120 protein-coding genes and 2 pseudogenes (1 of these 122 running past the window's edge) are annotated in these 115,343 nt (G+C 31.9%); 31 read left to right on the top strand and 91 right to left on the bottom strand.

All coding sequences use genetic code 11. From position 1 onward, the window contains the following. On the bottom strand, positions 1-137 hold the 5' end (the start) of the coding sequence (locus tag BTM19_RS07470; RefSeq protein ID WP_029377765.1) for an NAD-dependent epimerase/dehydratase family protein. Its footprint begins 781 nt before the window's first position; 137 of the gene's 918 nt are visible here — the first part of the coding sequence; the start codon lies at positions 135-137; its stop codon lies beyond the left edge, outside the window. Positions 138-258: 121 nt separating this feature from the next. Between BTM19_RS07470 and BTM19_RS07465 the strand changes: the two genes are divergently transcribed. Then, positions 259-765, top strand: coding sequence for a GNAT family N-acetyltransferase (locus tag BTM19_RS07465; RefSeq protein WP_029377766.1), 507 nt, complete (start codon positions 259-261; stop codon positions 763-765). Between the two features lie 379 nt (positions 766-1,144). Here BTM19_RS07465 and BTM19_RS07460 read toward each other — a convergent pair whose 3' ends face one another. The 12 genes from BTM19_RS07460 to BTM19_RS07405 all read right to left on the bottom strand — a co-directional run bounded on the left by BTM19_RS07460 (position 1,145) and on the right by BTM19_RS07405 (position 14,830). Continuing rightward, a complete protein-coding gene (locus BTM19_RS07460) occupies positions 1,145-2,176 on the bottom strand; it encodes an alpha/beta hydrolase (RefSeq protein WP_029377767.1) in 1,032 nt (343 codons plus the stop codon). A gap of 144 nt (positions 2,177-2,320) precedes the next feature. Then, on the bottom strand, positions 2,321-3,388 hold the full coding sequence (locus BTM19_RS07455; protein ID WP_029377768.1) for a YkvI family membrane protein: 1,068 nt from the start codon (positions 3,386-3,388) through the stop codon (positions 2,321-2,323). A gap of 395 nt (positions 3,389-3,783) precedes the next feature. Then, positions 3,784-4,284 (bottom strand): hypothetical protein, encoded by a 501-nt coding sequence (locus tag BTM19_RS07450; RefSeq protein WP_029377769.1) that lies wholly within the window; start codon positions 4,282-4,284, stop codon positions 3,784-3,786. Positions 4,285-4,439: 155 nt separating this feature from the next. Next, on the bottom strand, positions 4,440-4,802 hold the full coding sequence (gene dhaM, locus BTM19_RS07445; protein ID WP_029377770.1) for a dihydroxyacetone kinase phosphoryl donor subunit DhaM: 363 nt from the start codon (positions 4,800-4,802) through the stop codon (positions 4,440-4,442). Next, on the bottom strand, positions 4,802-5,380 hold the full coding sequence (gene dhaL, locus BTM19_RS07440; RefSeq protein WP_038678094.1) for a dihydroxyacetone kinase subunit DhaL: 579 nt from the start codon (positions 5,378-5,380) through the stop codon (positions 4,802-4,804). Before dhaL ends, dhaM begins: the two co-directional genes overlap by 1 nt. 34 nt (positions 5,381-5,414) lie before the next feature. Continuing rightward, positions 5,415-6,380 (bottom strand): dihydroxyacetone kinase subunit DhaK, encoded by a 966-nt coding sequence (dhaK, locus tag BTM19_RS07435; RefSeq protein ID WP_069796718.1) that lies wholly within the window; start codon positions 6,378-6,380, stop codon positions 5,415-5,417. Positions 6,381-6,919: 539 nt separating this feature from the next. Beyond that, on the bottom strand, positions 6,920-7,936 hold the full coding sequence (locus tag BTM19_RS07430; RefSeq protein WP_029377773.1) for a FecCD family ABC transporter permease: 1,017 nt from the start codon (positions 7,934-7,936) through the stop codon (positions 6,920-6,922). After that, positions 7,933-8,934, bottom strand: a complete 1,002-nt coding sequence (locus BTM19_RS07425) for a FecCD family ABC transporter permease (RefSeq protein ID WP_029377774.1) — start codon at positions 8,932-8,934, stop codon at positions 7,933-7,935. Before BTM19_RS07425 ends, BTM19_RS07430 begins: the two co-directional genes overlap by 4 nt. A 9-nt stretch (positions 8,935-8,943) precedes the next feature. Further along, the gene (locus BTM19_RS07420; RefSeq protein ID WP_029377775.1) at positions 8,944-9,747 is read right to left on the bottom strand and encodes an ABC transporter ATP-binding protein; all 804 of its coding nucleotides are present in this window, start codon (positions 9,745-9,747) and stop codon (positions 8,944-8,946) included. Positions 9,748-10,084: 337 nt separating this feature from the next. After that, positions 10,085-10,921, bottom strand: coding sequence for a YitT family protein (locus tag BTM19_RS07415; protein WP_029377776.1), 837 nt, complete (start codon positions 10,919-10,921; stop codon positions 10,085-10,087). 579 nt (positions 10,922-11,500) lie between these two features. Further along, complete coding sequence (locus BTM19_RS07410) at positions 11,501-12,730, bottom strand: NupC/NupG family nucleoside CNT transporter (protein ID WP_029377777.1); 1,230 nt, start codon at positions 12,728-12,730, stop codon at positions 11,501-11,503. A gap of 381 nt (positions 12,731-13,111) precedes the next feature. Further along, positions 13,112-14,830 carry an ABC transporter ATP-binding protein gene (locus tag BTM19_RS07405; protein WP_029377778.1) on the bottom strand — a complete coding sequence of 573 codons (1,719 nt, stop codon included), beginning with the start codon at positions 14,828-14,830 and terminating at the stop codon, positions 13,112-13,114. A gap of 241 nt (positions 14,831-15,071) precedes the next feature. Here BTM19_RS07405 and pbp4 point away from each other — a divergent pair, with 241 nt between their 5' ends. Continuing rightward, on the top strand, positions 15,072-16,367 hold the full coding sequence (gene pbp4, locus BTM19_RS07400) for a penicillin-binding protein PBP4 (protein WP_038678092.1): 1,296 nt from the start codon (positions 15,072-15,074) through the stop codon (positions 16,365-16,367). Positions 16,368-16,647: 280 nt separating this feature from the next. Here the strand turns inward: pbp4 and tagD are convergent, their stop codons facing one another. The 4 genes from tagD to BTM19_RS07380 form a co-directional block, all read right to left on the bottom strand. After that, entirely contained in the window at positions 16,648-17,046 is a 399-nt protein-coding gene (gene tagD / locus BTM19_RS07395) for a glycerol-3-phosphate cytidylyltransferase (RefSeq protein ID WP_038678090.1), read from the bottom strand. Positions 17,047-17,138: 92 nt separating this feature from the next. Continuing rightward, a complete protein-coding gene (locus tag BTM19_RS07390; protein ID WP_038678088.1) occupies positions 17,139-18,197 on the bottom strand; it encodes a glycosyltransferase family 2 protein in 1,059 nt (352 codons plus the stop codon). Next, the gene (tarB, locus tag BTM19_RS07385; RefSeq protein WP_029377782.1) at positions 18,194-19,285 is read right to left on the bottom strand and encodes a teichoic acid glycerol-phosphate primase TarB; all 1,092 of its coding nucleotides are present in this window, start codon (positions 19,283-19,285) and stop codon (positions 18,194-18,196) included. Before tarB ends, BTM19_RS07390 begins: the two co-directional genes overlap by 4 nt. 361 nt (positions 19,286-19,646) lie before the next feature. Then, on the bottom strand, positions 19,647-20,447 hold the full coding sequence (locus tag BTM19_RS07380) for an ABC transporter permease (protein ID WP_029377783.1): 801 nt from the start codon (positions 20,445-20,447) through the stop codon (positions 19,647-19,649). A 395-nt stretch (positions 20,448-20,842) separates the two neighbouring features. Between BTM19_RS07380 and tagH the strand changes: the two genes are divergently transcribed. Next, a complete protein-coding gene (tagH, locus tag BTM19_RS07375) occupies positions 20,843-21,637 on the top strand; it encodes a teichoic acids export ABC transporter ATP-binding subunit TagH (protein WP_029377784.1) in 795 nt (264 codons plus the stop codon). Between the two features lie 152 nt (positions 21,638-21,789). On the opposite strand, the gene tarA is transcribed toward tagH, so the two are convergent. Further along, positions 21,790-22,536, bottom strand: a complete 747-nt coding sequence (gene tarA / locus BTM19_RS07370) for an N-acetylglucosaminyldiphosphoundecaprenol N-acetyl-beta-D-mannosaminyltransferase TarA (RefSeq protein ID WP_029377785.1) — start codon at positions 22,534-22,536, stop codon at positions 21,790-21,792. Positions 22,537-22,772: 236 nt separating this feature from the next. Here tarA and BTM19_RS07365 point away from each other — a divergent pair, with 236 nt between their 5' ends. Continuing rightward, complete coding sequence (locus tag BTM19_RS07365) at positions 22,773-23,522, top strand: M50 family metallopeptidase (RefSeq protein WP_029377786.1); 750 nt, start codon at positions 22,773-22,775, stop codon at positions 23,520-23,522. Between the two features lie 229 nt (positions 23,523-23,751). Here BTM19_RS07365 and BTM19_RS07360 read toward each other — a convergent pair whose 3' ends face one another. Next, positions 23,752-24,396: a metal-dependent transcriptional regulator gene (locus tag BTM19_RS07360; protein ID WP_029377787.1), complete on the bottom strand. Its 645-nt coding sequence runs from the start codon at positions 24,394-24,396 to the stop codon at positions 23,752-23,754. Positions 24,397-24,516: 120 nt separating this feature from the next. On the opposite strand from BTM19_RS07360, the gene BTM19_RS07355 reads away from it, so the two are divergent. From BTM19_RS07355 to mntC, 3 genes are read left to right on the top strand one after another with little or no spacing between them, the layout of a single operon-like run. Next, the gene (locus BTM19_RS07355) at positions 24,517-25,239 is read left to right on the top strand and encodes a metal ABC transporter ATP-binding protein (protein ID WP_029377788.1); all 723 of its coding nucleotides are present in this window, start codon (positions 24,517-24,519) and stop codon (positions 25,237-25,239) included. Between the two features lie 25 nt (positions 25,240-25,264). Beyond that, entirely contained in the window at positions 25,265-26,098 is an 834-nt protein-coding gene (locus tag BTM19_RS07350; RefSeq protein ID WP_037557076.1) for a metal ABC transporter permease, read from the top strand. Continuing rightward, on the top strand, positions 26,095-27,024 hold the full coding sequence (gene mntC / locus BTM19_RS07345) for a manganese ABC transporter substrate-binding lipoprotein MntC (protein ID WP_029377790.1): 930 nt from the start codon (positions 26,095-26,097) through the stop codon (positions 27,022-27,024). The genes BTM19_RS07350 and mntC overlap by 4 nt, the downstream gene beginning before the upstream one ends. A gap of 231 nt (positions 27,025-27,255) precedes the next feature. Here mntC and BTM19_RS07340 read toward each other — a convergent pair whose 3' ends face one another. From BTM19_RS07340 to BTM19_RS07300, 9 genes are all read right to left on the bottom strand, one after another. Continuing rightward, a complete protein-coding gene (locus BTM19_RS07340; protein ID WP_029377791.1) occupies positions 27,256-29,307 on the bottom strand; it encodes a cation:proton antiporter in 2,052 nt (683 codons plus the stop codon). Between the two features lie 319 nt (positions 29,308-29,626). Beyond that, positions 29,627-30,073, bottom strand: coding sequence for a Na+/H+ antiporter subunit G (locus tag BTM19_RS07335; protein WP_029377792.1), 447 nt, complete (start codon positions 30,071-30,073; stop codon positions 29,627-29,629). Then, entirely contained in the window at positions 30,048-30,350 is a 303-nt protein-coding gene (mnhF2, locus tag BTM19_RS07330; protein ID WP_029377793.1) for a Na+/H+ antiporter Mnh2 subunit F, read from the bottom strand. Before mnhF2 ends, BTM19_RS07335 begins: the two co-directional genes overlap by 26 nt. Beyond that, a complete protein-coding gene (gene mnhE2, locus BTM19_RS07325; protein ID WP_029377794.1) occupies positions 30,347-30,829 on the bottom strand; it encodes a Na+/H+ antiporter Mnh2 subunit E in 483 nt (160 codons plus the stop codon). Before mnhE2 ends, mnhF2 begins: the two co-directional genes overlap by 4 nt. Continuing rightward, on the bottom strand, positions 30,829-32,331 hold the full coding sequence (gene mnhD2 / locus BTM19_RS07320) for a Na+/H+ antiporter Mnh2 subunit D (protein ID WP_058625493.1): 1,503 nt from the start codon (positions 32,329-32,331) through the stop codon (positions 30,829-30,831). Before mnhD2 ends, mnhE2 begins: the two co-directional genes overlap by 1 nt. After that, positions 32,321-32,668: a Na+/H+ antiporter Mnh2 subunit C gene (gene mnhC2 / locus BTM19_RS07315; RefSeq protein ID WP_029377796.1), complete on the bottom strand. Its 348-nt coding sequence runs from the start codon at positions 32,666-32,668 to the stop codon at positions 32,321-32,323. Before mnhC2 ends, mnhD2 begins: the two co-directional genes overlap by 11 nt. Beyond that, on the bottom strand, positions 32,665-33,090 hold the full coding sequence (gene mnhB2, locus BTM19_RS07310; RefSeq protein WP_017722634.1) for a Na+/H+ antiporter Mnh2 subunit B: 426 nt from the start codon (positions 33,088-33,090) through the stop codon (positions 32,665-32,667). The genes mnhC2 and mnhB2 overlap by 4 nt, the downstream gene beginning before the upstream one ends. After that, the gene (locus BTM19_RS07305; RefSeq protein WP_099265801.1) at positions 33,077-35,473 is read right to left on the bottom strand and encodes a DUF4040 family protein; all 2,397 of its coding nucleotides are present in this window, start codon (positions 35,471-35,473) and stop codon (positions 33,077-33,079) included. The genes mnhB2 and BTM19_RS07305 overlap by 14 nt, the downstream gene beginning before the upstream one ends. Before the next feature lie 23 nt (positions 35,474-35,496). Continuing rightward, positions 35,497-36,048: a tyrosine-type recombinase/integrase gene (locus BTM19_RS07300; RefSeq protein WP_029377798.1), complete on the bottom strand. Its 552-nt coding sequence runs from the start codon at positions 36,046-36,048 to the stop codon at positions 35,497-35,499. A 147-nt stretch (positions 36,049-36,195) separates the two neighbouring features. Between BTM19_RS07300 and sroA the strand changes: the two genes are divergently transcribed. Then, a complete protein-coding gene (gene sroA, locus BTM19_RS07295; RefSeq protein WP_029377799.1) occupies positions 36,196-36,402 on the top strand; it encodes a sigS mRNA-stabilizing protein SroA in 207 nt (68 codons plus the stop codon). A 14-nt stretch (positions 36,403-36,416) separates the two neighbouring features. Continuing rightward, the gene (locus BTM19_RS07290) at positions 36,417-36,635 is read left to right on the top strand and encodes a DUF2922 domain-containing protein (protein ID WP_029377800.1); all 219 of its coding nucleotides are present in this window, start codon (positions 36,417-36,419) and stop codon (positions 36,633-36,635) included. 155 nt (positions 36,636-36,790) lie between these two features. Here BTM19_RS07290 and BTM19_RS07285 read toward each other — a convergent pair whose 3' ends face one another. Next, a complete protein-coding gene (locus BTM19_RS07285; RefSeq protein ID WP_037557080.1) occupies positions 36,791-37,015 on the bottom strand; it encodes a hypothetical protein in 225 nt (74 codons plus the stop codon). Positions 37,016-37,239: 224 nt separating this feature from the next. Between BTM19_RS07285 and BTM19_RS07280 the strand changes: the two genes are divergently transcribed. The 3 genes from BTM19_RS07280 to sarA all read left to right on the top strand — a co-directional run bounded on the left by BTM19_RS07280 (position 37,240) and on the right by sarA (position 39,961). Further along, complete coding sequence (locus BTM19_RS07280) at positions 37,240-38,169, top strand: DMT family transporter (protein WP_029377801.1); 930 nt, start codon at positions 37,240-37,242, stop codon at positions 38,167-38,169. Positions 38,170-38,286: 117 nt separating this feature from the next. Continuing rightward, a complete protein-coding gene (locus tag BTM19_RS07275) occupies positions 38,287-39,222 on the top strand; it encodes an HlyD family efflux transporter periplasmic adaptor subunit (protein WP_029377802.1) in 936 nt (311 codons plus the stop codon). 364 nt (positions 39,223-39,586) lie between these two features. Then, positions 39,587-39,961: a global transcriptional regulator SarA gene (sarA, locus tag BTM19_RS07270; RefSeq protein ID WP_029377803.1), complete on the top strand. Its 375-nt coding sequence runs from the start codon at positions 39,587-39,589 to the stop codon at positions 39,959-39,961. A 259-nt stretch (positions 39,962-40,220) separates the two neighbouring features. On the opposite strand, the gene BTM19_RS07265 is transcribed toward sarA, so the two are convergent. From BTM19_RS07265 to pta, 21 genes and pseudogenes are all read right to left on the bottom strand, one after another. Continuing rightward, positions 40,221-41,024 (bottom strand): alpha/beta fold hydrolase, encoded by an 804-nt coding sequence (locus BTM19_RS07265; RefSeq protein WP_029377804.1) that lies wholly within the window; start codon positions 41,022-41,024, stop codon positions 40,221-40,223. 203 nt (positions 41,025-41,227) lie between these two features. Beyond that, positions 41,228-41,938, bottom strand: a complete 711-nt coding sequence (locus tag BTM19_RS07260; protein WP_029377805.1) for a hypothetical protein — start codon at positions 41,936-41,938, stop codon at positions 41,228-41,230. A gap of 280 nt (positions 41,939-42,218) precedes the next feature. Next, the gene (locus tag BTM19_RS07255; protein WP_029377806.1) at positions 42,219-42,725 is read right to left on the bottom strand and encodes an SA0570 family protein; all 507 of its coding nucleotides are present in this window, start codon (positions 42,723-42,725) and stop codon (positions 42,219-42,221) included. Positions 42,726-43,064: 339 nt separating this feature from the next. Then, positions 43,065-43,865, bottom strand: a complete 801-nt coding sequence (locus BTM19_RS07250; RefSeq protein ID WP_029377807.1) for an alpha/beta fold hydrolase — start codon at positions 43,863-43,865, stop codon at positions 43,065-43,067. Then, a pseudogene (locus tag BTM19_RS07245) lies at positions 43,822-44,566 on the bottom strand (HAD family hydrolase). Before BTM19_RS07245 ends, BTM19_RS07250 begins: the two are co-directional and overlap by 44 nt. A 68-nt stretch (positions 44,567-44,634) precedes the next feature. Beyond that, positions 44,635-45,585, bottom strand: a complete 951-nt coding sequence (locus BTM19_RS07240; RefSeq protein WP_029377809.1) for a FecCD family ABC transporter permease — start codon at positions 45,583-45,585, stop codon at positions 44,635-44,637. Positions 45,586-45,855: 270 nt separating this feature from the next. Beyond that, positions 45,856-46,737 (bottom strand): ABC transporter substrate-binding protein, encoded by an 882-nt coding sequence (locus BTM19_RS07235; protein ID WP_029377810.1) that lies wholly within the window; start codon positions 46,735-46,737, stop codon positions 45,856-45,858. 227 nt (positions 46,738-46,964) lie between these two features. Next, entirely contained in the window at positions 46,965-47,603 is a 639-nt protein-coding gene (locus tag BTM19_RS07230; RefSeq protein ID WP_029377811.1) for an endonuclease III domain-containing protein, read from the bottom strand. Positions 47,604-47,747: 144 nt separating this feature from the next. Continuing rightward, a complete protein-coding gene (gene argS / locus BTM19_RS07225) occupies positions 47,748-49,415 on the bottom strand; it encodes an arginine--tRNA ligase (protein WP_029377812.1) in 1,668 nt (555 codons plus the stop codon). Continuing rightward, positions 49,416-49,829 (bottom strand): YwiB family protein, encoded by a 414-nt coding sequence (locus BTM19_RS07220; RefSeq protein WP_029377813.1) that lies wholly within the window; start codon positions 49,827-49,829, stop codon positions 49,416-49,418. Between the two features lie 321 nt (positions 49,830-50,150). Beyond that, positions 50,151-50,666 (bottom strand): YwhD family protein, encoded by a 516-nt coding sequence (locus BTM19_RS07215; protein ID WP_029377814.1) that lies wholly within the window; start codon positions 50,664-50,666, stop codon positions 50,151-50,153. Between the two features lie 254 nt (positions 50,667-50,920). After that, positions 50,921-52,225: an HD domain-containing protein gene (locus BTM19_RS07210; protein WP_172606473.1), complete on the bottom strand. Its 1,305-nt coding sequence runs from the start codon at positions 52,223-52,225 to the stop codon at positions 50,921-50,923. Positions 52,226-52,253: 28 nt separating this feature from the next. After that, positions 52,254-52,733, bottom strand: a complete 480-nt coding sequence (locus BTM19_RS07205) for a GNAT family N-acetyltransferase (RefSeq protein WP_029377816.1) — start codon at positions 52,731-52,733, stop codon at positions 52,254-52,256. A 195-nt stretch (positions 52,734-52,928) separates the two neighbouring features. After that, on the bottom strand, positions 52,929-53,468 hold the full coding sequence (locus tag BTM19_RS07200; protein ID WP_029377817.1) for a flavodoxin family protein: 540 nt from the start codon (positions 53,466-53,468) through the stop codon (positions 52,929-52,931). Between the two features lie 262 nt (positions 53,469-53,730). After that, positions 53,731-54,666, bottom strand: a complete 936-nt coding sequence (locus tag BTM19_RS07195; protein ID WP_038678066.1) for an aldo/keto reductase — start codon at positions 54,664-54,666, stop codon at positions 53,731-53,733. Between the two features lie 415 nt (positions 54,667-55,081). Beyond that, positions 55,082-55,423, bottom strand: coding sequence for a YuzB family protein (locus BTM19_RS07190; RefSeq protein ID WP_029377819.1), 342 nt, complete (start codon positions 55,421-55,423; stop codon positions 55,082-55,084). 250 nt (positions 55,424-55,673) lie between these two features. After that, positions 55,674-56,750 (bottom strand): phosphomevalonate kinase, encoded by a 1,077-nt coding sequence (locus tag BTM19_RS07185; protein ID WP_029377820.1) that lies wholly within the window; start codon positions 56,748-56,750, stop codon positions 55,674-55,676. A 12-nt stretch (positions 56,751-56,762) separates the two neighbouring features. Continuing rightward, on the bottom strand, positions 56,763-57,746 hold the full coding sequence (gene mvaD, locus BTM19_RS07180) for a diphosphomevalonate decarboxylase (RefSeq protein ID WP_029377821.1): 984 nt from the start codon (positions 57,744-57,746) through the stop codon (positions 56,763-56,765). A gap of 5 nt (positions 57,747-57,751) precedes the next feature. Further along, a complete protein-coding gene (mvk, locus tag BTM19_RS07175) occupies positions 57,752-58,675 on the bottom strand; it encodes a mevalonate kinase (protein WP_029377822.1) in 924 nt (307 codons plus the stop codon). A gap of 617 nt (positions 58,676-59,292) precedes the next feature. Further along, positions 59,293-60,129: a lipoate--protein ligase family protein gene (locus tag BTM19_RS07170; protein WP_029377823.1), complete on the bottom strand. Its 837-nt coding sequence runs from the start codon at positions 60,127-60,129 to the stop codon at positions 59,293-59,295. Continuing rightward, entirely contained in the window at positions 60,129-61,115 is a 987-nt protein-coding gene (gene pta, locus BTM19_RS07165) for a phosphate acetyltransferase (protein WP_042363215.1), read from the bottom strand. Before pta ends, BTM19_RS07170 begins: the two co-directional genes overlap by 1 nt. 172 nt (positions 61,116-61,287) lie before the next feature. On the opposite strand from pta, the gene hemQ reads away from it, so the two are divergent. The 3 genes from hemQ to BTM19_RS07150 all read left to right on the top strand — a co-directional run bounded on the left by hemQ (position 61,288) and on the right by BTM19_RS07150 (position 63,753). Then, on the top strand, positions 61,288-62,037 hold the full coding sequence (gene hemQ, locus BTM19_RS07160; protein ID WP_058625492.1) for a hydrogen peroxide-dependent heme synthase: 750 nt from the start codon (positions 61,288-61,290) through the stop codon (positions 62,035-62,037). Between the two features lie 481 nt (positions 62,038-62,518). After that, complete coding sequence (locus BTM19_RS07155; RefSeq protein WP_172606479.1) at positions 62,519-63,289, top strand: threonine/serine exporter family protein; 771 nt, start codon at positions 62,519-62,521, stop codon at positions 63,287-63,289. Positions 63,290-63,300: 11 nt separating this feature from the next. Further along, entirely contained in the window at positions 63,301-63,753 is a 453-nt protein-coding gene (locus BTM19_RS07150) for a threonine/serine exporter family protein (RefSeq protein WP_029377827.1), read from the top strand. 113 nt (positions 63,754-63,866) lie between these two features. Here the strand turns inward: BTM19_RS07150 and BTM19_RS07145 are convergent, their stop codons facing one another. From BTM19_RS07145 to BTM19_RS07130, 4 genes are all read right to left on the bottom strand, one after another. Next, complete coding sequence (locus BTM19_RS07145; RefSeq protein WP_029377828.1) at positions 63,867-65,354, bottom strand: APC family permease; 1,488 nt, start codon at positions 65,352-65,354, stop codon at positions 63,867-63,869. 63 nt (positions 65,355-65,417) lie between these two features. After that, on the bottom strand, positions 65,418-65,780 hold the full coding sequence (locus BTM19_RS07140) for a DUF423 domain-containing protein (RefSeq protein WP_037557128.1): 363 nt from the start codon (positions 65,778-65,780) through the stop codon (positions 65,418-65,420). Between the two features lie 26 nt (positions 65,781-65,806). Beyond that, positions 65,807-66,172 (bottom strand): DUF5327 family protein, encoded by a 366-nt coding sequence (locus BTM19_RS07135; RefSeq protein ID WP_029377830.1) that lies wholly within the window; start codon positions 66,170-66,172, stop codon positions 65,807-65,809. Positions 66,173-66,175: 3 nt separating this feature from the next. Then, the gene (locus BTM19_RS07130) at positions 66,176-66,832 is read right to left on the bottom strand and encodes a uracil-DNA glycosylase (RefSeq protein ID WP_029377831.1); all 657 of its coding nucleotides are present in this window, start codon (positions 66,830-66,832) and stop codon (positions 66,176-66,178) included. A gap of 615 nt (positions 66,833-67,447) precedes the next feature. On the opposite strand from BTM19_RS07130, the gene thiD reads away from it, so the two are divergent. Together thiD and vraX are read left to right on the top strand one after the other, a co-directional pair. Next, positions 67,448-68,278 (top strand): bifunctional hydroxymethylpyrimidine kinase/phosphomethylpyrimidine kinase, encoded by an 831-nt coding sequence (gene thiD / locus BTM19_RS07125; protein ID WP_029377832.1) that lies wholly within the window; start codon positions 67,448-67,450, stop codon positions 68,276-68,278. Positions 68,279-68,553: 275 nt separating this feature from the next. Next, on the top strand, positions 68,554-68,724 hold the full coding sequence (vraX, locus tag BTM19_RS12955) for a C1q-binding complement inhibitor VraX (protein ID WP_017723548.1): 171 nt from the start codon (positions 68,554-68,556) through the stop codon (positions 68,722-68,724). A 256-nt stretch (positions 68,725-68,980) separates the two neighbouring features. Here vraX and BTM19_RS07115 read toward each other — a convergent pair whose 3' ends face one another. The 8 genes from BTM19_RS07115 to BTM19_RS07080 all read right to left on the bottom strand — a co-directional run bounded on the left by BTM19_RS07115 (position 68,981) and on the right by BTM19_RS07080 (position 77,323). After that, positions 68,981-69,427, bottom strand: a complete 447-nt coding sequence (locus tag BTM19_RS07115; RefSeq protein WP_029377833.1) for an ASCH domain-containing protein — start codon at positions 69,425-69,427, stop codon at positions 68,981-68,983. Positions 69,428-69,722: 295 nt separating this feature from the next. Beyond that, positions 69,723-71,135: an MFS transporter gene (locus tag BTM19_RS07110; protein WP_029377834.1), complete on the bottom strand. Its 1,413-nt coding sequence runs from the start codon at positions 71,133-71,135 to the stop codon at positions 69,723-69,725. 191 nt (positions 71,136-71,326) lie between these two features. Then, entirely contained in the window at positions 71,327-71,590 is a 264-nt protein-coding gene (locus tag BTM19_RS07105) for a hypothetical protein (protein ID WP_038678061.1), read from the bottom strand. A 1-nt stretch (position 71,591) separates the two neighbouring features. Next, a complete protein-coding gene (locus BTM19_RS07100; RefSeq protein ID WP_029377836.1) occupies positions 71,592-71,954 on the bottom strand; it encodes a hypothetical protein in 363 nt (120 codons plus the stop codon). Continuing rightward, positions 71,926-73,068, bottom strand: coding sequence for a thiolase family protein (locus BTM19_RS07095; protein WP_029377837.1), 1,143 nt, complete (start codon positions 73,066-73,068; stop codon positions 71,926-71,928). The genes BTM19_RS07100 and BTM19_RS07095 overlap by 29 nt, the downstream gene beginning before the upstream one ends. Next, positions 73,068-74,435 carry an AMP-binding protein gene (locus tag BTM19_RS07090; RefSeq protein ID WP_037557084.1) on the bottom strand — a complete coding sequence of 456 codons (1,368 nt, stop codon included), beginning with the start codon at positions 74,433-74,435 and terminating at the stop codon, positions 73,068-73,070. Before BTM19_RS07090 ends, BTM19_RS07095 begins: the two co-directional genes overlap by 1 nt. A 300-nt stretch (positions 74,436-74,735) precedes the next feature. Beyond that, positions 74,736-75,911, bottom strand: coding sequence for an NAD(P)-dependent malic enzyme (locus BTM19_RS07085; RefSeq protein ID WP_029377839.1), 1,176 nt, complete (start codon positions 75,909-75,911; stop codon positions 74,736-74,738). Positions 75,912-75,979: 68 nt separating this feature from the next. Further along, positions 75,980-77,323 carry a 2-hydroxycarboxylate transporter family protein gene (locus tag BTM19_RS07080; protein ID WP_029377840.1) on the bottom strand — a complete coding sequence of 448 codons (1,344 nt, stop codon included), beginning with the start codon at positions 77,321-77,323 and terminating at the stop codon, positions 75,980-75,982. A 293-nt stretch (positions 77,324-77,616) separates the two neighbouring features. Here BTM19_RS07080 and BTM19_RS07075 point away from each other — a divergent pair, with 293 nt between their 5' ends. Next, positions 77,617-78,525, top strand: a complete 909-nt coding sequence (locus BTM19_RS07075; RefSeq protein WP_029377841.1) for a PhzF family phenazine biosynthesis isomerase — start codon at positions 77,617-77,619, stop codon at positions 78,523-78,525. 46 nt (positions 78,526-78,571) lie between these two features. Here BTM19_RS07075 and BTM19_RS07070 read toward each other — a convergent pair. From BTM19_RS07070 to nagB, 11 genes and pseudogenes are all read right to left on the bottom strand, one after another. After that, positions 78,572-78,706: pseudogene (locus tag BTM19_RS07070) on the bottom strand (Lrp/AsnC ligand binding domain-containing protein); the annotation flags it as partial. Further along, a complete protein-coding gene (locus BTM19_RS07065; RefSeq protein ID WP_038678059.1) occupies positions 78,702-78,995 on the bottom strand; it encodes an antibiotic biosynthesis monooxygenase family protein in 294 nt (97 codons plus the stop codon). The pseudogene BTM19_RS07070 and the gene BTM19_RS07065, both read right to left, overlap by 5 nt. Positions 78,996-79,085: 90 nt before the next feature. Then, positions 79,086-80,312, bottom strand: coding sequence for a hypothetical protein (locus BTM19_RS07060; protein ID WP_038678057.1), 1,227 nt, complete (start codon positions 80,310-80,312; stop codon positions 79,086-79,088). A gap of 586 nt (positions 80,313-80,898) precedes the next feature. Continuing rightward, the gene (locus tag BTM19_RS07055; protein ID WP_038678055.1) at positions 80,899-81,495 is read right to left on the bottom strand and encodes an NDxxF motif lipoprotein; all 597 of its coding nucleotides are present in this window, start codon (positions 81,493-81,495) and stop codon (positions 80,899-80,901) included. A 637-nt stretch (positions 81,496-82,132) separates the two neighbouring features. Beyond that, on the bottom strand, positions 82,133-82,297 hold the full coding sequence (locus BTM19_RS13065; protein ID WP_167330430.1) for a hypothetical protein: 165 nt from the start codon (positions 82,295-82,297) through the stop codon (positions 82,133-82,135). Between the two features lie 107 nt (positions 82,298-82,404). Next, complete coding sequence (locus BTM19_RS07045; RefSeq protein WP_037557088.1) at positions 82,405-82,773, bottom strand: YbaN family protein; 369 nt, start codon at positions 82,771-82,773, stop codon at positions 82,405-82,407. Between the two features lie 154 nt (positions 82,774-82,927). After that, complete coding sequence (locus BTM19_RS07040; protein ID WP_038678053.1) at positions 82,928-83,647, bottom strand: response regulator; 720 nt, start codon at positions 83,645-83,647, stop codon at positions 82,928-82,930. A gap of 14 nt (positions 83,648-83,661) precedes the next feature. After that, positions 83,662-85,242 (bottom strand): DcuS/MalK family sensor histidine kinase, encoded by a 1,581-nt coding sequence (gene dcuS, locus BTM19_RS07035; protein ID WP_038678051.1) that lies wholly within the window; start codon positions 85,240-85,242, stop codon positions 83,662-83,664. A 427-nt stretch (positions 85,243-85,669) separates the two neighbouring features. Beyond that, a complete protein-coding gene (hxlB, locus tag BTM19_RS07030) occupies positions 85,670-86,218 on the bottom strand; it encodes a 6-phospho-3-hexuloisomerase (protein ID WP_029377851.1) in 549 nt (182 codons plus the stop codon). A gap of 1 nt (position 86,219) precedes the next feature. Then, on the bottom strand, positions 86,220-86,852 hold the full coding sequence (hxlA, locus tag BTM19_RS07025) for a 3-hexulose-6-phosphate synthase (protein WP_029377852.1): 633 nt from the start codon (positions 86,850-86,852) through the stop codon (positions 86,220-86,222). A gap of 113 nt (positions 86,853-86,965) precedes the next feature. Then, on the bottom strand, positions 86,966-87,694 hold the full coding sequence (gene nagB, locus BTM19_RS07020) for a glucosamine-6-phosphate deaminase (RefSeq protein ID WP_038678049.1): 729 nt from the start codon (positions 87,692-87,694) through the stop codon (positions 86,966-86,968). Positions 87,695-88,059: 365 nt separating this feature from the next. Between nagB and BTM19_RS07015 the strand changes: the two genes are divergently transcribed. From BTM19_RS07015 to BTM19_RS06995, 5 genes are all read left to right on the top strand, one after another. Then, positions 88,060-88,419: a YojF family protein gene (locus BTM19_RS07015; protein ID WP_029377854.1), complete on the top strand. Its 360-nt coding sequence runs from the start codon at positions 88,060-88,062 to the stop codon at positions 88,417-88,419. A 12-nt stretch (positions 88,420-88,431) separates the two neighbouring features. Further along, the gene (gene bshB2 / locus BTM19_RS07010; protein WP_029377855.1) at positions 88,432-89,097 is read left to right on the top strand and encodes a bacillithiol biosynthesis deacetylase BshB2; all 666 of its coding nucleotides are present in this window, start codon (positions 88,432-88,434) and stop codon (positions 89,095-89,097) included. 14 nt (positions 89,098-89,111) lie between these two features. Next, positions 89,112-89,990 carry a GTP cyclohydrolase FolE2 gene (folE2, locus tag BTM19_RS07005; RefSeq protein WP_029377856.1) on the top strand — a complete coding sequence of 293 codons (879 nt, stop codon included), beginning with the start codon at positions 89,112-89,114 and terminating at the stop codon, positions 89,988-89,990. A 301-nt stretch (positions 89,991-90,291) separates the two neighbouring features. Then, positions 90,292-91,038, top strand: a complete 747-nt coding sequence (locus tag BTM19_RS07000; protein ID WP_029377857.1) for a hypothetical protein — start codon at positions 90,292-90,294, stop codon at positions 91,036-91,038. A gap of 107 nt (positions 91,039-91,145) precedes the next feature. Beyond that, positions 91,146-91,484: a transcriptional regulator, SarA/Rot family gene (locus BTM19_RS06995; RefSeq protein ID WP_029377858.1), complete on the top strand. Its 339-nt coding sequence runs from the start codon at positions 91,146-91,148 to the stop codon at positions 91,482-91,484. Positions 91,485-91,642: 158 nt separating this feature from the next. Here the strand turns inward: BTM19_RS06995 and BTM19_RS06990 are convergent, their stop codons facing one another. The 3 genes from BTM19_RS06990 to tadA all read right to left on the bottom strand — a co-directional run bounded on the left by BTM19_RS06990 (position 91,643) and on the right by tadA (position 93,692). Beyond that, positions 91,643-92,209, bottom strand: coding sequence for an NADPH-dependent FMN reductase (locus tag BTM19_RS06990; protein WP_029377859.1), 567 nt, complete (start codon positions 92,207-92,209; stop codon positions 91,643-91,645). An 18-nt stretch (positions 92,210-92,227) separates the two neighbouring features. Beyond that, entirely contained in the window at positions 92,228-93,100 is an 873-nt protein-coding gene (locus BTM19_RS06985; protein WP_029377860.1) for a Cof-type HAD-IIB family hydrolase, read from the bottom strand. Positions 93,101-93,200: 100 nt separating this feature from the next. Further along, on the bottom strand, positions 93,201-93,692 hold the full coding sequence (tadA, locus tag BTM19_RS06980) for a tRNA adenosine(34) deaminase TadA (protein WP_029377861.1): 492 nt from the start codon (positions 93,690-93,692) through the stop codon (positions 93,201-93,203). A 64-nt stretch (positions 93,693-93,756) separates the two neighbouring features. On the opposite strand from tadA, the gene BTM19_RS06975 reads away from it, so the two are divergent. Both BTM19_RS06975 and BTM19_RS06970 read left to right on the top strand, forming a co-directional pair. After that, positions 93,757-94,374 (top strand): deoxynucleoside kinase, encoded by a 618-nt coding sequence (locus BTM19_RS06975; RefSeq protein ID WP_038679668.1) that lies wholly within the window; start codon positions 93,757-93,759, stop codon positions 94,372-94,374. Next, a complete protein-coding gene (locus BTM19_RS06970) occupies positions 94,367-95,029 on the top strand; it encodes a deoxynucleoside kinase (RefSeq protein ID WP_029377863.1) in 663 nt (220 codons plus the stop codon). The genes BTM19_RS06975 and BTM19_RS06970 overlap by 8 nt, the downstream gene beginning before the upstream one ends. 76 nt (positions 95,030-95,105) lie before the next feature. Here the strand turns inward: BTM19_RS06970 and BTM19_RS06965 are convergent, their stop codons facing one another. The 3 genes from BTM19_RS06965 to BTM19_RS06955 form a co-directional block, all read right to left on the bottom strand. Next, a complete protein-coding gene (locus BTM19_RS06965) occupies positions 95,106-95,495 on the bottom strand; it encodes a hypothetical protein (RefSeq protein ID WP_029377864.1) in 390 nt (129 codons plus the stop codon). Between the two features lie 82 nt (positions 95,496-95,577). After that, entirely contained in the window at positions 95,578-96,270 is a 693-nt protein-coding gene (locus tag BTM19_RS06960; protein WP_038678047.1) for an HAD family hydrolase, read from the bottom strand. Positions 96,271-96,376: 106 nt separating this feature from the next. After that, a complete protein-coding gene (locus BTM19_RS06955) occupies positions 96,377-96,784 on the bottom strand; it encodes a DUF1648 domain-containing protein (RefSeq protein WP_080704769.1) in 408 nt (135 codons plus the stop codon). 233 nt (positions 96,785-97,017) lie between these two features. Here BTM19_RS06955 and BTM19_RS06950 point away from each other — a divergent pair, with 233 nt between their 5' ends. Then, the gene (locus tag BTM19_RS06950; RefSeq protein ID WP_029377867.1) at positions 97,018-97,236 is read left to right on the top strand and encodes a hypothetical protein; all 219 of its coding nucleotides are present in this window, start codon (positions 97,018-97,020) and stop codon (positions 97,234-97,236) included. Positions 97,237-97,387: 151 nt separating this feature from the next. Here the strand turns inward: BTM19_RS06950 and BTM19_RS06945 are convergent, their stop codons facing one another. Then, the gene (locus BTM19_RS06945) at positions 97,388-98,464 is read right to left on the bottom strand and encodes a branched-chain amino acid aminotransferase (RefSeq protein ID WP_029377868.1); all 1,077 of its coding nucleotides are present in this window, start codon (positions 98,462-98,464) and stop codon (positions 97,388-97,390) included. A 366-nt stretch (positions 98,465-98,830) separates the two neighbouring features. Further along, positions 98,831-99,793, bottom strand: coding sequence for an NAD-dependent epimerase/dehydratase family protein (locus tag BTM19_RS06940; RefSeq protein WP_029377869.1), 963 nt, complete (start codon positions 99,791-99,793; stop codon positions 98,831-98,833). Between the two features lie 441 nt (positions 99,794-100,234). Here BTM19_RS06940 and BTM19_RS06935 point away from each other — a divergent pair, with 441 nt between their 5' ends. Beyond that, entirely contained in the window at positions 100,235-100,876 is a 642-nt protein-coding gene (locus BTM19_RS06935) for a FusB/FusC family EF-G-binding protein (RefSeq protein WP_038678039.1), read from the top strand. 62 nt (positions 100,877-100,938) lie between these two features. On the opposite strand, the gene BTM19_RS06930 is transcribed toward BTM19_RS06935, so the two are convergent. Further along, entirely contained in the window at positions 100,939-101,871 is a 933-nt protein-coding gene (locus BTM19_RS06930) for a helix-turn-helix transcriptional regulator (RefSeq protein ID WP_029377871.1), read from the bottom strand. 80 nt (positions 101,872-101,951) lie between these two features. On the opposite strand from BTM19_RS06930, the gene BTM19_RS06925 reads away from it, so the two are divergent. Further along, on the top strand, positions 101,952-102,596 hold the full coding sequence (locus BTM19_RS06925) for an FMN-dependent NADH-azoreductase (RefSeq protein ID WP_029377872.1): 645 nt from the start codon (positions 101,952-101,954) through the stop codon (positions 102,594-102,596). A gap of 181 nt (positions 102,597-102,777) precedes the next feature. Here the strand turns inward: BTM19_RS06925 and BTM19_RS06920 are convergent, their stop codons facing one another. The 7 genes from BTM19_RS06920 to BTM19_RS06890 form a co-directional block, all read right to left on the bottom strand. After that, a complete protein-coding gene (locus tag BTM19_RS06920) occupies positions 102,778-104,085 on the bottom strand; it encodes an NtaA/DmoA family FMN-dependent monooxygenase (RefSeq protein ID WP_038678037.1) in 1,308 nt (435 codons plus the stop codon). A 282-nt stretch (positions 104,086-104,367) separates the two neighbouring features. Continuing rightward, positions 104,368-104,592: a hypothetical protein gene (locus BTM19_RS06915; RefSeq protein ID WP_029377874.1), complete on the bottom strand. Its 225-nt coding sequence runs from the start codon at positions 104,590-104,592 to the stop codon at positions 104,368-104,370. Between the two features lie 5 nt (positions 104,593-104,597). After that, entirely contained in the window at positions 104,598-105,947 is a 1,350-nt protein-coding gene (locus BTM19_RS06910) for a TRAP transporter large permease subunit (RefSeq protein ID WP_099265799.1), read from the bottom strand. A 15-nt stretch (positions 105,948-105,962) separates the two neighbouring features. Next, positions 105,963-106,826, bottom strand: coding sequence for a DUF1932 domain-containing protein (locus BTM19_RS06905; RefSeq protein ID WP_038678033.1), 864 nt, complete (start codon positions 106,824-106,826; stop codon positions 105,963-105,965). Between the two features lie 10 nt (positions 106,827-106,836). Further along, a complete protein-coding gene (locus tag BTM19_RS06900; protein ID WP_099265798.1) occupies positions 106,837-107,493 on the bottom strand; it encodes an RraA family protein in 657 nt (218 codons plus the stop codon). A gap of 153 nt (positions 107,494-107,646) precedes the next feature. Further along, entirely contained in the window at positions 107,647-108,504 is an 858-nt protein-coding gene (locus BTM19_RS06895; protein WP_029377878.1) for a MurR/RpiR family transcriptional regulator, read from the bottom strand. Between the two features lie 322 nt (positions 108,505-108,826). After that, positions 108,827-109,180: a zinc ribbon domain-containing protein YjdM gene (locus BTM19_RS06890; protein WP_029377879.1), complete on the bottom strand. Its 354-nt coding sequence runs from the start codon at positions 109,178-109,180 to the stop codon at positions 108,827-108,829. 272 nt (positions 109,181-109,452) lie between these two features. Here BTM19_RS06890 and BTM19_RS13165 point away from each other — a divergent pair, with 272 nt between their 5' ends. Beyond that, entirely contained in the window at positions 109,453-109,584 is a 132-nt protein-coding gene (locus BTM19_RS13165) for a hypothetical protein (RefSeq protein WP_017723505.1), read from the top strand. 181 nt (positions 109,585-109,765) lie between these two features. On the opposite strand, the gene BTM19_RS06885 is transcribed toward BTM19_RS13165, so the two are convergent. Further along, positions 109,766-110,242 carry an SRPBCC domain-containing protein gene (locus BTM19_RS06885; protein WP_029377880.1) on the bottom strand — a complete coding sequence of 159 codons (477 nt, stop codon included), beginning with the start codon at positions 110,240-110,242 and terminating at the stop codon, positions 109,766-109,768. A gap of 213 nt (positions 110,243-110,455) precedes the next feature. After that, a complete protein-coding gene (locus BTM19_RS06880; protein ID WP_029377881.1) occupies positions 110,456-111,838 on the bottom strand; it encodes an amino acid permease in 1,383 nt (460 codons plus the stop codon). Positions 111,839-112,257: 419 nt separating this feature from the next. Between BTM19_RS06880 and BTM19_RS06875 the strand changes: the two genes are divergently transcribed. Both BTM19_RS06875 and BTM19_RS06870 read left to right on the top strand, forming a co-directional pair. Then, positions 112,258-113,265, top strand: coding sequence for a fatty acid desaturase (locus BTM19_RS06875; RefSeq protein ID WP_029377882.1), 1,008 nt, complete (start codon positions 112,258-112,260; stop codon positions 113,263-113,265). Between the two features lie 288 nt (positions 113,266-113,553). Beyond that, positions 113,554-115,343: fibrinogen-binding adhesin SdrG C-terminal domain-containing protein (locus BTM19_RS06870; protein WP_142378974.1), on the top strand; the 1,790-nt coding region annotated here is incomplete at its 3' end.

The following is a 115,343-nucleotide window of genomic DNA, read 5'->3' as shown; positions in this document are numbered from 1 at the left end:
AACCATGTCACTTCTTTAAAGTCTTCTTCTTTAGGATATTTTGATAATGTATATAAATTAGCGTCATTTTTTATATGTTGAATTAAATTTTTTCCTATATATCCTGTGACACCTGCTAATAAAATGTTAGGTTTCATAATCATACTTCCTTTGTATTAGTTTAGCTCAACATAAATATATCCTAGTAATATCACGCTAATGATGTTAAGTTATACTATAACTAAGCATTAGGAAAATAGAAATAAGGAGTGGACACACATGGTTCATCAAATACGTGAAATCGGTATCAATGATGTAGATCCATTTGTTAAATTATTAACGACAATTTATGATGAATCTGATTATTTAATATACAATCCAGGGGAATACGCACCCTCTAATAACGATGCGCTTTCAAACCTAGAGCACTATATTACATCGCCTTTCAATGCCATTTATATCGCTGAAAATAACGGCGAACTCGTCGGCTTTGCAATCGTAACGACAGAAAATTTTGAACGCACACGTCATGAAGCTCATTTTTCAATGGGCGTCATTAGACACTACAGAGAAAAGGGCCTCGGCCAATCTTTGATTAATTCTGTAGATGCATGGTGCTTAAATCATAACATTCGTCGTATAGAAGCAACAGTCGTACCCGAAAATACTACAGCTGTTGAATTATTTAAAACTGCGGGCTATCAAATTGAAGGTGAACTTCGTGATAAATTATACATTGACGGTAAATATTACAACAAATATGTAATGGCAAAGTTATTATTTTAATCTACCTCTAAGTATAATATTTAAACATGTCACACTTATAGTTTAATTGTAAATGAACAAAGACCCAAATAACAATATTGTTATATAATCATTTAGACGTTGAATGTCAAAATATTTATACCGTGTTATAGGCATTAATAGTTGACCTTACTCAACTTCTTGCTGCGATTTAAAAAAAGAAGAGGGGGACTGAAATCATATTTCCAATAATGATTTCAGTCTCCCTCTTCTTTTCTTTATAAGTAGGATAATCTCAATTTTTGAAATTAGTAATTATACTATATGTGTTAAGTTCACTCTCATATTTATACTATAGTAATCTAAAATTACTATTACTATATCAATAAGATGCAAATAACCGCCTGTATTTCCCTATAATCTAATAAGGATTTAATTCAACTCCATTAGGATTCGTCGTTTCTTCACTAAGATTTGTTTCAACGCCAGATGAACTTGTATTTCTACTTAAAAATCTTAGAACATCTTTCATGTTTTGTTGTGATTCTGGTAAATCCATGTGGAATTGGTATTGATGTCTTAAATTATGAGAACCATCATAAAATAATTTGTCCACTGGAATATCCATAGATTTCAGCTTTTTATAAAATGATATATTTTGACTATAGAATGGATCAGCGTCACCTACAGATAAAAACGTTGGCGGGTAATCTTTAGTAACCTGATTTATCGTAGACATTTCACTAATATATTTAAATTGCTGTTCCCAGTCTCGTTTTCCAGTATAACTTTCCATAAAAAGTTGTATCCTTGGAAACTCAGTAGCTTTTACTGTTTTCATATCATAAAAACCACCGAAAAATATTGCTGCCTTCAATTGATCTGCTTCAAATTGTTGTTTAAATGACATATCTTCTCGTAATGATTTATTTGTTTGAATGGCCGTGTATTGGCTAGATAATTGTGCCCCCGCAGAGTCGCCTCCAAAAATCACTTGATCAAAGTCCATCGGCAATTCATGCTTATTACGCTTTATGAATTTTACAGCTTGATCAATTTGGTGTAGCTGCGTTGGATATTTATTATCTGGTGCAAGTGCATAATTAATATTCACAACAATATAGCCTTGCTCAGCGATTTTCGATAATAGTGGGTTCTTATATTGTTTATCTCCCGCTATAAAGCCACCACCATGCATCCAAAAAATGACAGGTAACTTATTATCTGAATCTAATTCAGTAGGTGTTAGTATATCTAACCTACTATTAGGCATACCAGTACCATAGGTTATATTTGTAAATGCATTTACATTTTTATTGTTAATCTGTACTTTTTCTTTAATTTCTTGTGAATGTTGACGGTCATACTGTTGTTTTAATAACAGAGCAGTCACGATTGCTACTACAATAACAATACTTAAAGTAATTATCGTCCATTTGTATTTTTTCTTCATGCATTACCTTTCCTTTCGAAATGCATTGTACCATAATTAACCATTGCACAGTAGTGTTTATAAATTGTCGAAATTATTAAAAACTCAGCTTGCACAATTTGTACAAGCTGAGACTTTATTTCTTATTTTAATACCATGAATAATTTATGCTATGAACTTTTTGTTTTGACGTTTTCTACTATAGTATTTAATCAACACGCCGATTACAACTACAAGTCCAACAATACCCATTATTGGGTATAAGAAGTTAATCAATCCTGCAAAGCCTACGAAACTTAGACCATAAGCTACAACCATTATAACTATGATAAATATATGATATTTTTTACTATATGGTTCTGTAAATCTGGCAGCAAATGAATACATTAAACCAAGAATTGTATTATACATAACAGCCAACATAATAACTGATAGTACAAGCGCAATCCAAGGGCTTATTTCATTTGCTAATGTCAGCATAGGAATATCAGCATTCTCAATTTTTGGGAACTCAGACTGTAATGCAAAGTTAATCAGTGCTAATAATATTGTATAAACAATACCGCCAAATAATGCCCCAGCTCCGGACACTCTACGTCTAGAAGCATCACCGCCGATTGCTACAATCGTACTAAAGCCTACTGCGAATGCAAGTCCACCATAATTAATTCCTTTTAATATACCTAACCATAAGCTAGCTTCTGGTACAGTTTCATTTACTTTATCTATCGAAATACTACCATTAAAAAGGTAATACCCAGCAATAATTACAACCAAAACAATTAAGAATGGTGTAACAATGCCTAATGCTCTAACGATTTTATTAAAATCCATCAATAATGTAATATAAATTGCAATAACCATAATCAATGCGCCTAGCCATGTTGGCACATCAAAGCTCTCTTGAAATGTTGACCCTGCTCCAGCAATCATTGTAACTGAAATGCCAAACAAGAAAAAGATAAGCAAATAGTCTACAAATTTACTGAACTTATCACCAAACAAGTAGTCTAAAGTTGACTCATGGTTTTGCGCATCAAACGCAGTACCAATCTTTGCAACTTGTCGACCTATAAAGCCTAATATTAAACCAGAAAGTATAACCCCAATATATGACCATAGGCCATATGGTGAGAAAAATTGCATAACTTCCTGTCCTGTTGAAAAGCCAGCACCTACAACGATACCGACATAAGCGAAACCAATTTTTATAGCTTCTTTATTCAACCCCATGTTATTTTAACCTCCTCATAGTTAACACATTGCATTATTATAACTTACTGATTATTTTTTGCAACTGCACAATATAAAATTTTACACTTCTAATTGCTCTCAATAATACTCAATAAGTTAAATATCATTTTTTAATCATTCATTATATTCTTTAAATATAACAAATATTAATAAAAATACTGCATATTTACAGTTATTACAATTTAATTTTTGCAATTTTATACATTACTAAAAGCATGCTTTAACAATGCATAAAATTACAAAAATTAAAATAAAAAAGAATCAAAATAGATACACCTTTTAACATGTATATTTCGATTCTTCAATAAATCACTTTAATGTGTTATTTTGTCAAGTTCTAATAATATGATTACTCAACTATGATAATTTTGTTATTAGTGTGCGTTTTTAAAACGATTAAGTTCATTAAAGTCAACAACTACGTTATCCATACGTTTTGCTGTTTCTTTCAGTACATTACGCGCAACACTGTTAGTTGGGTCCAATTTAAGTATTTGGCGAGAAATTTCAAACGCCTTTTTATCAGAAATGACTGGTTCAGGAACTGCATGCAATAATAACATTTGTAACAAACTTTTTACTTCTTTGCCCTCAGTAAGTTTTATGGAAGACTCCGCATGATAATATGCAGAATCTAAAGCACCCTGAAGTTCACTTAATGGATAGACTAATAATAGAAAAGCTAAGTCATGCATTTCTGCAGTTTCTTCTACTTTCATCATATCTAAAATACATGTATAAAACATAATGTTTTCAGCTTCATGTGCGCTTGAAATGTATAATTCTTCAAATTCCATAAAATCTGTTTGGGACATTAAACGTTTGACTGACTCAAATTCGCCGTTTAAGACATGCTTTAATATTAAATCTTTCATGGCAATGTCCTCCTAGATATCCAGATTTCTATTACAATTAATTTTCATTTTACCACAATTCAATTAAATATTCCTATAAAAAAGAAATTTTTTGTTATATTAGTTGAGAGCTTCATTTTAATTTATATTTAACATAGCAAAACAAATAACATTATTTAACCAAACGTTTTATTTAATTCTCCCAAAGTTTGTTCTATGGAACTACCAACTGACAATTGCACAGCTGCAGTAAAACTACCTTCAACAATAGGTGCTTGTACTTTTTCAATACGTTGGTCACCTTCATACATTTCAATTGCTAAATCTAAGTTCATTTCAGCAGACCCTATATCATAAAAGCATAATGCATCATCAGTTAATTCGTTTATTAATTCTTGAATATGGTCATACGATGTACCAATTTTACCATCAACGCCACCTTGGACAATGACGTTAACATCACCGGCCATTTGATTTAATAACGCCTTTGTACCTTCTGCAATTTCTTTACTATGACTAATTATTACTATATTTGTCATTACGAATCATCTCCAATCAACGCATTTAAGATATAAACACTACTTTGGGCTCCAGGGTCAACATGTCCTAAGGAATCTTTTTTAAAATATGCAGCTCTACCTTTAGTTGCTTCGATATCTTTTGTTAAATCTGCGTAGGATTGCAATACATTTCTTGTTAATGGTTCATCATTTTGTACAGCCTGATTTGCACGCTCGATTACATCATACATCGTTTTTTCATTCAATGTTACTTTACCTCTTTGAGCAATTGCCTCTGAAAAAATTGTTAAAAGTGCTTTCAAATTCGAATGATCTATTTCATCTGATACTGCTTGTGACATTTTCACAAAACTAAAACCGTATAAAGGACCGGAAGCACCGCCAATATTAGACATAAGTGTCATACCAGTAGATTTCAATAAACTTTGCATAGAGCTTTCATCAATATTCTCTGGTAACGCTTTGAAACCTCTAACCATATTCACCCCATGGTCACCATCACCGATTGCTCTATCTAATTCTGTTAATAACTCTTCCTTTTCTTCAAATACATCTACTAATTTTAATAATCTTTCTTTTAGTTCAACGACATTCATCTATCTTCCGCTCCTTTCAATAATCACTTTATTTTTAATGGAAATACGCACTTTCTGTTGTATCAGTTAGTGCAACTAACAATTCTTCTGAAGATGGTACAAATGTTAATGATAAACCTTGCATATCTAATGCCGTCATGTAATCTCCAACAAGCCAATGAGTAATCGATTTACTTTTTTGTTCTAAATTTTCACCGACATATTTTGCAGCAATATTAAGTTCTGACAAAGGTGTTGCTCCCATGCCATTGACCATTACAATGAGCTCATCTGAGTCAACTTCTTTAAGTAAAACTTGAATTAATTGATCTACAATTTGATCTACAGGTTTAACCTTTTCTCTAGACAATCCCTTTTCACCATGTATACCCACACCAATTTCCATATTTTCCTCTTCTATATCAAATCCATATTGTCCAGTAGTGGGAACCATAGGTGCTGTTAACGCCATGCCAATGCTCTTTATTTTAGGTAATAAATCTTCTACTTTTTCTTTAATCTCTGCTAATGACAACCCTTTTTCTGCCAAATAGCCAGCATACTTATGAACAATCACTGTACCCGCTACACCTCGACGTTGGATTTCATCTTCCACTGCAACGTCATCTTTTACAACTACAGTTGCTACTTGAATGTCTTCCATTTCCGCCATTTCTTGAGCCATCTCAAAATTCATAACATCCCCGGCATAATTTTTTACTATAAGCAATACACCATCACCATTATCAACAGCTTTTATAGCACTAAGAATCTTATCTGGCGTAGGTGAAGTAAATACTTCTCCACACACTGCAGCATCCAACATACCTTTGGCAACATAACCCGCATGAGCTGGCTCGTGACCACTTCCACCACCAGAAACTAAAGAAACTCCTTGTTCTTTTCTCTCTTTTCTAACTACGACTGTATCCGAAATAATTTCTATTTGCTTGTTCGTTTTTGAAAGCCCGTCCAACATATCATTCAAAAAATTCGTTTTTTGTTTAATTAGTTTTTTCATAATAACGACCTCCTATTTAACCTATTCATTTATAGTATACCCCACACACAAATGCAAACGCTAACATATGAGTGCTAATTTCATTTGTGCGTGAAAAATTGAAATATAACTCATATTTTCTAAAATCACTTGATATTATAAATACTTTAATAACAAAGATGAGTAATCACAAAAAGCACAAGATATAATTATATCTCGTGCTTTCAAAACGTAGACAAATCTTAAGTGATATTTCACCTAATGTTTGTTTATGTATATTTTTATAGTTTCATTTCAAAATAATTGTGGTCTTTCAAAGCAAAGTTGCTTGCTTTAACTTTTAACTATTGATTTATTCAATATAATAAGCACGACCACTGTTTAATTTATATATTATAATCTTTTCAGTCTAATATCGGCAGTGACTTAGGACGCCTCCTACGGAAAGACCCCTAGCCGAAGACTACAGTCTAATACAGCGCTCGTGGAAATCGTGTATAAAAAAACTGTCAACAAAGTCAAGGGCTTTGTCGACAGTCTGAAAACACGAGATAAGCAAATTATACTGATTTCGTTTTATACATTAAGTATAAGAAATAAGGCGCGCCTATTATAGCAACTACAATTCCTGCTGGAACACCTGATGGTTGTAGTATAACCTGTCCGATAGTATCTGCTAGTACAAGTAAAAAAGCACCTATTAGTATTGAAATCGGTAAGAATAATTGATGTCTTGGGCCAACAATTGACTTAGCAATATGTGGTCCTAACAATCCAATAAATCCAATCGCACCCGCTACAGATACAGCGGCTGATGATAGCACAACTGCAACTAATAATAAGACAATACGTTCGCGACCTATCTTCACACCGACGCCTTGAGCAATATACTGATGTGTATTCAATAAATTTAGGACGTTCGCTTTGAATAATAAGAATGGTATTAATACGATAACCCAAGGCAAAAAGGCTATTACAAACGCCCATTCATCACCCCAAATATTACCAGCAAGCCAAGAAGCTATAAATTCTGATTGGTCTTCGTCAAAAGTGGACATTAGTGTTAATGACCCACCACTAAGTGCAGTAGACATCCCCACACCGACAAGTACCATACTCGCTGGAGTAATACCTTCTCCTTTATTATAACTAAATGAGAAAATAATAAGCGCAGTCAAAACGCCACCTATCATACTAATAAATGGTAAAACATACACAAAATTACTCGCATCTACTTGCCCTACTACTATAAACAAGGCTATTACAAAGCCACTTCCGGCATTAATACCTAATATACCCGGCTCCGCCAGTGGATTTTTCGTTACACTTTGTATGACCGCACCACTCATGGCTAAAGCAGCACCAGCTAGTATTGTAATAATCATACGTGGTAATCTAAATTCCATCAATATCAGCGTGTCGGTATATTCACCCTGGCCAATTAACGTCTTAAAAAATGCTTCGACAGACATTTTATATTCTCCAGAAGTAATGCTCCATACACACGCTAGCAAGACTAGGACCGAGAGAATAATCATCGTAAGCCACTGTTTATATCTTAACTTTGGATCTATCATGAGAAGCGACCTCCTCTTTTAACTAAGTACAAGAAGTAAGGTACACCAATAAAGGAAATGATAGCTCCTACTGGTGCTTCTCCTAACATACGCGCAACCGTATCTGCTACTAGCAATAGCAAACCACCTACTACAGCAGTTAAAGGGATCACTCTAGCATAGTCCGTACCCACTAAGTATCTTACTATATGTGGTACCATCAGCCCGACAAATGCAATTTGACCAACCATTGCAACTGCAATACCAGCCAAAACCATAGATAATATCAGTGAAATAGCTCGTGTAAACGCAACGTTTTGACCTAGACCTTTGGCTAATGTTTCACCTAAATTTAAAATTGTTAATTGCTTACTCATTGAAATGATAATAACGAGGGCTATGATGATAAACGGCGCTGCCCATATCAATTGATTCCAAGTTGTACCAGATACGCCACCAGCACTCCAAAAAGTTAAACTTTGATTTAATCTAAATAATAACGCAACACCCTGACTTAATGCGGTTAATAATGCACTGACAGCCGCACCGGCCAAAATAATTCTCATAGGATTGAAGCCGTCACTTCTGGATCGTCCAATCATTAAAACAATAAAGCCACCCATCAACGCACCTATAAACCCAGCAAAAATCATCACTAGGAATGGTGCCGTAGGATAAAATGCAAACGTAAGCGCTAGCATAAATGATGCACCAGAGTTCAACCCTATAAGACTCGGGTCAGCCAAACCATTTTTAGTCACGCCTTGAATAACAGCGCCAGAAGTACCCAACGCAACGCCTACTAATATGGCACCAATATCTCTTGGAATACGAATCTCACTGATAATATTATGCTGTTGATTTTTAGAATCATAATTAAACACTGCTTCAAAAATAGTGCTTAAATGAATTTTGGCATCCCCAAACAATATTGAAATGATGAGTACGCCGATTAATAATAATACAGCTATTACAAAAGTTGCTGTAAAACTTAACTTCCCTTTTCTCTTAGTAGTCATAATTTACCCCTAAACTTCTGAATAGCTTTTTCTGCACAAGTCATACGTTACTAACATTGGTTTGCCAGTTCTTGGGTCTGTACTAATTTCAACATCAATGTTGAATACTTTTTCTAAAATGTCTTTCGTTAATACTTCTTCAGTATCACCATTGGCAATAATATCGCCATTTTTCATAGTAATTAAATGATCAGAAAAACGAACGGCTTGGTTAATATCATGCAGTACCATAATAATAGTACAGCCTTGTTCTTTATTGAGTTGGGTAATTAATTCTAAGATCTCTAACTGATGTGAAATGTCTAAATATGTTGTTGGCTCGTCTAAGAATATAATATCTGTACGTTGCGCTAATGCCATTGCAATCCATACACGTTGTCGTTGTCCTCCACTCAAATCATTTATAGGGCGTAATTTAAAATCATAAGTACCTGTAACACGCATTGCCCAGTCGATTTCTTTTTTATCTTCGGCAGATAGACGTCCGAATCCTTTTTGATGTGGAAAACGGCCATACGATACTAATTCACCAACTGTAAGTCCATCTGCAACCTCTGGAGATTGAGGTAAAATGGCAATTTTTTTAGCTATTTCTTTCGTAGATTGTGAGTGTATGTTTTCATTATCTAATTTGATTTCTCCACCTTTAATCGGCAGTAGTCGTGATAATGCTTTAAGTAATGTCGACTTACCACAACCGTTTGGTCCTATAATTGAAGTAATCTTGCCATCAGGTATGTGAACATCTAAATTATCCACAATGACATTTTCTCCATAACCTATAGTGACCTGTTCTCCTTTTAAGCGATTCATAATTCCCCTTCTTCCTATATTAATAAGCATAACATCGTAAATTTTCCCAATTTAATTTATATTAAGTCATGTTGAAATTTTAATTTTTTCAGTAAATGATAATCATTATCATAGATGATATTATACCATTTTTTACACCTATTGACTATTAATTATTTTCAACAGACCCTCAAAATTCGTTATCCTTATAGGCTTTTTTTATTCACAAAATGGCACTGTTTAATCTTAACTTTCCCTCCTGATTTATTTAATTTTTTATATTAAAAAACCTAATTCATAATGGAAATAATCCAAATAAATTAGGCATTTTATTATTCAACTTTAATTTTATGTTATGTTAATGTTCATCGATTAAGAAACCATTACCGTACACATCACGTACATCATGAATAACTAAAAATGCGTTATCATCGATTTTTCTTATTAAACGTTTTGCTTTCGTTACTTGTGTTTTAGTAATAACAACATACAAAACGTCTTTATCTTCTTTTGAAAAATAGCCACGTCCATTTAAAATGGTAAGTCCACGTCCTACTTGTTCATCAATAATTTTAGCAATTTCATCAGGTTTGCTTGAAATAATTGTCATGGCTTTCTTCGTATTTAAACCTTCGATAACGTAATCCATTACTTTTGTACCGATATACAATGAAATCACAGTAACCAATGCACTAGAGATTGGAATAACAGTCAGTGATATAGCTACAACAATTAAATCGAAGAATAGTAATGCATAAGGTGTACTAACATCTAAGTATTTATTAGCGATTCGAGCTAAAATTGTAGTCCCAGCTGTAGTTCCACCTGCAAGCACGATCACACCAATACCTAGTCCTACGCAAAGGCCACCAAATACTGCATTAACCAATATATTGCCTGTTTCAATTTCCCAACTTACAGTTAATTCTAAAAAGATAGAAATTAATATCGTTGCGACAATCGTTAAATACATACTTCGTTTACTTAAAAATTTATAACCTATCCCAATTAAAATGGCATTAAATACAAAGTTTGTAATACCTGGAGAAATGTGAAAAGCATAGTAAAGTACGATTGCTATACCAGTCACGCCTCCCTCACCTAAATCAGCAGATATAATAAAGGTATTCACCCCAGCTGAAAAAAAGAACGATCCAAAAACAACTAATATTAAATCTCGTACTGTTTTATTCACCCACACGACCCCCTTGAATTTACACTAATCAATTGAATGTTAGCAAATTATCAGAAATACTACAACACGAATATAAAGAAAACTCTTTATATAATAAATTTAATTTGCATTGTAATCTCTTCTTATATAATTAAAATTCTTTAATTTTTAAAAATTCTGAAATTTCTGTTTACTTATTAATTTTTCTTTGATATAATAAAATTTATCTTCTTATTGGTAGCCAATAAGAAGCCATCTCCTTTGTGTTGTTTATAGTAACAAACAAAACAATTTTTGCTCGAGTATATATTTAGTACCTAGTCCTTACTACTTATATACAGTTAATTCATTTCCCGTAAAAGCCAAGTAATGATGAATGTGTCTCCTCACTTCAATTACTTGGCTTAATTTTTTTGCTTTTTTTAATCATAATGCTTTGTAAATACAAACATAATCTATAGTAAACTATAACGTTATATCTAATAAAGAACAAAAAAAACTAGACATTCAAAAGCGTGTACTAACACTTTTAAACATCTAGTTAATTAATTTTTTCAATCAAAATAAGTATATAACTAAGATTCAATATTTATTTATGATTTACCAAGCAAATAATCCCACAAATCCTGCAGTCATTAATGATACTAAAATACCTGCAAGTAATAACATCGGTACATATTGTGATACGAAATCTGACGTTCTCTTATCTACGATTCCTTTTAATGTTCCTACAATCATACCAATTGTCGAGAAGTTCGCGAATGAAATTAAGAATGTTGTAATGACAGCACGTCTATGTGGAGAATAAGATTCAACAACATCTTTAATCTGTCCCATAACAACAAATTCATTAGTGACAATTTTTTTAGCCATCTGCTGTGCAACAATCCAAGCTTCATCCCATGGTAAACCTAGCAATAACGCAAATGGATACATAAAGGCACCAAGTATTTGATCTAAACCAAAACTACCTTTAATACCTGCCCAACTACCAATGAAACCTGTAAGTAAATTAATTAATCGATCAATTAAATCTGATAGCGCAACGAAACTAATAACAAACGCTACAATAATTAAGATTAATTTACCTGCGTTTAATACGGAGTCACCTAAGAATGAGAAGAACGGTTGACGTTCTAATTCATTACTTTGAATAGTGTAAATAATATCTTCTTTTTCTTCTACTGTAACCGGATTTAATATAGATGAAACTATAATCGCATTGATTATATTTAACGGAATCGCTGTTAATACTAAATCACCGGGAACCATAGAGACATATGCGCCGACAATAGCCCCAGATACAGAACTCATAGACATCATCGCCACCGTTAACACACGAGTTTCTTTCATACGTTTTAATTGTTCATTCGAAACTGCTAATGCTTCTGTATTACCTAAAAACATCATTTCAATACCAAAGAATGATTCGAACTTTGGTTGACGCGTGATTTTTGCTAAAACCCAGCCAATACCACCAATTACCTTAGGTAAAATATTGAAATACATTAAAATATCAAATAACGGAACAACTAATAATATTGGGAATAATGCACTAACTGCCATGTCCATTGCACCTGGTTTTACCCAGCTAGAAAAAGCAAACCCTGTACCTGCATGTGCTGAATCAATCACCCAAGAAATACCATTAGCTAGTGTTTGTACTGCAGTTTTCCCCCATGGGAAGAACATGAAGAACCAAGCTAAAAATAAGTTTACTACAACTAATATTGCAATTGATTTCCATTGAATATCCTTTTTGCTTCGAGAGAATAATACTGCGATCCCTAAAAACACAAACAATCCAATTATGTTAATCACTAAAAACATAATACACCCACCATTTCTTATTAAAATCATTGATAACAATGGATTTTTGAAAGTAATTTATGTAGCTATGTATTCGGAAGAATAAAGGTAAATGCATATTACTGACATAAACAATCATAAACAGCTTTAAACGATGCATTTACCTTAATTATTCCTAATCCCTAGTTTTGTTAATTCATTTTTGTAATTAATTTATACTTTCTCAAAACACTGTTTATTAATAATTCACAATAATTATAGCATGCATGTACTTTATATAAAATAACAATTTTATAGTTCGACAAACGTCACTTTTTATACACAATCTAAGCCTAAACATTCGCCTTTCTCTATGAAAACGCCTACACAACTATAGTTATGATTTACTTTTTACTCTTTTTCTTATTTCGTCAAATTCTGTGTGTTTACAAATTGTTGATATTTCTCATGATTCATAATCAATTCTTGATGTGTACCTTTACCAGTCACTTTACCCGCATCAACAAAAATAATTTGCTCTGCTTTTTTAATAGTAGATAATCTATGCGCGATAACTACAGTTGTACGGTTTTCCATCAATTCTTCTAGTGCATCTTGAATCTTTCTTTCACTTTCACTATCCAGATTAGCTGTAGCTTCATCTAATAATAGAATATCTGGATTTTTGACAAAACTACGTGCTATATCAATACGTTGACGTTGACCGCCAGATAATTTTAACCCTCGTTCGCCAACCATCGTATCGTAGCCATCTTCAAATTGTTCAATAAACTCATGACAGTTCGCTAATTTCGCAAAATGTATCAGTTCCTCATCACTTACTTCACGATTAATACCATACAATATATTATCTCTAATCGTACCATTCATCATTGAATTTGATTGCATTACATAACCAATTTTATCGCGCCATTCACCTAACGCGATGTCATAAATGGACTTATCACCATATTTAATATCCCCTTGGTCAATATCATACATTCGCTCAATAATATTAAAAATGGTACTCTTTCCTGACCCTGAAGGCCCCACAAATGCAGTGACTTTGCTCTGTGGTATTTCAAAATTAACATCACTCAGAATTGGCTTAACTCCATATTTAAAGTCAACATGCTCAAACATCAAGCTGCCATCAGTAATGTTAGCTTCTTGTTCTATATGGAATGCTTCTGTAGGCTCTTCCATAATTTCATAAATACGACCACTTGCACCTACAGCTTTTTTATAATCTGTGACAAGCGTTGAAAGATTGATCAGTGGTGTTGATAATTGTATAACATAGAAAATCATAGCAATCAGTGTACCTGCTGTGATAGCACCAGTTGAAATTCTAATCGCACCAAACCCTAATATAATTGCGATCGTAAGTAACATAATCACGCCTGAAATAGGCTGTATTACTGCAGTGATTTTAGCTTGTTTTAATCCTAAAAAGTAAATCTCTTTTAAGTTTTTATGCGCATTATTTAGTTCTAAGTCTTCAGTATGTGAAACTTTCACTAAACGCATTTCTGTCAAAACACGACCTAACAAACCACTAAAATTAGCGATTTCAGCTTGTGTTTTTTTAGAAATCTTTTCCATAATTTTACCTAACGGAAACATGATTAATACAAATATTGGAATAGTGATGAATGTAACTAATGTCATCTTCCAATCCATAATGAATAACATAACCAACGAACCTAAAATTGTTAATACTGACGGTAATAAATTAGGAAGTTTTTGAGAAATAAATTCATTGATGACTTTCGTATCATCCGTCAGTCGACTCATTAATTGTCCACTTTCATTTTGGTCAAAAAATGGCATTTTCAAATGGATAATATGATGCCATAACACAGATCTAATCGCATATATAACTTTTTCTCCTATTTTACTTAACAAGTATAATCCAACACCGCTAAGTAGTGCATTAACAATAAATATTGAAATAAATCCTGCAACAAACATCCAGTTCATATTATCAAAGGAAAATTTATCTACTAGTTTCCCAGTAAATAGCGGAACTAAAAGTCCAGTAATACTCCCCAATGAAGAAATAAATACAGCAATAATGATAAGGCCAATAGGCCATGATAATTTTTTAAATAAATAGAATAATGGATTTTCTTGCTTCATATTTTTACCTCTTCTATTTTTATTTTTTATTTTTAAGCTAATGCTAAAAATGAGTTTGAGCAGAATAACATTATAATAGTTAATCAGTTAAATTCCAAGCAAACACAACTTTATTTTTTACAATTATTTTTGACTATACAATAATTGTAATAATTTCATGAATATATTTTATTTAAACTTTACAATATGCTAAAATACTTCTATTGCAATAAAACTTAAAATATTAAGAGGGAATGTAATTATGAGAAAGTTAATTTTGACATTTATAACTGTACTCTTCATTGGTACAATTATAACACCTTTTGCTGAAGCTGAAACTGTTACCCCTACGCAAGCAGCAAATCAATATGGTTATAATGTATCTGAGTCATATCAACCTGAGGGTGCAGTAAATGTTGCGCAAACAGGCCAGTTACTTTATCAATACAATATGAATAAAAAATGGTATCCCGCTTCAATGACCAAGCTTATGACTATGTATCTAACGCTTGATGCAGTCAACAATGGCGAGTTATCTTTAAATGATAAAGTAAAAATTACGGATACACACTACCGTATGTCCACCTTACCAGAATTAAGTAATACCAAGTTATACCCTGGCGAAACTTATACAGTTAAGGAATTACTTCAGATTACGGTATCAAATTCAAGTAATGCAGCTGCACTCATTTTAGGAAAAGAAGTCTCAGGCAATCTTTCAGACTTCACCGATAAAATGAATAAAAAAGCAAAAGCATTAGGAATGGAAAACACGCATTTTGTAAATCCAACTGGTGCAGAAAATCATCAACTTCGTGACTTTGTGCCTAAGAAATATAAAAGTGAAAATGATAATACGTCTACTGCCAAAGACTTCGGTATACTTTCGCAACGTGTCGTTCAAGACACACCGAAAATTTTAGATTTTACTAAACAACTAGCACCTACGCAACACGGTGTGACATATTATACCTTCAACCATTCGCTTGAAGGTGCAGATATGAGTTTAGAAGGTACTGACGGTTTAAAAACGGGGTCAAGCGATGTTGCTGACTATAACCATACAATAACAACGAAACGTGATGGTTTTAGAATTAACCAAGCTATTATGGGCGCAGGTAATTACGATAAACTTGGTGGTGAAAAGCAACGCAACATGATTGGTAATGCTTTAATGAACATGTCTTTTGACCAGTATAAATATGAAAAAATATTGTCAAAAGGCGAACAAAAAATTAATGGGAAAACATATTTTGTAGAGAAAGATCTCTACGACGTGTTACCAAAAGATTTTGATAAAAAAGACTATAAAGTTGTAATTGAAGACAACAAAGCGCACATTGAATATGATCGCGAGTTTATTAGTGATAAATATGGTCCGCCTTCAGTTGACGTCAACAAGCCGCTAGTTCACCAAGCAACAACAGTTGTAAAATCATCTTGGGATGACCATCCTATATTAACTTTATTAGGTACAATTCTAATAATTGCAGCAATCGCAATTATTATCTATCTAATCATTGACTTAATCAGAAAAAAATCAAATAAAAAGAAATAATCATCATTCAAGTGATTGTTACATTATCAAGTAATGCTCCCTTTCAATTAAAAATTATGCTCATGCAAAGCAAACATAATATAACTACTACCTTTAGCTAGCGTAGTAACTGCTCAAACATTGAGGGTGTGAAAATAAAATCGTTGATTTTATTTTCACACCCCCTTTTTTATTTTAATAACAAAAAGAAGCTAGATTACATTAAAGAGTATCGTGCCCAATTTTCTGTAACCTAGCTTCTCAAATTACTTCACAGCGAATAATTTAAAAAACAACAAAGTTATTTTTCATTATCACCGTAAAGTTCTTTTTTAATTTTAGTCGTAGAGATACCTTCAGTACGATTTAGATAAATAACTTCACACTTCTCTTTTAAGAAGTCGAATTCACCTTCCCAATCGTGCCCCATTACAAACGTATCTATCTCATAGCGATCTACATCAATTTCTTTTTGTCCCCAACCACTTTCAGGGATAACAAGATCGACATATCTAATTGATTCTAACATCATTTTTCTTTGTTCATAGTTATAATAAGATTTTTTATTTTTAACACGATTAAATTCATCTGTTGAGAGTGCAACGACTAAATAATCGCCCATTTCTCTCGCTCTTCTTAATAATTCAATATGGCCATAATGCAATAAATCATATGTTCCATAAGTAATAACTCGTTTCATTAGCATATGCTCCTTAACAAAATATTAATTTAATATTTACATTTTTAAAAATTATAGCATATTAAATCTTAGTTTACTAATTCTGATAATTTTCATCTTTTCAAAATTTGTTTTAATTTCATTTTACTTCTAAATTTTGCGCGTCTCGGTAGCACTTCTACTTTAAAACGATAATAGTTCGGTCTTCCAATACCAACGCTTAGTAGTGCGTCTCTCCACTGATAATATAGAGCCTTATTCCATTTGCCACTACCTTGTTCGATTACTTTAATTATTCTAAATAATGCTTCACCAGCATAATCTGTTTTTTGCATTTCTTTAATATATGAGATAACAAAATCTAACATTTTTTGTGTAACGGTTTTATGCTGTCCGACATATGCTTGGATCAGATAACTTACGATCAATTCATCCATACGATAACTATAATAGATTCTTGCTTCTCTTAACAATAAGGTATCCATCACACGTGCTCTAACTTTTTCTGCATCACGTATATAAGATTCAAATTGATTCGCAAGTTGATCAGTTACTGAACCAGCTTGCTCATTGTAGCCATAAACGATATCTGGCAATAATTGAATGTCACGTGCCTTTTTGTATGCTTGGATAATAAAGGTATGCTCTTCACAAAAAACAACGTCTTCATCAAATCGTAAATCAGCAAATTTTGCGCTAAACATTTTGGCACCAGGCCCAATTGATTGCATCACTTCAGGACATTGAGCAATATTTACAGTCTCTAATTTCTTGATTGCTTCGTGAGAATAAATGGATTGCCAGTCACCATTGTTTTCTCTTGCAATTTGTCCAATAACAATATCTACATTTTCATCTCTTTGATAATAGTCAGCCATAAAATCTATTCTACTAGGTAAGAATTCATCATCAGCATCTAAAAACATAAAAACATCGCCTGACATATTAGCAATACCAACATTTCTGCTAGCTGCCGCACCTTGATTTTCTTGGTTAATAATCGTTATGTTTTTATATTCCTTTTGCAGTTGTTCTAATACAAACTTACTATCATCTTCCGAACCATCATTGATGCATATAATTTCATAATTTTGCTTTGTATCAATCGATGCAATTGCTCTACGAATTGTTTTTTCTGCGTTATACACAGGAATGATTATTGAAATTTTCATTTTTTCACCATCTCTTCAATTTCATTAATTATGCTCGTCAAACTATCTTTCGTATTATATTCATGCCAAGCTTCAAACAAAAGAGCTGGCGCGTAACTATTTTCATGTAACTTATGCATTAAGTCATCCTCACTATACGCTTTATATGCCTCTGGTATTTTTTCATAAAATACATTTAATCCACGGGTGCGATTATAATCCGCTTCATCATAAACATAAAAAAGTGTGGGTTTCTTTAATATACTTGCTTCAATTGCCAGTGAACTGTAATCACTAATAATCACATCTGCTAATATCATTAACGATTGCAAGTTAATTGTCGTCTGCTGTTCTGTAGCAATAGACGGGTGTAATTTACTCAATAAAGTATAACCTGGTAGCTCTGCTTCAAATTTCTGCTTATCTATCTGACGATTAGCCTGCTTGTGTTCTCGATAGGTAGGCACGTAAACAGCTACCTTGCCATTTATCCCATATTGTTGTTTCAATTCTTGTTGTCTTTGTTCAACATCCAATCTCGTATATGGCACCAACCTCGGCAATCCGGTTCTTAAGAACTGTTCTTCATTAGCCCCAAATGATTCTGTAAAACAAGCAGCCATCGGTTCACCACCAATAATGTACTTATCTGTCGCGTCATAAACTTTTTTATATTGTTGAACTATTTTATTATTTGATAAGTCAACTTGTCTATCTGTAAATCCGAAATTTTTCAATGCACCTGCTGCGTGCCATGTTTGTATGACCGTCTGTTGTTTTTTCTTCTTGAAGCCACCCATTATTAGATAGTACGTGTCTATCACGACTACTTTTGCGCTACTTAACGCCTTGATATGCTTAAACACTTGCTTATTTCCTGCAGGTAAAAACACTAAATCCTCTAAATGTTGGATATATTTACGATTTTTTTCTGTGCCAATAACTGTTAGTTTATACCCTTTACGGTTTAACGCTTCAATAATAGGTAACACATCTTCAGCAAAAGTCATCATTACCACAATTTGATTACTTTGAACTTTTTTCTTTTGATATATCATATTCAAAAAGCCAATAATAATAATATAGAGCTTTTTTATAATTTGTCTCAATACATTTCACCGCCGTTAATTATTAACTACTTTAGCTTTCATTATATCTATCCTGTATAAAAAATTATAGAAAAAACCTTTTCTGTGAAATAACCTCAACAGATCTTTAAAAACGTATTTTAATTTCATTTATAAACACACATAATTTCAAAATTTCTTATTTCCAGCTAAAGTTTTGTGTTATTTAGGTATCGTATCAGTTCTTTATCAAAACGTTAACTATAAACACCATTCTATTTAACAACTTTTAATTTTAGAAGAAAATAAAAAAGGAAGTAGGATAGAAATCATTTTCAAAAAATTGATTTCTACCCTACTTCCACTACAACACTACTGAATTGCAGTTATTCTAATATTGTTATTACATAAAGTCTGCAAAATGATCTCTATAACGCATATGCATAATTGAACCTACTATGAATAAGAACAAGATGATTAATAGATTATACAAAGTCAGTTCCCAATGTGTTATAAAGTACCACTCTTTATGTAACACAGCAGAACGATATGCTTCAGCTAGATAATAAATTGGATTTAATTGCATTATGTCTTTTACAATGCCTTCTGGTGGCACAATTAAAATGGATGATGCAAAGAACACCATTCTCATGAGCGCTTGAATGGCCTGTTGGGTATCCTTTACAAGCACTCCTAACGTTGACGTAAACAACGCTATTGCAGTTGTTAATATTAATGCAAATGGTACATATAAGAAAAGTTGCAACGTGTATATTGTTGGATAGTAACCAGCCAACATACATAATAAAATGACCACAACAAGTAGTGCAAGATGACCGTAAAACCTACTCATTACTATATAAGAAGGTATGATTGATAACGGGAAATTCATCTTCGCTACTTGATTATATTTCGTTGCTATTGATTTAGTACCTTCCAAAATTCCTTGGTTAACAAAGAACCACATACTGATACCTACGAGTAACCAGTAAATAAATGGCACACCATCTATAGGATCGTTACTTCTAATACCAAGACCAAATACAAACCAATAAACCATGATTTGCATAGCTGGATTAATTAACTCCCAAGCCATACCTAGATAGTTATTTGTATTAGAAATCTTCACTTGGAACTGTGCTAGTCTTTGTATTAGATAGAAATTTTTAAAATGCTCTCTAAATACTACCCATACTGCATTCATTTAAATAAACCACACTTTCAATCGATTTGCTTATCACAATTTACTTATGACACTATTATATTCAATTTCAATATACGCTTTATTAACTATCATAACAACTTTCAGCAACTTTCGGAAATAGTTATTTTAAAAAGTGTTAAAAAGTTAAATCTTTTGTATACTAAATAATGAAATAATAGTTGATATAAGTCTAAATAATAGCTATCGCACTTTATATATTTTTTTATTTTGTCGTTATAGTTGATTTTATAATTTTTATTCAGTAAAATTTAACAACTGTATAAGCATTAATTTCGTTAAATTATACTCACTTACTTTACAATAGGTTTATAAATTTAACAACTAATATAATGTATAATATAATAGTACTATCTGTAAACAAGGAAGGTAAAATTATGAATGTATCCGTTAACATTGAAAATGTAACTAAAGAGTATCGTATTTATCGTAATAACAAAGAACGTTTAAAGGATGTCTTACTCCCTTTTCATAAAAACAAAACATTTTATGCCTTAGATAACTTGTCCTTAAAAGCTTATGAGGGCGATGTGATTGGATTAGTCGGTATTAACGGCTCAGGAAAATCTACCTTAAGTAATATGATTGGCGGTTCTCTATCTCCTACTGATGGTGGTATTAAGCGTGATGGTGATGTAAGCGTGATTGCGATTAATGCAGGATTAAATGGACAACTAACAGGCATTGAAAATATCGAGTTTAAAATGTTATGTATGGGATTCACTAGAAAACAAATCAAAGAATTAACACCTGAAGTTATTGAATTCAGTGAATTAGGAGAATTTATATACCAACCTGTTAAAAAATATTCTAGTGGTATGCGCGCTAAATTAGGCTTCTCAATTAACATTACAACCAACCCAGATATCCTTGTTATTGACGAAGCTTTATCCGTTGGTGACCAAACTTTCGCACAAAAATGTTTAGATAAAATCTTTGAATACAAAGAACAAGGTAAAACCATTTTCTTTGTGAGTCATAATATGAAACAAGTACGAGAATTCTGTACTAAGATTGCTTGGATAGAAGCTGGCAAACTGAAACAATTCGGTGAATTGGATGAAGTCTTGCCTGAATATGAGAAATTCTTAAACGACTTTAAAAAACGCTCTAAAGCAGAACAAAAGAAATTCAGAAGTGATCTCGACAATTCAAGATTTGTCGTAAAATAATATAAAAAGTCCTAGCATTGATTTCGAATTCAGTGCTAGGGCTTTTTATATTTAATAGACTTTTGAATTAATAAATTACAAACAAGGTAATTAACACATACATTTAATTATCGACTTAAAACGTGTAAATAAATAATTCGACGAGATTCTTACTATTTTTTGAATTTAACTTTAGCTACTTTAAATAAAAATTTAGGTATCGACTTCATTCTACCTATACGCTTCCAATCAATTAACAAGCGATAAACCCACTCAATATTTAACTTCCTAAATATCATAGGTGCTCGATTTTTCGCACCACTGAATACTTCGAATGAGCCACCTACCCCCATTAACACTGATTGATTAAATTGATCTGAGTGACGTTCTATCCATTGTTCTTGTCTTGGATAACCCATGCCAACAAACACATAATCCGGATCAAAAGAAGTTACTTGTTTTAATACCATCTCATCTGATAAATCAAAAAAACCATGGTGGTAATCAAAAATAATATTCGGGTATTTTTCAGCTAGTTTATGTTGCGCCGTTTTAACAACATCATTTTCAGCACCTAGTAGAAATACTTTTTGCTGATTTGCATTAGCAATTTTTAAACATGCTTCCATCAATTCAATACCTGGAACTCTGGCTTTTAAAGGCGTATTAAGTATTCTCGCAGCCTTAACGACCCCAGTCCCATCTGGCACTACATAATTTGCACTGTTTATTAAATTTCTATAATTTTCATTCTCTGTAGCATAATCTACAATTTCAGGGTTTGCCGTTACAATAAACAAATTTCTAGAACTTGCTGTTAAGAAAAATTGTTTAATATTGTCTCGCATTTCCTCTAGAGTAACGTTATCAAAATATACAGATAACACGTTTACTTTATTTGCTTTATTGCTTTCCGTCATGTCTTGGAATCTCCTAACTCAATTATAGCGCTTTAGCATTATGGTTTATGCTTGTTATATTAACACATTATGATTCATCCAGATAATATAAATAGGTACTAATTATTTTTATATTCTAAATCTACATCCAAAGTCCAAATGCGTTATTTCAAAATTTACTTTATACTTAATATTGCGCTATAAATGTTTTTAAAATCTATAAAAGCGTTTATTGAAAATTAAATCGAGGTTATATTATGTCATATTTACAATCATTTTTTAGTTCTGTAATACAACTCAATTTGTACTGGGTCGTATTTATAGCTTTAATATATATTTTAATTCATTCTTATCGCAACAAACCAATAAATCAATTTTTAGATATATACTTAAATTACATCCCCGTATTAACACATGAATTCGGACATATCTTATTTAATAAAATAAGTGGTGGTAAAGCTAAAGATTTGGTGATTGTTTCCTCACCTTCAGAACGTATTGAAACTTCACAACAAGGTTTCGCCATTACTCAATCAAAATCACGATTAGGACAAGCCATTACAACATTTGGTGGATATATTATGCCACCACTAATGCTGTTTATCGGTTTTTGGGCACTAGATTCAAAATACCCTAGTTTATTTATTACGGCATACTTAATCATTTTTATATATTTTTTAATATTAACTTCCAGAAAATTATTGCCAATTATTATTGTAATATTGTTAATTGCTTTGCTTTATTTCTTATTCCAAAGCGATAATCAACTCATGATGTTTTACATCGTAGCCATCACTTACCATTTCATTCTAGGTGTACTTTTAGGCGAAGTTATACAATCATCTTGGACTATTTTCAAACTCACATTTTCACATCAATCAGTTACTTGGGATGGCTCAACTCTAAAATCATTAACTTATCTGCCTACATTTGTTTTTAGTGCTATTTGGATAGCAATCAATCTATTTACTATTTACCAATTATTTCATGCTTATTTTACAACCTAAAACCTAGTTGTATTGGTTACTGAAGTAGTACAACAGTATCATTGTAATTACTGGTATTAAACATTAGAAATTGAGAGAACGCCTCCATGGATATACAAATCCCCCCTCAAAGTTTTCATTTATTAATGATTACTTTGGAGGGGGGGATCATTACCGATAGTCTGAGCACCTTCATAAAATGGAGGTGCTTTTTTTGAGTTCAGTATATGTCAAAGCTCAATCTGCACCATCATTTTTCTGCATAGATATGCTCTGCGTTATCATAACTTAATACCGTAACTTGATCATCTTTTTTAACAATAATGACTTTGTTGGTATCATCTCTATTGATAATTTCTATTTGCTCACCTATTAAAATTGCTTTACTTGATAAATAAATTAATAAGTCCGTTCTATCACGTACTCTTTTAATTGTTACTATATCACCAGTTTCAAAAGACAATAGATTCGTAGTGTATAGTTCTTTATATTGATTTTCTCTTGGTATTACGCCCCCGTGAGGACATGTTATTGGATAATCCAATAATTTATCTAAACGATCAACAAACAAATGAGATACTCTATGTTCTAATACCTCTGCTTCTTGATGCACTTCTTCCCAATTATATTGCAAAATTTTTATTAAAAATAATTCCAATAAACGATGACGTTTAATTATATCTAAAGTATAAGTTAAACCTGTTTCAGAAAGTTTCACACCTTTGTAAGGTTTTGTTTCTACATATCCCGACTTTTCCAAACGATTAACCATTTCACTTACAGAAGGTGGCTTAATGTTTAAATATTGGGATAGTGTTTTATTTGAAACGAAAGAATGGTCACCATCATGCGTTAAAATTGCTTTTAAATAATCTTCCTTTTCTTCAGTTAGCATTATCTCACCTCTCAAGTCATTCAACTTATTGTATCACGAATCGACTTGACACGCTAAAATTTCATGGTATATTATAAAATAAATTAGGTTAGCCTAAAATTATTATTAAGGAGGATGAAAATGTTAGAAATTGAGAATTTAAATCTTACGTTAGGAAATAAACATGTTCTACAAAATGTTAATTTATCCATTCCTATTAATGGTGAAATAGTCGGAATTATGGGTCCTAATGGAGCTGGGAAATCATCTTTAATTAAATCTCTTATCGGAGAATTTAAATCAACAGGCAAAGCCCAATTAAATGGTAATCCCATACAAAATGATTTGAAATCTATAACTTATATCCCACAAAAAGCACATATTGATCTAGATTTTCCTATCAATGTGGAGCACGTAGTCATGTCAGGTGCATATAAAGATATAGGCTGGTTTAGATGGGTAAATTCCGAAACTAAAAAAAGATTAAATCAATTAATGGATACGTTAGAGTTAAAAGATTTACGACATCGTCAAATTTCCGAACTGAGCGGTGGACAGTTACAACGTGTGCTCGTAGCTCGTGCATTAATGACTGATAGCACATTATATTTATTGGATGAGCCTTTCGTCGGGATTGACTTTCACAGTGAACAAATCATTATGTCACAATTACGAATTCTAAAAGAATCCGGAAAATTACTGCTCATTGTACATCATGATTTATCAAAAACTGATGAATATTTTGATCGCGTAATCCTTTTAAACAGAAATATTCGTTATTTTGGGGATAGCACAACTGCCATGAAACCTGAGCATTTAAACAACACATTTATAAGTGCTCCATCACAACATGAAACTGCTTAGTATTTTAGAAAGGACGTAACTTATAATGGATTTTTTTCAACAATTACTCGATTATAAATTTTTAAGCAATGCACTAATTATTTCAATTGTTGTAGGTATTGTATGTGGAACAGTCGGCTCTCTTATTGTTCTTAGAGGCCTTTCACTAATGGGAGATGCAATGAGCCATGCCGTACTACCAGGTGTAGCATTATCATTTTTATTTAATATACCTATGTTTATTGGTGCTTTAGCAACGGGGATGGTAGCAAGTATTTTTATTGGTTTTATTACTAAAAATAGTAAAACCAAATCCGACGCAGCTATCGGCATTAGCTATACTGCATTTTTAGCTTTAGGGATTATCTTAGTCAGTTTAATCAATAGTACAACTGACCTTTATCATATTTTATTCGGTAATTTACTCGCAGTTACGCAAGTCACATTCTGGTCAACTATCGTTGTTGGAGTTTTAGTAATGTTATTAATTATTGTTTTTTATAGACCTTTAATGGTTTCAACATTCGATCCAGTATTCAGCAGAATGAGCGGCTTAAACACAACATTAATTCATTACTTTGTAATGTTATTACTATCTCTTGTAACTGTAGCAAGCATTCAAACTGTCGGTATTATACTGGTAGTAGCTTTACTTATCACGCCAGCATCTGCTGCATTTTTAATTTCTAAAAAATTACATACAATGATGATTGTAGCTAGTCTAATTAGTACTGTAAGTGCTATTGTCGGACTATATTTTAGCTACGTTTATAACATCCCTAGTGGTGCAACGATTGTATTCTTCGCATTCTTAATTTATATCGTTATTTTTGCTTTAACTAAATTAGAACTTTTTAAAAAGAGAGGACAACAAACATGAAGAAATTACTATCAATCGCTTTAATATTTTTACTATTTTTAGCAGCCTGTGGTAACACCAAGAATGACTCAGGTGCAAATTCAAACGAAAAATTAAAAGTTGTAACAACAAACTCTATTTTATATGACATGGTTAAAAATGCTGGAGGTAAAAACGTTGAAATTCACAGTATCGTACCAATAGGTCAAGACCCACACGAATATGAAGTTAAGCCTAAAGATATTAAAGCATTAACTGATGCTGATATCGTTTTTTATAACGGATTAAACTTAGAAACAGGTAATGGTTGGTTTGATAAAGCCTTATCTCAAGCTGGTAAGTCAACAAAAGATGACAGTGTAGTAAAAGTATCTGAAAAAGTAAAACCTTTATACTTAAACGACGCTGAAGGCGATGAAAGTAAACAAGATCCACACGCTTGGTTAAGCTTGGAAAATGGAATAAAATACGTAGAAACAATTAGAGATACCCTACTAAAACACGATAAAGCACATAATGATGATATCAAATCGCACAGCAAAGATTATATCGCTAAATTAGAAGAGTTAAATAAAGATAGTCATGAGAAATTCAATGATATACCAAAAGATCGCAGAGCCATGATTACAAGTGAAGGTGCATTTAAATATTTCTCTAAACAATATGACATCACACCAGGTTATATTTGGGAGATAAATACTGAAAAACAAGGTACACCAGAACAAATGAAACAAGCGATTCAATTCGTAAAAGATCATGACTTAAAACATCTCCTTGTTGAAACGAGTGTAGATAAGAAGAGTATGCAAAGCTTAAGTGAAGAAACTAATAAAGATATATACGGTGAAGTATTTACTGATTCAATTGGTCAAGAAGGATCAAAAGGTGATTCTTATTACAATATGATGAAATCAAATATCGATACTGTACACGGCAGCATGGAATAAATGGTTTGGGCTATTTAACCTAGATAATAGGTGAATAGTCCCATGCCGTACAGCTTTCCTCCTAATTGCGTACGGCATGGTGGTATTCAAGCCTTAAATCATCTCCCTAACTCCATCAATGGTCGGTTCCTCCCCCCATTGATGGAGATTTTTATAATACTTTTGCTAAATCAAATAATAGATTTCATAAAAAAGGCAGATTCCACAATGGAATCTGCTATTTTTTATGATTTAATCCGTCAAACTATCTACAATAATCATTTCATCATAATTTATCGCTTCACGGATTTTTAATGCTGTCACTTCACTTACTTCTTCATCTTCAACAAGTTGATTTAAAATACGACGCTGCTCTTTAAGTGCAAGTAATTTAATTTTTGTTATTGAATTCTCATTTTTAGGATTGAAGAAATTAGAAGGTGTTAAGTTATCTATACGAAGTAGATAGCTATCACAAATCATACCGACTTCTAATTTATTATCTTCAGTTGTTTCTCTTCCTAAACGGCTCACAACGCGATAGTGAACTGTACGCATTACATTTGAAATCTCTTGCAAGTTATCAATTATTGATAACGGAGATGCCGCATTAGTTTTCACTTTATGCTTAATTCTTCTTTTCAAAATCATCGCTCTAAATTCAACTTTAATGCGTTGTATTAATGAAGCTTGTTTATAAACTTGGGTACGCTCTGTATAACGCATATAGTTATCTAATACGTTAGTAGTAATATCGCCATTCTCAACTAAGTTATTAAGTGTATGGTTCTCTACATCAAATGCTAATTTTTGTAATCTTTGAAGTTCTTTAGTATTTTCATCTTCATTTTCAACAGTTCTTAAGAAAGCTAATTTATCATGATAATCTTTAATTACGTTACCATATTGAAAGCTAGATTCTACTGAAGACATTTGATTTAAATTATCTATTACTTTTTCTAAGATATATACACGTGCTTGTTTGAAATTCATACCCACAACTTTAGGTTTTTTAGCGTTAGGAGTAACAACAGGAAGTACAAATTGTGCTACGATTAAACTGATGATGACCATACCTGAAGCTATAAACAATAGATCATCTCTAAAAGTAAACGAGTGATGGTCTGCAAGCATATAAGGTAATGTTAAAGCAATGGCTAAAGAAATCGTCCCATGAACACCACATAAAGTCATGATAAAAGCATACATGCCACGTTTAGGTGGCGTTTCCTTTACTTTGGTTTCATCTTCATTATACGAAATCATTTTCTGGAATGGGCTCACTGGCAAGTAAAAATACGGATATAAAACAAAAACCCATAAAAATCTAAATAAATAAATAGCTAAGGCAATTAAACATGTCACCACTATTAAGAAAATTAAATTGTGTGGTTCATTTTCAATGATACGCCCCACCACTTCAGGGATTAAATAACCTAAAATAGAAAATACAAAACCATTCAAAGCATATCCCAAAATATTCCAAGTATGGTTATAGCTCATCTGTAATCTTGTACGTGCTTGAGCAATACGATCACGTTCAAAACCATGAACTAAACCAGCAATTACTGCTGCAATAATACCAGAAGCATGGAACATTTCTGCCACAATATAAGTTACAAATGGTGTAACTAACTGAATAAATGTGAACATATTAATATTTTCAATACCACGACGAGACAGTGTCACTCTAAATCTAACAAGTGCAACACCTATGATTAAGCCTACGACGAAGCCGCCGATTGAAGAGATTAAGAACTGTTCAACAGCATTAATCATTGAGAAGCCACCTGTAATCAGTGCAGCTACAGCAATTTTAAAGGATATGATACCAGCTGCATCATTTAAGAGAGATTCACCCTCTAAAATTGTCATAGAACCCTTCGGTAATACTTTCCCATTAGTTATAGCTTGTACTGCGACTGCATCAGTTGGACATAGTATCGCGGCCAACGCAAAGGCAGCTGCCATCGGTAATTCTGGCCAAATCCAATGTACAAAAAGTCCTACCACTATAACTGTCGTAACTACTAGTCCTAACGCCATCATTAAGACTGGTTTTATGTACCGTCGCAAATGAACACGTGAAACTTTAACACCTTCAACAAACAGAAGTGGTGCAATTAAAGCGACCATAAATAGTTCCGAATCAAATCGAAATTCAACGGGAATTGGTGTCACATACAATAACATACCTAATATAATTTGGATAAAAGCCAATGGTACTTTAGGAAGTATTGTGTGCACTAGCGAACTTACAATAACAAGTGCTAAAAATATAAGTATCGTTTCAAATATTTGCAAGGTTTCACCTCTTTTCAACATAATTATTCATTCATAAATGTTGAGGTTGAAACATAAAATAATATTGTCTTTTATTGAACATATTGTGTTTCAAACTCTTACTCATCAAATACCAAAAGTTTTTCATCCCCAATTTGATAATTAATTTAAAAATTAACATAATTACATATATATTATTTTATCATTTTATTGACTATCCCTTAAACGTAATGCACCCAAATACCGTAATTTTCTATTTTAAAGTAAATTTACGGTTAATTAAGCTATTTTAAACAAAAAGACACTTCTTAAAATATGAGAAGTGTCTTCTTGTAACAAATTAGTAATCATGTTCTTTTTCATACGTTTTTCTTCTACGTTCTTCACGCTCATGTGCACGCTTTTTCAATTGATCAAATGTATTATTCTCAGTAGCACTCAATAAGATATTCGTTTGTCTAGGAGCATCACTTTTTCTATACATATACGCGCCAGTACGGTATGCTGCACGAGAAATTAAGTGTCCTCCAACAGGAGATGTTAAATTAATAAACACTAAAGCAAGAATAAGTCTTACACTTAGATAACCTTGCGATGAAATAAAATAGATGATAACGCCCACAAGTGTCAATAATACAGATAATGTTGAACTTTTCGTTGCCGCATGACTACGTAAAAAGACATCTTGGAATTTAATTAGACCAATGGCACTAATTAAAGCTATAATACTTCCTAAAAATATCATAAAGGCCGCAATAAGATTAACGATTTCGCTTGTTATTTGCATTGAAGACGTGCCCCCCTTCTATAAATCTAGAAATCGACACTGTACTTACAAAGGAAATAATGGCGATAAGTAATATCGAATCCAAGAATGAGAATGTACCGAACACGATGCTTAGCAATCCAACCATCGACATTAATATTGCACTGGCAGTATCAAATGCAACTACTCTATCTGCAGTAGTCGGACCCTTTATCAATCTAAATAGTGTTAGTAATAAAGCTATACCAAATATAATGAGCGCACTTGTGATAAAGAAATCTATTAGATATTCGATCATTCTGCCACCTCCAATATGAGTCCTTCATATTGTCTGATACTTTTCAGTAATTTCTGTTTTTCTTTATCTGAAACATCAATGGCATGTATAAAGAACTTTTGCTTTTCTTTCGAAATTCTAATAACTGTAGATCCAGGCGTGATAATAATTAAAATTGTTAAGAAAGATACTTCCCAATCTGTATCTAACGTCGTTTCATAAGTTACTAATCCAGGATTTAAGTCCTTTGTTTTAAATAATATATAATTGATTGTCGTCATACTTGAAGTAATTAGCTGATAAAGATAAACTGCTAAAAACTTAATACTGACCCATACCTTTTTCAAATAGAATTGTTGCCCAAAGAAACGATGTAAAATATAGATAACTAATAATCCTATAAGGTAACCTGCGAAAAAGGTCGATATTTTAAAAGAATCTTCATCTTGAAAAAGGACCCATAAAAAGGCAATGACGATATTAAGTAAGACTTGTCTCATTATTTATCCTCCTTCATTAAATGAGGATTAACCATTTTTTCGTACAATCCATCATCCATATTTAAGTGCGTCGCATTTTCAGTTACTTTAAATATTAACGGCGCCGCAATACCCATTGCAATAATCGTTGCTACTAAGATACCTATAAGGATTTTACGGTACTGTGGAATTTTTTTAAATACAATAGCTTCTCCTCTTTGTTCATTACCTAGATACATCACAAAGAATACTCTAAATAAACTAAACATTGCTATTAAACTTGTAATAATCATCAACGTTAAACCAATGTAGTTTCCATTTTCAATTGCACCTTCAAAAATAAACACCTTACCAGGGAAACCACTTAATGGAGGCACCCCTCCGATTGCTAAAATCATCACAACAAATGCTACACCAAAGAATGGTTCTTGTTTCGCTAATCCATGTAAACTTCGGTACTGCCTATAACCTGTGACATATACAAGACTACCTATAATAAAGAATAGCAACGTTTTAACTACAATATCATTCGCTAAATAGAAAATAGCACCGTTCACACCAGCAAAAGTATTCGTTCCCAATCCTAATATTACAAAACCGATAGATAAAATAACCTGGTATGCTGCAATCTTTTTAATATCTTTATATGCAAGTACACCAAAAGCACCTATCAGCATTGTAATACAAGATAAGAAGACTAATAACGGATGTGAAATCCCATGATGTTCATCAAATATAAGTGTAAAGAAACGAATTAATGCGTATGCACCTACTTTAGTCATTAATGCTGCAAATAGTGCTGCTAATTCTGTATTTAACACTGCGTATGCTTTAGGCAACCACATAAATAGTACTAAAGCAGCTTTTGCACCAAATGCAATTAAGAACACCATTGAAACAATTACGATGGCACTCTTGTCATTCATTTCATTTAGTCGTTGAGATACAAGTGTGAAATTTAATGTACCAGTTAATTTGTACAATAAACCAATGCCTAATAATAGTAACCATGAACCTAAAATATTAAGTACGACATAGATAATTGCAGCTCGTAATTGTTCTACTGATTGCCCTAATGTAATAAGTACGAATGATGCCAATAACATCACTTCAAACATAACATAGATATTGAATAAGTCTGCTGTTAAAAATGAGCCTATTACGCCGACAGTTAAGAATAAAATAAAACTAGGTAAATAGTAACGTATCGCTCGTTTCTCAGTTCGTCCAAAGCCATATGCCATAATCAGCGTAACGACAAAACTTGAAGTTACAACCAACAATAGACTTAAGGAATCTCCCACAAATTGAATACCATATGGCGCTTTCCAACCACCAAAATCTAACGCAATTGGTTTGTTATACATTACATAAATGAGCAATGCCAAGGAAACTAACGTTGTAAAAGCCATTGTACCAATTGAAAAGATCCTAGATAATCTACTGTGCGTACGAATGAATACTAAACCTAAACCACAAACTGCCGGTAGTAGTAATGGTAGTATTAATAAATTACTCATCATTATCGTCATCACCTCTCAGTACATCGATTTCATCTTCTTTAGTAACACGATATGTCCTATAAACAAGTACTAAGAGAAAGGCGGTCATTGCAAAGCCGATAACAATTGCAGTTAGTACAATTGCTTGTAATAAAGGGTCCACAAATTGCTTACTACCTTCACCAATTAAAGGTTCAACCATTTCTTTGCTGTATTTACCCATACTCATAATAATCAGGTTACCAGCATGAGTGTAAATCGAAATTCCAATAACAATTCTTATCAAATTGACTGATAATATCATATACGTTCCAATAAATATTAAAAAGCCAATGACCATTAATAATATTAAATTCATGAGCGACCACCACTAATTGAAAGCATAACTGTAACAACCACACCCACAACGGATAATACAATCCCTGCTTCAAATAGCGTTACAGTTGATAAATGTACTTCGCCTAACAATGGTAACTGTACATATGCATCTGTTTGGTAAAGGAACGGTTTACCAAAGAACATAGGTACGACGGCTGTAATAAATGATAGTAAAGAACCACAGATCATTAGAATTCTGAAATCTAATGGTAATGCGACTAAAACTTGTTTAACGTCGAAGGCCAAAAACATCAATAGAAATGCTGAACTGAAAACGAGGCCGCCAATAAAGCCACCGCCTGGATTATTATGCCCAGCTAAAAACAGATAAAATCCAAAAGTTAATAAGATAAACACAACAATTTTCGTTATCGTTCGTAATACAACATCATTCTCTTTCATCTTGACCCCTCCGTTCTTTGAAGTTAAGTAATGTATAAATACCTAAACCAGCTATGATTAGTACCATACCTTCAAACAATGTATCTAAAGCACGGAAATCACCTAGTATTGAATTCACAATATTTTTACCACCTGCTAAATTATAAGCATCATGATAAAACGTTGAAATTGTAGGCATTGAATCACTTTGTTGAGCGATAAACACCAGTGTCACGACAATGATTGCCATCAGTAGTGATACGACAATTTTAACTGCTTCACGCTTTTTGTGTACTTTTGCACGTGGAACGTTTGGTAGTCTTGAAAAACTTACGATAAACAGGATCGTAGTAATCGTTTCTACCACTAATTGTGTTAATGCTAAATCTGGCGCTTTCATTAAAATGAAGAAAATCGTGACACAATAACCAATAATCCCATTAAGTATAACCATTGTTAAACGTTGACGAATAAATGTTAAAGCTATACCGAGCACAAATACAACGATTAAAGTAATTACTTCAATTGGACCAAATTCACTAACGTGAACCTGTTGGACATGTGGGAAGCCTGCTTGAATAATCCCATAAATGACAACCATACTAAATATTAATAAAGTCAATGTAATATAATGATTTAAGCGGTTATTCATTAAAGTACGGATACCATAACCAGAATAATGTTCAAATTGATTATATGAACCCAAATATAAGTCGGTGATAGATTTCACCTTAAGTTTGTTAGCATGATTTTTCCAATTTATTTTAAAGGCCATCGTAAACCCAACAACTATTACAACAATGCTTAATATGAGAGGTAAATTGAAGCCATGCCACTGAGCAATATGTGGCGCCACATTGTCTACTTTTTCTCCAATTGTGATACTTCGCAATGCCGGCAAAACAACATAATGTCCAAAAATATTTGGGACAAAGAAGATAACCGGTAATAAAATCATCATAATTGCAGAAGGTAGAGTAAATACAAACGGTTCATGTGGTGATTTTATCGGTAAATCTGCTTTTTGATAATCTCCCCAAAATACTTCCTTAATCATGTAAGCTGAATATATTAAAGTAAAGATACTTGCTAAAACCCCAATTACTGTTATAACTATAGTTAATGAAAGATTAAATTGAGGTAGTTCAACCGCACTAACTAGGCCATCAAAGAACATCTCTTTACTGAGGAATCCATTTAAGAATGGTATACCGGCCATAGAGAACGCTGATAATAACATAACGATGTGTGTGATTGGAAACACCTTTCTTAATCCAGACAATCGACGGATATTTCTCGTACCTGTTTCATGATCAATAATACCTACACCCATGAATAATGCACCTTTAAATAGCGCGTGGTTCATAAGATGGAATAATGCTGCAAATAGGATAAATCCGTATGCCTCAGATAATGCACCAGTAGGATGCTGTGCAAACCCACCACCTAAACCAACCATGGCAACAATCATGCCTAATTGACTTATTGTTGAATAAGCTAATATAGCTTTCATATCAAACTGTCTCGTTGCATTAACCGCTCCAAATATCATTGTGATTAAACCAACAAATGTCACACAATAAATATAAAAATCACTCAATCCTAATAATGGTGTAAACCTAAATAATAAGAAAATACCTGCTTTAACCATTGTTGCAGAGTGTAAATAAGCACTTACTGGTGTAGGTGCAGCCATTGCCTTCGGTAACCATATGTGGAAGGGAAACTGTGCTGACTTTGTAAATGCACCAATCAAGAATAATATAACAATTGGGATAAAAAGATTACTTTCAGCAATCTTGTCGCTTTGTTCAATAATCGAAGATATAGAATTGGTACCTGTTACGGTATAGACCATGATGAACCCTACTAATAAAGCAAGTCCACCAAACACTGTAATCATAAATGATTGAATCGCACCAAATTGACTTTCGCTTTTACTATACCAATATGCAATTAGTAAAAATGAAGAAACACTCGTTAATTCCCAAAATACATACATTAAAATAGTATTATTTGCAGTAACTACGCCTAACATACTAATCATAAAAAGTAATAAATATATATATAAACGTGGTAAATTATCATGTTCTTTTGATAGATATTGCGTAGCATAGAAGAATACCGCTAATCCAATAAGTGATATTAGCAAGCTAAAGAATAAACTCAAGCCATCCAATCTAAAATCTATATTAATGTCCAACAATGTAAGCCACGGTATTTTTACTGATACAAAATGACCGTGCATTACTTGTGGTAATTGCCATAAAAAGTATATAGAGGCAACGATGGGTGCTAAGAGTGCAATATGACCTGCAAATCTTTGGATTTTAGGTATAGTCATTGTTAGTAACAAAAGTAACATTATTAAAAATAAAGCCCCAAGTAGATAGACTAAACTCATCGTATTCCCCCTTTAATTGTAATTTATAAATTTAAAGCTATTGTGGTATTGCTCTTCTTTGTAGAAATACCTATAAATTTCATAGTTTCATAAGTAGTTTGATGACCGAGGTATTTTTGAATAATAGATATCGATATACCTGATTGATAAGCATGATATGCAAATGTTTTTCTAAGAGTGGTCAAACCAATATGCAACATCCCTAATTCATTAGCAGCCGCATGTATAATTCGATATGCTTGTTGCCTCGACAAACCTTTAAATGTTCTATTTGATTGAAACAACAATTGATTTTCATTTAGACCTTCCTCATTTATATAATCAAATAACTCATTTCTTAAATCATCAGGTAATTTGATATAAATATTAGGAGCGTGATCTTCAAGCCAATATAACTTTATGTGATCGTCTGATCCTTTGACATCATTAACACATAAATTCAATAATTCAGATAGTTTAACACCTGTATGTATTGCAAATTTAAACAGTAAATAATCCCGCCTAGACTTACAGCTCAATACTTTATACATTGATTTAATTTCTTCAATATCCCTAATAGGATCCACTTGATTCATATTTCCACCTCTCACACCATAAATGTTTCTTATTTAATGATATATGATATTTATGTCACATGGAAGTATTTAATACAAATTTCTTAATTTTTTTTGCCCATTTTGCTATTCGCAGTCGATATATATAGTGAAAGGAGGTTAATTACAATGAATAATATCAGTCAACTCGCAGTTACATTATCGCGTACATTGTTCGACAAAAATGGTAAAGCTAGTCAGTTTAAGCGTCATTTCGCTAATTTAAATACAGACGTAAAAACTGAACAACTTAAAAGTTTCAAATCCATTATAGAACAAATCACAGGAGAACGATTTGACAAACTTGAAGTCATTAAGACAGAAACAATTAATTAAGGAGGAAACGAAATATGTCACAAACGTTAGAACTTATTTTCAACGATGCTGTTAATAAGACGGTCAAATTACAAATACCCAAGATTGAGCATTTTATAAACGAATCTACCGTAAAAGAAGGTATGGCCAAATTAATAGAGTTGGATATTTTGAGACCGAAGTCAGGTATTCCTAAAACAGCCCATGCTGCACAAATTATAGATAAATCTACTAAACTCATATTTGAAAATTAAATATCTAGTAATATCGACGTAATGGACTATAATTAAAAAACGTTACGTAAAAAAGGCTTGAAACAAATGTTTCAGGCCTTTTTACTGGTTAATAATAAACGTCAGATTATATAATCAACTGACTACTTTCCTATTCTAATCTATCATTAATCTCTCTAAGGTCTTAGCCTGACGGTATCACCAAAAAATATCTTTTTCTTACCCAATTTTTTACACATTGAGTATTTATCATATACTTCAACAACTTGAGCTAAATTTTTATATGTCCGTCTAGGATTCAACACTTCTATAAATTGATTCTTTTTTATTTGATCGTTACTGCCTGCACCAACAAAAAAAGTTTCTTCATCTAAAAGACGAATTATGGAAAGTTGTTTCAATATCTATAGTCACTCACTTCTAAAATTACTTTCATTATTCAAAATACATTAAATTTGTTAATTTTTCATTATCTAAAAAACATCAACATATATATTTTATTATACTTTGTTTGTTGTGTACATTATTTTCTCTGATATACATATATTTCTGCTCCCAATTTAAATGTATGCATACATTAATCTTTCCTTTATAATAAAGTTATCTCAAAGGAAAGCGTGGTTTAATGATTCTCTTATATATCATTGGTATTATTGCAGGTATGGTAGTTCCATTTCAAACTTCAATCAATTCTAGATTGAGTTTATATACAAAATCTTCATTCTATGCATCAACCATTTCATTTGCAACAGGTACTCTTTTTTTAATTTTAATTAATCTTATTATTAATCCCCATGTTTTTACGGGTCAATTTTATAGCAATCAATCATTGAATTATCAATGGTTTGTTGGTGGTATGCTAGGCGTTATTTTCTTAACAGGAAATCTATTGCTTTTGCCACGTTTAGGGGCTTCTTTAACAGTCGTTATGACTGTGGCAGGTCAAATTATAATGGGCGTTGCAATTGATAGCTTTGGTTGGTTCGGCGCCGATAAACATCCCTTTACTTTACTAAAAGTGTTAGGAATTCTCTTTTTAATTGTAGGTATTTTACTTATGAATTATGTCCGACGAAACCCTAAAGACAAATCACAGTCTTCAACAGTTTATATATGGCTCATTATTGGTTTTATATTTGGCTTTTGCCCGCCTATCCAAACAACCATTAATAGTGCGTTGGGTCAGCAATTACATTCATCAATAATGGCATCACTAGTATCCTTTACAGTTGGTACCATTGTATTATTTATATTGACACTGATATTTAACAAAAGTCTTAAAGTTGCAACTTTTAATAGTAAACAAGGCAAATTAAAACCTATTTATTTTATCGGTGGCATATTAGGTGTCATCTTCGTAACGACAAATATTATCTTGATGCCACATTTAGGTGCTGCGCTGACAACGATTATTGTGATGCTAGGTCAAATGCTAATGGGTATCATCATAGATCATTTTGGTCTATTAGGCACACACGTTAATAAAGTAACAACACGTAAAGTTTCAGGCATTATAGCCATTATGATTGGTATTATATTGCTCAGATTATTTTAAAATTGTAATAGTGCGTCATTTACTTTTATCAAACTGTAAATGACGCACTTTTTTTATGGCAAATAAAGTTATTTTCACTGTATAATCAAACTATATTAACAACAAGAGGTGACCTTATTGCGAAAAATTTTTGCATTACTTATATTATTAATAATTTTAAGTAGTATTGCCTTATTTTGTTGGTACTATTTAAAATCAATATCCCCTAATCAAACCAACGCTCATATAGAAACTATCAAAATTAAGTATGAACCCTCCTATAACTTTACAGGCATGTATTACCCAACCCAAATAACCAATCTATTATCCGAAACAGATAAAGGCTATATTCATAATTGGTTTATAAAAAATAATGATAGTGTTAAAAAAAATCAACCACTTTTCGAATATTACAATCCTCACGCCGAACGTCTCATTGCTAACAAGCAAAAATATCTTTCCGTCTTAAAGCAAAAGAATCCAAGACCACAGCCAATTATTAGTAATGAAATCAGCAAGACGCAATCAGAAATTGAATCATTACAGTCGACGTTACGTACCGTCATTTATGCCCCGCTTGATGGTAACATCCATATAAACCAAAATTTTCCTACTAAAGATAAAGAACTTATTCTGCAAATTTTTAATTCTAATGCTATAATCAAATCTGTTGTTTCTGAATCACTGATAACACAATTACATGAAAATGATAAAGTATTGCTTAAAGATGACAATCAAAGAATTTTCACTGGTGAAATAACATATATTTCTAAATTACCAATACAATTTGATTCTACAGCTAAAAATTCGCAATATAATGTAGAAGTAAGTACTAACTTAAAATCATTATATGGCAAGCATTATAATATTGAAAAACCTAATAAAAAAATTGTAATACCGAAGACTGCAATATATGATAATAAATTTGTTTTCTTACAAAGAAATAAAAAATTTATTAAACGGGTTATCAAAACACAAAATATGGGTAATAAAAAAGATGTATTAATTCTTGAAGGTTTAAGACAAGGAGACATAATCGCTAAAAATGCTGATACATTAGCATCTCAAAATTAGATGTACACAGTATAAATAGCAATTACCTTTAAATACAAAACGCTTATTTACTATTTTTATCAAATTACGGAAAATTGAAACAAAGATATATTAATTTCAATTCAATCATTGGTATGTATAGAATTGAATTAATATCTGAAATCATTTACGTAACGCTTAAACAGTTTTTTGTTTACTTTCTATTTTTATTTAGTTATAATAAACTAAATAATAGTGGTTTTAATATATTTTACCCAAATATAATTAAGCCATAGATTATGATAAACTCTTTGTTTTACACTTTGAATTAAGACAAATAATTATACAAAAACATTTTTAATATGTATATTTGATTGGGCATATAGAATTAGGGAGGAATAATAGGATGGCTATCACCAAAATCAATGATTGCTTTGAATTATTAGCTATGGTTACTTACGCTGATAAATTAAAAAGTATTATCAAAAAGGAATTTTCTGTAAGTTTTGAGGAGTTTGCTGTATTAACATATATTAGTGAGCACGAAAGTGAAGAATATTATTTAAAAGATATTATTAACCACTTAAACTATAAACAACCTCAAGTTGTTAAAGCAGTAAAAAACTTATCACAAGAGGACTATTTTGATAAAAAACGTAATGAACATGATGAAAGAACTGTATTAATTTTAGTAAACACAAAACAACGCAAAAAAATTAATGAGTTATTATCACGTGTTAACGACCGTATTAAAGCAGCAAACGACGATAAAGAAGTATAAACCTTTCGTTGAAAAATTAGAGTGACAGAAACTTTATTTTTTAAATTCGGTTCCTGGCTACTCTAGTAGGCATAACTTATTAATAAAAAGCTTATAGCGCTTGTTAGAAGCGCTTATTTTAATTTTAATCAGCATATTCAAATTAAAAAATAAACCTAAGACATGATTTATTATGTCTTAGGTTTATTTTTATGTAAGGTATTTTCAAGTGCTTATCATTAGTACAATGTATAAAGAACAGAATACCAAAAATACCACTTCAATATTTTTGATACTCTGTAACATTTATAAAATCACTATAAACATCTAAAAAATGTTTCGGCTCTTCTATATGTGGTGCATGACCAGAATGTTCAAATTCTACCATTTTCAGTGAAGTAAATGCATAATGATACTTTTCTATTACTTCACTAGGAACTAATGAATCATATTTTCCATTAATAATTAATGTTGGTGTCTCCGTATTTTTAATAACAACATCTTTATTAAATACTGGAAATTCCATTAATGCTCTCGTGGCTACGGCACTATCTTCTGCCGATTGTCTACTATAGATAAGTTGGTTTTGGAACCATCTTTTCGCCTTATCTTCTGCTTGGTACATATATGGTAACAATAAAATAAGTGATTCTGACTTATCGAAACCTTCAATTTCATCTTGATGTTCAATCATCAATTTATTTAATCCATGTACGCTATCGATTAAATTACATGCTATCAATGTTAGCGTCTTTACCATCGAGTTATAACTATCATTAAAATGCTTTGCAATCAAGCCGCCCATATCATGCCCAATAATATGCGCCGTTGAAATATCTAACTTTGTCATCAATCCCTTTAAATCTTCTACATGATCTTCCAAATTAAATGAATTGGGTTTAGATGATTTACCGTGACCTCTAACATCGTAAACAATAACTTCATAATGTTGCTTTAATTCCTCTTTTAAACTAAATAATGAAGCCATATTACCATCAAGTCCATGGATTAATATAATAGGAAAACCTTGACCCTCTCGGATGTAAGCAATCTCGTTGTTACAATTTGTTACTAATTTTTTCATTATGGGTCACCTCCCCTTACAAAGGTAATATACCCCATTTCTAAAGTGCGTATGCTATATTTTTTATTTTTAATTATTTTATATTCTGTTATGATTTATAAACATTTTAGATACAATAAAAACACGTACCATTTTGTAGTCATAAGACTTTGAATAAATGCCACGTGTTTTGGTTCACTTTTTAATTAATACAAACATTAATATTATTTTCGTGAAGAGATTCGAATAGTATAATAAATAATCACTATAAGTAGTAAGATCCAAATAACTATAGAAGCACTTTGTGTAATACTTGAGTTGCTTATCATGGCATCAATGGTTTTTTGACATAAAAGTAAACCAATACCTGTAAATTCTAATCTTCTAAAATACAGACCGGATACACTAAATAAAATACCAATAAAAAATACAGCTTGATGTGCATGAATTGTAACAGCAACAATCCCTAAATTGACATTAAAGCCTTGCAAGACAACTAGAATCATCGATACAACAGCGACACCTAATCCTATAACCATTTCGAATTTATTACTATACAGATAATTTTTCCAATCAATTCTTAAATATATAAAAATTGAAATTGGTAAAATCACTAGACAATAAAAAATAGAAGTGCCCGTAGCTGCTTGGAATGGTACATATTGTTTATCATATAGGTAAGATAACAGGATAAAATTCACAATAAAAAATATGATAGGATTCAATTGTAAAGTGAATAAATTACGTTGTATAGTTAAAATAATTTCAGCTGGTGATTTACGTCTATATTCTATATAATCTTCATCTTTTGCTTCTGATTTTTTCAAATCTTTTTTTAGTTTCTCTTTAATATCGTCTATTAAATTAGGAGAAAGCCCTTTATGAGTAAAATAGTCATTTATATTTTCTACTAAAACTTTGTCGTTAACTCTCATGATTGGCTCCTTTAAATCATTTTTTAATTTATGTAATGACTCGCTATTTTAAAATCATTAAAATAAAATAATATAACCTTTAATTCAGTTAATATTCTCATATTACTTACTATTTTAACAATAAATTGAGGCTAAGACATTAATAAATGTCTTAGCCTCTCAATTAATATTGGTAGTTTAAGTCCTACTTTAAAGAACCACTTTTTTAAAGTCATACTATTCAACCATCAAAATTCTAATTCGCTACCACACAATTCGCTAAAATATTACAAAGTAAATGTTATTTACCCATATCTATACGATATAATTTGATATCTTTATCACTTGGTGATGCTGAACTAAATTGATAAGATAATTCATCATCTTGTACATAACCAAAGTTACCAGTGACATTATTATAATGTTCACGTGTAACAGCGTTTTTACTTACCTGTGATTTAACATCTTTATATGTTGGGCCATTTGTATCATTGTAACTCATAGAAACGCGGATAATTTTACCTTTGTTTTTCTTACCGTCTGCCGTCACAACAAGCACACCGTTTTCTTTTTTAAATTCATAATAATGTTCATTACCATCAGGACTATATGAATAAATTGGTGCGTTATTTTCATTCAATACACTTTGTATAGAAGCGCCTATTTTAGCACCTTCTAGCGTTGTATCTCCTTGTTGAAGTGATTTAACACTTTGGATAGAGTTACCTGATGCTGCGTCAACACTACCTGTACTAAATCCAGAGATCGCTAAGCCTGAAACTAGGATTGCTGCAAATACTTTTTTCATAAGCACTCTCTCCTTCTGTATATATAAGTTATCTTGTGCTTATCTATATTGTACTATAAACATTACTAAAATAACAGTGGTGTTACAAAAATATTACAAAAACCTATCATTCTGTAATCAAAGTAACATTTATATTTTAACGACTACAAATTATGTTATTACTCGTTAGCTAAATGAAATTGTCTCATTTTCACAATTTTCTCAATCAACTATTTCATATTATTATTTAATTATATCTGTTACTCTCACAGTAATATTCACCTATCTAATCAATTTTTAGCTTCAAAAAAAGCAAACCAAACGCTATAATTAGCTTTTGATTTGCTTACAATACTGTATTTAGTACAACATCGTTGGCTCATGTGCTTTAATAAATGTAGTTACAACATCTACAAATTTCTCTTTCTCTTCCACAAATGGATATAACCCTGATGCTGTAAAAACATCAAATTTCACTTCTCCTATATAGTCACCTACTTCTTTTGCTTCAACAACGGTAGTTCTCTCACCATGTTGACCTACAATAATTAAAGTCGGTGAATTAACTGTACTTAAGTAACGCATAATATTATTATCATTAAACGAATCTTTCACAGCATTTAATTCTGATTTTGTTGCAATGTTGTTTGTATTATCTACTTGTTTCAAGAATTTTTTGGCTTTGCGTTTAGAATAATATAAATGCTTATCTAGGAATTTTTGTTGCGCTTCTTTATCCCAATTTCTAATCAGGTCAGCGTGCTTTCGATACAAGCGTTCCTCAGGTGACATATCACTCAATAAAGTTGGATTGATTAATGTTAATGAACTTGTCATATCTGGATATAATGATGCAAATGATACCGCAACAGAAGCCCCTAATTCATGGCCGATAAATGAACACTGAGTTACATATAAGTGATCTAATAACGCTTTAATATCCTGTGCATATGTTTCAAAATTAATTTCATTTGGCTTATCTGAATAACCATGACCACGTAAATCAACTAATAAAACTTGATTATGCTTATTAAATTTCTCTTCAATATCATTAAAAACAGTTAAATTGTCTAAAGCAGTGTGTATCATCACTATCACATTGCCTTCTCCACTCGTTCTATAATTTAAGGCTACACCATCTCTTGTTGTAAATAGATTCATAATTATCTCCCTTTCTTTCCAATAGGTAATATAGATAACAGTTCTTCAGTAGTGTTGATTGTAAAGTCAACTTCTTCTGGTAAAGGTTCTACATCGACTGTTTGTTCTTCTTTAAACCACACACTAACCATTCCCATCGCTCTTGCTGGCGCTACATCATTTAGTGGGTCATCGCCCACGTACATTGTCTCTTCTGGTTTTGTGCCTAATTGATCTAACATATCTTCAAAAATCTTCGGATGTGGTTTACGATAGCCAACAGTTTCTGAAGTGGATAAGTAGTTTATAGCATCTTCTACACCTAACGCATGCATTCGATATTGCTTTATCTTAGATTTACCATTAGCTATGACACCTGTTAAATAACCACTGTTTGTCAATTTTTCTAACGTATATAATGTATCGTAATATGGAAAGACATAACGATAAAAATGCATCTCAAAGTCATGAAATAAATCTTTCCAAGTTAAACGATCGACGTGAAAATCTTTAATAATTGCTTTATACAGTTCTGGTTTATCATGATCTTCATCATCATCTAGCTCAATAAATTTTCTTTTAAAATCTTCAAGTTGAATACGCACCAAATAATCGTGAAATCGCTCATATTGCTCTTCAATAAATTTTTCACGTGATTTTTTTCGGTCTAAAAGTGTACCTTCTAAATCAAATACGACCGCTTTAACTTGTGTTAAGTCCATTATCATAACCTCTTTATTTACAATTTTTCAAACAGGCAAATTTTGCTTTATATTTTAAATAGAACTATCTAACCATGAACACGCGATTGTGTTATCATAATATAAAATAATACTGGGATACCAAGTAAAGCTAAAATAATACTAGCTGGGATTTGGAAAGGATCTAACAACGTACTTCCCAACCAATCTGAGAGTACCATAATTGTACCACCTATTATCATGTTCAGTACCATTTGTTGACCTAAATTATAATGCACACTGTTTCGTCTTACAAGTTGAGGAATAACCATTCCAATAAATCCTATAACACCCACATATGCCACAATAACTGCAGTCATAATTGAAGCAATTAACAATAAAATATACGTCACGCTTTTCACACTTAGTCCTAATGATTGCGCACGTAAATCTCCAAGTTGTAATAACTTTATTTTAGAAATCATACCGAATAGTATTATCACACTTATTAGGGTTACAACACCAATATAAATGACTTCATTGTACTCTGCAGATGAAAATCCGCCAAACATATAATTTACTATATTCTTCATCTTACTTTGATTAAATATAATCAAAACATATAAAAACGCATTAAATAGTGCCCCTATCATAATTCCAGCTAATATTAATGTTCTAATTGGATAGCCTTTTGACATAGCTGTAGTTAAAGCAATAACTAAGATTAGTGTAATTATACTGAATACTACTGAAAATATTGGCAACCATATAAATGAAACACCTAAAACAACAGCTAAACCCGATCCAAACGTAGCACCACTTGCAAGACCTAAAGTGAAACTATCTGCTAAGGGATTATTTAGCAAAGTTTGAAACATATGTCCCGCTAATGTTAAACCTACTCCTGCAAATAATGCTTGCAACATTCTCGGCATTCTCACTTGATATAAAATTGTTTGGGATAATGTATCGTTCACATGTCCAATCCCCCACACCAAACTTAATAAAATGCTCGTTATAAGAAGTATTGACCATATGATGATTGCTTTATAATATCTCATTGCTTTCTAAGCCACGCTTTCACTTACTTATTTCAACTATTACAATACCACCTGTAATCCATTAACACTATATTTAATCGCATGTTTTTCTTAAATTATAAAAAGAGAACGAAACATAACTCTAAACTTTTGCTTAGGTTTACATTCCGTCCCTCACGACTAACTAACATTTTTCACATTCTAGCAAGGAAGTATGTAATACTCAACATATTACGCATCAGTTATCATGTTTAAAGCTCCTTATGATAATTACAACCTTTTCTATACTTATTATTTATAAATTGCATCTCTTAACGCTTTCAATCCGTCATCGATTCTCGGGCCTGGACGTGAAATTTGATCTCCATTTATCGCTTCAATGTTATTCTTTTTTACCGCATTAATTTCATTAAAACCGCCACGTTGATCAATAACTTTCTCGTATTCTGATTTTGAAATACCCATCGTAGATATCAAAATATCAGGATTCTTCTTAATGATATCTTCTTTACTAACTTTTTGCCAACCTGTTAAATTAGAAAAGCTGTTATCTACTTTTAATTGATTTAGCATATCATCAAAAAATGTTTCTTTACCTGCAGTATATATTTCTGGTTCAGATGACACCTCCATAAATACTTTTTGGGCTTTAGCATTTTCAGGAATCGTATCTTTAACTTCTTTAATATTTGATTTTGTTTCATTTACAAGTTCCTTAGCCTCTTTATTTTTACCAGTGACATCCCCTATTTGATAAAATGTTTTATACATTTCATCAATGGATTGAGCATCTTTGACATATACAACTTTCACGCCATTTTCCTTTAGTGAATTGAGTATTTTACCACTCGTAGACTTTTGAGATTCATGCGCCAAAATCAAATCAGGTTTAGCCTTTAACAATGCTTCTTTATTTAATTTCATCGCATCAAATTGTTTTTTATCTTTTACTTCTTTCGGATAATCATCTACAGTTGAAACACCAACCACTCTGTCTCCTAAACCTAATTCATATAAAATTTCAGTGTTACTTGGTATCAACGATACAATTCGTTTATAATTATGATTTTCTGACTGCTCATTTTTTTCTGATTGATTAGAATTTGTACCACATGCTACTAAAAGCATAGACATAACAATAAAAAGACATACTATTTTAAATTGCTTTTTCATTTCCTTAACTCCTATTATCAATTTTCTTTTATCATACCAAATCCCAATACATTTTTAATTATTTTTTTGTAATATTTTGTTTCAAATTCAGACAGATATTGACATAATTCCATGAAGATAGCGGACAGTTTCCCAGTGCTTCACATAAAGTTTTGCTCTTATATCAACGTAATTGAAACAATATGAGCAAATCACAATTTTCACATACAAATCTTTTTTAATTAAAATCATCGTACGAAGTATTTTTCTAAAAAATCAACTTTGCTTGTTCCACCACCATTAAAGTATGCTTTACCAAAATTATCTAATAGTGCATGAAATTCATTTGCATCTTGATTAGTAAAACTATCTGGCAGTGCGACATGTTTTTTAAGCTTTTCGTAACTCGTAGTATGATCATAACCCAATTTATAATATATTCTTCGCGTATAACTGTCCGGTATAAATTCAACACCACCAAAAATATAGACAAGTAAAACATCTGCCGTCTCACTCCCAATACCTTTTATACTTAACAATTCTTTACGAAGATTTTCTTGAAAATATTTGTTAATGGCTTCATAATCAAAATCAAATTGCTCTAACCATCTAAATAAAGCATGAATCGTTTGTGCTTTACTTTTGTAAAATCCACTAGATCTTATAACCTTTTGCAAAGTTTCAATTTCTAAATTTAGTATTTGTTGGGTTTCTAATGAAGTCTTATGTTTAAGAGATTCAATTGCATATGCAGCATTTCTCCAATTCGTATTTTGAACTAAAATTGCTCCTAACATAATTTCAACTTTTGTATCGGCAGGCCACCAACCTTGTGGACCCATGTGATGATATAATTTACGATATAACGTTTCGGTGTCTAAATTCACTTGAATCTTCCCCTAAATATGTTTGATTTTCTTCAAATTTTAACACAATAAAAAGAGCTAGCACGATTTATTATTTTTTAAGTAAGCTGACATCAGCACACTCAAAAATAACAAATTTCATACTAGCTCTCTTTTATTTACTCATTACATTGATTCTGGTGCAGTCACACCAACTAAATCAAGCGCATTATGCAATGTAATTCTCACTGCATCTACTAAAGCAATAAGCGCTTTTGTCTTATCTTCATCATCTGTCAGCACTTTTTCAGCATTATAAAACTTATGGAAATGTGAAGCCAAATCTTGAATATAGTTTGTAATTCTATGTGGCGCTCTATTCGTAGCAGCACTTTGTATTGTAGTCTCAAATTCAGCAATTTTTTTCAACAAATCAATTGCTTTGTCATTTGTAATAAGTGAATAATCTGCGTCTTTAGAAGGCGTAATACCTCTTTCAGCCGCTTGTCTCAATATAGAACAAATACGCGCGTGTGCATATTGAGCATAATAAACTGGATTATCTTGTGATTCTTGTTTAGCAAGTTCCATATCAAAATCAAAGTGTGTATCAGGGCTACGCATTGTTAAGAAATAACGAGCAGCATCTACGCCCACTTCGTCCATAATTTCACGTAACGTAATAGCATTACCTGTACGTTTGCTCATTTTAACTTCTTTTCCGTCTTGCATTAAACGCACCATTTGCATAATTTGTATCTCAAGACGTTCACTATCCACACCAAATGTTTCAAGCGAAGCTTTTAAGCGATTGATATAACCATGATGGTCAGCACCAAATAAATTGATTAAAGTATCATTACCACGCTCAATTTTATCAAAGTGATATGCAATATCTGGTAAGAAATAAGTGTAATTACCATCATTTTTGATTAATACTCTGTCCTTATCATCCTTAAAATCAGTAGTACGTAACCATGTAGCACCATCTTTTTCGTAAGTATAACCAAGTTCAGTCATTTTATTAAGCACTTCTGTGATTTCGCCTTTTTCATATAAAGTCGTTTCACTGAACCAACTATCAAAATGGGTATTAAAATCAGCTAAATCTGTTCTTAATTTTTCCATTTCATAATCGACGCCTAATTTTCTAAATGTTTTAATACGCGTTTCTTCATCTAGATCTTTTAATTCTGGCTGCTTTTCAGCTAAATCTTTACCAATATTAATAATATCTTTTCCGTGGTATCCGCCCTCTGGCATTTCAAATGAGTAATCACCAAGCGCTTCAAAATAGCGTGCTTCAATAGAACGCGCTAAATTGGTAATTTGATTACCAGCATCATTAATGTAATATTCTCTAGTTACATTATAACCTGCTGCAGTTAAAATATTAGCCAATGTATCACCAACAGCCGCATTACGTGCATGCCCAATGTGTAGGTCTCCAGTTGGATTTGCAGACACATATTCTAGTAATATGTTTTTACCATTTTTTTCTTCTGTGCTTCCAAATTCAGTGCCTTTATCTATAGCTTCTGAGATGATAGCGGTTAGATAAGCATTATCTAAATAAAAATTTATAAAACCAGGTCCAGCAATTTGTACTTTTTCAACATTTGCTGCAGTTGTATCTAAATGGTCTACGATTGCTTGGGCAATTTCACGTGGATTACGTTTCGCAATCTTGGTTAAAACCATTGCAATGTTCGTTGAATAATCACCATTAGAAGTATCTTTAGGGATTTCAACTTTAATTTCTGGAATTTCACTTGCGTCTGCAAGTTCTGCTTGCTCTATACTATGCTTGATTTCTTCTATCAATGTTTGTTTCACTTGATCAATTATATTCATTTACGGCGTCTCCTTATAAATAATTTCATATTGGTAAGAACCCATTTTTTCTTCATCTTGAATTAAATCATAATGCACTTTTAACTTACCGCCATCATCTAATACAAAATGTAAAATAGAGTGTGTACGTACAGTTAACGGAATTCGACCACCACTAATTTCGTATAAAGTAATTGTATCCTCACCTTCAACAAAATGAAGATTCATATTGATATCACCTTTACGAATAATTTTCACACCAGTTTCTTCAATTTTAACTGTCACATTGACAGTCATTTCATTAACTTCTTCTTGATAACGTATAAACTCAGCGTTTCGTTTTTGCCATGTGCCTCGTGTATTCACATTAAATTTTTCTTTATTATCAAATTGTTTAACAACTTGTTTAGTTTGGATATTAACATTGTTTTCCAATGTACGTTTCACCCTAATCTTTTAAAATAATACACACCATTATAGCATACTTAATATACGCATTACAGTTGAGAAAACGATTTTTATCATAGAGTTATTTTCTTTAAATAACGTATATCTATACAAAATAAAGAAATTATATAGACAAACTCCTACGATTGTATACACATAAAGTAAATCATATCTTTTTTAGGTATAGTAAAAGTTAGCACAGTAGAAAGTAACTGCGTATCAATATTAAATCAAACTTTCACTTAATTTAATATAGCGAAAGGGAGATAGCAATACCTTATTTAAAGGTTTAGCCATCTCCCGATATCATTAATTATTCGCTTTTAAAGTTTCATGTAATAGTGCTGTAGAATTACGCCACATCTCTGCATCATGTGATTCAAGAAATTCTCTTAACACAACTTTATTTTCTTCACCAATATGATCTATTTCGATTTGATGTTTCATTGATTTATCCATCATATTAACATGTTCAGGCATACTCTTATACCCTCTACGAATACTCTTATTTACTAATAAGTAGCAAGCTGTAACACCGGCATAGTAAGGTCCGTTTTCTCCTCTTTCAGTTGTAACCCAACATAGCCAATATGGCTTCGCTTCGTCACCTTCTACTACTTCTTTTTCTTTAATCCATTTAACGCCTTTTTCAACGCTCGAACGTGCGTGCATACCACCTATATCAATAAAAGCCTCTTTATTTTGTACATCTATAAAGACAGGCGCTACGTTGTCTAAACTTATTGAGCCTATATTTGTACCCTTATGCCCGTCTAGTGGATCATTTTTGATAATATTGAATTTAAACCCTTTATTTTCAGCCATTATCGCACACCTCCCGCATTTTCATTAAATTTATAATAGTTTTTGAACTTAATCAATTATTGTCTACTAAATATTGAGTTTAACAGTGATGTTTTATTGTGTTAAGTATATACGTAAATCATATGCAATTTAGCTGTATATCTGAAATCTCATTATAACTTTTAATTTCTGCTAAATTATTAGATTGTTAATACTTAACGCTATATTTGCTTACTTAATCACATGTTAAGTAAATGCAACAACTCCACTTAAAGCTAATTCAACTCATCTAAAATGCTATTAATAGCATTCTTTATTTGGTCATCTTCTATTTGAGAAATTAATTCTTTAGGATAATATAATTTATAATCTTCTCTATTAATGCCTGTAATACTATGGATAACTAACGATTGGCTACTTATTTCACGAGTCTTACCATTTCTTTTTAGCAGATGGATTGGTTTTCTATCAGATCCTGGTCTGTCGTAATCATATGGTAAATCTGAAAAAGACTCGCTTACGAAATAATAGTTTGGATCAATCCCTGCTTGAATAAATAAATCCGTTAATTCTGTAATCGTTATAATAGAACCATCAAATGGCATATATTTAAATAAATCGCGATTAATGAAACGACGAGATAAGTCACTCAATATAGGGTCGTCTTCATTAACCCAAGCTTTTAAATAATATAATACAACCGCTTCATCTAAATCAACGTATTGCTCAATTGTCATAGTCTCTTCAAAGAAAGGTATGAAATCAGTCGGATACATTTTAAATGTGTAACCTTCGTTATACAATTGTTTCGCTCGTTTTAAGCAATTATTTAATAATACTTCGCCACCTCTACTTACCGGATGAAAGTATATTTGCCAATACATTTGATAACGGCTCATGATAAAATTCTCAACAGCGTGCATACCACTCTCTTTAATAAGAACCTCATCTTTAGAAGGTCTCATCAGCCTTAATATACGTTCCATGTCAAATTGTCCATAAGATACGCCTGTAAAATAAGCATCACGCTGTAAATAATCCATTCTATCTGCATCAATCTGAGAAGATATCATTGAGATTACTAATTTATTTTCATGTGTTTTGTTAATTACATCAGCTACTTGTTGCGGAAAATCCTCTGACACGCGTTTTAAAACTTCGTTAACTTCAGTTGGTCCAGTGATTATCGCTTGTGTAAAAGCTTCATGATCTGTATTAAATATTTTTTCAAAACTATGTGAAAAAGGTCCATGCCCTAAATCATGTAATAAGGCTGCACATAAGGCTAATGGTCTATCATTGTTATCCCATGCCTCTCGTCCATCAAATGAATCATCGATTATTCTGCGCACGATTTCATATACACCAAGTGAGTGACCAAATCTACTATGTTCAGCTGTATGAAATGAGAGATATAATGTACCTAATTGCTTAATTCTTCTCAAACGTTGGAACTCTTTTGTCTTGATTAAATCCCAAACTACTTGATCTCTTACATGAATGTATCTATGAATGGGATCTTTAAACACTTTTTCTTCTGGTAATTTTTGTGTAGCATATGTTGTAAAAGTCAATGTCATTCTCCTATCCATATCTATGCTGCGCAGCTTATTTTAATGTTTTACGCATTAATGCCAAATCCATTGCTTCTCCATACATTACATGCGTGTATGAACGGAGTCTTTCAAAGCCTTTTTGCTCATAAAATGACACTGCTTCATCATTTTTATTATCGACTTCCAAAAAGACTTCGTCATATTCACCTTCAAAATAACTCAATCCTTCAGTCAACAATTTCGAACCATAACCACGGTGTTGCCACGATGGCCTCACATAATGTGCAGATAAAAATAATTCCGCGCCATATATGAATGTTGCAAAACCAATAATCTCATTATCTTCTTCTACGACCAAGAATAATTGATCTTCTAATCGTTTAAGTAAGTGTTGACCATTATATGAAGCAGCTAATAGCTCATTGACCGTTTTAGCTGCGTAAATATTCAAATAAGTGTTATACCAAGCTTTCGTTGCTACATCTCTGATGCCTACAACATCATCGGGTGTTGCTCTTCTAATTTCTTGCATGACGCTCTCCCCCTATTTAGATAGGTAATAATAGCTACATTATAACATAATATTTGTATTCAAAATACTTTATCTAGCTTGATACAAATAGTTTGTTATAAGCGCATTTTCATTTCGCTCATCTATTGCTTATGTGATTAAAAAGTCCGAGACACGTAATTATGTCCCGGGCTTAAACTATTGATTATATATTTATTAATGCTGTAATGTCTGTTGCCACTCTTGGGCACGTGTTAATGCGTATACATCTTTTTCTATATCTCCAGGTCTTTCTGCTGTACCTATAATATAGCCTGATAAGCTCGCGCCTAAAAATTCCAAACTATATTTAACTTGTGTAATACAAGGTTTAGCTTTGACTTTAGGGCAATCTCCACCCACAATAATCAATCTAAAATCCTTTTCTGCCATTTTTGCTTTAAAGTCTTTATATCTTGGATCCATCAACGTTTCAGACCAATGATCAATGAACGCTTTCATTGATGCTGATAAGCTATACCAATATATCGGTGAAGCAATAATAACTGTATCACTTGCTAACACTTTATCTATAATTGTTTTGTAATCATCTTCGTATGATTCTATAGTGGTATTATCGTGTCTTACGTCTCTCACAGGATTTAATTGATGTTCTGTTAAGTCTATCCATTCGTAGTCATACCCAGCTACGGCCATCTTAGTTAAATATGCAGTATTTCCATCTGGTCGACTGCCCCCGAATAACACTGTAATCATAATAATCTCCTTCTACTACTAATTTAAAAATACATCACATGAAAAATTATAAATATACAATTTCATATTTGTTCTAAACTTAATTAATAATCCTACACTAAAAAGTCTAGTTTATAAACAGTTTAATGAAAATAGATTGAAAAATTAAATTATTTGCTCAAAATCAGAACCTTAACCTATATTATAAATGTATATTTTTAGAAATAAAGTTATAAATATAAAAATAAGACAAACTAAATTCTAGCTTGTCTTATTGTATTTATTATTTCACAGGAAATAATTCTTCTATTTTATTAATTTCGTCTTCAGTCAATTTCACATCTAATGTCGTTAAATTATCAACTACTTGGTTTGGGCGTTTTGCACCAGGTATAACAATATCTAAAGAAGGTCTAGTTAAATAGAATGCCAATACAATGTGTGCTACATCTACTCTATGATTATCAGCAATACCACGTAATTGATCAACTTTAGCTAAGTTCTCTTTATATCTTTCTCCTTGAAATTCAGGATTTTTTGCACGAAGATCATTAAACGTTGTGTTTTCATTATATTTTCCAGCTAATAAACCTGAAACTAGTGGGAAATACGGAATAAATGTAATATTATTTTCGCTTGTGTAATTAAAAATATGTTCATTTTCACGGTTTAGTAAATTATATTCCATTTGTACAACATCTACATAGCCATCTTTATTAGCTTCTTTTAGTTGCTCTAAATTAAAATTAGACACACCAATCGCTTTAATTTTACCTTCATCTTTAAGTTCTTTTAAAGCAGCAACCGCTTCATCCTTCGGCGTGTTATCATCTGGGAAATGTATATAATAAACATCTATATAATCTAATTGCAGGCGTTTTAAACTTTGTTCAACTTGATCCTTTAAAAATGCAGGATCATTTGACATTTTAACATTGTTATCATCATCAAAATAATGCGCGCCTTTTGTAGCAATAGCATACTCTTCACGTGTGAATTCTTTTATAGTTTCTCCTATTAATTCTTCAGAACGCTTTGGCCCATAGATAAACGCTGTATCAATCAATGTTATGCCATTTCTAATTGCAGTACGTACTGTTTCCATACCTTGTTCTTCATCCAGGTCATTATATAAATTATGCCCACCTACAGCATTAGCTCCAAAAGCTATTGGATTTACTTTAACATCTGATTTTCCAATTTGTACTTTTTTAGTCAATATTACCAACTCCTTCGCAAAAATTTTAAAATTCACTTTATTAGTACGCTTGTTACTTAGATTTGTCATTTATAATCAGTTACTATTTTAAATAATGAGAATAATGATTCACATTCTTCTTTACCCATTTTAAACAATTTTAATAATGAGAAATATGATAATTTAATCTATTTCAAATTTAGCACGATATCATTGTGAAATTAAATAAATTTGCTTATTAAACAACTTAATTTGGTAATTCATTAATATCAAGTCATCTCAAATAATAATTATGGTTTAAATAATTTTTAAAATTTATCCATAAAAACACCCTAAAGCCAGAAGTTTAATTCTAACTTTTAGGGTATTCCTTTTACTCTTTATTTTTTAATATGCTAAATCCGTTTTATGTAATTACTTGATAAACTCGTGTAACTTATTGCGTACTTTTCCGTTTCGCTAATTTCTCTTTAAGCTTTCTATCTTGCTCTTCTTTACGACGTTTACGCTCTTCATTACGTTTTCTCAAACGTTCTTCTTCTTCAGGATCTCTTGGTTTTTGTAGTTGTTTTACTACTTTTTCCATGAGCTCATCTTCTGAGAGTGCCGCTAACGGACGATTATTAACAAAAGCAAACGTTTTACGTCGGCCTGGGCCACAATATGACTGACAACCGATTTCAATTTCAGCGTCAGGGTCTAATTTAGTCAACTTTTTTTCTAAAGTTTTGCAATTTACAGCTTGGCAATCATCACAAATCAGAAATTTATTTTGCAACTATACCCTCACCTTCCTTATCATTGACTTCCACATATCCAAATAATTTATAATAGCATTAATTTTATCTCATTTAAGATTACATATATCTCATGCAACATTTTTATTCTATGTCACTTTCCATCTACAACTCTAATTATTTTACCCTTTTTAATAAAAATTTCAAGTTCTTAATTTCATGCTTTAAAAAAACAGCACTTTAATCCTCTTATTCGGATTAAAATACTGCATTCGCTCTAATATTCATTATTTATTGACCATGATAAATATTAAATTCAAGTGGTTTCACTTCATTATCTAACCATTCTTGATAAATTAATTTTTTCTTCACTTTATTGTCGATAATTGTAATACCACAATCACCACCGCCTGCGCCTGATGTTTTAGCGGCACCGCCGTATTTTTCGGCTATAGAACATAAAACTTTTAAATGCGCTGTCTCAATATCAATCGTTGCCTCTTTATCCATCGATTGAATGATTTCACGGTTTGTACGAATCATTTGCTGTACGCCTTTAATGTGATTTGTTTTGAAGGCATGAATCAGTTTTTCTACACATAAATGTGAACGCTCTAAGAATTTCCCGTAAAATGTAGGGTCTGATTTTAAGCGTTTAACTTCACTAACAAGATGATGTGATGACGCAGGAGAGCCTGTCCAACCAATTAGCACTTCCATATTTTCAGGAGGCTGCAACGGTTCAATATGTAGGCCTGGCCAGTTTTTATTTAATACTTCATTGACCGAAGTGTCCTCTATTTGTTGTGAAACCCACTCATGATCAAATGTACTATATGCTAGCCATCCTGTATAAATACTTACAGCAATGTCTCCACAAGAACTTAAACTTTGTAATTTCATATTAGCAATCACGGCTAATTTATAAATATAGAGATTGGATAAATGTGTCTCATAAAATTCATTTAATACTTTTACAACTGAAACGAGCACAGCTGCACTAGATCCTAACCCATACTTATGACCATTAGCATCGTCCAGATTACTATCTATCGTTAAATTAAAATGCTTTAAACTAATATTGTTACTGCGAACATACTGCTCAAATACTTCAATCGCAGTAATGACATACTTCAATTGTTTAGCAGCATGTACATCTGAAACAACGATTCTATCTTCACGTCTTTGGAAAGTCACAGGTTCATGGTGTAATGTTTTTGAATGTATTGTGCCTTGAGAAGCACTAGAATCTTCAATAGTAGCTGTTACAAATCGATCTACTGCAATTAATACAGATTTATATCCAGGTTCAGTAACAGCATATTCACCTGCAATATATAGCTTACCTGGTGCTTTGACTTGAATCATTTTATCTCTTCCTTACTCAATAATTTCAACGCCTGTGCCTATAATATCACTCGCAATGATTTGTGCTTCGTCAAATGATTTATGTAAGGCATCTATTACTGCTTGTTGATTTTTCTTTTCAACTAAAATTTTCACATTAGGACCAGCATCCATTGTAAAGTAACAAGGATAACCCGCTTCACGACATTGATGTACGATATCCATTACAAGATAACTATCATCTACCATATATGTAAATGGTGGTTGTGCCCCTAAGTTCGTTGCATGCATACGTAAACCATTTGCCTCTATAACTTCACCTAGTTGCTTAAAGTCTTTTTGATTTATCGCATGTTTAACTGCTGATATATCTTCATCTACATGATCCAACCAATATTGATAAAATCGAGATGTATCGCGTGTATGTGACATACCAGCACGACTAGATACTTTTTTAGATTTATTATTGATTACTACAAATATCATTGCTAAGTCATTTTCCCAATTGTCTGCTTCAACAGGAAAACTGTATGATGTTTCATCATCATGACCTTTTTCCCATTCTACAAAGCCACCGTAGATACTTCTTGATGCTGATCCAGAACCTCTACGAGCTAACCTAGATAATGCTTTACCCGTTAATCCAAGATTTAAAGCCTTGTCACACGCAGCTGCTAATGCGGCATACGCACTTGCTGAGGAAGCTAGCCCTGCAGCAGTTGGTACATAATTGTCACTTTCAATATATGCATGTGCAGATGTACCACCTATTTCTCTGACGATATCCATAAATTTACTTATCTTAATGGCTTCGTTTTCTTCAACTACTTCACCATTTAAAATAAGCGTATCTTTAGTATAACTCTCATCAAAAGTAACTTTTGTTTCAGTATAAAAACGATCTAATGTTACAGAAAGGCTATTATTCATCGGAATAATATAAGTTTCATCAGCCTTCCCCCAATATTTAATCAGTGCAATGTTTGTATGCGCACGTGCTTTACCACTATTGACCAACCTCATTACCCTCCTAAGTATTCAATCCACGTATGATGTGCACCTAAATCTGTTGCACATTTAGCGATGTTCTCTGCTATTTCTAAATCAGTTGCTAGTACAATCATACTACCACCTCTACCACCACCAGTTAACTTACCAGCAATAGCACCTTGTTGCTTACTTTTTTCTAGTATTTCTTCAATCTTCTCATGACTTACAGTTAATGTTCTCAAATTCTCCTGACATAAATTAAATACAGAGGCTAATTGTTTGAAATCATGGTGTTCAATTGACTCACTTGCTTCATGTACAAGTTTACCAATATGCTTTACATTTTGCAGATATTTATGATCTTCTTTACATAAATTATGTACATCTTCTACTGCTTGTTTCGTAGAACCACGAACGCCTGTATCGATAACAACCATATAGCCGTTTAAATCTAATGGCTTTAAAGTTTGTACTTGTCCTTGTTGAAACCACACAGGCTTATTGGAAACAATAGTTTGTGTATCAATACCGCTTGGTTTACCGTGCGCAATACGCTCAGCCCAATTCGCTTCCTCAATTAATAGTGCATCGGATAACGGTTTTTTAAGATAATCAAAGCTTGCACGCACAAAAGCCACTGCCATAGCAGCACTAGAACCTAATCCTCTAGAAGGTGGTAAGTTTGTATCAATCGACACTTTTATAGGCGTTTTAATACTATATTTTTCAATAAATCTTGTAATTACTGCTTTCAAATGTTCAGGTGCCTTACTTAATTCACCTTCAAATACTTCACTTTTGATAAAAGAAACGCTTGTTTCCTTCAAAGATTCAATTTTTGCTTTTACTTTACCAGTCGTGAATGGAATTGCAATTGCTGGTTCACCAAATGTTACAGCATGTTCACCAATTAATATTACCTTACCATTCGCTTCCCCGTATCCTTGTTGTGCCATATTTTCAATCACCTTTAGTATTTTCTTTAAATTGTATTTATATGTACTTATTTGTACAGTTCAGGCTTCTATTCTTTTATCCCATAAAAATGCATTCATCACTTAAATTATATTTCCAAGGAAATCTTTTGTTTTCATTTTATTAATAATGAAAAAGAAGTCGTATTTAAGTATGCGATTTTTTAAATTCAGATAAAATTCATTAGCATTAAACATTTTCATTATTTTTGCAAACATCATTTTATATTATCTCACAAATTCTATATAATGCCATACGACTCTGGTCATAGTTTATCAAATTCTATAAACTAAACCTGTCCTCATTATCATAAAGACCTATAAATGATCATCACAAAAATTAATACCAGATGCTAATTCATCTTCATACTTACTCATTATAAAACGCCTAGGCCATATATTCAAAAACTTACATTGAAAATAGCCAAATTTATTAATTATTTGTTTTTTAACCATACTTTCACTATATTACTTATTTCATTTCTATAATTCAACAGATTTAAAAATCTATTGCTATAAATCTTATTTAATTTAACAAAATAAAAAAAGACTAGTATGCATACTTAACCTTTAAGTACCCATACTAGCCTCACTCTAATCTAATTCATTGTTTGATTGATTTTAGCATTACGCTCTATCATTTTTTCAAAATAACCTTCATATAATTGCCACTCTTCATCAGTGATTGGCTCCATGTTCAAGCGCCCACCTAAATCTTTGATTGCATACAACAATTGGAACATCACATCTTGGACTGTTATCTTCTTATTTAATAGCGTTTCTAAAGATGCCATACAAGATGGTTCAATATTGGGGTAAGTAAACTTAGTTTCTTCACCTTTTAATGCACGTTCATAAAATGACTGCATCATCTCAGCTCTTTCACTGCCGTCGCCTTCTACACAAAGGTAAATTTGAACAGCAATACCACCACGAACACGTCTTTGTGAAATACCGGCAAACTTTTTACCATTAATACTCAAGTCAAATTTACCTGGGCAGTATGACCTTGTGATTTCATGTGTCGCTATTTCAACATCTTCATCTTCAAACATTTTAGCAATTAATAAATACATTACAGAAAAAGCTTCATCAATTGTTATATCATGTTTCCCTTTAAAAATTAATGATATATTTAGCACACCTTGATCTAAGACCACACCTAGTCCACCCGAGTTTCTAACAATCGCATTATAACCACGCTCTTCTGTAAGATAACGTATACCATCTTGCAAATAAGGTAACCTTGAATCATGAATACCTAGTATTACAGTGTGTTGATGTACCCATGTACGAACAACACTACATGATAAATCTTTTCCTACACTTTCAGAAAAAGTATCATCAAATGCAAATGATTGCATAGGCGCCAAACCTGAAGAATGATCTATATAACGCCAATCAGCGGCATTAAAATATTTGCTTGCTAAATCCATTATTGTAATGACTGCGCAGCAGTAATGATTGACAGATTATATACGTCTTCTATTGAACAACCACGTGATAAATCATTTACTGGTGAATTAAGACCTTGTAATACTGGACCGACTGCATCAAATCCACCAAGACGTTGAGCAATTTTATAGCCTATATTTCCAGCTTCTAAACTTGGGAATACGAATACATTTGCATCGCCTTGAATTTTAGCGTCTGGCGCTTTTTTCTTCGCAACTTCTGGTACAATTGCTGCGTCAAATTGGAATTCACCATCAACAACAACGTCTTCAATATTGTCAGCTTTAATTTTCTCTTGAGCCATGTCTACAGCGTTTGAGACTTTCTCAACATCATCTGATTTAGCAGACCCTTTTGTTGAGAAACTTAACATTGCAACGCGTGGTGACATTCCGAAACTTTTAGCAGATTTAGCACTTTCAACTGCAATTTCAGCTAAATCTTGTGCTTCAAGTGTAGGGTTAATTGCACAATCACCAAAAATATATTGCTGGTCGTCTTTAATCATAAAGAAGATTCCTGAAGTTTTAGATACACCAGGTTTTGTTTTGATAATTTGTAATGCTGGGCGCACAGTATCTCCAGTAGAATGAGCAGCACCACTAACAAGTCCTTCTGCTTTACCAGTATAAACAAGCATTGTTCCGAAATAGTTAACATTTTTCAACATTTCTTGTGCTTGTTCTTCTGTTGCTTTACCTTTACGACGTTCAACAAAAGCAGTTACTAATTCTTGCTTTAATTCACTTGTTTCTGGATCAATGATTTCTAAATTAGCAATATCTAAACCTTTGTCATTAGCTAAAGCTTTAACATTTGCTTCATTACCTAATACTACAGGTGTCACATAGTCTGTCCCTTGTAATTGTGTTGCCGCTGTTAGTACTCGTTCATCTTCCCCTTCAGGTAAGACTATTTTCACGTTTTTTCCTGAAAGTTTTTCTTGTAATACATCTAATAAAGACATAAGGGCCTCCTCAAAATTTCAATTCTTTTTATTTTACGAATACCATTATACGTTATTTTTTCTTAGAATTCCATGTCACCAATTTGTAATCATTTACTTATGTTTTAACACTTCCTTTATGGTAAAATTTTGTAGTGAAGACATAGAAATTTTCATAAAAGGAGAGATTTAAATGCCACAAGCACCAGAAACATTAGATGGATGGTACAGTTTACATTTATTATATGCGATTGATTGGTCAAGCCTACGTTTAGTGCCGAATGAAGAACGTCAAAATCTCGTACAAGAGTTACAATCGTTTTTAGACAAACATGAATCAGCACGCGCAAATAATACTGGTGACCATGCATTTTATAATATAACAGGTCAAAAAGCAGATATTCTTTTATGGGCATTACGTCCAGAAATGAAAGACTTAAATGCCTTTGAAAATGAATTTAACAAATTAAAAATCACTGATTTCTTAATCCCAACATATTCATATGTTTCTATTATTGAATTAGGAAATTATCTTGCAGGAAAATCTGATGAAGATCCTTACGAAAATCCTCATATTAAACCAAGATTATTCCCTGAATTACCACATTCTGAATATATCTGTTTCTATCCAATGGATAAACGTCGTAACGAAACATACAACTGGTACATGTTACCACTTGAAGAACGCCAAGAGCTTATGTATGCACACGGCAAAATCGGTCGTCAATACGCTGGAAAAATCAAACAATTTATTACTGGCTCAATGGGATTCGATGACTTTGAATGGGGTGTAACCTTATTTGCAGATGATCCATTACAATTCAAAAAAATCGTCTCTGAAATGAGATTTGATGAAACGACAGCACGCTATGGTGAGTTCGGTAGTTTCTATGTAGGACACATTGTTAAGAAAGAAAGTTTACAAGACCTTTTTTCATTGTAAATATATGAAATAAGAAGAACAGAATGAGAACTAATTTGCGTAAATGCTACTAACTCATTTTAATAAATACACATTATGATTAAAAAAGATCTCGTCACTAGATTAACTAATGACGAGGTCTTTTAATTTTGAGACAAGGGTTATGCCCCAGTGCTCAATTTATTGTAGTGTGTTTGGGAGAACTTTAGTCACTACTTAATTTAAATATTAACTGTTTATATTGTCGCTACTCAATATATGTCTGTAACAGTTAACTAATACTATTTTAACCTATTTGAAACATTTGAAACATAAGCGCATTAGAAAGATTGTGCAAAATACATAACTCCCCTTATATAACAAGTTCAGAGCGATTCTTATAACAAAATGTAATAATAAAGTGTTACAATAAAAATTATTAATTCAATAACTTATTCCCACGCTATGAGTACGGTTCAATAGTGTTGGTTAAATACATTTTTATTTGGTGATTAAAATGACAATTTATAATCAAACAATCGAGAGCTATGATGAAAAAATGGCAAAAGATGTTATTATGCTCGCAGGAAGAATTCTATTAGAATCAGGCGCAGAAGGTTCACGCGTAGAGGATACGATGACAAGGATGGCTTTTACTCTAGGCTATAAAGAGAGCAATAGTTTTGTTACGAATACTGTCATCAATTTTATGCTACATAATGAATCTTATCCAAGGATTTTTAGAATTAAAACACGAGACACAAACCTACTTCGCATTTCAAGAACAAATGGCATTTCTAGGCGACTGGCACTTGGAGACATCTCTTTAGAAGACGCATTTCAAGAATTACAAAAAATATACAATGAACAAAGCATTCAAAACCATTATCTTTTTTACAAATTTATAGCTGCCGCAATTATTTCAATCAGCTTTTTATATTTACAAGGTGGTTATTTAATAGATGTTTTTACCGCTTTAGTAGCTGGGTCTTTAGGCTATATCGTAGTAGAATTATTACATCAAAAATTGCACGCTCAATTTATTCCTGAATTTATGGGGGCGTTAGTAATTGGCTTAACTACAATTATAGGACATCATCTCATTCCAGGTGGTTCTATCGCCACTATTATAATTGCCGCAGTTATGCCGATTGTACCTGGTGTATTAATCACAAATGCCATTCAAGATTTGTTCGGTGGACATATGTTGATGTTTACCACTAAATCATTAGAAGCGCTTGTCACAGCTTTTGGTATCGGAGCTGGCGTTAGCACAATACTAATTATTTTTTAGGAGTTATGTCTATGTTTTGGATATTAAATTTTATATTTAGCTATACCGCTTCCCTCTTTTTCGGTGTAATATTTGATGTTCCTAAACGTCTATATAACATTGTCGGACTTGTTGGATCTTGTGGTTGGATGGTTTATATTTTATTTTATGATGGCTTATCTGCTCACACGATTTACTCTAGTTTCTTTGGAAGCCTTGCTTTAGGCTGTTTAAGTCATATCATGGCTCGCGTTAAAAAAGAACCCGTTATTATCTTTATGATTCCAGGGATAATTCCATTAGTTCCAGGAGGGCTAGCTTTTGATGCAACTAAGAATCTGGTACTGTTAGAGTTCAGTAAAGCTATAAATACAATGTTAGAAGTCACACTTATAGCTGGTGCAATAGCTTTAGGGCTGCTCTTTGCTGATCAAATAGCTAAACTAATCGTTTCCGGAGCAAAAATACGTAAAAAACGTGTATGATCACTACAATAGACACATAAAAGAAGGACAGTACATGGTATACTGTCCTTCTTTTTATATAATTAAATTTTTACTATTACATGCTAACTACATATTTTTACGAGAAGTAATAACTATTGATTCGCTTTTTCTGACTTATGTTCATTTATTAGATCTACCACATCATCTTCTGAACGATTTAAAATCAATCTACTTAATTTATCGTTGTCCATACGCTTCAGTTTTGGATAGCGAACTATAAAGAAGATTAAACCAATCACTAACCAACCACCTAAAGCAATATATGAAGGTCCAGATAATGACGCTGGTGAACCAGGAACTAATAATAATAATAAGAAAATAAATGATACGATTGAGCCTAAGATTGCTAATATTTTATAAACAGGACTGTACGTATTGCTAGATTTATTAAAACTAAATAACCTAGCAGCTGACAGACAAGTAATAAAGTATGCAATAGATACTCCTGTTGACGACATATCGACAATCCAAGTCAATGCCGTACGACCTAACCACGGTGCAATTAACGTAATCGCAACTAAGAAGATAATTGCAATATAGGGTGTTTTATATCTATTATGCAATTTACTAAATACTGATGGCATAATACCTGAACGGCCCATAGAGAATAACAAGCGACTTGAGCTCATTAAGAAGCCATTTAATCCAGTGAAAATCCCCATAATAATAGCAATTGCTAACACTGCTAAACCAATATAGCCAAAGGCTTCTTGTGTTACAGCACCTGTTAACCATAAGTTTCCATTTAAACTCGTCGCTGAAGTGCTTAACCAACTAGTGTATAATATCATCAATACATAGGTAAATGCAGCAGCTAATAAACTATATACAATAAGTTTGAATGTTTTATTAGGCGAAAAATCAAATTCTTCAGCTGTCTGTGGTATATTATCAAATCCAACATAAGCCCATGGAGCAATTGCCACAATCATTATGATGGAAGTAAACCATCCCTTACTTTCATTAGTTAATGGTTGTAAATTTTCAAAAGAAAAGTTATTACCAAAAAAAGAACCAAAAAATAATAATATTATTGTAATAACCATTGCTACACAGAAATAGTATTGTAGAGACCCTGAAACACTTGCACCTTTAATTGCTATAAACATAAAGACAATTAATAATAATGAAGCAATCAGAATTTCAGTGATATACACATCCCATCCTGCTATCGTATATAATTTACCAGTTTCTAAAATATCAGGTAGTAAAAATTTAATTAATAAACTAAATGCTGTGGCATTTAATGCAACCACACAAATATACCCAAATGTTAAGAACCAGGATGAGAAGAAACTCACGTATCTCCCAAATCCTAAAAAGCTAAATGCAAAGGCTCCGCCCGAAACAGGAAAACGTTCTACTAATGCACCGTAACTTACCGCAATGAGTATCATTAGTAATGCACCGATTACAATACCTATCGCAGCAGAAATTGGGCCTGATTGACCTATCCAGTCACCAGGTAATATGAATGCCCCCCAACCGATACACGATCCATAGGCGATTGCCCATACAAACTTCTCAGATAAATTCTGTTTTAAATCTCCTCTATCTATCTGTTTTTCATTTTGACTCATAAATAAAATTCACCTCATGGAGTGTATTATACCCATAAGATGAATTCTATAACAATTATAAATTTATAATTTAATCGTTGCTATAACTAACATTAGCCAGCCAGCAATAAATAGCACACCGCCAATTGGTGTAACCGCGCCTAATATGCGAATTTGAGTTAAAGCTAAAATATATAATGAACCACTGAAAAATATAATACCAAAGAATAGTAACCAACCTGCCCAATTGACATTCATCGATGTAGTACCACTAATGATACCTATCGCTAATAATCCTAGACCATGATACATCTGATAAGTTGTCGCCTTTTCCCAAATTGACAAGTATTTTTCTGATAGCTTATTTTCTAATCCATGTGCACCAAAAGCACCTGTACCTACTGCCATCATTGCATTAAGTGCGCCTAAAATAATAAACACTTTCATCATGTTAATTTCCATCCTTCCATTATTTAAAAATCAAAGATTGAGTCGCCATTTCCTATTTCATCATCAGTAACCAATTTATTAGAATTTAATCCTGTGTCGGTCGTTACATTCTGATTGGAACTATTTGGAACTTTTCCACCCATCGCTCTGATTTCATTTTCAGAAATATTCGATTTAGTATTTCCCTGTTGTACTGTTGATGATTTAAAAGAAGATGATACATTAAAACTATTGTCACTATATCGTTGTTTATTAGAACGAGTTTCAGTAACTAATGATGTTAATGTATGAATCGCATATATATGCTTTTCAAAATCAGTATTACTTTGAGCTTCGTCCGCTTGGACTAGCTCCTGTTCAATCAATTGAATAATCTTTTCTTTTTCCATGTATTAATCCTCACTCTCACACCAATTCACTGGTTGAATGCCATTTGCTTGTAAATATTTATTTGTCAGAGAATACGGTTTTGATCCAAAGAACCCACGATATGCTGACAACGGACTCGGATGTGGAGACTGAATAATATGGTGTTTCGTAGTGTCTATCAACTTAATTTTCTGTTGCGCGGGTTTCCCCCATAAAATAAACACGACATTTTTCAATTGTTCAGATACCGCTTTTATCACTTCATCAGTAAAGACTTCCCAACCAATATTTTTATGAGAATGCGCTTCCCCTTGGCGAACCGTCAAAACAGTATTTAACAATAAGACACCCTCACGCGCCCAATCCTGTAAATGTGGAGATTGTCTTACACAACCGATATCATCTTCAAGTTCTTTATACATATTTCGCAAAGAAGGAGGAAACTTAGCATCTGGTTGTACTGAAAAGGCTAATCCATGTGCTTGATTTGGTCCATGATAAGGATCTTGGCCTAATATAACCACTTTCACTTGTTCAAAAGGAGTTAAGTCAAACGCCTGATAAATATTTTCCTTATCTGGATACACCACTTCAGTAGTATATTCTTTTTCTAAAAAATCATGCATAGCAGTAAAGTCATGTCGCGTAGTTATATCATGAAAAACATCCGACCATTCCATATCGTCTCACCTCATTCATATAGTAACATAAAGAACCACTTTTTTGCTTTAGCAAAATTAGTGGTTCTTACACATGAGCCTATGCTCAGGTGATCCTCTCTCATCTATCTCGGTAACGAGATATTAAACACTTTTTTGCTTTAGCAAAATTAGTGGTTCTTACACATGAGCCTATGCTCAGGTGATCCTCTCTCATCTATCTCGGTAACGAGATGCTAAACACTTTTTTGCTTTTGCAAAATGAGTGGTTCTTACACATGAGCCTATGCTCAGGTGATCCTCTCTCATCTATCTCGGTAACGAGATGCTAAACACTTTTTTGCTTTAGCAAAATGAGTGGTTCTTACACATGAGCCTATGCTCAAGTGATCCTCTCTCATCTATCTCGGTAACGAGATGCTAAACACTTTTTTGCTTTAGCAAAATGAGTGGTTCTTACACATGAGCCTATGCTCAAGTGCTTACTTCGTTTATTAATTTAATGACTTTTACTAATATAAATACTATTAAAACCTTTGCAACCTTCTCAAAGCCTTATTCAACAACACCTCATTATTTAGAATACACGTTAAACATGGTATGATAAGTGCAAAAGATATTTAGGAGTGAAATTAAATGGCATTAAAAAAAACATTAACGATTGCCGGTTCAGATACTAGCGCTGGAGCGGGCATGCAAGCTGATTTAAAAACCTTTCAAGAATTAAACACATACGGCATTGTAGCCCTAACTTCAATCGTAACAATGGATGAAAAAACATGGTCACATGATGTGTCACCAATTCCATTTGATGTATTTGAAAAACAATTAGAAACAGCAATTTCAATCGGTCCTGATGCAGTAAAAACAGGTATGTTAGGTACACAAGAAATTATCAAACGTGCCGGTGAAGCATTTGTTGAATCTGGCGCGGACTACTTTGTTGTAGATCCAGTAATGGTATGTAAAGGCGAAAACGAAGTACTAAACCCTGGTAACACGGATGCAATGGTAGAACATTTATTACCAAAAGCTACTGTCGTAACACCAAACTTATTTGAAGCTGGTCAGCTTGCCAATTTAGGTACTTTAAAATCAATAGATGATATGAAAAAAGCTGCAAAAATCATTCACCAACAAGGTGCAAAACACGTTATTATTAAAGGTGGTAAAGCATTAGACCAAGATAAATCATACGACCTTTACTTTGATGGCAAACAGTTTTATCAATTAACAACAGATATGTTCCAACAAAGTTATAATCATGGTGCTGGTTGTACATTTGCTGCCGCTACTACTGCATACTTAGCAAATGGCAAATCACCTAAAGATGCTGTTATCGCTGCAAAAGCATTTGTTGCTTCAGCAATAAAAAATGGTTGGAAAATGAATGACTTCGTTGGTCCAGTTGATCACGGTGCATTTAATCGCGTTGAACACATAGATGTAGAAGTTACAGAAGTTTAATTAAATAAGAGACAGAAACACACCTTAAAAGAATACTAATAATGAGGTGTGTTTTCTTTGTATATTATGGAAGGTTTTGAAAAATGAATAATGATCAATTATATAATACAAATTTCAAACAACCTATAAAGCCGAGACAAATACGCGCTATTATTTAAATATTCAAATAATATACGACAATAGTCTGACAAAAAGTTGATACTGTAGACTCATGTATTTACTTTGTTTTTCTATTAATATAATAAGTGTAGAGAGATAAAGGAGGGCATCACAACATGATTATCTACAAACAAGCTTTTGAAAATGGTAACCCAATATATGAAATTATCACCAAGACTTTCAAAACAATTTCTGTTAAATTCGATGAAAATTTCAACATGAATGAATTATATAAGTTACTCTCTCTACTTGAAAATGATGTTGATAACATGAAGTTAAGTTATTAAGCACATTTTCTATACATCGAAGACTATGCAGAAAATGCAATATGAAGAATTCAGAATTTAAGCTATACAATTAACTCCCCTTTAAGAAATATGAAGTTAAAAAAGCAAAGCATGTATAAGTTGTCCCCTTATACACACTTTGAACACACAACCCTATAAACACTCACCCTAAGTGGTACATAGTTAGACAAAGATTGTCCCCTTTGTTTGCTTGGAGAGCAACCTCGAAGCAGTTCTAACTGATGTACCACTATTTTTATACATATAGCAATTTAAATTCTTCACAAACAACGATAATAGATTCGTTAAACGTCAATCCTAATGACTCATAATAGGGCTTAAAGAAATCAATATGTGCTTTACGCCAATATGCTAACGACTTGTCCCCTTCGCCTTCTAAGTAGGCATGATGCTCTGTTACTTCATTAAAAGGAGTTTGATAAACTCGTGTTGTTTGAATTACACATTGGGGATGTCCCTTTTCATTTAAGATAACACTAACTTCTCCTACTTGAGGTAGTGGTTCATCTTCCACTTTATAGGCTTCATAACCACTTGTCGTAGCAGTTTTGTCACCTTGTTTTACTAATTTAGCTAATTCATCTTCATCAACACCAAAAGACCATGCTTCAAATTTAATTCCTTTATATTCTGGAAATGCTTCAATAAACTTTCTCCAATACTGTTCAACTGTAACAGCCATATTCATCCTCCTAAATTTTCTCAATTCTCCTTAAGATAACATAAAAAAACAGTCCTGGACATTGAATGTCTGGAACTGTTTAATCATAATAGACAATTGATGACTAGAATGAACATAAGTAGTATTAATCTTTTCAATCTGTTTATTGAAATGTGATGCTTGCACATGAGCATTAATTCGAGTGTTTCTTTCATCAAAAACTATTTCATTCCTCATCATTGCTCATAGAAAAGGACAAAAATCATTTTATAAAAATTGATTTTTGTCCCTTTTTAATTATATTTGAAACTTTTAATTATACGTGTTTATCTTTCGTCCACCATAATGCTTTATCAGGATTATCTTTATAGTACTCATATTCTTCGTTACTTTCGACATTAGGATATGAACCTTTAAGTGATTTGCCTGCTGTACTTACATGTAATAACGAAATAATGATAATACCTACAATACTCACGGCTGTTAAATAATAAGCCGGAGATAAAGGGTCACCTGTTTTCGCTACAAGTGAAGACGCAATTAATGGCGTCGTACCACCAAATAAAGATACTGATACATTAAACGTTACAGCTAAAGTTCTATATCTAATATGTGTATAGAACATAGTTGGTAATGAACCTGGCATAGTCCCTTCATATGTCGATAAGAAGAAACCTAAGATAAAGATACCAACGATAATGAAAATAATTGACGTTGTTTGGAAAAGTGAAAAAGCAGCAATACTAAACACTGCAGTACCAACCAATCCAATTAAAAATACATTTTTCTCACCAATTCTATCGGCAAGTCGACCAAACATTAATGCTAATGGAATCATTACTGCCATAACAACTGTAATTAAAACAGATACTGTTGTACTATCTAATTTAATAATTTGTTGTAAATATGACGGCATATATGAAGTTACCATATAATTTGTACAGTTAAAGAACGCAACTGCAACAAAACATACAATAATATCTTTATAATAATATCTAATAATAGTTAAGAAACCAATATTATCTCTTTTCGGTTTATCTGCAAGTTCATTTTCGTATACTGGAGATTCTTCTAGTTTTCTTCTTAAATAAAAACCAAAGATACCTAAGAATAAGCCTAAGATAAATGGAATTCTCCAACCCCACGAAGCCATTTGATCATCATTTAAGAAGAAGAATAATAATCCACTTAATACTGATGCAGCAATATAACCTGATAATGTACCAATTTCTAGTCCAGAACCAAGTGTATTTCGTTTTCTATCTGGCGAAGATTCTGCTATATATACCATTGCACCTGCATATTCTCCACCTGTTGAAAATCCTTGTAACACTCTACCTAACAAGAGCAGTATAGGGGCCCAAACGCCAATTTGGTCATATGTAGGCAAAATACCAATGAGTAATGTAGAGAATGCCATCATAATGATGGTTGTTGTTAATACTACTTTTCTACCGTATTTATCTCCAATCATACCGAAGATAATACCACCGACTGGTCTAAGTAAGAACGCGATTGCAAATGTTGCAAACGTAAATATTGTTTTGAGTTGATCATTTTCTACCGAACTGAAGAAGTTTTGTCCGAGTATCACTGCTAAATAAGAATACAAACCAAAGTCAAACCATTCCATTGCGTTTCCGATACCTGTGGCAAACACAGTTTTTTTAGCAGTTTTGGGATCAACCTTATTTATACTACTTTTATCAAAATCCTTTTCATAATCCATGAATATGTCCACTCCCTTTAACATGTTATACAATTATACGTAGTTAATGAATATTGTCAAACTGACCTCAACCTTTCCATCACTAAATCGCTCATTTTTATGCAAAAAATGCATATTACCCTTTTATTTTTTGTGCATATAAAACTTATAACAAAATAAAAAATGAGTTTCCATTAAGTAAATATGGAAACTCATTTTTTTGTTATATTTATTTTTATTTTGTCATTTTCATTTAAAATAATTAATTTATTAGGTTTTTCAATTTTAACTTTAATAACTTCTGATATTTCAATAGATTCAACATACTTTACTTTGTAAGCTGACCAATTCACTTTTGCTTTTGTAAGCGCTATTTGAACTACCATTTGACCAGGAACAATTTGCTTATGCACTGGATTATAATCATTAATCAATGTTAAATATTCACTTACTTGCTTTAAATTTAACTCAAACATTTTAAATACACTCCAAAAAAGTTTGTGTAATAGATATACATTTATATTTATTTTTATTAATTTCTAATTTGACTATATACTTCATATATTGACGTACTTTCTTACACCCAACAATATACATATGTGCTAAATAATATTCATTTACACTGAGAGGTCGTATTTGAGTAACCTCGGTTTCTTTTAGTAAAATTTCATTTTCTGTAAATTCTTGAAACAAAGTGAACTCTGGCCATAGCTTTGCGCACATAAGTGGCGGGACTGAGTTAGTTAACTGATCACCAAATAGTTGGTTGTAAACATCCACTTCCTTATCACTAAATATAACTTCTCTAACTTCATGACCATCGTTCAAATAATGCCGCATTTCCCATGCCACCTCCAATCCCCATAGTTGCAATAGTTCTATAGTAATCCTTCATATAAAACAAGCGTGTAACTAATGCCGCACCACTTGCACCATATGGATGCCCTGAAGCAATTGCCCCACCATATATATTCAACTTATTTAGTGATATACCTAACTCTCTTTGACTTGCTAATACTTGAGATGCAAATGCTTCGTTTAATTCTATAGCGTCTAATTCATCTATTGTATGTTTATTTCTCTTAAGTAATGTGTTTACTGCAGGAACTGGTCCAATTCCAAGTAACGTAGGATCAACTCCCACTGTAATACCATCTTTAAAAGTTAAACCCTGTTGTATACCATAAGCTTCAGCCATTGCTTTATTCATAACTAATAATAATACTGCGCCATCGTTCTTCATACAACAATTTCCTGCAGTGACTGTGCCTTCAGTTAACAATGGTTTCAAGCGATTTAATGTGCGTTCATCCATTCTTTCTTTAATACTTTCGTCTCTGTTAAAAATTTCCCCCTTCACTTCTAACGAAACAATTTCCTGATTAAGTTGCTTTTGTTTATAAGCCATAATCGTCTTTCTATGACTTTCTAATGCAAATGCATCCTGATCATTTCTTGATATATTATATCTTTGCGCTACATTCTCTGCAGCTTGTATCATCGATGGATCTTGGTTATCTGGTGCAAAAGAAGCACGTTCAAAAAATTCAGGTAACTGTGTGTCATATACGGATTGTGGCCTTTTAATCTTCCATGGCGCTCTACTTGTACTTTCAACGCCACCAGCTATATATATAGATCCCGCGCCTGCTTGAACCATTCGACATGCGTGTATCACTGCTTCTAACCCAGAACCACATTGCCTATCTAATGTTAGTCCAGTAATATTTTGGTTCAATCCAGCTTCTAACAAAGCTTTCCTAGCAATATTGCCACCGTTTCCTATTACATTACCTAAAATCACATCATCAATTTCTGTCATTATGTCTACATATTGTGCATTAAAATGCTCAAATAACGGTTTTAATAATGCTTCTGGTTCTAAATGCTTTAATTTTCCACCATATTTACCAAATGGTGTTCGTTTCGCTGCGACTATAACCGCTTCATTCATTATTTTAATTCACCCTTTAAATAAAGACTTTTCATATATTTGCGTGCAATTTTACCACTTTGTGTATAATGCATTTCACTTACTTTTACTAACTTTGATGGCATCTGATAACGAGCCAAATAGTGAGTTAAAAAATATTTAAACTCACGATACTTCACTTGGCACTCACCTGTATAAAGCAATACAGCGATTTCGCCAAATTTTGAATGAGGCTCACTAATGACTAATACTTCATTGAATTCTTTAAAATTTTGAGCAAAATATTCTATTTCACTTGGATAAACATTTCGACCTCCAATAATCATTCGATCATGTTGGCGTCCATGTAAATATAAATAGCCTTCTGAATCTAATGATGCAAAATCACCAATTTCTATCCAGTAACCATTTGGAAGTGGATCCCCAATATATCCACTAAAGAGCATGTTACTCTTAACTTTTAATTTACCAATACCATGTTCATCAATTTGGTCGAGATTGATTGTAACATTAGGGAACAGTTTGCCTACAGAATGACTAGGCGCATCATTATTATAGTTATAACTAATAAAACTTGCCTCCGAAGTTCCAAAGAACTCTATTAATATAGCATTAGGAAAATGTATTGCTACACTCTCCCTTAAACTATGTTGCAATTTATCTCCAGTGGTAAAAATATATCTAATTTGTTGCATAGTACTATTCCAAGCAACACAAGTATCTAACATTGTAGGGACTACAAACAAAACGCAATGCTTTATTGCTTTGTCTGTCTTCAATATATCCATTAATACTTGTGCATTAAATTGTTGCTGCCCAATAAATTTCCGACCACTATACAAAGCAAAGACGCACACAAATAAAGATAACGAGTGTGATAGTGGTCCTGGCGCAATCATTGTATCAATTTCAGTTTCCATTAATTTTTCAGTTTCTTCATATGAATATAACCATGACAACTCATTTCTATAATATGCTTTAGGCAGACCTGTCGTTCCAGAAGTAAAACCAATATGTAATATATTTTCTATTTCTGTAGTATTTTGTTCTACTTGTTCAAATAATATGACTGTTAAATCATTATTTATAAGATATGCAATATCGTATTTTTCTATTAGTTTATTTACTTGCTCATGAGTCCATCGAAAATCCATAACACAAGGTATGCAACCTTTTTTGATTAAAGCCAAATAATACAATACTGTAGACATCGGGTTGTTCATCGTAAGCGCAACACATTGATTTTCAGGAATATCATGCAATTGTTCTACAACCTCTACTATACGTTCTTGCAACATTTTATAACTTATAATTTCTGCATCAAATTGAAGTGCACCATCATACGGTTGATATTGCGCATACCATTCAATATTTTTTAATAATTGCATTTTCATCACCTTATTGTTAACTATAATATTAATTATGTTAACATTTATTGTAGAGATTTCCTATTATTCAGTATAGCTATACACTTTTTTTCTTTTTCAACTACTTGTATTTTTTATTATTACGATTTCTACGATAATAATATTTCCATTTTAAATAAAAAAGTCGATATGATTTCAGGACAGAAATACTATCCTCGACTCATACCGACTTCATTTATTATATGATTTAGAATACTTTAAACAACATTTGTAAGAAATAGAATTTTTAATATTGGAAGTTTTGATAGTTTTAAAATCAATTTATTTATGGACTGCTTCCAAAGCTGATTTTTCAACTGCATTGGCTACCGTTGTTACCACTTCTGAATTTAATGCATGTGGTATTACATAGTCTTTACTTAATTCACTTTCAGGAATAACATTCGCAATACCCTGTGCAGCAGCTACTTTCATTTCAGTCGTAATATTCTGCTTACGCGCATTTAAAATGCCTCTAAAGATACCTGGGAACGCTAATAAATTATTAATTTGATTTGGATAATCTGAACGTCCAGTTCCTACAACAGCCGCACCTGCAGCAATGGCTTCCTCTGGAAAGATTTCAGGTGTAGGATTGGCTAATGCAAAGATAATTGGCTGATCACTCATTGATTTAACGTGACTTTCATTTAAAACATTAGGTGCTGAAACGCCTATGAACACATCTGCCTCTTGAATCACATCATCTAAATCACCGCGTTTTTGCGTTAAATTAGTCACTTCAGCAATGGCTTTTTGTGCATCATTCATCCATGTCTCACCTTGACAAACTACCCCTTCAATACTTAATAACACGATATCTTTATATCCAGCACTTAATAATAATTGCGCAATTGCAATACCTGCTGATCCTGCACCATTAATCACTATTTGTACTTCATAATTTTCTTTCTCTACAACTTTTAATGCATTAATTAATGCAGCAAGTACAACAATAGCTGTTCCATGTTGATCGTCATGAAAAACAGGGATATCTAATTCTTCTTTTAATCTTTTTTCAATTTCAAAACAACGAGGTGCTGCAATATCTTCTAGATTTATTCCTGCAAAATTAGGTTGCAGTGCTTTTATAATATGAATAATTTCTTCAGTATCTTTAGTATCCAAACAAATCGGAAATGCATCTAAGTCCGCAAATTTTTTGAATAATATACTCTTACCTTCCATGACTGGTATCGCAGCTTTAGGTCCAATATCACCTAATCCTAAAACCGCTGTTCCATCTGAAACAATGCCAATCATATTACCTCTAGACGTCAATGTATTTACCTTTTCTTCATCTTCAGCAATCACATTACAAACTTCGGAAACACCTGGCGTGTATACCGTACTTAAATCTTCTTGTGTATTCACATCTACTTTACTATTAATTTCTAATTTCCCTGCATGTTTTTTATGAAGTTCTATAGATTCAGCTTTATAGTTTTTTATAGTCATGTATTTCTACTCCCTTAATTAATTGTTATTTCGTCTTTTATTTATAAATAGCTTTGACTGTATGCTCACTAGCTCAATAATTTCATTAAGAATGTGGCAGCTATTACTGTTGATACGCCACCTAATCTTGTTGCTACTTGTGCAAAGGGCATTAATGACATGCGTTTTGATGCTGATAAAATTGCAACGTCACCTGTACCACCCAAGCCACTATGACATCCTGTAACAATTGCAGCGTCAACTGGATACATTTTCATCAATTTGCCGACAAAAAATCCTGAACTAATCATCGTTATAACAACTGATGCACAAATCACAATATATGCAGGTGAAACAATCTTAACTACTTCCTCCAAAGGTATATACAACATGCCTAGACCAACCATAAGCGGCCAAGTCAAACTTGTTGATATAAATTTGTATAGTTGGTGTGCACCTTGTTCCATTTTATTAGGCATTAATTGTAAACATTTAATCAATGTAGCCAACAAAATCATAATAACGGGTCCTGGAATACCAATAAATTTGTGTGCAAGATCACCAAAAATAAAGAATGTACAGGCTATTAATAATCCCGCTCCCATAAGTGAAAAATCTACTTTCTTATTATCGTCGTTTGTATCAGCTACCATCTCTTTATCATCAGATGTCTTTACCAATGTCCCATTACCAGATAATGACTTTTTCTTTTCACCTAGTCTCATCATTAATCCAGCTGTCACTACTGCAATAATATTACCGATAACGGCTGCTGGTATCATTTGTGCAACAAAGGATTCAGCAGATTCCCCTAAAATTGATGAATATGCTATTGATAAAGGTAAAATACCTTCTCCAATTCCTCCCCCTATAATAGGTACAATAATATAAAATAATGTATGCTTAATTTCATAACCAAACAACATACCTACAAGTAATCCAACAATGACCGCTGTTAATGTACCTACAATTAACGGAATAAACATACGAGTAAATCCCTGTATTAAAACTTTACTCTTCATTCCTAAAATACTACCGACAACGAGACATGAAATATAAAAATATAAGAAGTTTGATGTTTTCATTAATGTTGTGACGGCGTTCATTGAAGATGTATTAAACACACCTAAAAAGACTAAAGTAGATGGTATTAATAAAGCTAAAATTGCAGGACCACCTATATCTTTTAAAATTGGAATTTTCATTCCTAAATCACCAAACAATACCCCTAAAATCATAATAATTGCAAAACCACCGATCATATCAGCAGGTAACGCATTGTAAACTGAAGCAAGAAATATGATTACTGCTAATGTTATATATAAAGGTAAAGGTATAACCCCTACCTTCATATGCGTTAATTTCGACCATATTCGGTCATCTTTTTCTACCCCATCTATAGTAAGCGCTTTCATTTCACTTTTCGATATCATTGACATCCCCCTTAAATAATGAATATTCTCATAATATTGCTAAACAAGTAGGAATGATAGATTATGTAAATTTTTAAATCTTTTTGTAATTAAAAAAACCAAAAATATTTAACATTATTAAATAATAACGGGTAAACAGAATAATATTTTGGTTTATAAATGATTACAAGTAGAGTTATTTTAATAATCATTTATTATCCAAGTTATAAACTTTGATAAATTAGATGTAGCAAGAAATGATTTAATCAACAACATTACAGAGTGAGGTTGTTACTTATATTAGGAGTGATTCAATGACAAAATCTGTACAAGTTTATAACTATGACGCTTTTAGTACTGAAGCAAATAAGGGTAACCCGGCAGGCATAGTATTATGTGGTGACGACTTGAAAGTTGAAGAAATGCAAGCAATTGCCTTAAAAGTTGGATTCAATGAAACTGCTTTTCCACTTAAATCTAATAAAGCTGATTTAAGAATACGATTTTTTACGCCAGGTCATGAAATGAACCTTTGCGGTCATGCAACTATTGCAACACTTTACGCATTAAAGGCTAAGGGTTTATTACAAAACAAAACAGACTTTACAATCGAAACGAATGCTGGGGTGTTACCAATAAAAATTGGTAATGCAAATGGTGATGTTTATATTACTATGCAACAATCCTCACCACAGTTTAAAACATTCTCTGGTTCAATGACTGATTTAGCTAATGCTTTAGGTATAGAAACAAGCGATTTTGACGATAATTTGCCTATTGTTTATGGAAGCACGGGTGTTTGGACACTTCTTATCCCGATTAAAAACCTTGAAGTTTGTGAAAAATTAAATCCAAATAATGAACTATTTCCTTCAATATTGAAAGAAATGCCCCACGTTTCAATTCATCCATTCTGCATGGAAACGTATCATTTCAACACCGATATGCATGCAAGACATTTTTCCTCGCCCTTTTCAGGTACTAAAGAAGACCCAGTCACAGGTACCGCTTCCGGTGTAATGGGCGCATATTATATTAAATATATAGAACAAAGGCAAAGGATAACAAACCCTTTAACACTGATCATCGAACAAGGTCAAGAAATAGAAAAGGATGGTAAAGTGAACGTTGAAGCTATAAGTCATACTGATGGATATGATATAAAAATTTCTGGAAATGCGGTTTACGTCAAAACCTTTCACATTGCTTTAGATGACATTTAAACTAATAAAAGCATGTGGATCATATATTTATGCCACATGCTTTATTTTAAATTGTTTTTGAAAATATAAAATGTGTTTTAGTATGACCATACTTTTGTATACTATCGACAAAACGTTCTACATCTATCATATTTTTAAATCTTACTTTAAAAATAAAACAACTTTCCCCAGATATCCTATAGTTCAATTTCTTCAAAGTGTTCAACTATTGGAAATGGGTCATAAAAATGGTGTAATAAATTTTTCCATTCTTTATATTCTGAAGAATTACGAAAACCTTTTGTATGATCTTCTAGCTTTTCCCATTTTACTAACAATAAATATTTATTACTTTCCTCAAAACATTTATTCAATGAATGGCTTATATAACCATCCATAGAGCTAATAATTCCTGATGCTTCCTCAAATGATTTTTCAAAATCAAATTCCATGTTTTTCTTAACTTGTAACATAGCAGCTTCTAATATCATGAATTATCCCCTCAGTTGCTTTTTTTTATTAAAACTTTTAAATAGATATAACATTATTCTTAACGTTCTAAATATTACGTATAAATACTACTACATTTTTTTATAATTATCTGAGTCGAGTTTTTTAGTCAATTCATCTAATTTTTCTTTTGAGCTTGTCATTGAGAGTTCTTCAGTAGTATCGTCTTTAACTAGTCTATTGTCTTCTAGCTTATAATTTTCATATCCTTCATAGCTATATTTAACTTCTGAGTCAGTAAATTCACCTGTTTCAGTAATTCTTGTTGTTGTAATAAGCGTTAGATTTGTAGGTTCAATATCTGAAACAGGTGTTACTTTTTCACTTTGTTTATCTTCTTCTTCATCTGAATATATACTGCCTTCAGAATTTCCATTTTGAACTTTGTAATAATTACCTATATTTTCAGTATTATATTTTGTGTATTTGCTGCTTTCATACGCTTTATTAATTAACTTATTATTTTTTTCTAGAACCTCCGTGATGTTATCAAGATTATTAATATCTTTTAAATCTTTAACTTTCACTTTATAAGATTTACTACCACTAAAAGTGTTGGAACCACTGTTATTTATATCATCTACTAAATCCTGAGGGATTTTCAGATTAAGTTCTTCACCATTTTTTAAATTTCCATTATCAGGTACTGTGAACTCATAATTAGAAAGTGACAAATCTTTTAATGTTTTAGGTGCATCTTTACTTACTAAATTAAATGAACCTGCGCCATTCACACCAGTAAATTTTGGTTTTAAACCTTTAAATAAATCTTTGGCTGTTAAATTTTTAGGTTCTTCTAGCCCTTTCACTTTAAATTCTTTTGTGAATTCTTTGGCTTTCAATTTATAATCTTTTGAGATACCTTTTTTGATTTCTAATTTAACTTTGACTTTGTCCCCGTTTTTCAAATCAGTATCGTTATGTATATCAAAATCTACATTTTCCATTATTTTTGATGCTTGTCTAACTTGTTGTTGTTCTTCATAATTTAAATTTTCTTCTTCAATTTCTTCTGTGTTATTATCTTCAATCATCTTAATTACTTCTTTATTTTTGAAGTTGGATTGTTTTAATGCACGTACATAAAGCTTGTTCATTACTTTTTCATAGGAGTCATCTGTGATTTCTGCTGATCCTGATTTATTGTAACCACTAAATTCAACTTTCACATCATCCTCAACATTTACTTTATGGTTTTTCACTATCAATGTTGCGATAACAGCGATAATAATTACCAAAATTAATGCTCCAATCAAAATCCATTTAAATCTGTTTAAAAATTCTTTTATCTTCCCCATAATAAACCTCCAATTTATTTTCATAATAAGTTTATCTTTTATCAATACAATAATAAATAGTTTTTTTGATTTTTATCAATAAATTTTACGATTAATTATATTATAAATATTTATTTTCAAATAAAATCATTTACTCTAATAAAAAGAATTACTTAATAACCATTAACCTAATCAATATAATTTGTGCTTTTAAATTTATCAATTTCTATAAAAACTTAAAAATTATTACCTTTAAGTAATATTTAATGTAAGCAAACATTATGTTAAGCTTATTTAGTATTTATTTTTATAAATGCCAATTAGGAAATTTATTTTTTTAATATATCAACAGTTACACGTAAATTTTTCATTAGACCTAGTAAAGAGGTGTATCAATTTGTCCCCCAAAATTTTAGTCGTTTTATTAATTTTGCTATATCCAACATTCATTAAATTAAAAAACAAGAATAAACAACAGACTTATAATAGTTTAAAAGAAAATAAGTTCGGTAACTAAATAGACTTATTTAAACAGTTAATCCCCTCACTACATGCATTACAGTAGTGAGGGGATTAACTTTACTAACCAAAATATTTCTCTTTTATTTTAATCGAACGCCTTTGTTTTAATATCATGCTTTTTTAGAAATTGTTCTACTTTTTCTTGTTTTTTTCCATCAACTCTATCTTTATATTTAGCATTCAGATCTTCAATTTCTCCTATCGCTTTTAATTTAGACTTATCTGAATGTGACTCATTTTTCGTTTCATTTACTTTATCATTGATTTTACTCATTAATTCATTCACAGAAGTTACATAATCACTAACTTCAAAACTTCCTTTTTCATATTGTTCAGGTATTTGATTTGATTCTATAAAATGCTTAAAGTTTTCATCATTCTTGTGAGCCATTTTTGTTAATCTATTTAAATTTGCTTGATCCTTCTCACTTAACCCATCTCTCTCACTAATTTTTGAAGTATTTTCCTCCAACGTGTTAAACGTATCCAAATATTTCTTAATGTTTGAATCCATTTCTTCTTCACTAATAGTTTCGTCTACTTTTTGACTTGAAAATATTTCAGTTGATACCCCTGTCGCTTGTGCTTCTTTATCAGGGGTTTCATATTCTGACTTAGCATTATTGCAAGCTGTTAATAGTAATGTTAACACAATTAGTGACGAGTATTTTATAGCTTTCATTATCAAACCCCCTTTTCCTAAAATATATTTGTTGCGATTATAACATATTAATAAACTATGTTATTATGTATATAGTGTTTATCACAAAATATTATTTATTTTATAATTAGGTTTAAAATTTAAAATTCAAGAAAAAATGAATTGCTAATCCTATAATGATAAATGAAGAGTTTTTTCTATCTCTTATTTGTCACTTTACTTTAAATATAAACAACTAGTATTTTCCATAAATCAAATTCGAAGAAAGCAGTGAAGATATGATTACTAAAAATATCAAGTACCCTTATGCTAAATTAATGATGGATATTATAAGCATACTTTCCTTTATTGGCGTGATAATTACTATTATTATAAATTTTTATATGCATAAGAGTAGTACTACTTTTGAAATGGGTTTTAATGTCGCTGGCAGTAGTTTCATACTTTTATGTGTATTACTTTGTATTACAATTTTTAGTACTATTGCCTCAACTATATTTAAAAGAATAAACTAAATTTCTTGCTAAAAAGCTCCCCGAAACCTAACGTACAGATTTCGGAGAGCTTTTCTATTTATATTATGTAATATAATTACTAGAATTTATAAATTTTAACTCTAAACTTTTAAAACCAATTAGCATTATGTCCAAGTCTCTAACTAGTCAAAGAAATTCATTAATGTCATTACAAAAGTCAAAGCACAAGCAATTAGGATGACTGTCTTACCTTTTTCTGTTTTCTCATTTCCTTGCTTGTACTCTTTAAGTACAAACAACCATGACAGTATCACTAAAATACCCAAAATAATACTGATAAATTTCATTTTCAGCCCTCCTTTTATAAAGGATAACGCTCAAAAAAACTCGTTTTTAAGCATATCAGTCCTATACCTTTATTCTTAAACTATCATATGTAATATGCTTATTGAATTTAAAAATTCTTAGGTAATGTTTTAACAACTGTAAACAGCACAATAGTCTGGATTGTCACCATTATTACCAAACCTACTCTTATTAATGAATGGTCTATCATAAAAATCGAAAATCCTACGACAATATAAACACTAATCAATAACTTAAATTTATTTTTCAAAGTATAGCCTTTGTTGTTTTTAAAACTTTCTACATAAGTTATATAAACTTTAGTATTCACTAACCAGGTTTCAAATCTTTCCGAACTCTTCGAAAAACAAATAACAGCAACTAACAAAAATGGAGTCGTAGGTAATAGCGGTAATACAACACCTACAAAACCAATAACTGTAAATAATACACCCATAGTAATTAAAAAGTATTTCAAAAGAACACTCCTAAAGTTAATTAATTCCAATTATAAACTAATTATATGTCTTTTTGAACTTTAGACTTTAATCATAGTCCAAGTTGAGCAGTAGATATTAAATCTTAGGTTATAGACACTACAAAGATATACTTGAGACAGTGTTACTTAATTTCTAATTAATTGATATATATCGTTGTAGAAAATTGATGTTTTTCTTTTTAAACTTATATAAATAAACTGGTCTCCCTATACCATAAGTGAGTGATTCTTCGAGGATATCTATTTCTACTAGAAACTTTAAATATTTACGCACAGAAACTCTAGATATATGAGCCACTTCTGCAATTTCTGCAGTAGAAAACTCATTCTTTTCTGATTGATTCACATTATTAATTATCGCATGCAATGTACTTTGCGTTAAACCTTTAGGGAGTGTCGCTTTAGTTTCATTATTAGCATTGCTCTTATTAAGCAGCGCTTCATCTAACGCGGTTTGATCTACTACTTTACATTGATTAAATATTTGAAATTTATTCTTATATTTAACCAACGCTTGTTCAAATCTTTCAAATTCAAAAGGCTTAATTAAGTAATCAACCACTCCATAGTGTAGTGCAGCTTGCACCTTTTCTATATCTGAAGCTGCAGTAATTAGGATTGCATCTGTTTTCAACTGATGCTGACGTATATAATTTAGCAACGTTAGTCCACTTTCATCTGGTAAATAGACATCTAATAACACTAGATCAACCTTCTTACATTGAAGTATTACTGTAGCATCTTTAATGTTATGTGCGATATCATTTATATTAAATCCTTCTATTTTCTCTAAAAATTGCTTGTTTAATTGAGCGACCATCGGATCATCTTCAACAATTAATACATCAATCATCTTTACCCCTTCTTTCAATCGTATGGTATTTCAACTATAAATTTAGTATATCCATCCGAATCGTTATCGATGTTAATTGAGCCGTTTAACTTCTTAACACTTTCATTTATTAAATACAGTCCATATCCCCTATTGTCGCCTTTTGTAGAATAACCCTTTTCAAATATTTTTTGTTGCATATGCGATGATAGGCCTTCCCCGGAATCTGTAATATCAATTTTTAACTTTTGTTGAGTATAATTTAATTTAACTTTGATTATTTTGCTATTCTGATTTGCTAAAGCATCTATACTATTATCAATTAAATTACCAATCACAGTAATTATTTCATGTGTTAATTGATTATCATGCGGTTCCGGCACTATTTCATTTATATGAATCGTTAATTCAATATTTTTCTCTCTAGCCAAACTCAGTTTCCCAATTAGAAATCCTGCCAATGCTGCATCTTTAATTTGTGTAGCTATATTAACATTTTCTTGAACACTAAAACTCACAATTTCTCGAATATATTGTTTTACTTCCTCATAATTTTCCATTTGTAACATGCCCATAATAACATGTAACCTATTACTAAATTCATGAGATTGCGCTCGTAATGTTTCAGCATATGTTTTTACTCCTACTAACTGCTCAGATAATCTACTCATCTCTGTCTTATCTCTAAAAGTTGAAATTGCTCCAACGATTTGATTATTAACATATAATGGTACTCTATTTACCAGTATTTTTACACCGTTAATATTTTGTTCTTCATCAACTTCAGGTCGGCCAAGCTCTACTACGTTATGCAATTGAGTTGAATCCAAATATTCATTTATTTTTAGACCTATCGGATTTTCTGCTAAACCTGCTTTTTTAAATATTTGTGTAGCTGATTTATTTATTAAATTAATTTTACCTTCTTTATCTACTGCAACGATACCTTCATGCACTGACTGCAACATCGTATTTCTTTCTTCTAACCGTTTCGCAATAATTGCAGGTTCTAAACCATGTAGTATTTTTTTAATATATCTTGCCAATAAATAAGCACCAATTATACCGAAAAACATACCTATAATCAGACCAATAAAAATATCTCTCATTCCTGATGCAAATGCTTCATTTACAGTTTCAATTGGGATGCCAACTGCGACTAAACCAATCTGTTTACCATTGTCATAAATTGGGGTGAATGATCTTAATGATTTGCCTAAAGTTCCTTTAGACTCAGTTATGATTTCTTTACCTTTTAAAGCTGGGGATTCATCTCCGCCTTGAAACTTTTTACCTATCAAATCAGAATTGGGATGCGATTTTCTTATACTATTCATATCCATGACAACAATAAAGCTGACATCTGTAGCTGATTTAATTTCTGAAGTATAACGCTGTATTTGTTGCTCCTTACTTTTATTTTTCAAACCTCTTTTGACTATATTCGATTGCGCTGTTGTTCTAGACACAGCTTCAGCCTTCTCTTCAGCAGTTTTATGAATAGAGTTTTTAACTGTATTACCTATCAAAATACTAGTAATAACTAAAGAAATTAGCACAACAATACACACAAAAATAATAATTATTGTACTTAATTTCCATTGTCGTTTCTTCAAACATCTCACCTTCATCTCATTAGATGCTAAAACATCAATATATCCTAGCTTTATATTATTATTCCTAGTTAGCTAAATTCATTTATTTTTATCTATTTAATTCATATTAAATTATAAGCTTATTTTTTGAAAGCCCTTACTTTAATAGTTGGCAAACACTAATAAACCCATTATATATTTATAATATAAATTTTAACAACATAATAAATATAAAAAACTTCCAATTTAAGCTATATCTTATATCTGCATATAAACAAGATATAAATTAATAAGGCAGTATATGTTCACGAGAATATCAATAGCTGTGGTATATAGTCTAAAGTTCGCTCACGAAATTACGCAAAAAAAACTGTCAACAAAGTCGGAGACCTTGTCGACAGTTAAAAGATGTTAGTGATTTATGTGCCTAACCGCTTGAACATCTTTGTTATTCTAAATTTGCGTGGTTTTGTTGCATAGTTTCTTCATCTATATTCAGCTCTGGCATTAGATCTAAAACGATGCTGTCTAAAAATATTTGTGATGCTTGTTCGAATAAACTGCCCAAGGGTTGAGCCGAACCTTCTGCATCGTATTTAGTCCCCGCTGGTAACTCAATGATTGCATTAGTTAATTGACCGATGGGTGAATTTGGACTTGTCGTCATTAAAACTACTTCAGCGCCAACGCTTTTAGCTTTATCAGCTAAAAGTTTCAAATGCTCAGTTTTTCCTGATCCAGAAATAATTACAAATAAATCTTCTGAAGTAATGGAAGGCGTCGTTGACTCTCCTACAACATATGCATATTTACCTAGTTGGTTTAAACGCATAGCAAAACTATTTGCCACAAAGCCAGAACGACCCTTTCCAGCAACAAAAACTTGTTTCGCTTTAACGACCTGTGCTAAAAAAACTTCAGCTTCATTATCTTTCACATGTGAAAGGGTATGGTCTAGTTCGTCTAAGATTAGACGATAGTTTGTAATTTCAGTCATATTATCTGCCTTCAATCGCATCTTTACATTGTTTTGCAGCTTCTACTGGATCATCTGCATTAGCGATACCGCCACCAACTACAACTAAATCTGGGTCTTCTGCTACCACTTCTTTAATTGTATCGGGTTTAATACCACCGATTACCGCAACTTTAGAACTTTTAATTACTGATTTCACTTGGCGCAAACTTTCTAATGGTGATTCGCCTTCAGCCTGTAAATCATAACCAGTGTGAACTGCAATATAATCCGCACCTAATTCATCTAATTCTTTCGCACGTTTTTGTAAATCTTGTACTGCTATCATATCGACTAATAATTCTTTACCATGTTTATGTGCTTCTTCTACTGCAGCCTTGATAGAAGCATCTTCAGCAACACCTAAAATAGTTACTACGTCTGCACCAAACTTCACTGCTTGGCTCACTTCATAATCTGCTGCGTCCATAATTTTAAGGTCAGCTAAAACTTTAACGCCTTCAATATTATCATTTAAATGTTGTACCGCTGGTAACCCTTCATTTATCACAATCGGTGTACCAATTTCTACAATATCTACATAGTCTTTAACTTTATTTGCAAGCTCTGCCGCTTCCTCTTTGTTTAATAAATCAATTGCTAGTTGTAATTCCAAAATGATCATCCCTTCTTGAATTAGATTATCAAAGCCTCATTGGGCTTAGCTTACGCTTTAAAAATCTTACGCTTAAAATATTTACCCGTTTCCATATAATTAAAACTCAATCACTATAATCTAGGTGCTGCCTCATCATCAACATAAATTTCTACATTAGGATGTGCATGTAATATTGTAGCTGGCACATCACTATTCACTTCATTTTCAGCTAATTTCTCAATAGCCGCTCTTTTCTTCTCTCCAAATGCTAGTAAAATGATTCTCTGCGCTTTTAAAATTGTAGAAAGTCCCATAGAAATTGCCTGACTTGGCACTTCATCTCCATCTTCAAAATAGCGACTATTCGCATTAATCGTACTTTCTGTTAAATTTACAACATGTGTGGCACTATTCACATCTATACCAGGCTCGTTAAAACCAATGTGTCCATTTTCGCCGATACCTAATATTTGAATGTCTACCGGACCTTGTTGGTTTATTAAATATTCATAACGCTTTGTTTCTTCATCTAAATTCTCCGCATTTCCATTTGGAATATGAACTAATGATGGATTAAAGTGGGGATAACGTTTGAATAATACGTCATTCATATATGTGTGATAACTTTGTACGTGTGCAGCATCAAGTCCTACATATTCGTCTAAATTAAATGTTTCTATTTGAGATACGTCTAACTTGTTTTTATTTAATAACTCGACTAAAAATTTATAGACTTCAACCATGGTACCGCCTGTAGCTAAACCTAATTTACTATGACATTGTTGACTCATCTGTTTGTATAACTCACAAGCTACATAAAAAGAAGCATAACTTCTCGTCCCAAGATTTGTTATTTTCATAAACAAATGCCCTCCTGTTAAGATGATCAAACTACTTTATACTACAAATGGTTATAACTTACATTATACGTTTTTATAGTAGTTTTAACAGAATTTGAATTTTAGAACCCACATTTTTTACAGAATAGAAATTATTTACATTAAAATGAGCAGAGTTATACATTTCTATTGTTGTTTTTAGTAGAATAGATAGATAATCAAAATTACAGTACAATTCTGGTATATAAAATTCACTTTTCAGGTAGCAAATGTGCAAAAGTCGGTTTAAACTAGACTATAGATATATTTTAGAGTACATTATTTGTACTAAATTTAAATCAAATGAATTTTGTAATGTTGGGTTTTGAAAGCAAGGAGGCAAAATTTTGGAAGAAATCAATCATGAAAAAGTACAATCTTTACTTTCTTCATATGAGCATAAACCTGTATACTTACACGTTGAAACAACAAATGGTGCTTACGCCGCACACTTTGACCAACGTATATTTAATGCAGGAACCTTTTTAAGAAATATTCAAGTGACTTATGAACATGCGCAACTTAAAGGTGGTAACAAAGACCCTTTCCGCGTTGGACTCAAATTAAAAGATAACGGTTGGGTTTATGTTCAAGGGTTAACACATTACGAAGTAAATGAAAATGGCGAGTTTCTATTAGCAGGTTTTAACTATGAAGGTCAATTAGCTGCTGCGTTAGAAATAAGTACTCAACCATTTAAAGCTTAAGGAGGGCATATTATGTCAGAGGAAAGCCAAGTATTAGTAATTTTTCCACATCCAGATGATGAATCATTCTCGTCTGCAGGCACACTCGCACGTTATATCGACAATGGCGTTCCGGTCACTTATGCATGTTTAACACTTGGGCAAATGGGTCGTAATTTAGGTAACCCACCTTTTGCAACACGTGAAACATTACCGGACATTAGAGAAAAAGAATTAGAAAATGCCATGGAAGCAATAGGCATAACTGATTTACGTAAAATGGGATTAAGAGATAAAACGGTTGAATTTGAACCCCATGATGAAATGGATGCTATGGTTAAATCATTAATTGATGAATTACAACCATCTGTAATTATTTCGTTCTATCCTCAGTTCGCTGTACACCCAGACCATGAAGCTACTGCTGAAGCAGTCGTAAGAACTGTTGGTCGTATGGCAGAATCTGAAAGACCACGTTTACAACTTGTAGCATTTAGTAATGACGCACCTGAAAAATTAGGTGAACCTGACATTCTAAATGAGATCAGTGATTATAAAGAGGTAAAACTTCGCGCATTTGAAGCACATGCATCACAAACAGGACCATTTTTAGAACAATTAGCAACACCTGATGTCCCTGGAGAAGTGCACAGTTTCTTAGAAGTAGAACCTTATTGGACTTATAACTTTGAATCTTAAGTGGAGGCAATAGCATGACAGAATTTGACTTATCTACTCGAGAAGGTCGTTGGAAACATTTCGGATCCGTCGACCCTATTGAAGGCACTAAACCAACTGTAAAAGAAAATATGAAAGACTTGCAAAGCACGCATAAAGACTTTTTATTCGAAATAGAAGAAGTAGGCATTAAAAACCTTGTATATCCTGTACTTGTTGATCGTTTCCAAACTGCTGGAAATTTCAGTTTCTCAACAAGCCTTAATCAAGATGAAAAAGGTATCAATATGAGCCGTATTTTAGAAAGTGTGGAAAAACATTATCATAATGGTATCGAATTAGATTTTGACTCTCTTTATCAACTGCTACGTAGTTTACAAGAAAGCATGAACCAAAATGCTGCTGGCCTAGACGTGTCAGCAAAGTGGTTTTTTGATCGACACAGCCCAGTAACTCAAATTAAAGCTGTGGGGCATGCAGATGTTACTTATGGTCTAGCAATAGATAAAAAAGAAATAACACGTAAGGAAATCACAATTCAAGCTGCAGTAACCACTCTCTGTCCTTGTTCTAAAGAAATCAGCGAATACTCAGCCCATAACCAACGTGGTATTGTGACTGTCAAAGCTTACATCAATAAAGATGTTGAGTTAGTAGACGATTACAAAGGAAAAATTCTTGATGCTATGGAAGCGAACGCAAGCTCTATATTATACCCTATCCTTAAACGTCCAGATGAAAAAAGCGTTACAGAACGCGCTTATGAAAACCCAAGATTTGTAGAAGATTTAATCCGTTTAATCGCTGCAGACTTAGTCGGTTTTGAATGGCTTGATGGATTCGATATAGAATGTCGTAATGAAGAGTCTATACATCAACATGACGCCTTTGCAAAATTAAAATACAGAAAATAACATATAGCAATTAAAAAAAGTGTACAAAATGTCTGATTAACAAAGACATTTTGTACACTTTTTTATTTTACATATAAAACTTAAATTTTATGTACCTGTATTGTAGACTGTACTTTATTAAAATTTTGGTATGTTAGATTAAAATTTTAACCTTTACTTTAACTCAACTTCTCTGTTTTTAAAACAATAAATACTAACATTTAATTTTAGCTAATGTTCTATATACGATTTCCATATTAAAATGATTATGATAGTAACTTTAAATCAATTTTTATTAGATAAGTGTGGGGTAAGCGTAAAGATGGACTATAAAATTAAACTGCATAAACTTATAAAAAACACCGATTATAATCTAAGTACACCACACTTTTTAAATATTTATTGGCTCTCCAAAGGCAATGTCACATTATTAAAAAATGACATATTTGAACAATATATTTCCGGTGATATTTTTTATATCCATGACTATGAATATATAGAGCTTATATCTATCGATGCTGACTTACATTGTTTATCAATAAACAATTATCATTACATAAATGATACTGAACAAACGATATCTAAAGAAATAGACCCACTTCTTGAAGATGGAGAACACCGTATTTTAAAATCACAATTCACAAATATTTTTTCAGCTTTGACGGAACAGTGCCCTGTGCCTAAACAAACTTTCTTATCACTTTTAACAACGATACGTATACTTAGCATGTATAACAATCAACTTGGCTATAAATCAAATAATTATAAATATGAGCTAATTAAAAGTGTAACAATTTATATCCATAACCATATAAAAGATAAGTTGAATTGTCAGAAAATTGCCGAAGTATTTTTTGTTAATTCTAGTTTTTTATCTCGTACTTTTACATTGATTGTGGGTAGTACATTATCACAATATATAATTGCTGCAAAAATTCATTTTTCTAATTGTTCATTACTGAATGGAGATACATTAGATAACGTATGGAAAGCATATCACTTTCGTACGTTTCAAAATTATTTACAACAATTTGAAAAGGTTAAGGGCTATGTTCCCTATCAATCTTGAAATATATAAAACTTACTAAAGGGATAGTCAATATGGGTGCGCACTAGAAAGTGAATCAATAAGACCAATCTTTATAAAAAAGTTTAAAAGGAATTGAGAGGCAAATTATGGATACAATTTATTATGAAGAAAATAGAAATACGATTAAAAGAGCACTAAAGAAAAATTTAGACCTGTCATTTTTAGAAATTGTCATTTTAGAAAAATTGAATTATCTCAACAAAGAAAAAATTGATGCTGTAGAACTAAAAAAACACCTGAATATTGAAAATACACCTATATCGGTGCAAATTAATCATTTAAGTGACTTAGGATTATTTAAAAAATCAAGAGATGTACACGATGAAAGACGCATCTTCTTACATGATATAGATTTTCCAAAAATAGAATCTATTATTAAGCAATATCATTTAATCGTCGGTACAATATTAAATAGAAAAAGCTAATCAACCAAGTTTATAGTATAAATAATGGGCTGGAACATATATATGTTCCAACCCATTATTTATATTGCATTATATAGGGGCTTTGCCCTTATATAACTATTTTTTTAAGCTAATTAATATTCCCCATTTTAGTTCATAAATGAAATGGCGCTCTCACCCTATTTTAAATGTTCGTAAGGACTATTTTTAACGAATGAGATTATTTGATCTACAAATAAACGTGCACGTAATTGGAACTCTTCATTATCTAAGTATAATGTGCCGTCTTCAAGTTTTTTATAATCTGTATCATGAGTAGCGATTTGTGTTGGTACTGCAATACCTAATAACGTTCTAACGATTAGTCGTAAATGTGATAATGGTTCAGAACTTACAATACCACCACTATTACCAATCAAGCCAACTGGTTTCATTTTAAAATCATCCATCGTTAAATGATCTAATGCATTTTTTAAAATACCAGAATATGAACCGTGGTAATTCGGACTACCTAACACAAAGAAGTCTGCTGCTCTCGCTTTTTCTTTTAACACATTTAAATTATTTTTATAATCTTCACTTGGTTGTGAAGCACCAGATACATCAAGTTGATGGATTGGGTGTTCTGCTAAATCGAAGATATCAACTTCAAAGTCATGCTCTTCAAAATGGCCTTTTAAATATTTTGATAATGCTGTAGTATGCGAACCTAATTTCGCGCTACCTACTATAATTAAACCTTTCATTTATTACTTCACCTCATACTATTTTTCGTTATTTTCTTTAAGTAGTTTCATAATCGCCTTACCGACGCCACTTTCTTCATTAGAATCTGTTTCGTATGCTGCTACTACTTTTACTTCTGGCGCAGCATTATCCATGGCTACAGAATAACCGACACGTTCAAGCATTGAAATGTCATTCATGTTATCACCGATTGCCATAACATTTTTCATGTCAATATTCAGTCGTTCAGCAATTGTTTCTAAAGCTATACCTTTTTGCGCATCTGAATGAGTAATTTCAATATTACCCCTAGATGATGATGATATTGCAAGACTTTCTGATTGAGCTAACTTTTCACTGACGCGGTCAATTTTTGACAAATCACTATCAAACGCCAAAATTTTCATTACAATTTCACCTGGCGTATCTTCAATTTTGTCATAATTGTCTACCACTTTTAAAGTGCCGTTATCAATACGCTTTTGAATACCGGCTTTAATCTTATCTACATCCGCACTCTGTCCTGCACGTTCAGCAATATCTATATAAATTTCTAAGTCACGTTGGGGATTTTCTGTATAGATACCTAAGTTTGTATACACTTGGTAATAGATATCTTCTTTCTTGAGTTCATAGGTAATTCTATTGATTAATTCGCGGTTCAAATTAGAAGTGCTCATGATGTTAAATGTTTCATCTCTCACTTCTGCACCATTCAAGCAAATATACGGCATTTTTAAATCTGTTTGATTCACAGGCGCATTCGCCTCATAAAAAGCACGGCCTGTTGCTATAACAACAGTGATACCTTGTGACTGCGCGTATTTAATGGCTTTAATATTTTCCTCGGATATTTCATGTGCGGCATTAAGTAACGTACCATCCATATCTGTAGCAATTAAGTTTATCATTCGTTTACCTCGTTCCCTTCTTAGATCGATTACACAAATTTAATTACATCTCATTCTCATTTGCCATAATTTTGTAACATATTCTTATTCTACCAAAAGTTTAGTTATTTGTATTATCGGCTGTTTGTATGATTTTTTTCTTTTTTCTAATATTCCTAAAAAATTCAGTCAATAATTGACTACATGCTTCTTCCATTACACCTATTTCTACTTGTGCACGGTGATTAAATCTAGGTTCTTGTAAGAGGTCCATCAGACTCCCCGCACATCCACCTTTCGGATCTTTCGCACCATATATCACATGCGGAATACGGCTCATTACAATTGCGCCAGCACACATAACACAAGGTTCTAAGGTCACATAGAGTTGGCACTCTTCCAATCGCCAGCTATTTAAGAACTTTGATGCTTTTTGAATAGCAAGATATTCTGCATGTGCGGTTGGATCTTTTTTTGATTCTCTTAAATTGTGGGCTCTTGCTATAATTTCATCATTTTTAACAATCACAGCACCAATAGGTACTTCACCTATATCGCTAGCTTTTTTTGCTTCTTCAATCGCCATTTTCATATAAAATTGGTGATTTGTCATGTGTCTCACACACCTCACATATGGTACAATATTTAATGTCTATTTTAACATTGGAGCGGAAAATATGAAAAAACAATTTATCGCAATTGAAGGTCCGATTGGAGTCGGAAAGTCTTCTTTAGCACATAAACTCAGTCAAACTTATAAATATTACGAAGAAAAAGAAATTATTACAGAAAATCCTTTTTTATCAGATTTCTATGACGACATTTCAAAGTGGAGTTTCCAAACAGAAATGTTCTTCTTATGTAATCGATATAAGCAATTTCAAGATCTTGCTTTAATTGATAATGGAATTGTTAGCGATTATCACATATATAAAAATAAGATATTTGCAAATAATACCTTAACCACATCAGAATATGATAAATTCTCAAGAATCTACGATATTTTAACCGAAGATTTAGAAATGCCAAATATCATCATCTTTTTAGATGCTGATTTAGCAATGCTAAAAACACGTATTGCACATCGTAATCGTAGCTTTGAACATCAAATTGCAGATGATTATTTATTAAATCTAAAGCGTGACTATAATGCATATTATGAGTCTCTTAAATCAGAGGGTGCACGTGTTATACGAATCGATACTACTCAACTTGACTTTGTTAAATATGATGAAGATTATAATTATATTTTAGAATTAGTGAAACCACTTATTGGAGGACATGAGCATGAATAAATATGGTATTCCACAAGATGCTGTAATTACTATCGCTGGTACAGTAGGCGTTGGTAAATCAACATTAACAAAGGCTTTAGCAGAACGCTTTAACTTTAAAACTTCATTTGAAAACGTCGATAATAATCCATACCTCGATAAATTTTATAATGACTTTGAACGTTGGAGCTTCCATTTACAAATTTATTTCTTAGCAGAGCGCTTTAAAGAACAAAAACGTATGTTTGAATACGGAGGCGGTTTTATTCAAGACCGTTCTATTTATGAAGATGTTGATATTTTTGCCAAAATGCATGAAGAACAAGGAACGATGAGTCTTGAAGACTTCCAAACTTATTCTGAGCTTTTCAACGCTATGGTAATGACACCTTACTTCCCTAAACCAGACGTCTTAATTTATTTAGAATGTGACTATGAAGATGTGATTCAACGAATTAAACAGCGAGGTCGTCAAATGGAAATTGAAACAGATGTAGCATATTGGCAAAAATTATTCCAACGCTATGAAGATTGGATTTCTGAATTTAACGCGTGCCCTGTTGTTCGTGTAAACATTAATGAATACGACTTACACGAGGATCCCGAATCATTAAATCCAGTTATCGATAAAATACGTCATGTCATTGACACATACCGTAAAGTTGATCAACGCTAGACTCTAACTTTGCATAAAAAGTCACTCCCACTAAACTTTTTTAGTCGGAGTGACTTTTTTATTCAGGTATCGTAATTTATTCAATATGACGTCGATAAATGATTTTTTCGATTTCATCTTCTGTCACATATTTACTATAATAATATTCATCTGTTTGTGCTAAACCAAAGGTGCTAGCCTTATCTTGGTCTTCGGTGCCAATATATAATTGCCCCTCAGTATCTTGATAGAGATCAAAAACAGCACCGCCGTATCTCGCTTCTTGGAACAGTGCATATAGTTCATCTATATCATCGCGCGCAACATGTTTAAAATACAACGTGTGTGCAGTTTGGTTTGTCGTATTTGGTTCAAAACCATGCGCTAAAGCACGCTCATCTTCAGTAACCAATACAACTTCATTACTAATAATTTCCACTACTTTATAAGTTTCACCTTGATAATCGGCGTATTTACCATCAATCATCTTATCACCTCGACACTTATATTAAATATAAAAAAATCATAATATACGTTACGTATATTATGACATAATTTAGATGTTAAGCCTATTGATTTATTATTTCCACAATATCATTTGCAGTTTCTACTATGTAATCTGCATTTGTAAATTCTTGTTTTAAACCAACACCTGTTAACACTGCAATTTTCAAGCCTAATTTCGCATTAACACCTGTTTGCATATCATTTGCAGTATCACCTACAATAGCTACATCTTGAGGTGCTACATCATAATGATCAAATAACGGATTAAGTACTTCTGGGTTTGGTTTTTCAACTGCGTTTGCTTCTGTTGAAATAACCACATCAAAAAAATGATCGAATTTCGTAATTTCTAAAAACTGCTCCACACCTTTTTTAGAATCACTAGTTACAATTCCCATCTTATAACCTTGGCGTTTTAAGGTTTCAAGTGTCTCCTCAATACCTTCTACTAAGACATTTTCTGGAACACGATTATCTACAAGTGTTTGACTTCTACTTTGTGCCCATTCAGTAACATCTTGACCTGCAATGTCACAAAATGCTTGAACCATTTCATCTAAGGCACCTGAAGCCATGATCGTTCCTGGTTGAATTTCTCCATTTACAACACCTAAATGCGCATATGCTGCTTCTCTATCACTAATTTCATCTTGGTAAACTTCCATAAAATCATCTACAAGTTGTAAACCAATCTTCATCCAACTACGGTCGAAATATATAATTGTGCCATCTTTATCAAATAAAATCCATTTCATCGCTAGAACAGCTCCTATAGTTTCACACTATCATTGTTTTTAAAACCTATTTTATTTTAATATAAAACTAACTCTGTATACAAATAATGAAACTGTCTTTGTTATATCATTTTCGTTTGTTCTTATAGTCATTCACTACCAACCATATTAATGTTACTCCAATAACTATAGCGAAAGTCACAAATTGAAAGATGCCTAAATGTATTGATCCACCTTTGATATTATAGATATCCATTACTCCCATTAAAGAAATAAATAAAATAATTTCAAAGTTCAAAATAGCAACAAAAGTTATATGCGTTTTAATCGCCTTTTTTGTCGGTTGTTCTCCTTTTAATTTAATATCTAGATTTATTAATTTTGGATAATATTTGTATAGTGAATACATTAAAAGCCATATCATTAATCCTATAAAAGGTATCAAAAACAATGAATTTTTATCACCCCATCCGTCTGCATGATTATATAAATCATAATGAATTGGTACCGTTTTAGGCAAAGCACTATAATTTATTCATGTATATAGCGTTAACAAAATAAGCATAATAAAACTGGCAATGTTCAATATTTTATTCATATCTATGTTCCTTTCAAAAAACAACTTATACTTCACCAATCATTATATTTAATATGATTTTTCAAATATTTAACGTTATAAAAAGTTGTGTTAGTATTTAAATGCGAATTTATTTTCTTAAATATTTAGTTTTGTTTAGTTTTAAACATTTCCAAAAGGAGGTTTGTTTTATGGGTTACGAAATTACTTTTATTGTTGTTGCAGGTTTAATCGGGTTATATTTTGCCAAGAGAGATAAACAAATGTCTCCATCTAGTTGGTTTAAAGGCATTGGTGTCATTATTGTTTCTATGATTGTCGTTAGCGGATTTTACCACATTGATGACATACAAAAAGGTGCTAAAGATGGAATGAAAAAAGCAAATGCTGAAGCAATAACTTCAAAATAACAATTCCATTGGAATACATTTTATCAAATTATACATAAAGCGAGGCTGGGACATATCAATATATGTCCCAGCCTCAAATATTATATTAGTTATTAAATATTAATCACCTAAATTAGATTACTGTTCAATACTCATTATATTATTGTGTATTTTAGTATCTTGGTACAACAACTCTCCAGCCTTGTGGATCTTCAAGTTTGCCGCTTTGGATACCAGTATAATTATCGTATAAGTTTTGAGTAACTTCCCCAGTTTCATTATTATTAATAACGATCTCAGTTTCCCCATATTTCAACTGACCTACAGGAGAGATAACTGCTGCAGTACCTGTACCAAATACTTCTGTTAATTCACCTTTATTGTGTGCTTCAATAAGTTCATCGATAGATACTCGACGTTCTTCCACTTCATAGCCTAAATTTTGTGCTAATTCAATCACGGTTTTACGTGTTATACCTGGTAAAATACTACCATTTAATTCCGGCGTTACAAGTTTACCATTTTCTACGAAGAAGATATTCATACTACCAACTTCTTCTACATATTTTTGTTCAACACCATCTAACCACAATACTTGGTCATAACCTTGTGCTGATGCATTCGTTTGTGCTAATAGGCTAGCAGCATAATTACCTGCAACTTTTGCATGACCTACACCACCACGAACAGCACGCACATATTCATCTTCTACATAAATTTTTGTTGGTCTTAACGACTCCCCACCATAATATGAACCTGATGGTGACAAAATAATCAATAATTTATATGAATAAGAAGGACGTACGCCTAGAATACCTTCTGTAGCGAAAACATATGGACGTATGTATAACGATTGACCTTCACCTTCTGGTACCCAATCACGTTCTATATCTACTAATTGCTTTAACCCTTCTAATACTGTCTCTTCATCAACTTTCGGCATATCTAATCGTGACAATGAATTATTAATACGTTTAAAATTCTCAGAGGGACGGAATAAATCTACCTCACCCTCATGTTTGTAAGCTTTCAAACCTTCAAATACTGCTTGGCCGTAATGTAAGGCTTGTGCTGCCGGAGAAAGTTCGATTGGTCCATAAGGCACAATCTTTAAATCATGCCATCCTTGATCAATATCGTAGTCGAAACTTAACATATAATCTGTGAAATATTTCCCAAAACCTAAATCACTTGGATCCGGTTTTTCTTTAAGTGTTTCTCGTTGTACAAATTCAATTTTTTCTGACATGATTTTTCCTCCTAATGGTATTTCTTTAAGTATTACATTAAATTATATCAATCCAACGAGTGCTGTTCAATAATTTTCAAAAAATTTAAAATAAAGAAATAATAAGGGAGAGGAATAGAAACCAATTTTCACAATTAAAAATTGATTTTTAGAATTGATTCATTTCCGTCTATCTTAATATATTTATTAATAAAAATAGCGTAGACATGTTATCAAATTCAAAATTTTGCCAACATATCCACGCTACACTTAACAGACGAAATAAATACTATTTAGTTTTATTTTATAACAGCAAATGCTCCATTTTTAATTATCATCATTGCGGTTTTATTTTTCAAATACTATTAAATAGCAGCTAATCTTCTTTTATCTTACTTCAGCTGTTTCTTTACCTTCGATAGCATCTAACATCACTTTAGTCATTTTGTTTAAATCGTATTGTGGATCAAAGCCCCATTCTGCTCTTGCACAACTTACATCAATGCTATCTGGCCAACTGTTAGCAATTGATTGTCTCACTGGGTCTACATCATAGTCTAATTTAAAGTCTGGATAATGTTCTTGAATTGCTGCTTTAACCATTTCTGGTTCAATACTCATCGCACTTAAATTATAAGCATTACGGTTTATTAATTTAACTCCGTCTGCTTCCATAAGTTGGATAATGGCGTCAATCGCATCTTCCATATACATCATGTCCATAAATGTACCTTTTTCAATAAAGCTTGAATATTGTCTTTCTCTTACAGCTTTAAAATAAATATCGACTGCATAGTCTGTTGTACCGCCACCAGGTTCTTTAATATGTGAAATTAAACCTGGGAATCTTACACTACGTGTATCAACGCCAAACTTGTCAAAGTAATATTGGCATAATAGTTCACCTGCAACTTTATTCACACCATACATTGAAGTTGGACGCTGAATCGTTACTTGTGGTGTATTTACTTTAGGTGTTGATGGACCGAACGCACCAATCGAACTTGGCGTGAAGAATAATAAATCATATTCACGTGCTACCTCTAAAGCATTCATTAATCCACCCATATTTAAATCCCAAGCAAATAAAGGATTTTTTTCTGCAGTAGCAGATAGTAAAGCAGCCATATGCATAATGGTGTCCGGCTTAAATGATTCAACAAGTTCATTCATACGTGATTTATCAGTCACATCCAATATTGCAAATGGACCATTTGCAATTGCAGAATCAGCTTCTGGCTCTTTAATATCAGTAGCCAAAACATTGTCATTTCCATATAATGTTCTACACTTCACAACTAATTCTGTTCCTATTTGTCCTAATGCACCAGTAATAATAATTTTTTTCATATTTATATCTCCCTTGTATATTACAGAAATCGTAATGTTTTTCCCCAGTGGACAATAACCGTATTTTCAACCATATTATACTATAATAACGCTCTTTTGTATACTTTGAGTGAACATTTCCTTTGATTTTAGCAGTGTAACTCATTAATGTCTACTATTTAACTATTAGCTTTTTCACTATTTCTCGTTGCTACCTCTCTATTCAATATAAAATCTATTTAGTAAATTGTGATAATTTCCAACATTTGACACACTTGTCATATGTTGGTATAAGTTATTTATTAAGTATTTACGGAGATGATAATATGTTGCATTCAAATGCTACATTATTAATACAAAGTTCTCGATTAAAATAATCGATGCTTTGTAGAACTTTTTTCTTTTCACAGGGCATCAATCTTATGCATGCAGTTATTAAAATGTGAGAGGAATATCAAAATTATGGAAAAACAACTATACCCTTATCAATTTAATTATATAAAAGAACGTATTGTACATTTAATCAATGTGTACAATTCAGTTAATGATCTTAATACTATCGCTTCTATCCAAGAGGCTACACGTGAACAAATTCTCAACACGTTTCAAAAGGTAGATTCATCTATTCAATCAGAAATTGAAAAATTGATGAATAACCAGTTATCAAAAATGCAAGCTGAAAAAATCTTAAGTAAACTTCAAACTTATGTGTTACCTTTCGAACATCCTTCTAAAAAACAAGTAGATAAAGTTTTTAGAAAAGTAAAGAAATTGAAAACACCATTAATCAGTAATGAAGTCCTATTAGAAAGTACATTTATTGGTTGGAACGATGTTGCTTCCAATAGAAAATATATAATCTATTATAATGATTTTGGAAATTTAGATGGTTTTTATGGGGATATTTCAAACCAAACAGTTAAAGGCTTTTGCTCAATTTGTAATAAGGAGTCTCGAGTCACCTTATTTATGAGAAAAACACGCACCACAAGTGACGGGCAATATACTAAAAAAGGTGATTATATTTGTTTCGATAGTACAGTTTGTAATCAACAAATCTCTGATTTATCCTACTTCTATCATTTTCTAAATAAAATACAGTAATTAAAAAGCAGAGGCTATAAGGACATCAATGTCACCCTTATAGCCTCTGCTTTATTTTGCAGTCAGTCATATTTCTTTAAAATATTATTCAACTTAGTTATATAATTTCGTTTGAGTTGCTCCGGATAAACAATCTCCACATGTTCCCCTAGTGAAATTAAGTAATCAGTCATATAACCCAATTCTTCATTATTGTATCCCCCTACAATATAAGGACTATTTTCAATATATTCCAATTTCATATTCGGATAATGTTTCTTCAAAAATAGTTCTACTCCAAAAGTCGTTAATTTGCATTTAAACGGTATGTTATTAAATGTTTCTTCGTGATGTTGCTTAATGTCCTCTAGTGTTTGCCTAGAAAACGTGTCTCTAACCTCATTAACCTCTAAATTCACAATATAATCGCAACGATATGTACCCCAAGTATGTTTATTTAAGTCATAAGCACTACAGAACCATATCCCATTTCTATAAAATAAATCATAAATTTGAATTTCTGTTTCTTCGTATTTGTATTGCGTATAAGTAATATAAACACTATTCTCACTCATAATTGAGGTTAATATTTGCTCTAAATAAACTGCGTTATTAATTGGTGTTGCATTATAGTAATGAATATATTTTAATACTTTAGCAATGTCTTTTTGCTTTTGCTCAGGTAGACTGGCAAATAATTTTTCTTTTATTTGATCATAAGATTTTTCAAAAGGTGTCGTAGATAGTATATCTAAAGCTTTAAGTGCAAAAAATATCGCCAAAATTTCATTATTATTAAAATAAATAGGTGTTAATAAATTTTGAGAAAGCAACTTATAACCACCATATCGGCCATTTTCTACATAAAGTGCCAAACCCATCGCTTCAAGTTCTTGAATATCTCTAAGTGCAGTTCTTTTAGAAATATTAAAAGCCTGCATAATATCTTTTAAATGAAAAGTAGATTTATTACTTAAGAAAATGAGTTCTTGATTAAGTCTTTCAGATTTTTTCATAATATCTCCTTCAATGGTGCCGTATTTAGACACCTTTAAACTTTATAATTATCTTATCAAATAACTAAGGAGTATGTACTATGAAAACTTTAATAATTAACGCTCATCCTAAATTCGAAAATAAAGACAGTTTTTCTTATAAACTACAAAATATATTTTCAACAAAATATAAAGAGACTTTTCCAAATGAAAAACCAGAAATATTAAATCTATATGAAATTAATTTACCTCGTATAGAATCTACACAGTTATTAAACATTTGGAACAAACAACGTGAAAACGAATTACTGACAATAGAAGAACAACAAATATCTGATATGACGTCATCTTTACTTTCACAATTTAAGTCACATCATAGAATAGTAATTATTTCGCCGCTTCACAACTTTAATATAACGTCTCGTTTGAAAGATTATATAGATAACATTATGATTGCACGCCAAACATTTAAATATACTTCTGATGGTTCAGTCGGATTGATGACTGATAACTATAAAGCTCTATATTTACAAGCTAGTGGTTCAATTTATACAAATGACGATCGCTATAAACCTTTAGACTTTTCTTCTCAATATCTACAAGCCATGTTTACAGATATTATGGCATTTGATGATTTTTATATTGCGCGTGCTCAAGGAACAGCAATATTGCCTGAATCGACTGTTTTACAAAATGCTGAAATTGACTTAGATCAAGCCTTTACATCTTTTTTTGATTTACAATAAAAAATCACAAATATACTAAATTATTCTACGAAGAAATAATACACTTTTTATGTATCTACTTTAAAGAAAGTATATAAACTAAAAACAAACGTCAATTTGCATTGAGATATGGAAATTGACGTTTTCTTTGCTTTTATGAAATTTTGTAATTGCTATTGCTACTATCTTATTCATTAATAGCCTATTTCACTACGCATTGTAAATTTTCTCTCAAAGTTGATCCTGTGTATGCTTTTCTGAATAAACCTCGCTCTTGCAATATAGGAATTACTTTATCAATAAAAGTTTCAAACATATCTGGATACGTAGGTGGCATAAGTGTAAAACCATCACAACACTCCTCTTCAAACCATTCCTGCATCATATCTGCAACTGTTATTGGGTCTCCTACAATTGTCTTATGTCCCATCCAAGTACTCACGCGTTGTGCTAATTCTCTTAATGTAAGCGATTCTGTTTCTATCGTACTTCGTATCGCTTCATAGCGCGCTTTCGACACAACTTTTGTCGTTAATTTATCATAAGACGGTAAAGATGGTACTACAGCATCAAAATCCCATCCCTCAACACTTTGTCCTATACTTTGTTCAATCTGTTTAATTTTTTCGTTCACATCTATGAATCTATCTAGTGTTGCTCTTTTTTCTTTAGCTTCTTCCATCGTATCTGCAACATAAACAGTCAAACCTGGTAAAATCAATGGTCTACTTTCAGAATTATTAAGCTGTTCTACTCGTTTCTCGATATCTTTCAAAAATCTCTTAGCGTCTAACTTATTCCAAGCTACTGAAAAAATCATATCTACAGCTTTCGAAGCAAAATCACGACCTGGAATCGAAGTACCAGCTTGACACAAGACTGGATATATTTGAGGATTAGATGGTAAATTTATAGGACCCTTCACCTTAAAATATTCTCCTTCGTGATTAATTTCATTTATTAAGGACCACTCTATTCCTCTACCATTCTTTCTATCATTAATTAATGCATGACTATCAAACGACTGCCACAATTGTTTTAATACATGTACAAATTCTTCTGCCTTTTTATATCTTTCATTTAAAGGAGGAAGTTGCGTCATTGAATGATTACCTGCTTCATTATCAAATTGTGAAGTGACAATATTAATACCAGCTCTCCCCTGACTAATATGATCTAAACTACCTATTAAGCGTGCTGTATTGTATGGATCATAAAATGTAGAAGATACGGTTGCTATTAACCCAATATGTTTCGTTACTTGTGAAATAGCAGTCAAGGTAGTGATAGGTTCTAAGAAATAAGATAAATGCCCTGTATTTTCTTGAGAAATATATTGTCCATCTGCTAAAAATATAGCATCCAAACAGCCACGTTCTGCAATTTTAGCAATTTCTTGTTGATATGTAATTTGGCCTATTTCATCAATTCTAGAGTTTTCTAGTCTCCATGAAGCAGGATGTAAACCTGTACTATAAATAAGTGAAACAATGTGCATCTGATTCTTCATAATATTGTCTTCTAATCCCCTTATTACTATGAAAATCCCCTCTATATAATCTAACAAAATAAGATATTACGAAAATTTTCACAATATTTTAATTACACATAGTATATAAAAACAATTTCTTTTATGCACCTATTTCAAATACTTTTTACACATAAAGATTAAAATATCTGATTAATTAATACATTAAAATAGCCACTAAATTCTTTAAAGAAATTGAAATTAGTAGCTTAGACTTATTATTTGATTCATTTCACTTCAGTCATAAAACACCCTTTTGTTACTTTAATTTTTATCTTTATATTTCGGGAAATAACCTAATATAAATGCTACTCCTGAGAATATTGCGGCTAAAATAATAGCTGGCGTTAGTAATATATCATTTACTTTTATAATAAATTCTCCGTTAAGTATAATTAATCCAAGTAGTTGTGCAATTACCATAATAAGTGCCGTTATAATCGAAAGTAATAAGAAAATTGCGAAAATTTTTTCTAGTAATTTTTCCATAAATTTTATCCTCCCCATATTGGCAATATACCCATACCTATAAGCCAGCCTATAATAATTACAGGCAATGCATAAAGTACAATCAACATGCCAAATGTTTTTTCAGGTTTAGCATCAACAATCCCTGAAGCAATATAAATGGAGCCAGAAGCAGGTGGCATTTGAGCCGATGTAGAAGCAAACGTCATCACTACTACTGCCGAAATTAATGGCGAAAATCCGCTTGAAATTAAAATTTGATAGGAAACCAATCCTACTGCCGTAAGTGTTCCAGTAGACGTTAAAGGGCCAGTAATAATTGTAATACCTATACCTATAAGTAATAACGTTAACCAAGCTGGTGCATTCGCCGACTCTATAAGAAATGCGATATTATTTGATAAACCTAATTTAGTTAAAACTTCACTAGCTGCAACAGCAAAGAATATTAAAGCACCAATTGTAGTAAATCTCGGTATTGAAGCTTGAACAAACTTTATAAACTCCGGTACTGTTTTTGGTAAATTTTTTCTCCCTAATATAAATGCGATAGTAATCATTAAAGTTGGTATCCATACAACGATATCTATACTATCTAATGATTTTTCTCCTATTGATGGTATACTTGTTAATTTTTCCCCTAATGGTCCGATTGTTATAGCTAATGGAATAATGGCGCCGATATATAATAATCCTGAAGTCCATCCTCTTTTAAACGAACTACTTAATGGCTCTAATTCTTCAATAGAGAATGCCTTTATACCCTGTTTCTTTACAAAGAACCAAATCATTATTAGTCTGTGCGCAAGTTGATATAATGATGCGACAAACAATGCAATATAAAATTCGCCAACGCCAACCGCTGCAGCAACTGGAGCAAATCCAAGTATGATAAACATTGAAGTTGTTGGTGGAAATACGGAAGCAATACCACCATTCCCAACCATTACTGATGCGGCAATTTCTTTCTTCCATTTATTCTTCAACATCCAAGGTCCTGTTATGGATCCTGTAGCAGCTGTATTACCGGAGTCACCACCTGATAATGTGCCTAATGCAACTGAGCCCATAGCGTCCATATAAGCTGGTGCTCCTGGAATCTTCCCTACCATAGAATTTAAAATTGCTAATAGTTTCTCAACAATTCCTAATTTATCAATAATATATGCCATGAATACAAAAGCTAGTGCAGCATAAAGCACTGAAAATGTTGACGCAAATGAAAAACCATTTGCAAGTAATCCTAAAGCTTCTTTGCCACCTAAAAGACTTGACGCGATAAACCCAATCAATGACGCTTCTCCTAAATTTCTTTTTAAGAAAACGCTCCAAATAATTAAAATAGATACAAATATTAATAAAGCCAATATCCCCATGTACATGCCTCCTATTTATTTTTGATTGTAAGCCTTTATTACGGTAGACCAATCATCAACTTCATCTCGTAATTTACTTTCTAAATTTGCTTCAGTTATATTTTTCAATTTTTGGATTGTAGCTTTAGTCATTACCGGTTCGATATAATGAGATTCTAAAAATTCACTTACATTTTTCATTTCTTTCTCTCGACGTTGTGAATGTTTTACGTTACTTTTTATATATCTATTTATGATTTCTCCAAAATCATCTTTATCCATCGTACCGGTGATAGATTCATATATTTCCTCTGAAATATTAAGTTGATCGGCAGATGCCATAACCTCAAACAATAACGTAGACAACCCTTTTGTAAAGATACTCCTCACAAATTTGAAATTAGTAGCATCGCCAACTTTGTCATTTAATTTAGTAATATTCATCCCAATTTGATGACCTAACTCTATAAACTTATTTGTTTGTGCTCCAGATGCTAATATGGGCACTTCATTTTGATATACTTTTAATGCACCAAGAATTGCAGCATCTATAATTGTCATACCTTTGTGGGACATCATTTCATTAACCTTATTTTTCTCTTCAGAACTAGCCGTTGTTAAATCTACTAGAACTGTTTCACTAGCAACAACGTCACTTATTTCTGACCAAGCTTCTACAGTTTTCGTCGCAGGAACAGCAACAAATAATATAGATAATGTTTGTTCTGCTACAATTTCTGCCTTTTCAACATAGTTAATCTCTGTGACTTCAGATAATTTTTCTGAATCTGAACTTATCAGTAATGGATCGTAAGCATATATTCGATTTACATCATATTTACTAAAACCTTTAGATAATTCTTTTCCAACTTCTCCAAATCCTATAAATCCTATATCCATTTAATCACCCCTATTGATTTTCAATATTTTCTCTTAACCAGGACGGCTCAATTGTACTTTTGTCATACTCCTGATCCGAGCTAAATGATATTATTGTCTCTAACCTTTTTTCTTCATATATTAATTTTTCTTCTGCTTTTACTATAAACTCTTCTGCTTTTAAATAAGGAATGATTGCAATGCCATCCTCATCTGCAACTACAAAATCATATGGATTTACTATTACCCCTCCACATTGAATTGGTATATCAAATGCACCTGGTCCATTTTTTCTTGGACCTTTAGGTATAAATCCATTTGCGTAGATTTGTATATCCATGTTCTCTAAATCTTTTTTATCTCTAATTAAACCATCAATAATTATTCCTTTTATACCAAGTTTTTCTGCTGCTGCTGCCATCAAATTTCCCATATAAGCTGAAGTTGTAGAATCTTTCCCTTCAACAATTAATATTTCTTCTGGTTTTGCCTCATATATTCCATAATGTAAAAAAAGATTATCCCCTGGATAAAGCGATACCGTTCTTGCTTGACCGACAAGCGTTTCTTGAAAATTAACTGGCTTTAATCTATGATTCATAACATTTTCAAATTTCATGCTATCGGCAATTAACGTTGAACTTAGCTTCTCTAAACGCTTTAAAATTTCATCATTATTACTATTCATTAAGCCACCATCCCATTAGTAAAATTTATTACATTTCATTTTACTTTTGTAATATTATTTACAAAGTTACCATTTACCCGAATAAATGTAAACCCTTTCATTTAATGTCACATAAAAAAACAAACCATTATATTTTTAAAATGGCTTGTTTTCTTAGTTATTTGTATGATATTTAATTTGTTGTAATATTTCATTTATATCATCTAAGCGATTTGAATTCTTCTTAGTTTCTTTAACAGCTAAAGCGTTAATCAAGTAATCAATAACTACAAGTGACAATATTGGTGAATTATGAAAAGCTAAACTGTTAGAATCACAAGGTAAAATTACATCTGCATAATCAACTAATGGAGAGGAGAATGTATCTGTTATTATAATGATTTTAACCCCTTTATTTTTAGCAATTTTCACGAAATCATTAATGCGCTTAGCATATCTAGGGTAACTAATCGCTACTAACACATCTTTAGAATTCATTGACACAACTTCATCTACCCAATCTGAAGTATCTGCTACTATAAGGTTACAGTTACCTTTTATTCTATTTATATTTTGTGAAAAATAATGACCTGCAGGCAATCCACTTCTCACGCATGTACAACAAATATTGTTAGCATTTTCAATTAAATTTATTGCTTTATCCAAAGTTTGTTCATCAACTTGATTTGAAAATTGTTGTAACTGTGTAGTATGAAAATCAACCGTTTCTGTCCACAAATTATCTTTCTCTATATTTTGTAAATTAGAAGCTAGCCTGGACTGAGGCGCCTTACCATCTTTTAAAAATTTTTGAATATCTCGTTGCAACTCTGTATATCCGGAGTAACCTAATTTACCTGCAAGACGCATAATCGTTGTAGTACTGGTACCAACCTTTTCAGATAATTCGTTTATAGTATCAAACATGATATCTGTGGGTGCTTTAGTTATAAAATTGGCTACTTTTCTTTCTGATTGAGATAAATTTTTTATATTTTCTTTAATTTTCATAAAAATGTTATCTTTTGACATATACTCAATCTCCTCGTAATGAATAATTAAATTCGAATTTGTTATATGAGAAAATTATAGATGAATTTCATATCTACCATAATTAACGAATGTATAATAGTTAGATTTATAATAACATATAGAAATTTACACAACATGTTGTTTTAATATGTAATATCATATTTATTACGGAGTAATTGTATTTGTTCATATACTATAGTAACCTATCAGCTATTTAACTTTACTAAATATAAATAACAAAAAAGGGCGAGACAACGAACCCTCATTTAAATCAGGTCCTTATCCCATCCCTCAGTGTTATTATTTTATGCTTAATTTTGCTCTAACCTTTTAATTTTTTTACAAGTGAAGATTTTAATCCCACTAGTCCAATTTTATCAACTTTCGCGTCGATGTCATGACCGTCGTCAGGTTCAACTATTTTTATACTTTTTACTTTCGTACCTTGTTTGATTACAAATGATGTACCTTTTACTTTTAAATCTTTAATAACTGTAACAGCATCTCCATCAACTAATTCCTGTCCATTAACATCTCTAGTAATTTGAGCTTCTTTATTCTCATTATTTTCAACTTCAGACCATTCGTGACCACACATAGGACAGACAAATAAATTTCCATCTTCGTATGTATAACTTGAATCACATTCTGGACAATTAGGTAAAGTATATTCCATGCTTTGACCTCCATTAAATTATTGTCTTGCTTTTAATCTACCATATTATAAAATATATACTCTTTTTTCTCTACATTTTTGTTAAAATCGTCATTTATTTTTAACCTTATTTCCTCTAAATTATCCTACCAAAAAGCCTATATAGTATATTTTTTTGATAATATTAATACTTTCATCTTCTTATCTTTTTCGATTAATATAAATAAATATGTTTATTTATATTAATAAGTGGAAAAGTACTTGTGTCACAAATCTTAAAGGAGGTTTTTATAATGAGTAAATTTGACGAGTTTAAAGACAAAGCAAAAGATAAGGTTGACGAAGTAAAGAACGATAAAGATAAGCAAAAAGAAGTGAAAGATCAAGCTTCAGATAAAGCAAAAGACTTAAAAGATAAATTCTAATTTTATAAACTAAAAAATGAGCTGGGATATTAACTATTATGTCCCAGCTCATTTTGGTATTAAGCGACGATTAGTACAATAAAAACTAATACTACTAAAAAATCATCGCTCAATTTTTAAAATTAGTTACGCTTATGCAACCGTATGGTATCTATTTTTAAATTCTAATAAATTTAAAATGTTAACCTAAATCAAGTTTTGTTTCTACTTCTTCTTTTACACTGTTAAAATCATATTCACTTTGGTCTAGGGATCTGCCTGTTTCTGCAACGCTTTTTATACTTTGTATTTGAAACTGCCAACCTGAAAAATCTAAAATGATATGCGGAAAGTCAAACGGTAAAAATTCATCTAATATAAGTACTGTTTCGCTCCCACTATCATACAAATCAAATCTTACTGCACCGGTACTCCATGTGTAACCAATAGCTATATTATCTTCGAAAGCGGTAATTTCCATTTCTACGTCGTCTTGTTCATCCATATGAAATGTCATCTTACCACCAACTATACGTTCCTCAAATGATAATTGAGGAAACCATTTCTGAACACCCTCAGTCGTACTTAATAAATTAAAAACAGTTTCACTATCTTTCTCAATATTTATTTTCAGTGTTTGATAAGCACCTTGGTCATCCTTTGCATATACAGCTTCCATTTCAAACTAACCTCCTCACACAAATCAAAAAAAATAATTGTATTATTAAATTTTGTCGTAAGACAACAATAATCTTTTATTAAAACAATACCTTTGTATTAATCTGGCCTTAGAATTGATGTCTTTGCATAAATTTTTTAATAAATTCCCATTAGAACTAGGATTATTTCACTTTAGCCATCTACTATTTAAATGACTACTCAACTTGATTACCTACTTCTCTCTCTGATTGTTCGCTTCCAATTTACGCGCTTTTCTTGTATATCTCAAATAAATTAATGCAAGTAAGATAAACCATATTGGTGATAATACGATACCCATTCTCGTATCGGGAACAAGGAATAAAATGATCAATACAAAAACAAAGAATAATTGAACCATTCTTGCCATGTTTATGCCACCTGGTAATTTAAAGGCACTTTTTTTATGATTTTCTGGGTGTGATTTAACATATTTCGCATAAGAATGCATGATAAACATCCACACAATAACTAACAATATAGTTGATATTGCTGTTACATAAAAGAATACTTGCGTTGCGTTAGGTATTAAGTAATTAAGTAATACTGTTATAGACAATAATGCACAAGTCACTAAAATTGCTATGTACGGTACACCTTTTCTATTTGTTTTCATCAATAAATGATGTGTTTGCTTTTTCTCTGATAAGCCGAAAAGTATTCTACTGTTGGCAAAGATACCACTATTACAAGCAGAAGATGCTGCTGTTAATACTACAAAATTGATAAGTCCTGCCGCAAATGGCACGCCAATTAATGCAAACAAGCTAACAAAGGGACTATTATTTGGATCAATATCTTGCCATGGAATAATAGACATCATTACCGCTAATGCTCCCACATAAAATAATAAAATTCTTATAGGTACACTATTAATTGCTTTCGGTATCGTTCTTTCTGGATTCTTAGTTTCACCTGCTGTAATACCTAAAATTTCAATACCAGTAAAAGAAAAAACTACCATTTGGAACGACATAAAAAAGCCAGATGCTCCATGTGGAAAGAATGAGCCGTTATTAAAAATATTAGCTACACTCGTATGACCAAAAGGTGTCTGTATCGCAAATACTATCATTACAATACCTACAATGATCAATGCAATTATTGTAACTACTTTTATAATTGCGAACCAAAATTCTAATTCGCCAAACATTTTTGTACTTGTTAAATTAAAGGCCATTAATATCAAAATACATGATAAGGATGTAATCCAGTTAGGTAAATCTGGTATCCAAAATTCTACATATTTCGCAACTGCTGTAATTTCAGCCATACCAGATGTAATCCAAGTTAGCCAATAAGTCCAACCAGTCACAAACCCTGCAAAAGGCCCTATTTGATGGTGTGCAATGTCTGCAAATGTTTTGTATTCTGTATTATGTAATAGCATTTCTCCCATTGCACGCATAAACATAAACAATACGAAACCTACAATAATATAAGTGAGTAAAATGGATGGCCCCGTTAAACTAATGGATTGTCCTGCACCTAAGAATAAGCCTGTTCCAATAGCTCCACCAATCGCAATAAGTTGAATATGTCTATTGCTTAACTCTCTGTTTAAAGTATTCGTCATAAAACTAGCCCCACCTCAATTGTTTTTAAGCACACTTAATATATGCTCAGTTTATTTCCCCTTTTTTTTAACATAAATAAACTAATTCAATTATTACATGCATATATCTCACAATGCTTGGTTGTATAATATTCTTTTTTTCTGAAAATTACAACTATTGATATAAAATTATTTAAATATCATTGAGTTTTTACAACTTTTTATTTTTCAACACATTAATTGATTAAAATACAAGTATTTAAATTGTCTGAGAATTAAATTTCATTTTTAGATGAAGCTTTTATAGCTGTTATTTCACTTTTCATTAAAAAGTATTCAAATAATTCAAATAATGTTTGTAATAGATGTACTAGTTCTATACACTGAATTAAACACTTCATTAAAAATATATTTATGAGTGGATAGAAAGTTTGGTGTAAATGGAAAAAGATAAAAAGAAATTGTTACGTAAGATGGTAAAACCGTTTGAGAAAACAAGCTACACAAAGAGTACAATTCAAATAATCAATACAATAATCCCTCTCCTTGCATTATTAGTAGCAAGTGGATTTTTATATCAAGTACATTGGTCATTAGCAATTATTAGTAGTATTTGTGCTTCCATATTTTTAATTAGAACATTCATTATTTTTCATGACGCATGTCATGGTTCATATCTAAAAAAACAGAAGCATAATGATTTATTAGGTAATGTGACCGGTTTCTTGACCTTCTTTCCTTATCGAAAATGGCGTAGAGAACATTTAATGCACCATGCAGGTAGTGGGAATTTGGAGAAACGTGGCATTGGAGATATTTGGGTCATGACAGTTGAAGAATATCAAGCGTCGTCTCCTTTTAAACGTTTAACTTATAGATGCTATCGCAATCCATTTGTAATGTTTGTTTTAGGACCATTTTTCTTAGTATTTGTATCTAATCGCTTTAACGTAAAAGGTGCTAAAATAAAAGAACGTACGAATACATGGCTCAATAATATTTTATTATTAGTTATTTACGGTTCCCTTATTTATCTATTAGGTGCCAGTCAATTTTTTGCTATATTCGCGCCTATGGTCTTTATTTCTGGAATGATAGGTATTTGGCTTTTTTATATTCAACATACTTTTGAAGATTCCTATTTTGAAGAGTCATCCGAATGGGATTACGTTAAAGCAGCTATTGATGGTAGTTCATACTATAAATTACCAAAATTCATTCAATGGGTAACTGGTAATATTGGATATCACCATGTACACCATTTAAATCCTAGAATTCCAAATTATGCTTTAGAAGCTACGCATGACAATGTTACACCATTACATCATGCAACCTCGATTACAATTACTGAAAGTTTTGCTTCATTAAAATTCAAATTATACGATGAAAGTCATAAACGTTTTATCACATTTAAAGAATTTGCATTACGACAAAAAAAGCCTTCCTAAATGCAACATCACTTATACTGAAATAAAATATAATTACATTAATACACTACTTAGTTCTCAAATTCCATGAGGATTAAGTAGTTTTTTTACGCCCAAAATACTTTGCACGTTGTTTTAAAAAAATAATAAATTAATTATGTTTTAAACGATTAGAAAAGCTAATCTTATTTTTATCATTTAATAAATAATTCAAAACAAATAATTATTACATTGCGCAAACATACGAAATAAATTATAATACTTATCTATGTCACAATATAATATAAATTTTAAAAAGAGGAGAATGTTATGTTTATAAAGAAACATGAAAAATTTGGTATTCGCAAATATAAATTGGGGGCTGCATCAGTACTTTTAGGTACTTGTCTAGCTATTGGTTTAAGTGCTTCTGGGGAGGCAAAGGCATCAGAGACAACGAATGAAGAAACAAAAATCGATTCAAAACATATAGATTCAAATAATCAAAATAGTGTAGCAGAAAGTGAAAGCAATACATCAAATGAGGTTGCTACTAACAGTGAAATAACTGCACCTAATGATACATCATTAAATGTAAATGTTGTTCAAAAGACGGAATCCATTAACAACGATAAAAAAATAGAAGCAGCTAAAACGTTAGAAATTGAAGATAATACTAAACTTGAAGCACCATCCCAAGAAGATATCAACGATAGAAACGAAAATGCTAAATTAGATACGATTAGCGACAATAAAGCCACTAATTTTGATGAACAAGCATCATCTAATTCTGTACCAACTTCACAAAATGAAACTACGCCATCTGCCACTACATCCGAACAAAACACATCACAGAAAAATGAAGTAAGTGAACCTAAGAAAGAGGAAAAACAAATATCATCACTTGAGAACATTACTTCACCAAAACGCACAATCTCTACATATAATGCTGCGAACCCAAACCTTGAAGTAGCTAATAATGAAAATGTAGGCGGTAAAGATGTAAGTGATAAAATCACTATAGTTAATAGCAATATTGAATCGAATGATACAATTAGGCCACACAATGGTGAAAGATCAACTTTAAAATACGAATTAACATTCGACGAGGGTGTTAAAGAAGGCGATTACTTTGATATTTCACTTTCTAATAATGTTAATACACGTGGCGTATCTGCTATAAGTAAAGTGCCAGAAATTAAAAATGGTGAAACAATTATTGCAAATGGAAGTATTTTAGAAGACGGTAAAATTAGATATAGATTCACAGATTATGTAAATAATAGAGAGAACATAAAAACAAACTTATCTTTAAATTTATTTATTGATCCTAAAACAGTTCCTCGTGATAGTAATCAATCAATTATTGCGACAATAAATGGGAAAGAAACTCAAAAAGATGTTTATGTAAAATATTTAAATGGCATAAATAATGTTGGTTTAAGTGTTAATGGTAGTATTGTTTCATTAAACAAACAAAATAATACTTTTACACACCTTGCATACATTAATCCAAATAATTTTAAAATTCCTGCTGCTACCGTCTACGGTCAAATTATTAACGGAAACAAACCAGATGGTAACCTACCATCTGTAAAAGTCTTTAAAGTAATGAAGCCAAATGAATTAAATCAAAGTGTATATGCTGACACGTCAGATACTTCAATGTTTCAAGATGTTACTAACGACATCAATTTAAATGTTACTAATGGTAATTATCAAATAGACTTTGATAATTTAGATAGTGTCTATGTAGTAAAATTTGATAGCACTTATGACGGCGATGCACAATCATTAACATTTAGAACAACACTTTCAGGATTTTCACCATATTATAAAGATTATTACTCACAAGCAAGCTGGGATAATGGAGTATTATTCTATCAAAACAATGCTGATGGAGAAGGATCTGATCCGAAACCTAAACCAACGCCGGATCCTGAACCAACTCCGGACCCTGAACCAACTCCGGAGCCTGAGCCAACTCCGGACCCTGAACCAACTCCGGATCCTGAACCAACACCGGAGCCTGAGCCAACGCCGGACCCTGAACCAACTCCGGAGCCTGAGCCAACTCCGGACCCTGAACCAACTCCGGACCCTGAACCAACGCCAGATCC

Origin of the sequence: Staphylococcus xylosus (assembly GCF_002732165.1) — a bacterium.
GTDB classification, from domain to species: domain Bacteria; phylum Bacillota; class Bacilli; order Staphylococcales; family Staphylococcaceae; genus Staphylococcus; species Staphylococcus xylosus.
The sequence above is the reverse complement of the archived record's forward strand: the minus strand, read 5'-3'. Positions and strand labels throughout refer to the sequence as shown.

Bases quoted from the DNA above. Each gene is read 5' to 3' on its own strand.
- BTM19_RS07465 (WP_029377766.1), top strand. From the start codon at position 259: ATGGTTCATCAAATACGTGAAATCGGTATCAATGATGTAGATCCATTT.
- BTM19_RS07460 (WP_029377767.1), bottom strand. From the start codon at position 2,176: ATGAAGAAAAAATACAAATGGACGATAATTACTTTAAGTATTGTTATT.
- BTM19_RS07455 (WP_029377768.1), bottom strand. From the start codon at position 3,388: ATGGGGTTGAATAAAGAAGCTATAAAAATTGGTTTCGCTTATGTCGGT.
- BTM19_RS07450 (WP_029377769.1), bottom strand. From the start codon at position 4,284: ATGAAAGATTTAATATTAAAGCATGTCTTAAACGGCGAATTTGAGTCA.
- dhaM (WP_029377770.1), bottom strand. From the start codon at position 4,802: ATGACAAATATAGTAATAATTAGTCATAGTAAAGAAATTGCAGAAGGT.
- dhaL (WP_038678094.1), bottom strand. From the start codon at position 5,380: ATGAATGTCGTTGAACTAAAAGAAAGATTATTAAAATTAGTAGATGTA.
- dhaK (WP_069796718.1), bottom strand. From the start codon at position 6,380: ATGAAAAAACTAATTAAACAAAAAACGAATTTTTTGAATGATATGTTG.
- BTM19_RS07430 (WP_029377773.1), bottom strand. From the start codon at position 7,936: ATGATAGATCCAAAGTTAAGATATAAACAGTGGCTTACGATGATTATT.
- BTM19_RS07425 (WP_029377774.1), bottom strand. From the start codon at position 8,934: ATGACTACTAAGAGAAAAGGGAAGTTAAGTTTTACAGCAACTTTTGTA.
- BTM19_RS07420 (WP_029377775.1), bottom strand. From the start codon at position 9,747: ATGAATCGCTTAAAAGGAGAACAGGTCACTATAGGTTATGGAGAAAAT.
- BTM19_RS07410 (WP_029377777.1), bottom strand. From the start codon at position 12,730: ATGTTTTTAGTGATTAACATAATTGGATTGTTTGTGTTTTTAGGGATC.
- BTM19_RS07405 (WP_029377778.1), bottom strand. From the start codon at position 14,830: ATGAAGCAAGAAAATCCATTATTCTATTTATTTAAAAAATTATCATGG.
- pbp4 (WP_038678092.1), top strand. From the start codon at position 15,072: ATGAGAAAGTTAATTTTGACATTTATAACTGTACTCTTCATTGGTACA.
- tagD (WP_038678090.1), bottom strand. From the start codon at position 17,046: ATGAAACGAGTTATTACTTATGGAACATATGATTTATTGCATTATGGC.
- BTM19_RS07390 (WP_038678088.1), bottom strand. From the start codon at position 18,197: ATGAAAATTTCAATAATCATTCCTGTGTATAACGCAGAAAAAACAATT.
- BTM19_RS07380 (WP_029377783.1), bottom strand. From the start codon at position 20,447: ATGAATGCAGTATGGGTAGTATTTAGAGAGCATTTTAAAAATTTCTAT.
- tagH (WP_029377784.1), top strand. From the start codon at position 20,843: ATGAATGTATCCGTTAACATTGAAAATGTAACTAAAGAGTATCGTATT.
- tarA (WP_029377785.1), bottom strand. From the start codon at position 22,536: ATGACGGAAAGCAATAAAGCAAATAAAGTAAACGTGTTATCTGTATAT.
- BTM19_RS07365 (WP_029377786.1), top strand. From the start codon at position 22,773: ATGTCATATTTACAATCATTTTTTAGTTCTGTAATACAACTCAATTTG.
- BTM19_RS07360 (WP_029377787.1), bottom strand. From the start codon at position 24,396: ATGCTAACTGAAGAAAAGGAAGATTATTTAAAAGCAATTTTAACGCAT.
- BTM19_RS07355 (WP_029377788.1), top strand. From the start codon at position 24,517: ATGTTAGAAATTGAGAATTTAAATCTTACGTTAGGAAATAAACATGTT.
- BTM19_RS07350 (WP_037557076.1), top strand. From the start codon at position 25,265: ATGGATTTTTTTCAACAATTACTCGATTATAAATTTTTAAGCAATGCA.
- mntC (WP_029377790.1), top strand. From the start codon at position 26,095: ATGAAGAAATTACTATCAATCGCTTTAATATTTTTACTATTTTTAGCA.
- BTM19_RS07335 (WP_029377792.1), bottom strand. From the start codon at position 30,073: ATGCAAATAACAAGCGAAATCGTTAATCTTATTGCGGCCTTTATGATA.
- mnhF2 (WP_029377793.1), bottom strand. From the start codon at position 30,350: ATGATCGAATATCTAATAGATTTCTTTATCACAAGTGCGCTCATTATA.
- mnhE2 (WP_029377794.1), bottom strand. From the start codon at position 30,829: ATGAGACAAGTCTTACTTAATATCGTCATTGCCTTTTTATGGGTCCTT.
- mnhD2 (WP_058625493.1), bottom strand. From the start codon at position 32,331: ATGATGAGTAATTTATTAATACTACCATTACTACTACCGGCAGTTTGT.
- mnhC2 (WP_029377796.1), bottom strand. From the start codon at position 32,668: ATGAATTTAATATTATTAATGGTCATTGGCTTTTTAATATTTATTGGA.
- mnhB2 (WP_017722634.1), bottom strand. From the start codon at position 33,090: ATGAAAGAGAATGATGTTGTATTACGAACGATAACGAAAATTGTTGTG.
- BTM19_RS07305 (WP_099265801.1), bottom strand. From the start codon at position 35,473: ATGAGTTTAGTCTATCTACTTGGGGCTTTATTTTTAATAATGTTACTT.
- BTM19_RS07300 (WP_029377798.1), bottom strand. From the start codon at position 36,048: ATGAATCAAGTGGATCCTATTAGGGATATTGAAGAAATTAAATCAATG.
- sroA (WP_029377799.1), top strand. From the start codon at position 36,196: ATGAATAATATCAGTCAACTCGCAGTTACATTATCGCGTACATTGTTC.
- BTM19_RS07290 (WP_029377800.1), top strand. From the start codon at position 36,417: ATGTCACAAACGTTAGAACTTATTTTCAACGATGCTGTTAATAAGACG.
- BTM19_RS07280 (WP_029377801.1), top strand. From the start codon at position 37,240: ATGATTCTCTTATATATCATTGGTATTATTGCAGGTATGGTAGTTCCA.
- sarA (WP_029377803.1), top strand. From the start codon at position 39,587: ATGGCTATCACCAAAATCAATGATTGCTTTGAATTATTAGCTATGGTT.
- BTM19_RS07265 (WP_029377804.1), bottom strand. From the start codon at position 41,024: ATGAAAAAATTAGTAACAAATTGTAACAACGAGATTGCTTACATCCGA.
- BTM19_RS07260 (WP_029377805.1), bottom strand. From the start codon at position 41,938: ATGAGAGTTAACGACAAAGTTTTAGTAGAAAATATAAATGACTATTTT.
- BTM19_RS07255 (WP_029377806.1), bottom strand. From the start codon at position 42,725: ATGAAAAAAGTATTTGCAGCAATCCTAGTTTCAGGCTTAGCGATCTCT.
- BTM19_RS07250 (WP_029377807.1), bottom strand. From the start codon at position 43,865: ATGAATCTATTTACAACAAGAGATGGTGTAGCCTTAAATTATAGAACG.
- BTM19_RS07240 (WP_029377809.1), bottom strand. From the start codon at position 45,585: ATGAGATATTATAAAGCAATCATCATATGGTCAATACTTCTTATAACG.
- BTM19_RS07235 (WP_029377810.1), bottom strand. From the start codon at position 46,737: ATGAAAAAGCAATTTAAAATAGTATGTCTTTTTATTGTTATGTCTATG.
- argS (WP_029377812.1), bottom strand. From the start codon at position 49,415: ATGAATATAATTGATCAAGTGAAACAAACATTGATAGAAGAAATCAAG.
- BTM19_RS07215 (WP_029377814.1), bottom strand. From the start codon at position 50,666: ATGGCTGAAAATAAAGGGTTTAAATTCAATATTATCAAAAATGATCCA.
- BTM19_RS07210 (WP_172606473.1), bottom strand. From the start codon at position 52,225: ATGACATTGACTTTTACAACATATGCTACACAAAAATTACCAGAAGAA.
- BTM19_RS07205 (WP_029377816.1), bottom strand. From the start codon at position 52,733: ATGCAAGAAATTAGAAGAGCAACACCCGATGATGTTGTAGGCATCAGA.
- BTM19_RS07200 (WP_029377817.1), bottom strand. From the start codon at position 53,468: ATGATTACAGTGTTATTCGGGGGCAGTCGACCAGATGGAAATACTGCA.
- BTM19_RS07185 (WP_029377820.1), bottom strand. From the start codon at position 56,750: ATGATTCAAGTCAAAGCACCAGGTAAGCTATATATTGCAGGTGAATAT.
- mvk (WP_029377822.1), bottom strand. From the start codon at position 58,675: ATGGCACAACAAGGATACGGGGAAGCGAATGGTAAGGTAATATTAATT.
- BTM19_RS07170 (WP_029377823.1), bottom strand. From the start codon at position 60,129: ATGGATTTAGCAAGCAAATATTTTAATGCCGCTGATTGGCGTTATATA.
- pta (WP_042363215.1), bottom strand. From the start codon at position 61,115: ATGTCTTTATTAGATGTATTACAAGAAAAACTTTCAGGAAAAAACGTG.
- hemQ (WP_058625492.1), top strand. From the start codon at position 61,288: ATGCCACAAGCACCAGAAACATTAGATGGATGGTACAGTTTACATTTA.
- BTM19_RS07150 (WP_029377827.1), top strand. From the start codon at position 63,301: ATGTTTTGGATATTAAATTTTATATTTAGCTATACCGCTTCCCTCTTT.
- BTM19_RS07145 (WP_029377828.1), bottom strand. From the start codon at position 65,354: ATGAGTCAAAATGAAAAACAGATAGATAGAGGAGATTTAAAACAGAAT.
- BTM19_RS07140 (WP_037557128.1), bottom strand. From the start codon at position 65,780: ATGAAAGTGTTTATTATTTTAGGCGCACTTAATGCAATGATGGCAGTA.
- BTM19_RS07135 (WP_029377830.1), bottom strand. From the start codon at position 66,172: ATGGAAAAAGAAAAGATTATTCAATTGATTGAACAGGAGCTAGTCCAA.
- BTM19_RS07130 (WP_029377831.1), bottom strand. From the start codon at position 66,832: ATGGAATGGTCGGATGTTTTTCATGATATAACTACGCGACATGACTTT.
- thiD (WP_029377832.1), top strand. From the start codon at position 67,448: ATGGCATTAAAAAAAACATTAACGATTGCCGGTTCAGATACTAGCGCT.
- vraX (WP_017723548.1), top strand. From the start codon at position 68,554: ATGATTATCTACAAACAAGCTTTTGAAAATGGTAACCCAATATATGAA.
- BTM19_RS07115 (WP_029377833.1), bottom strand. From the start codon at position 69,427: ATGGCTGTTACAGTTGAACAGTATTGGAGAAAGTTTATTGAAGCATTT.
- BTM19_RS07110 (WP_029377834.1), bottom strand. From the start codon at position 71,135: ATGGATTATGAAAAGGATTTTGATAAAAGTAGTATAAATAAGGTTGAT.
- BTM19_RS07105 (WP_038678061.1), bottom strand. From the start codon at position 71,590: ATGTTTGAGTTAAATTTAAAGCAAGTAAGTGAATATTTAACATTGATT.
- BTM19_RS07100 (WP_029377836.1), bottom strand. From the start codon at position 71,954: ATGCGGCATTATTTGAACGATGGTCATGAAGTTAGAGAAGTTATATTT.
- BTM19_RS07095 (WP_029377837.1), bottom strand. From the start codon at position 73,068: ATGAATGAAGCGGTTATAGTCGCAGCGAAACGAACACCATTTGGTAAA.
- BTM19_RS07090 (WP_037557084.1), bottom strand. From the start codon at position 74,435: ATGCAATTATTAAAAAATATTGAATGGTATGCGCAATATCAACCGTAT.
- BTM19_RS07085 (WP_029377839.1), bottom strand. From the start codon at position 75,911: ATGACTATAAAAAACTATAAAGCTGAATCTATAGAACTTCATAAAAAA.
- BTM19_RS07080 (WP_029377840.1), bottom strand. From the start codon at position 77,323: ATGATATCGAAAAGTGAAATGAAAGCGCTTACTATAGATGGGGTAGAA.
- BTM19_RS07075 (WP_029377841.1), top strand. From the start codon at position 77,617: ATGACAAAATCTGTACAAGTTTATAACTATGACGCTTTTAGTACTGAA.
- BTM19_RS07065 (WP_038678059.1), bottom strand. From the start codon at position 78,995: ATGATATTAGAAGCTGCTATGTTACAAGTTAAGAAAAACATGGAATTT.
- BTM19_RS07060 (WP_038678057.1), bottom strand. From the start codon at position 80,312: ATGGGGAAGATAAAAGAATTTTTAAACAGATTTAAATGGATTTTGATT.
- BTM19_RS07055 (WP_038678055.1), bottom strand. From the start codon at position 81,495: ATGAAAGCTATAAAATACTCGTCACTAATTGTGTTAACATTACTATTA.
- BTM19_RS13065 (WP_167330430.1), bottom strand. From the start codon at position 82,297: ATGAAATTTATCAGTATTATTTTGGGTATTTTAGTGATACTGTCATGG.
- BTM19_RS07040 (WP_038678053.1), bottom strand. From the start codon at position 83,647: ATGATTGATGTATTAATTGTTGAAGATGATCCGATGGTCGCTCAATTA.
- hxlB (WP_029377851.1), bottom strand. From the start codon at position 86,218: ATGACTGAAATTACAAACTATCGTCTAATCTTAGACGAACTAGACCAT.
- nagB (WP_038678049.1), bottom strand. From the start codon at position 87,694: ATGAAAATAACAAATCTTGGGACGAGAAGTTATGCTTCTTTTTATGTA.
- bshB2 (WP_029377855.1), top strand. From the start codon at position 88,432: ATGTCAGAGGAAAGCCAAGTATTAGTAATTTTTCCACATCCAGATGAT.
- folE2 (WP_029377856.1), top strand. From the start codon at position 89,112: ATGACAGAATTTGACTTATCTACTCGAGAAGGTCGTTGGAAACATTTC.
- BTM19_RS07000 (WP_029377857.1), top strand. From the start codon at position 90,292: ATGGACTATAAAATTAAACTGCATAAACTTATAAAAAACACCGATTAT.
- BTM19_RS06995 (WP_029377858.1), top strand. From the start codon at position 91,146: ATGGATACAATTTATTATGAAGAAAATAGAAATACGATTAAAAGAGCA.
- BTM19_RS06990 (WP_029377859.1), bottom strand. From the start codon at position 92,209: ATGAAAGGTTTAATTATAGTAGGTAGCGCGAAATTAGGTTCGCATACT.
- BTM19_RS06985 (WP_029377860.1), bottom strand. From the start codon at position 93,100: ATGATAAACTTAATTGCTACAGATATGGATGGTACGTTACTTAATGCC.
- tadA (WP_029377861.1), bottom strand. From the start codon at position 93,692: ATGACAAATCACCAATTTTATATGAAAATGGCGATTGAAGAAGCAAAA.
- BTM19_RS06975 (WP_038679668.1), top strand. From the start codon at position 93,757: ATGAAAAAACAATTTATCGCAATTGAAGGTCCGATTGGAGTCGGAAAG.
- BTM19_RS06970 (WP_029377863.1), top strand. From the start codon at position 94,367: ATGAATAAATATGGTATTCCACAAGATGCTGTAATTACTATCGCTGGT.
- BTM19_RS06965 (WP_029377864.1), bottom strand. From the start codon at position 95,495: ATGATTGATGGTAAATACGCCGATTATCAAGGTGAAACTTATAAAGTA.
- BTM19_RS06960 (WP_038678047.1), bottom strand. From the start codon at position 96,270: ATGAAATGGATTTTATTTGATAAAGATGGCACAATTATATATTTCGAC.
- BTM19_RS06950 (WP_029377867.1), top strand. From the start codon at position 97,018: ATGGGTTACGAAATTACTTTTATTGTTGTTGCAGGTTTAATCGGGTTA.
- BTM19_RS06945 (WP_029377868.1), bottom strand. From the start codon at position 98,464: ATGTCAGAAAAAATTGAATTTGTACAACGAGAAACACTTAAAGAAAAA.
- BTM19_RS06940 (WP_029377869.1), bottom strand. From the start codon at position 99,793: ATGAAAAAAATTATTATTACTGGTGCATTAGGACAAATAGGAACAGAA.
- BTM19_RS06935 (WP_038678039.1), top strand. From the start codon at position 100,235: ATGGAAAAACAACTATACCCTTATCAATTTAATTATATAAAAGAACGT.
- BTM19_RS06930 (WP_029377871.1), bottom strand. From the start codon at position 101,871: ATGAAAAAATCTGAAAGACTTAATCAAGAACTCATTTTCTTAAGTAAT.
- BTM19_RS06925 (WP_029377872.1), top strand. From the start codon at position 101,952: ATGAAAACTTTAATAATTAACGCTCATCCTAAATTCGAAAATAAAGAC.
- BTM19_RS06920 (WP_038678037.1), bottom strand. From the start codon at position 104,085: ATGAAGAATCAGATGCACATTGTTTCACTTATTTATAGTACAGGTTTA.
- BTM19_RS06915 (WP_029377874.1), bottom strand. From the start codon at position 104,592: ATGGAAAAATTACTAGAAAAAATTTTCGCAATTTTCTTATTACTTTCG.
- BTM19_RS06910 (WP_099265799.1), bottom strand. From the start codon at position 105,947: ATGGGGATATTGGCTTTATTAATATTTGTATCTATTTTAATTATTTGG.
- BTM19_RS06905 (WP_038678033.1), bottom strand. From the start codon at position 106,826: ATGGATATAGGATTTATAGGATTTGGAGAAGTTGGAAAAGAATTATCT.
- BTM19_RS06900 (WP_099265798.1), bottom strand. From the start codon at position 107,493: ATGAATAGTAATAATGATGAAATTTTAAAGCGTTTAGAGAAGCTAAGT.
- BTM19_RS06895 (WP_029377878.1), bottom strand. From the start codon at position 108,504: ATGTCAAAAGATAACATTTTTATGAAAATTAAAGAAAATATAAAAAAT.
- BTM19_RS06890 (WP_029377879.1), bottom strand. From the start codon at position 109,180: ATGGAATATACTTTACCTAATTGTCCAGAATGTGATTCAAGTTATACA.
- BTM19_RS13165 (WP_017723505.1), top strand. From the start codon at position 109,453: ATGAGTAAATTTGACGAGTTTAAAGACAAAGCAAAAGATAAGGTTGAC.
- BTM19_RS06885 (WP_029377880.1), bottom strand. From the start codon at position 110,242: ATGGAAGCTGTATATGCAAAGGATGACCAAGGTGCTTATCAAACACTG.
- BTM19_RS06880 (WP_029377881.1), bottom strand. From the start codon at position 111,838: ATGACGAATACTTTAAACAGAGAGTTAAGCAATAGACATATTCAACTT.
- BTM19_RS06875 (WP_029377882.1), top strand. From the start codon at position 112,258: ATGGAAAAAGATAAAAAGAAATTGTTACGTAAGATGGTAAAACCGTTT.